General features: G+C 73.5%; 116 protein-coding genes, 2 tRNA genes and 5 pseudogenes (2 of these 123 only partly in view). 93 read left to right on the forward strand and 30 right to left on the reverse strand.

Annotation, left to right across the window (positions count from 1 at the left end; all coding sequences use genetic code 11):
- The 4 genes from H0S66_RS13760 to H0S66_RS13775 form a co-directional block, all read left to right on the forward strand.
- Positions 1-81: the 3' end of an acetolactate synthase large subunit gene (locus H0S66_RS13760; RefSeq protein WP_179615886.1), read on the forward strand. The gene continues 1,689 nt to the left of window position 1, outside the view; the window shows 81 of its 1,770 coding nt (coding positions 1,690-1,770); its start codon lies off the left edge, out of view; the stop codon is at positions 79-81.
- Between the two features lie 10 nt (positions 82-91).
- The gene (gene ilvN / locus H0S66_RS13765) at positions 92-631 is read left to right on the forward strand and encodes an acetolactate synthase small subunit (RefSeq protein ID WP_179615887.1); all 540 of its coding nucleotides are present in this window, start codon (positions 92-94) and stop codon (positions 629-631) included.
- A 48-nt stretch (positions 632-679) separates the two neighbouring features.
- The gene (gene ilvC, locus H0S66_RS13770; protein WP_276529353.1) at positions 680-1,708 is read left to right on the forward strand and encodes a ketol-acid reductoisomerase; all 1,029 of its coding nucleotides are present in this window, start codon (positions 680-682) and stop codon (positions 1,706-1,708) included.
- A 176-nt stretch (positions 1,709-1,884) separates the two neighbouring features.
- Positions 1,885-2,271 carry a hypothetical protein gene (locus H0S66_RS13775; RefSeq protein ID WP_179615888.1) on the forward strand — a complete coding sequence of 129 codons (387 nt, stop codon included), beginning with the start codon at positions 1,885-1,887 and terminating at the stop codon, positions 2,269-2,271.
- 28 nt (positions 2,272-2,299) lie between these two features.
- Here the strand turns inward: H0S66_RS13775 and H0S66_RS13780 are convergent, their stop codons facing one another.
- Together H0S66_RS13780 and H0S66_RS13785 are read right to left on the reverse strand one after the other, a co-directional pair.
- A complete protein-coding gene (locus tag H0S66_RS13780) occupies positions 2,300-3,130 on the reverse strand; it encodes an ABC transporter permease subunit (protein ID WP_179615889.1) in 831 nt (276 codons plus the stop codon).
- Positions 3,127-4,044 carry an ABC transporter ATP-binding protein gene (locus H0S66_RS13785; RefSeq protein ID WP_179615890.1) on the reverse strand — a complete coding sequence of 306 codons (918 nt, stop codon included), beginning with the start codon at positions 4,042-4,044 and terminating at the stop codon, positions 3,127-3,129. The genes H0S66_RS13780 and H0S66_RS13785 overlap by 4 nt, the downstream gene beginning before the upstream one ends.
- A 108-nt stretch (positions 4,045-4,152) precedes the next feature.
- Between H0S66_RS13785 and H0S66_RS13790 the strand changes: the two genes are divergently transcribed.
- Genes H0S66_RS13790 through arr form a run of 5 tightly spaced genes read left to right on the forward strand, consistent with a single transcriptional unit; the run spans position 4,153 to position 8,680 of the window.
- Positions 4,153-4,872 carry a DsbA family oxidoreductase gene (locus H0S66_RS13790; RefSeq protein ID WP_179615891.1) on the forward strand — a complete coding sequence of 240 codons (720 nt, stop codon included), beginning with the start codon at positions 4,153-4,155 and terminating at the stop codon, positions 4,870-4,872.
- Between the two features lie 54 nt (positions 4,873-4,926).
- On the forward strand, positions 4,927-5,766 hold the full coding sequence (efeU, locus tag H0S66_RS13795) for an iron uptake transporter permease EfeU (protein WP_179615892.1): 840 nt from the start codon (positions 4,927-4,929) through the stop codon (positions 5,764-5,766).
- A 4-nt stretch (positions 5,767-5,770) separates the two neighbouring features.
- Entirely contained in the window at positions 5,771-6,958 is a 1,188-nt protein-coding gene (gene efeO, locus H0S66_RS13800; RefSeq protein WP_179615893.1) for an iron uptake system protein EfeO, read from the forward strand.
- Positions 6,955-8,223 carry an iron uptake transporter deferrochelatase/peroxidase subunit gene (gene efeB / locus H0S66_RS13805; protein WP_179615894.1) on the forward strand — a complete coding sequence of 423 codons (1,269 nt, stop codon included), beginning with the start codon at positions 6,955-6,957 and terminating at the stop codon, positions 8,221-8,223. The genes efeO and efeB overlap by 4 nt, the downstream gene beginning before the upstream one ends.
- Positions 8,224-8,257: 34 nt before the next feature.
- On the forward strand, positions 8,258-8,680 hold the full coding sequence (arr, locus tag H0S66_RS13810; RefSeq protein WP_179615895.1) for an NAD(+)--rifampin ADP-ribosyltransferase: 423 nt from the start codon (positions 8,258-8,260) through the stop codon (positions 8,678-8,680).
- Here arr and H0S66_RS13815 read toward each other — a convergent pair.
- Together H0S66_RS13815 and H0S66_RS13820 are read right to left on the reverse strand one after the other, a co-directional pair.
- On the reverse strand, positions 8,677-9,057 hold the full coding sequence (locus H0S66_RS13815) for a PNPOx family protein (RefSeq protein WP_179615896.1): 381 nt from the start codon (positions 9,055-9,057) through the stop codon (positions 8,677-8,679). The two genes, arr and H0S66_RS13815, sit on opposite strands and share 4 nt — an antisense overlap.
- A gap of 4 nt (positions 9,058-9,061) precedes the next feature.
- A complete protein-coding gene (locus H0S66_RS13820; RefSeq protein WP_179615897.1) occupies positions 9,062-10,660 on the reverse strand; it encodes an ATP-binding cassette domain-containing protein in 1,599 nt (532 codons plus the stop codon).
- A 117-nt stretch (positions 10,661-10,777) separates the two neighbouring features.
- Between H0S66_RS13820 and H0S66_RS13825 the strand changes: the two genes are divergently transcribed.
- The gene (locus tag H0S66_RS13825) at positions 10,778-11,119 is read left to right on the forward strand and encodes a hypothetical protein (RefSeq protein WP_179615898.1); all 342 of its coding nucleotides are present in this window, start codon (positions 10,778-10,780) and stop codon (positions 11,117-11,119) included.
- Here the strand turns inward: H0S66_RS13825 and H0S66_RS13830 are convergent.
- The 3 genes from H0S66_RS13830 to yczR all read right to left on the reverse strand — a co-directional run bounded on the left by H0S66_RS13830 (position 11,061) and on the right by yczR (position 14,716).
- Positions 11,061-12,407 carry an HNH endonuclease signature motif containing protein gene (locus tag H0S66_RS13830; RefSeq protein WP_179615899.1) on the reverse strand — a complete coding sequence of 449 codons (1,347 nt, stop codon included), beginning with the start codon at positions 12,405-12,407 and terminating at the stop codon, positions 11,061-11,063. The genes H0S66_RS13825 and H0S66_RS13830 overlap by 59 nt on opposite strands.
- Before the next feature lie 158 nt (positions 12,408-12,565).
- Entirely contained in the window at positions 12,566-12,988 is a 423-nt protein-coding gene (locus H0S66_RS13835; protein WP_179615900.1) for a VOC family protein, read from the reverse strand.
- A gap of 294 nt (positions 12,989-13,282) precedes the next feature.
- Positions 13,283-14,716: a MocR-like transcription factor YczR gene (gene yczR / locus H0S66_RS13840; RefSeq protein ID WP_179615901.1), complete on the reverse strand. Its 1,434-nt coding sequence runs from the start codon at positions 14,714-14,716 to the stop codon at positions 13,283-13,285.
- A gap of 62 nt (positions 14,717-14,778) precedes the next feature.
- Here yczR and yczE point away from each other — a divergent pair, with 62 nt between their 5' ends.
- The gene (gene yczE / locus H0S66_RS13845) at positions 14,779-15,459 is read left to right on the forward strand and encodes a membrane protein YczE (protein ID WP_179615902.1); all 681 of its coding nucleotides are present in this window, start codon (positions 14,779-14,781) and stop codon (positions 15,457-15,459) included.
- Here the strand turns inward: yczE and H0S66_RS13850 are convergent.
- On the reverse strand, positions 15,440-16,009 hold the full coding sequence (locus H0S66_RS13850; protein ID WP_179615903.1) for an O-methyltransferase: 570 nt from the start codon (positions 16,007-16,009) through the stop codon (positions 15,440-15,442). The two genes, yczE and H0S66_RS13850, sit on opposite strands and share 20 nt — an antisense overlap.
- 407 nt (positions 16,010-16,416) lie before the next feature.
- Here H0S66_RS13850 and H0S66_RS20555 point away from each other — a divergent pair, with 407 nt between their 5' ends.
- The 11 genes and pseudogenes from H0S66_RS20555 to H0S66_RS13895 all read left to right on the forward strand — a co-directional run bounded on the left by H0S66_RS20555 (position 16,417) and on the right by H0S66_RS13895 (position 26,930).
- Positions 16,417-16,542, forward strand: a complete 126-nt coding sequence (locus H0S66_RS20555; protein WP_258016917.1) for a hypothetical protein — start codon at positions 16,417-16,419, stop codon at positions 16,540-16,542.
- Positions 16,543-16,552: 10 nt separating this feature from the next.
- Positions 16,553-17,635: a 3-isopropylmalate dehydrogenase gene (locus H0S66_RS13855; RefSeq protein ID WP_179615904.1), complete on the forward strand. Its 1,083-nt coding sequence runs from the start codon at positions 16,553-16,555 to the stop codon at positions 17,633-17,635.
- 35 nt (positions 17,636-17,670) lie between these two features.
- Positions 17,671-18,759 (forward strand): branched-chain amino acid aminotransferase, encoded by a 1,089-nt coding sequence (locus H0S66_RS13860; protein ID WP_179615905.1) that lies wholly within the window; start codon positions 17,671-17,673, stop codon positions 18,757-18,759.
- 20 nt (positions 18,760-18,779) lie between these two features.
- Positions 18,780-19,808: a FecCD family ABC transporter permease gene (locus tag H0S66_RS13865; protein ID WP_179615906.1), complete on the forward strand. Its 1,029-nt coding sequence runs from the start codon at positions 18,780-18,782 to the stop codon at positions 19,806-19,808.
- A pseudogene (locus tag H0S66_RS21065) lies at positions 19,805-20,134 on the forward strand (iron chelate uptake ABC transporter family permease subunit); the annotation flags it as partial. The gene H0S66_RS13865 and the pseudogene H0S66_RS21065, both read left to right, overlap by 4 nt.
- A 118-nt stretch (positions 20,135-20,252) precedes the next feature.
- Entirely contained in the window at positions 20,253-20,861 is a 609-nt protein-coding gene (locus H0S66_RS20560) for an iron chelate uptake ABC transporter family permease subunit (RefSeq protein WP_258016918.1), read from the forward strand.
- Complete coding sequence (locus tag H0S66_RS13875) at positions 20,854-21,711, forward strand: ABC transporter ATP-binding protein (RefSeq protein WP_258016919.1); 858 nt, start codon at positions 20,854-20,856, stop codon at positions 21,709-21,711. Before H0S66_RS20560 ends, H0S66_RS13875 begins: the two co-directional genes overlap by 8 nt.
- A 102-nt stretch (positions 21,712-21,813) precedes the next feature.
- Positions 21,814-22,803 (forward strand): iron-siderophore ABC transporter substrate-binding protein, encoded by a 990-nt coding sequence (locus H0S66_RS13880; RefSeq protein ID WP_219633574.1) that lies wholly within the window; start codon positions 21,814-21,816, stop codon positions 22,801-22,803.
- Positions 22,804-22,829: 26 nt separating this feature from the next.
- Positions 22,830-24,512, forward strand: a complete 1,683-nt coding sequence (locus H0S66_RS13885) for a serine/threonine protein kinase (RefSeq protein WP_179615908.1) — start codon at positions 22,830-22,832, stop codon at positions 24,510-24,512.
- A 98-nt stretch (positions 24,513-24,610) separates the two neighbouring features.
- Entirely contained in the window at positions 24,611-26,209 is a 1,599-nt protein-coding gene (cimA, locus tag H0S66_RS13890) for a citramalate synthase (protein ID WP_179617406.1), read from the forward strand.
- A 196-nt stretch (positions 26,210-26,405) separates the two neighbouring features.
- Positions 26,406-26,930, forward strand: a complete 525-nt coding sequence (locus tag H0S66_RS13895; protein WP_258016920.1) for an NADPH-dependent FMN reductase — start codon at positions 26,406-26,408, stop codon at positions 26,928-26,930.
- Between the two features lie 14 nt (positions 26,931-26,944).
- Here the strand turns inward: H0S66_RS13895 and H0S66_RS13900 are convergent, their stop codons facing one another.
- Positions 26,945-27,739, reverse strand: coding sequence for a class I SAM-dependent methyltransferase (locus H0S66_RS13900; RefSeq protein ID WP_246305150.1), 795 nt, complete (start codon positions 27,737-27,739; stop codon positions 26,945-26,947).
- Positions 27,740-27,905: 166 nt separating this feature from the next.
- Here H0S66_RS13900 and H0S66_RS21070 point away from each other — a divergent pair.
- Positions 27,906-29,310: pseudogene (locus tag H0S66_RS21070) on the forward strand (amidase).
- Positions 29,311-29,480: 170 nt separating this feature from the next.
- Here the strand turns inward: H0S66_RS21070 and H0S66_RS13910 are convergent.
- From H0S66_RS13910 to H0S66_RS13920, 3 genes are read right to left on the reverse strand one after another with little or no spacing between them, the layout of a single operon-like run.
- Positions 29,481-30,095, reverse strand: coding sequence for an energy-coupling factor transporter transmembrane component T family protein (locus H0S66_RS13910; protein ID WP_179615912.1), 615 nt, complete (start codon positions 30,093-30,095; stop codon positions 29,481-29,483).
- A gap of 18 nt (positions 30,096-30,113) precedes the next feature.
- Positions 30,114-30,803: an energy-coupling factor ABC transporter ATP-binding protein gene (locus tag H0S66_RS13915; RefSeq protein ID WP_218877130.1), complete on the reverse strand. Its 690-nt coding sequence runs from the start codon at positions 30,801-30,803 to the stop codon at positions 30,114-30,116.
- Positions 30,804-30,813: 10 nt separating this feature from the next.
- Positions 30,814-31,422, reverse strand: coding sequence for a biotin transporter BioY (locus H0S66_RS13920; protein ID WP_179615914.1), 609 nt, complete (start codon positions 31,420-31,422; stop codon positions 30,814-30,816).
- 115 nt (positions 31,423-31,537) lie between these two features.
- On the opposite strand from H0S66_RS13920, the gene H0S66_RS13925 reads away from it, so the two are divergent.
- On the forward strand, positions 31,538-32,122 hold the full coding sequence (locus H0S66_RS13925) for a TetR/AcrR family transcriptional regulator C-terminal domain-containing protein (protein ID WP_179615915.1): 585 nt from the start codon (positions 31,538-31,540) through the stop codon (positions 32,120-32,122).
- On the opposite strand, the gene H0S66_RS13930 is transcribed toward H0S66_RS13925, so the two are convergent.
- The 6 genes and pseudogenes from H0S66_RS13930 to H0S66_RS13950 form a co-directional block, all read right to left on the reverse strand.
- The gene (locus H0S66_RS13930; RefSeq protein WP_258016921.1) at positions 32,096-32,500 is read right to left on the reverse strand and encodes a pentapeptide repeat-containing protein; all 405 of its coding nucleotides are present in this window, start codon (positions 32,498-32,500) and stop codon (positions 32,096-32,098) included. The genes H0S66_RS13925 and H0S66_RS13930 overlap by 27 nt on opposite strands.
- A gap of 75 nt (positions 32,501-32,575) precedes the next feature.
- Positions 32,576-32,710 (reverse strand): annotated as a pseudogene (locus H0S66_RS20575) (pentapeptide repeat-containing protein); the annotation flags it as partial.
- Positions 32,707-32,934: a hypothetical protein gene (locus H0S66_RS13935; RefSeq protein ID WP_179615916.1), complete on the reverse strand. Its 228-nt coding sequence runs from the start codon at positions 32,932-32,934 to the stop codon at positions 32,707-32,709. The gene H0S66_RS13935 and the pseudogene H0S66_RS20575, both read right to left, overlap by 4 nt.
- Before the next feature lie 9 nt (positions 32,935-32,943).
- Positions 32,944-34,122: a SpoIIE family protein phosphatase gene (locus tag H0S66_RS13940; RefSeq protein WP_179615917.1), complete on the reverse strand. Its 1,179-nt coding sequence runs from the start codon at positions 34,120-34,122 to the stop codon at positions 32,944-32,946.
- Positions 34,119-34,934, reverse strand: coding sequence for an alpha/beta fold hydrolase (locus H0S66_RS13945; RefSeq protein ID WP_179615918.1), 816 nt, complete (start codon positions 34,932-34,934; stop codon positions 34,119-34,121). The genes H0S66_RS13940 and H0S66_RS13945 overlap by 4 nt, the downstream gene beginning before the upstream one ends.
- 9 nt (positions 34,935-34,943) lie before the next feature.
- Positions 34,944-35,861, reverse strand: a complete 918-nt coding sequence (locus tag H0S66_RS13950) for a 3-methyladenine DNA glycosylase (RefSeq protein ID WP_179615919.1) — start codon at positions 35,859-35,861, stop codon at positions 34,944-34,946.
- Positions 35,862-35,893: 32 nt separating this feature from the next.
- On the opposite strand from H0S66_RS13950, the gene H0S66_RS13955 reads away from it, so the two are divergent.
- From H0S66_RS13955 to H0S66_RS20580, 14 genes and pseudogenes are all read left to right on the forward strand, one after another.
- On the forward strand, positions 35,894-36,703 hold the full coding sequence (locus H0S66_RS13955) for a fumarylacetoacetate hydrolase family protein (protein WP_179615920.1): 810 nt from the start codon (positions 35,894-35,896) through the stop codon (positions 36,701-36,703).
- Positions 36,700-38,187: a glutamate--tRNA ligase gene (gene gltX / locus H0S66_RS13960; RefSeq protein WP_179615921.1), complete on the forward strand. Its 1,488-nt coding sequence runs from the start codon at positions 36,700-36,702 to the stop codon at positions 38,185-38,187. The genes H0S66_RS13955 and gltX overlap by 4 nt, the downstream gene beginning before the upstream one ends.
- A gap of 6 nt (positions 38,188-38,193) precedes the next feature.
- Entirely contained in the window at positions 38,194-39,156 is a 963-nt protein-coding gene (locus H0S66_RS13965; protein WP_179615922.1) for a CPBP family intramembrane glutamic endopeptidase, read from the forward strand.
- Positions 39,157-39,208: 52 nt separating this feature from the next.
- Positions 39,209-39,280, forward strand: a tRNA-Gln gene (locus H0S66_RS13970).
- A 126-nt stretch (positions 39,281-39,406) separates the two neighbouring features.
- A tRNA-Glu gene (locus H0S66_RS13975) sits at positions 39,407-39,482 on the forward strand.
- A 154-nt stretch (positions 39,483-39,636) separates the two neighbouring features.
- Positions 39,637-40,665 carry a polyprenyl synthetase family protein gene (locus H0S66_RS13980; RefSeq protein ID WP_179615923.1) on the forward strand — a complete coding sequence of 343 codons (1,029 nt, stop codon included), beginning with the start codon at positions 39,637-39,639 and terminating at the stop codon, positions 40,663-40,665.
- The gene (locus H0S66_RS13985; RefSeq protein WP_179615924.1) at positions 40,662-41,558 is read left to right on the forward strand and encodes a phytoene/squalene synthase family protein; all 897 of its coding nucleotides are present in this window, start codon (positions 40,662-40,664) and stop codon (positions 41,556-41,558) included. Before H0S66_RS13980 ends, H0S66_RS13985 begins: the two co-directional genes overlap by 4 nt.
- Positions 41,559-41,613: 55 nt before the next feature.
- Positions 41,614-43,161 (forward strand): phytoene desaturase family protein, encoded by a 1,548-nt coding sequence (gene crtI / locus H0S66_RS13990; protein ID WP_180923629.1) that lies wholly within the window; start codon positions 41,614-41,616, stop codon positions 43,159-43,161.
- Positions 43,158-43,502 (forward strand): lycopene cyclase domain-containing protein, encoded by a 345-nt coding sequence (locus tag H0S66_RS13995; protein ID WP_218876330.1) that lies wholly within the window; start codon positions 43,158-43,160, stop codon positions 43,500-43,502. Before crtI ends, H0S66_RS13995 begins: the two co-directional genes overlap by 4 nt.
- Positions 43,499-43,837, forward strand: a complete 339-nt coding sequence (locus H0S66_RS14000; RefSeq protein WP_179615926.1) for a lycopene cyclase domain-containing protein — start codon at positions 43,499-43,501, stop codon at positions 43,835-43,837. The genes H0S66_RS13995 and H0S66_RS14000 overlap by 4 nt, the downstream gene beginning before the upstream one ends.
- Positions 43,834-45,210 carry a cytochrome P450 gene (locus H0S66_RS14005; RefSeq protein ID WP_179615927.1) on the forward strand — a complete coding sequence of 459 codons (1,377 nt, stop codon included), beginning with the start codon at positions 43,834-43,836 and terminating at the stop codon, positions 45,208-45,210. Before H0S66_RS14000 ends, H0S66_RS14005 begins: the two co-directional genes overlap by 4 nt.
- Entirely contained in the window at positions 45,207-46,361 is a 1,155-nt protein-coding gene (locus H0S66_RS14010) for a glycosyltransferase (protein WP_179615928.1), read from the forward strand. Before H0S66_RS14005 ends, H0S66_RS14010 begins: the two co-directional genes overlap by 4 nt.
- The gene (locus H0S66_RS14015) at positions 46,361-46,846 is read left to right on the forward strand and encodes a glycosyl-4,4'-diaponeurosporenoate acyltransferase CrtO family protein (RefSeq protein WP_179615929.1); all 486 of its coding nucleotides are present in this window, start codon (positions 46,361-46,363) and stop codon (positions 46,844-46,846) included. The genes H0S66_RS14010 and H0S66_RS14015 overlap by 1 nt, the downstream gene beginning before the upstream one ends.
- Positions 46,846-47,538, forward strand: a pseudogene (locus tag H0S66_RS20580) (phosphatase PAP2 family protein); the annotation flags it as partial. The gene H0S66_RS14015 and the pseudogene H0S66_RS20580, both read left to right, overlap by 1 nt.
- A 70-nt stretch (positions 47,539-47,608) precedes the next feature.
- Here H0S66_RS20580 and H0S66_RS21075 read toward each other — a convergent pair.
- On the reverse strand, positions 47,609-48,844 hold the full coding sequence (locus H0S66_RS21075; protein WP_179615930.1) for an LCP family protein: 1,236 nt from the start codon (positions 48,842-48,844) through the stop codon (positions 47,609-47,611).
- A gap of 113 nt (positions 48,845-48,957) precedes the next feature.
- On the opposite strand from H0S66_RS21075, the gene H0S66_RS14025 reads away from it, so the two are divergent.
- Positions 48,958-50,460: an AlkA N-terminal domain-containing protein gene (locus tag H0S66_RS14025; protein ID WP_179615931.1), complete on the forward strand. Its 1,503-nt coding sequence runs from the start codon at positions 48,958-48,960 to the stop codon at positions 50,458-50,460.
- Between the two features lies 1 nt (position 50,461).
- A complete protein-coding gene (locus tag H0S66_RS14030; RefSeq protein ID WP_179615932.1) occupies positions 50,462-50,941 on the forward strand; it encodes a methylated-DNA--[protein]-cysteine S-methyltransferase in 480 nt (159 codons plus the stop codon).
- Between the two features lie 19 nt (positions 50,942-50,960).
- Here the strand turns inward: H0S66_RS14030 and H0S66_RS14035 are convergent, their stop codons facing one another.
- Positions 50,961-51,686: an IclR family transcriptional regulator gene (locus tag H0S66_RS14035; RefSeq protein WP_179615933.1), complete on the reverse strand. Its 726-nt coding sequence runs from the start codon at positions 51,684-51,686 to the stop codon at positions 50,961-50,963.
- Between the two features lie 186 nt (positions 51,687-51,872).
- Between H0S66_RS14035 and leuC the strand changes: the two genes are divergently transcribed.
- From leuC to H0S66_RS14050, 3 genes are all read left to right on the forward strand, one after another.
- A complete protein-coding gene (gene leuC, locus H0S66_RS14040; RefSeq protein WP_179615934.1) occupies positions 51,873-53,273 on the forward strand; it encodes a 3-isopropylmalate dehydratase large subunit in 1,401 nt (466 codons plus the stop codon).
- Positions 53,274-53,287: 14 nt separating this feature from the next.
- Positions 53,288-53,893, forward strand: coding sequence for a 3-isopropylmalate dehydratase small subunit (leuD, locus tag H0S66_RS14045; protein ID WP_179615935.1), 606 nt, complete (start codon positions 53,288-53,290; stop codon positions 53,891-53,893).
- A gap of 122 nt (positions 53,894-54,015) precedes the next feature.
- Positions 54,016-54,885 (forward strand): HU family DNA-binding protein, encoded by an 870-nt coding sequence (locus H0S66_RS14050; RefSeq protein WP_179615936.1) that lies wholly within the window; start codon positions 54,016-54,018, stop codon positions 54,883-54,885.
- Positions 54,886-55,008: 123 nt separating this feature from the next.
- Here H0S66_RS14050 and cofC read toward each other — a convergent pair whose 3' ends face one another.
- Positions 55,009-55,689, reverse strand: coding sequence for a 2-phospho-L-lactate guanylyltransferase (gene cofC / locus H0S66_RS14055; protein WP_179615937.1), 681 nt, complete (start codon positions 55,687-55,689; stop codon positions 55,009-55,011).
- Positions 55,690-55,798: 109 nt separating this feature from the next.
- On the opposite strand from cofC, the gene H0S66_RS14060 reads away from it, so the two are divergent.
- Both H0S66_RS14060 and H0S66_RS14065 read left to right on the forward strand, forming a co-directional pair.
- Entirely contained in the window at positions 55,799-56,569 is a 771-nt protein-coding gene (locus H0S66_RS14060; protein WP_219633575.1) for a lysophospholipid acyltransferase family protein, read from the forward strand.
- On the forward strand, positions 56,566-57,582 hold the full coding sequence (locus tag H0S66_RS14065; RefSeq protein ID WP_179615939.1) for an NAD(P)H-dependent glycerol-3-phosphate dehydrogenase: 1,017 nt from the start codon (positions 56,566-56,568) through the stop codon (positions 57,580-57,582). The genes H0S66_RS14060 and H0S66_RS14065 overlap by 4 nt, the downstream gene beginning before the upstream one ends.
- Before the next feature lie 178 nt (positions 57,583-57,760).
- Here the strand turns inward: H0S66_RS14065 and H0S66_RS14070 are convergent, their stop codons facing one another.
- Entirely contained in the window at positions 57,761-58,828 is a 1,068-nt protein-coding gene (locus tag H0S66_RS14070) for a trans-sulfuration enzyme family protein (RefSeq protein WP_179615940.1), read from the reverse strand.
- Between the two features lie 74 nt (positions 58,829-58,902).
- Here H0S66_RS14070 and H0S66_RS14075 point away from each other — a divergent pair, with 74 nt between their 5' ends.
- Both H0S66_RS14075 and H0S66_RS14080 read left to right on the forward strand, forming a co-directional pair.
- Positions 58,903-60,294 carry a UDP-N-acetylmuramoyl-tripeptide--D-alanyl-D-alanine ligase gene (locus tag H0S66_RS14075; RefSeq protein WP_179615941.1) on the forward strand — a complete coding sequence of 464 codons (1,392 nt, stop codon included), beginning with the start codon at positions 58,903-58,905 and terminating at the stop codon, positions 60,292-60,294.
- 11 nt (positions 60,295-60,305) lie between these two features.
- The gene (locus H0S66_RS14080) at positions 60,306-61,400 is read left to right on the forward strand and encodes a D-alanine--D-alanine ligase family protein (RefSeq protein ID WP_179615942.1); all 1,095 of its coding nucleotides are present in this window, start codon (positions 60,306-60,308) and stop codon (positions 61,398-61,400) included.
- 178 nt (positions 61,401-61,578) lie between these two features.
- On the opposite strand, the gene H0S66_RS14085 is transcribed toward H0S66_RS14080, so the two are convergent.
- The 3 genes from H0S66_RS14085 to H0S66_RS14095 all read right to left on the reverse strand — a co-directional run bounded on the left by H0S66_RS14085 (position 61,579) and on the right by H0S66_RS14095 (position 63,347).
- On the reverse strand, positions 61,579-62,532 hold the full coding sequence (locus tag H0S66_RS14085; RefSeq protein ID WP_179615943.1) for a D-alanine--D-alanine ligase family protein: 954 nt from the start codon (positions 62,530-62,532) through the stop codon (positions 61,579-61,581).
- A 37-nt stretch (positions 62,533-62,569) separates the two neighbouring features.
- Complete coding sequence (locus tag H0S66_RS14090) at positions 62,570-62,995, reverse strand: DUF3515 family protein (protein ID WP_180923946.1); 426 nt, start codon at positions 62,993-62,995, stop codon at positions 62,570-62,572.
- Between the two features lie 115 nt (positions 62,996-63,110).
- Positions 63,111-63,347, reverse strand: a complete 237-nt coding sequence (locus tag H0S66_RS14095; RefSeq protein ID WP_028636164.1) for an Lrp/AsnC ligand binding domain-containing protein — start codon at positions 63,345-63,347, stop codon at positions 63,111-63,113.
- A 146-nt stretch (positions 63,348-63,493) separates the two neighbouring features.
- Between H0S66_RS14095 and H0S66_RS14100 the strand changes: the two genes are divergently transcribed.
- Positions 63,494-64,471 (forward strand): thiamine-phosphate kinase, encoded by a 978-nt coding sequence (locus H0S66_RS14100; RefSeq protein WP_179615945.1) that lies wholly within the window; start codon positions 63,494-63,496, stop codon positions 64,469-64,471.
- Positions 64,472-64,551: 80 nt separating this feature from the next.
- Here H0S66_RS14100 and rpmB read toward each other — a convergent pair whose 3' ends face one another.
- Positions 64,552-64,737, reverse strand: a complete 186-nt coding sequence (rpmB, locus tag H0S66_RS14105; protein WP_056862348.1) for a 50S ribosomal protein L28 — start codon at positions 64,735-64,737, stop codon at positions 64,552-64,554.
- A 245-nt stretch (positions 64,738-64,982) separates the two neighbouring features.
- Between rpmB and H0S66_RS14110 the strand changes: the two genes are divergently transcribed.
- The 28 genes and pseudogenes from H0S66_RS14110 (at position 64,983) to H0S66_RS14240 (ending at position 92,327) form a co-directional block, all read left to right on the forward strand.
- Complete coding sequence (locus H0S66_RS14110; protein ID WP_179615946.1) at positions 64,983-66,641, forward strand: DAK2 domain-containing protein; 1,659 nt, start codon at positions 64,983-64,985, stop codon at positions 66,639-66,641.
- A gap of 43 nt (positions 66,642-66,684) precedes the next feature.
- A complete protein-coding gene (locus tag H0S66_RS14115) occupies positions 66,685-68,901 on the forward strand; it encodes an ATP-dependent DNA helicase RecG (RefSeq protein WP_179617409.1) in 2,217 nt (738 codons plus the stop codon).
- 11 nt (positions 68,902-68,912) lie between these two features.
- Positions 68,913-69,521 (forward strand): 16S rRNA (guanine(966)-N(2))-methyltransferase RsmD, encoded by a 609-nt coding sequence (gene rsmD, locus H0S66_RS14120; RefSeq protein WP_179615947.1) that lies wholly within the window; start codon positions 68,913-68,915, stop codon positions 69,519-69,521.
- Positions 69,521-70,006 carry a pantetheine-phosphate adenylyltransferase gene (coaD, locus tag H0S66_RS14125; protein WP_179615948.1) on the forward strand — a complete coding sequence of 162 codons (486 nt, stop codon included), beginning with the start codon at positions 69,521-69,523 and terminating at the stop codon, positions 70,004-70,006. Before rsmD ends, coaD begins: the two co-directional genes overlap by 1 nt.
- A gap of 115 nt (positions 70,007-70,121) precedes the next feature.
- Positions 70,122-70,646, forward strand: coding sequence for a YceD family protein (locus H0S66_RS14130; RefSeq protein WP_258016922.1), 525 nt, complete (start codon positions 70,122-70,124; stop codon positions 70,644-70,646).
- Between the two features lie 72 nt (positions 70,647-70,718).
- Positions 70,719-70,904, forward strand: a complete 186-nt coding sequence (rpmF, locus tag H0S66_RS14135) for a 50S ribosomal protein L32 (RefSeq protein WP_179615949.1) — start codon at positions 70,719-70,721, stop codon at positions 70,902-70,904.
- The gene (gene rnc, locus H0S66_RS14140) at positions 70,859-71,728 is read left to right on the forward strand and encodes a ribonuclease III (protein WP_179615950.1); all 870 of its coding nucleotides are present in this window, start codon (positions 70,859-70,861) and stop codon (positions 71,726-71,728) included. Before rpmF ends, rnc begins: the two co-directional genes overlap by 46 nt.
- Before the next feature lie 7 nt (positions 71,729-71,735).
- Complete coding sequence (mutM, locus tag H0S66_RS14145) at positions 71,736-72,623, forward strand: bifunctional DNA-formamidopyrimidine glycosylase/DNA-(apurinic or apyrimidinic site) lyase (RefSeq protein ID WP_179615951.1); 888 nt, start codon at positions 71,736-71,738, stop codon at positions 72,621-72,623.
- A 207-nt stretch (positions 72,624-72,830) separates the two neighbouring features.
- Positions 72,831-73,037, forward strand: a complete 207-nt coding sequence (locus H0S66_RS14150; protein WP_179615952.1) for a hypothetical protein — start codon at positions 72,831-72,833, stop codon at positions 73,035-73,037.
- A gap of 54 nt (positions 73,038-73,091) precedes the next feature.
- On the forward strand, positions 73,092-74,609 hold the full coding sequence (locus H0S66_RS14155) for an LVIVD repeat-containing protein (protein WP_179615953.1): 1,518 nt from the start codon (positions 73,092-73,094) through the stop codon (positions 74,607-74,609).
- A gap of 33 nt (positions 74,610-74,642) precedes the next feature.
- Positions 74,643-78,203: an AAA family ATPase gene (locus tag H0S66_RS14160; RefSeq protein ID WP_258016923.1), complete on the forward strand. Its 3,561-nt coding sequence runs from the start codon at positions 74,643-74,645 to the stop codon at positions 78,201-78,203.
- Positions 78,200-78,667 (forward strand): acyl-CoA thioesterase, encoded by a 468-nt coding sequence (locus tag H0S66_RS14165; protein ID WP_179615955.1) that lies wholly within the window; start codon positions 78,200-78,202, stop codon positions 78,665-78,667. The genes H0S66_RS14160 and H0S66_RS14165 overlap by 4 nt, the downstream gene beginning before the upstream one ends.
- Before the next feature lie 63 nt (positions 78,668-78,730).
- On the forward strand, positions 78,731-78,931 hold the full coding sequence (locus H0S66_RS14170) for a hypothetical protein (RefSeq protein WP_179615956.1): 201 nt from the start codon (positions 78,731-78,733) through the stop codon (positions 78,929-78,931).
- A 42-nt stretch (positions 78,932-78,973) separates the two neighbouring features.
- Complete coding sequence (gene ftsY, locus H0S66_RS14175) at positions 78,974-80,146, forward strand: signal recognition particle-docking protein FtsY (protein ID WP_179615957.1); 1,173 nt, start codon at positions 78,974-78,976, stop codon at positions 80,144-80,146.
- 170 nt (positions 80,147-80,316) lie between these two features.
- On the forward strand, positions 80,317-81,657 hold the full coding sequence (locus H0S66_RS14180) for an ammonium transporter (protein WP_219633576.1): 1,341 nt from the start codon (positions 80,317-80,319) through the stop codon (positions 81,655-81,657).
- Complete coding sequence (locus tag H0S66_RS14185; RefSeq protein ID WP_179615958.1) at positions 81,654-81,992, forward strand: P-II family nitrogen regulator; 339 nt, start codon at positions 81,654-81,656, stop codon at positions 81,990-81,992. The genes H0S66_RS14180 and H0S66_RS14185 overlap by 4 nt, the downstream gene beginning before the upstream one ends.
- A 266-nt stretch (positions 81,993-82,258) precedes the next feature.
- Positions 82,259-84,376, forward strand: a complete 2,118-nt coding sequence (locus H0S66_RS14190) for a [protein-PII] uridylyltransferase (protein ID WP_180923631.1) — start codon at positions 82,259-82,261, stop codon at positions 84,374-84,376.
- A gap of 44 nt (positions 84,377-84,420) precedes the next feature.
- On the forward strand, positions 84,421-85,995 hold the full coding sequence (ffh, locus tag H0S66_RS14195; RefSeq protein WP_179615960.1) for a signal recognition particle protein: 1,575 nt from the start codon (positions 84,421-84,423) through the stop codon (positions 85,993-85,995).
- Positions 85,992-86,378: a hypothetical protein gene (locus H0S66_RS14200; protein WP_179615961.1), complete on the forward strand. Its 387-nt coding sequence runs from the start codon at positions 85,992-85,994 to the stop codon at positions 86,376-86,378. The genes ffh and H0S66_RS14200 overlap by 4 nt, the downstream gene beginning before the upstream one ends.
- Positions 86,379-86,418: 40 nt before the next feature.
- On the forward strand, positions 86,419-87,489 hold the full coding sequence (locus H0S66_RS14205; protein WP_179615962.1) for an amidohydrolase family protein: 1,071 nt from the start codon (positions 86,419-86,421) through the stop codon (positions 87,487-87,489).
- A gap of 181 nt (positions 87,490-87,670) precedes the next feature.
- A complete protein-coding gene (gene rpsP / locus H0S66_RS14210; protein WP_179615963.1) occupies positions 87,671-88,201 on the forward strand; it encodes a 30S ribosomal protein S16 in 531 nt (176 codons plus the stop codon).
- A 5-nt stretch (positions 88,202-88,206) separates the two neighbouring features.
- Positions 88,207-88,449: an RNA-binding protein gene (locus H0S66_RS14215; protein WP_179615964.1), complete on the forward strand. Its 243-nt coding sequence runs from the start codon at positions 88,207-88,209 to the stop codon at positions 88,447-88,449.
- A gap of 83 nt (positions 88,450-88,532) precedes the next feature.
- Positions 88,533-89,081, forward strand: a complete 549-nt coding sequence (gene rimM, locus H0S66_RS14220; protein WP_219633577.1) for a ribosome maturation factor RimM — start codon at positions 88,533-88,535, stop codon at positions 89,079-89,081.
- A gap of 5 nt (positions 89,082-89,086) precedes the next feature.
- Positions 89,087-89,773, forward strand: a pseudogene (trmD, locus tag H0S66_RS20590) (tRNA (guanosine(37)-N1)-methyltransferase TrmD); the annotation flags it as partial.
- Positions 89,774-89,995: 222 nt separating this feature from the next.
- Positions 89,996-90,268 (forward strand): GNAT family N-acetyltransferase, encoded by a 273-nt coding sequence (locus H0S66_RS20595; RefSeq protein WP_258017225.1) that lies wholly within the window; start codon positions 89,996-89,998, stop codon positions 90,266-90,268.
- 200 nt (positions 90,269-90,468) lie between these two features.
- Positions 90,469-90,822: a 50S ribosomal protein L19 gene (rplS, locus tag H0S66_RS14230; RefSeq protein WP_179615966.1), complete on the forward strand. Its 354-nt coding sequence runs from the start codon at positions 90,469-90,471 to the stop codon at positions 90,820-90,822.
- A 28-nt stretch (positions 90,823-90,850) separates the two neighbouring features.
- Entirely contained in the window at positions 90,851-91,657 is an 807-nt protein-coding gene (lepB, locus tag H0S66_RS14235; protein WP_258016924.1) for a signal peptidase I, read from the forward strand.
- Positions 91,658-91,667: 10 nt separating this feature from the next.
- A complete protein-coding gene (locus tag H0S66_RS14240) occupies positions 91,668-92,327 on the forward strand; it encodes a ribonuclease HII (RefSeq protein ID WP_179615967.1) in 660 nt (219 codons plus the stop codon).
- Between the two features lie 38 nt (positions 92,328-92,365).
- Here the strand turns inward: H0S66_RS14240 and H0S66_RS14245 are convergent, their stop codons facing one another.
- Complete coding sequence (locus H0S66_RS14245) at positions 92,366-92,572, reverse strand: hypothetical protein (RefSeq protein ID WP_179615968.1); 207 nt, start codon at positions 92,570-92,572, stop codon at positions 92,366-92,368.
- Positions 92,573-92,628: 56 nt separating this feature from the next.
- Positions 92,629-93,366 (reverse strand): YqjF family protein, encoded by a 738-nt coding sequence (locus tag H0S66_RS14250; RefSeq protein WP_258016925.1) that lies wholly within the window; start codon positions 93,364-93,366, stop codon positions 92,629-92,631.
- Positions 93,367-93,439: 73 nt separating this feature from the next.
- On the opposite strand from H0S66_RS14250, the gene H0S66_RS14255 reads away from it, so the two are divergent.
- From H0S66_RS14255 to H0S66_RS14285, 7 genes are all read left to right on the forward strand, one after another.
- Positions 93,440-93,748, forward strand: a complete 309-nt coding sequence (locus tag H0S66_RS14255) for a DUF2469 domain-containing protein (protein ID WP_179615969.1) — start codon at positions 93,440-93,442, stop codon at positions 93,746-93,748.
- Positions 93,749-93,913: 165 nt separating this feature from the next.
- A complete protein-coding gene (locus H0S66_RS14260) occupies positions 93,914-94,333 on the forward strand; it encodes a TadE/TadG family type IV pilus assembly protein (RefSeq protein ID WP_179615970.1) in 420 nt (139 codons plus the stop codon).
- On the forward strand, positions 94,330-96,204 hold the full coding sequence (locus H0S66_RS14265; RefSeq protein ID WP_179615971.1) for a pilus assembly protein TadG-related protein: 1,875 nt from the start codon (positions 94,330-94,332) through the stop codon (positions 96,202-96,204). Before H0S66_RS14260 ends, H0S66_RS14265 begins: the two co-directional genes overlap by 4 nt.
- 114 nt (positions 96,205-96,318) lie before the next feature.
- Positions 96,319-96,687, forward strand: coding sequence for a YraN family protein (locus H0S66_RS14270; protein ID WP_179615972.1), 369 nt, complete (start codon positions 96,319-96,321; stop codon positions 96,685-96,687).
- Positions 96,687-98,285, forward strand: coding sequence for a YifB family Mg chelatase-like AAA ATPase (locus tag H0S66_RS14275; protein ID WP_179615973.1), 1,599 nt, complete (start codon positions 96,687-96,689; stop codon positions 98,283-98,285). Before H0S66_RS14270 ends, H0S66_RS14275 begins: the two co-directional genes overlap by 1 nt.
- A complete protein-coding gene (gene dprA / locus H0S66_RS14280) occupies positions 98,285-99,421 on the forward strand; it encodes a DNA-processing protein DprA (protein ID WP_179615974.1) in 1,137 nt (378 codons plus the stop codon). The genes H0S66_RS14275 and dprA overlap by 1 nt, the downstream gene beginning before the upstream one ends.
- 28 nt (positions 99,422-99,449) lie before the next feature.
- The gene (locus tag H0S66_RS14285) at positions 99,450-100,394 is read left to right on the forward strand and encodes a tyrosine recombinase XerC (protein ID WP_179615975.1); all 945 of its coding nucleotides are present in this window, start codon (positions 99,450-99,452) and stop codon (positions 100,392-100,394) included.
- 87 nt (positions 100,395-100,481) lie between these two features.
- On the opposite strand, the gene H0S66_RS14290 is transcribed toward H0S66_RS14285, so the two are convergent.
- Complete coding sequence (locus H0S66_RS14290; RefSeq protein ID WP_218876331.1) at positions 100,482-101,171, reverse strand: M23 family metallopeptidase; 690 nt, start codon at positions 101,169-101,171, stop codon at positions 100,482-100,484.
- 120 nt (positions 101,172-101,291) lie between these two features.
- On the reverse strand, positions 101,292-101,966 hold the full coding sequence (locus tag H0S66_RS14295) for a DUF305 domain-containing protein (protein WP_179615977.1): 675 nt from the start codon (positions 101,964-101,966) through the stop codon (positions 101,292-101,294).
- A 168-nt stretch (positions 101,967-102,134) separates the two neighbouring features.
- Between H0S66_RS14295 and H0S66_RS14300 the strand changes: the two genes are divergently transcribed.
- The 10 genes from H0S66_RS14300 to glpK form a co-directional block, all read left to right on the forward strand.
- Positions 102,135-103,658 carry an LVIVD repeat-containing protein gene (locus H0S66_RS14300; RefSeq protein WP_246305152.1) on the forward strand — a complete coding sequence of 508 codons (1,524 nt, stop codon included), beginning with the start codon at positions 102,135-102,137 and terminating at the stop codon, positions 103,656-103,658.
- A gap of 340 nt (positions 103,659-103,998) precedes the next feature.
- Positions 103,999-104,958 (forward strand): 30S ribosomal protein S2, encoded by a 960-nt coding sequence (rpsB, locus tag H0S66_RS14305; RefSeq protein ID WP_179615978.1) that lies wholly within the window; start codon positions 103,999-104,001, stop codon positions 104,956-104,958.
- A gap of 108 nt (positions 104,959-105,066) precedes the next feature.
- Positions 105,067-105,879, forward strand: a complete 813-nt coding sequence (gene tsf, locus H0S66_RS14310; RefSeq protein ID WP_179615979.1) for a translation elongation factor Ts — start codon at positions 105,067-105,069, stop codon at positions 105,877-105,879.
- 120 nt (positions 105,880-105,999) lie between these two features.
- Positions 106,000-106,716, forward strand: coding sequence for a UMP kinase (pyrH, locus tag H0S66_RS14315; protein ID WP_179615980.1), 717 nt, complete (start codon positions 106,000-106,002; stop codon positions 106,714-106,716).
- A gap of 73 nt (positions 106,717-106,789) precedes the next feature.
- Positions 106,790-107,344 (forward strand): ribosome recycling factor, encoded by a 555-nt coding sequence (gene frr, locus H0S66_RS14320; protein WP_179617416.1) that lies wholly within the window; start codon positions 106,790-106,792, stop codon positions 107,342-107,344.
- Between the two features lie 23 nt (positions 107,345-107,367).
- Positions 107,368-108,264, forward strand: coding sequence for a phosphatidate cytidylyltransferase (locus tag H0S66_RS14325; RefSeq protein WP_246305153.1), 897 nt, complete (start codon positions 107,368-107,370; stop codon positions 108,262-108,264).
- The gene (locus H0S66_RS14330) at positions 108,261-108,809 is read left to right on the forward strand and encodes a histidine phosphatase family protein (RefSeq protein WP_179615982.1); all 549 of its coding nucleotides are present in this window, start codon (positions 108,261-108,263) and stop codon (positions 108,807-108,809) included. The genes H0S66_RS14325 and H0S66_RS14330 overlap by 4 nt, the downstream gene beginning before the upstream one ends.
- Positions 108,810-108,813: 4 nt before the next feature.
- A complete protein-coding gene (locus tag H0S66_RS14335; RefSeq protein ID WP_179615983.1) occupies positions 108,814-109,221 on the forward strand; it encodes a hypothetical protein in 408 nt (135 codons plus the stop codon).
- Between the two features lie 107 nt (positions 109,222-109,328).
- A complete protein-coding gene (locus tag H0S66_RS14340; RefSeq protein WP_179615984.1) occupies positions 109,329-110,207 on the forward strand; it encodes an MIP/aquaporin family protein in 879 nt (292 codons plus the stop codon).
- Positions 110,208-110,345: 138 nt separating this feature from the next.
- Positions 110,346-110,954 carry the start of a glycerol kinase GlpK gene (gene glpK, locus H0S66_RS14345; RefSeq protein ID WP_246305649.1) on the forward strand. It continues 858 nt past the right edge of the window, so the window shows 609 of its 1,467 coding nt (coding positions 1-609); its start codon is at positions 110,346-110,348; the stop codon falls past the right edge of the window.

Consider the following 110,954-nt stretch of genomic DNA (forward strand, 5'->3'; position numbering starts at 1 on the left):
ATGGTCGCCGCCGGCACCAGCAACGACGACATCAAGTACGCCCGCGACCTGGCGCCCGACTTCGACCAGGACGACCTGTGAGGACCTCTCGATGACCCAGCACACCCTGTCCGTCCTGGTCGAGGACAAGCCCGGCGTCCTGACCCGCATCGCCGGGCTCTTCAGCCGCCGCGGCTTCAACATCCACAGCCTCGCCGTCGGCCCGACCGAGCACCCCGAGGTCTCCCGGATGACCATCGTGGTCAACGTCGACGAGTCGCCGCTCGAGCAGGTCACCAAGCAGCTCAACAAGCTCATCGAGGTCATCAAGATCGTCGAGCTCGACCCCGACGCCTCGGTCAACCGCGAGCTGGTGCTGGTCAAGGTCAGCGCCAACGCCGAGACCCGCGGGCAGGTGCTCGACACCGTGCAGCTGTTCCGTGCCAAGGTGATCGACGTGGCGCCCGACGCCATCACCATGCAGATCACCGGCAACCAGGGCAAGATCGCCGACTTCCTCAAGATGCTCGAGCCCTTCGGCATCCGTGAGCTCGTGCAGTCGGGCATGGTCGCGATCGGGCGCGGCCCGCGCTCGATCTCCGAGCGCAGCCAGCGCCCGGTGGCCGTGCCCGCCCCTCCCGCAGCAGTCTGAAACCCACCACCAGGTCCACCCGGTCCACCACCAGAAGGAGAAGCCCCCGTGGCTGAGATGTTCTACGACGACGACGCCGACCTGTCCCTGATCCAGGGCAAGAACGTGGCCGTCATCGGCTACGGCAGCCAGGGCCACGCCCACGCGCTGTCGCTGCGCGACTCGGGCGTCGACGTGCGCATCGGCCTGCAGCCCGGCTCCAAGAGCCGCGCCAAGGCCGAGGCCGAGGGCCTGCGCGTGCTGACCCCGGCCGAGGCCGCGGAGGAGGCCGACGTCATCGTCATCCTCGCCCCCGACCAGCACCAGAAGAAGCTCTTCGCCGAGGAGATCGCCCCGCAGCTCGCCGAGGGCGACACCCTGGTCTTCGGCCACGGCTTCAACATCCGCTTCGGCTTCATCGAGCCCCCCGAGGGCGTCGACGTCTTCATGGTCGCCCCCAAGGGCCCCGGCCACCTGGTGCGCCGCGAGTACGTCGACGGGCGCGGCGTGCCCGTGCTCGTCGCGGTCGAGAAGGACGCCTCCGGCTCGGCCTGGGAGCTCGCGCTGTCCTACGCCAAGGGCATCGGCGGCCTGCGCGCCGGCGGCATCAAGACCACCTTCACCGAGGAGACCGAGACCGACCTGTTCGGCGAGCAGGCCGTGCTCTGCGGCGGCGCCTCGCAGCTGGTCATGTACGGCTTCGAGGTCCTCACCGAGGCCGGCTACCAGCCCGAGGTCGCCTACTTCGAGTGCCTGCACGAGCTCAAGCTGATCGTCGACCTCATGTACGAGGGCGGCATCGCCAAGCAGCGCTGGTCGGTCTCCGACACCGCCGAGTTCGGCGACTACGTCTCCGGCCCGCGGGTCATCGACGAGCGCGTGAAGCAGAACATGGTCGGTGTCCTCGAGGACATCAAGAACGGCTCGTTCGCCGAGCGCTTCATGACCGACATGGAGAACGGCCAGCCCGAGTTCACCAAGTTCCGCGAGCAGGGCGAGTCGCACCCGATCGAGAAGACCGGCCGCGAGCTGCGCAAGCTGATGGCGTGGGTCAAGAGCCACGACTCCGACTACGTCGAGGGCTCCTCCGCCCGCTGAGCCGAGCACCCTGAGAACGCACACCGGAGGCCCCCCGCTGACGCGGGGGGCCTCCGGTGCTTTGCATACCCCAGGGAGTAATAGTCGGAACGGGTGGTTCGAGCCCGTTGGCCCTCGGGGGGCCCAGTTGCGCTCCTAGTCTCCAGCTCGTCCGTGCTGATCAACCTGGAGGTTCGATGTCCTGCTCGCTCACCCGTCGTGTCCGGCTCCTGCTGGCCGTCGTCCTGCTGACCCTCACGCCCGTCGTCGCCGTGGCGGGGCCGGCGCAGGCGGCCCCCAAGCCGTTGATCTGCAAGGCGCGGGTCTCCGACTCCACGCCCAAGCAGTACACGAACGTCAACGTCACCGTGAACACCGGACAGGCGAACGCCGCCGTCAAGACCGTTGCCCACTACAAGACCACCGACACGACGAAGAGCGGGAAGTCGGGCAAGAAGGGGTTCGCCGTCCTGACGTACTACATCTCCGGAGCGACGGCCGGCTACAAGGTCGTCGTCAACGTGACGGTGAGCAACGGCAGCGCCACGCGTACCTGCGCCACGTCCTTCACCCCGCACGCCTGAGGCAGGCTCGCCCGGGTCGGCGTCGGCGTCACTTCACCTCGACGCGGGCGACCCGCCACAGGCCCACCGCGAGCGGCAGCACCAGCCACAGCAGGCTGGTGGCGCCGAGCTGGGCCCAGGCCTGCGCGGTCTCGGGGAAGCCCTCGAAGAGGGAGCCCTGCGTGTAGTTGAAGTCGACCCACGGCTGCAGGTCGGCGAACCACTGCTGGGCCTGGGCGAGGGCGAAGGTCAGCCCCGTGAACACGTAGACGTAGACCAGGTAGCCGACCAGCGCGGCCGACGAGCTGCGCAGCACCACCCCGAGCATGAAGCCGATCAGCACGCCGAGGACGTTGGCCAGCACGATGGCGGCGAAGTCGGCCAGGGTGACGTCCCACACCGTCGGCGTGCCGGCCAGGGCCGAGCCGAGCAGGTTGCCCAGGACCCCGACGCCGGCGGCCACGAGCATCCCGCCGACCGCGACCACGACGGAGTCCACGGCCTTCGCGGCGATGACCCGTCCCCGGTGGGGCACGAGGGTGAAGGTGGTCAGCCCGCTGCGCTGGCTCCACTCGCTGGTGACCGAGAGGATCGCGATCACCGGCAGCAGCACCGCCATCGGGAAGCCGACCGCCTGGGCGAACGCCGCGTAGGTGATGGCCTCGTCGGGCGCCCACAGCACCACCGCGCCGCTGGCCAGCACCGACAGGACGCCCACGCCGATCATCAGCCAGGCTCCCGAGCGGGTGTCGAACATCTTGCGCAGCTCGACCTCGAGGAGCCGGGCGAAGGGGATCGGGGGCGGCGCCGGGCGGGCGGCGTACGCCGTCGCGGACCGGTCGGGCACGGTGCCGGGGGTGGTCAGGGTCGGGGTGCTCATGCTGCTGCTCCTGGTGGGGTCGTGGTGGTCTCGCGCTGGGTGTCGGCGGTGAGGTCGAGGAACATCTGCTCCAGGCCCGCGCCGTCGGCGGCGCGCAGCTCGGAGAGGGCCAATCCGGCCTGCAGGGCCAGCCGGCCGACGAGGTCGGGCGGGGCGTCGGTGGACAGGGCGCCGTCACCGGTCGGCTCGGCGCCGTGCCCGGCGCCGGCCAGTGCCCGCGCCAGGGCTTCGGGGTCGGGGGAGCGGACCACGGTGCCGGCCGAGGCGAGTAGCTCGGCCTTGGTGCCGCTGGCCACGATCCGCCCGCGGCCGATGACGACGAGGTCGTCGGCGACCACCTCGATCTCGTGCAGCAGGTGGCTGGAGAGCAGCACGGTGCCGCCGCGGTCGGCGTACTCGCGCAGCAGGTCGCGCATCCAGCGGATGCCGGCGGGGTCGAGGCCGTTGGCGGGCTCGTCGAGCACGAGCACCTCCGGGTCGCCGAGCAGGGCGTGGGCGATGCCGAGCCGCTGGCGCATGCCCAGCGAGTAGTGCCGCACCCGCCGCCCGGCCTCCTCGTCGGTGAGGCTGACCCGGTCGAGCATCTCCTGCACCCGGGCCCGGGGCAGGCCCATCGTGCGCTGGGCCAGGGTCAGGGTCTCGCGGCCGGTGCGGCCGGCGTGCTGGGCGGAGGCGTCGAGCAGGACCCCCACCTCGCGACCGGGGTCGGGCAGGTCGACGAAGCGGCGGCCCAGCACGGTCGCGCTGCCCGACGTCGGCGGGGTGAGCCCGACGAGCACGCGCATGCACGTCGACTTGCCGGCGCCGTTGGGACCCAGGAAGCCGGTGACGCGCCCGGGTCGTGCGGTGAAGGTGACGTCGTCGACGGCCGTGTGGGCGCCGTAGCGTCGGGTGAGGTTCTCGATCGTGATCATGCTCGGAGCCTCGCGCCCGCGGGGGTCTCGGCGCATCGGGGATGACGCGGGTCGCGACCCGGAGAACCACCCGGGAAGAACCAGGGGTCTCTCGGGGTTGGGCCCCACATGCGTATCGAGATCTGGTCCGACGTCGTCTGCCCGTGGTGCTACATCGGCAAGCGGCGCCTCGAGACCGCCCTGGCCGACTTCGAGCACCGCGACGAGGTGGAGGTCGTGTGGCGCTCCTTCCAGCTCGACCCCGGCGCGCCCTCCGTCGCCGACGAGACGATCGCCGAGCACCTGGGCCGCAAGTACGGCGGCGGGCCCCGGGCCGGCCAGCAGATGATCGACCAGATGGAGGCCGTGGCGGCCGAGGAGGGGCTACTCTACCGGTTGGGCCAGGCCCACCGGGTCGGCACCGCCGACGTGCACCGCGTGCTGCACGCGGCCGCCGACCACGCCCAGCGCGGTGACCTCAAGGAGGCGCTGCTGAAGGCGTACATGATCGAGGCGCGCAACGTCGCCGACCACGACGTGCTGACCGAGATCGCGGTCTCCGCGGGGCTCGACGAGGCGCGGGTGCGTGAGGTGCTGGCCTCCACCGAGTACGCCGACGAGGTCGAGGCCGACATCCGCCAGGCCGGGGCCTACGGGGCCACCGGTGTGCCGTTCTTCGTCGTCGACGGGCGCTACGGCATCGCCGGCGCCCAGCCCGCGGACGTCTTCGCCGACGTGCTGCAGCGGGCCTGGGACGACGCCCACCCGGCCGTCGAGATGGTCGGTGCGCCGGTCGGTGACCAGGCCGGGGCCGACGGCGCGGTGTGCGGACCCGACGGCTGCAGCTGAGGGGAACCTCACTTTGGTTAGGCAAACCTAAGTGTTTGGTCTAGTGTCCGGCGGGTGCTCGGTAACTTCCTGATCGGCCTGCGCGAGGGCCTCGAGGCCTCCCTCGTGGTGAGCATCCTCGTCGCCTACCTCGTCACCTCGGGTCGCCGGCACCTGCTGCCGCGGGTCTGGGCCGGTGTCGCGCTCGCCCTCGGGTCCTGCGCGGCCCTCACCGTGGTGCTGGGCCTGCAGGCCCGCCAGCTCACCTTCCAGACCCAGGAGCTGGTCGGCGGCTCCCTGTCGATCGTCGCCGCCGGCTTCGTGACCTGGATGGTCTTCTGGATGGCGACCGCGGCCCGCTCGATGGGCGGTCAGCTGCGCGGTCGCGTCGACGCCACCGCCGACGGCCCGGCCTGGGGCCTGGTCCTCGTGGCCGTGCTGGCGGTGGGGCGCGAGGGCCTCGAGACCTCGCTCATCCTGTGGAGCAACACCCGGCAGGCCACCGGCGACGCGGTCGGCGAGCAGACCGCCACCCCGATCCTCGCCGCCCTGCTCGGCATCGGCGTCGCCGTGCTGCTCGGGTGGCTGCTCTACCGCGGCGCGATCAGCATCGACCTGACCCGCTTCTTCACCTGGACCGGCGCGCTGCTCGTCGTGGTGGCGGCCGGGGTGCTGGCCTACGGCTTCCACGACCTGCAGGAGGCCGGCGTGCTGCCCGGCCTGCACTCCTACGCCTTCGACGTCTCCGGCCTCGTCAGCGCCGGTGGCTGGCTCGGCACCCTGCTCAAGGGCGTCTTCAACTTCTCCCCGCAGACGACCTGGGTGGAGGCGGTGGTCTGGGTGGCGTACGTCGTGCCCGTCCTGGCGCTCTTCCTGGTCCGGGTCCGTCGCCCCGTCCCGGCCCCCGGCCACTGACCCGATGAGGAACCTGCTCGTGCACACCGTGATCTCCCGTCCCCTGGCCGCCGCCCTGGTGGTCGCCCTCCCGGCCCTGGCCGCCTGCACCGAGAGCACCGAGTCCTCCGCGACCGGTGCGGACTCCCGCACGGTGACGGTCACCTCGAGCGAGGAGGCCTGCGAGGTCTCCGACGTCGAGGCACCCTCGGGCACGCTGCGCTTCGACGTCACCAACGCCGGCTCGCAGGTCACCGAGTTCTACCTGCTGGCCGACGACGGGCTGCGGATCGTGGCCGAGATCGAGAACATCGGTCCCCAGGCCACCCGCCAGCTCGTGACGAGCGTGCCCGCCGGCTCCTACCGCACCGCCTGCAAGCCGGGCATGAGCGGCGAGGGCATCCGCGCCGCCTTCACCGTGACCGACTCCGGGGAGGAGCGCGACGTCTCCGCCGACGAGCAGGAGCTCGTCGACGCGGCCCTGGCCGGCTACCAGGCCTACGTCGAGGACCAGTCGGCCCAGCTGCTGGAGAAGACGGCGCGGTTCGTGGCGCTCTACGAGGCGGGCGAGGACGACGAGGCCCGGGCGCTCTACCCGGTCGCGCGCACCCACTGGGAGCGCATCGAGACCGTGGCCGAGTCCTTCGGCGACCTCGACCCCCGCATGGACCTGCGCGAGGCCGACCTCGAGCCGGGCCAGGAGTGGACCGGCTGGCACCGCATCGAGAAGGACCTGTGGCCCGCCCGCGCCGAGGACTACACCGCGCTCACGCCGCGGCAGCGCTCGACGTACGCACAGGACCTGCTGGCCAACACCGAGACGCTGGACGCGCAGATCCAGGGGCTCGAGTTCACCGTCGACCAGATCGCCAACGGCTCGCGCGGGCTGCTGGAGGAGGTCGCCACCGGCAAGGTGACCGGCGAGGAGGAGTACTGGTCGCGCACCGACCTCTACGACTTCCAGGCCAACGTCGACGGCGCCCGGGTCGGGTTCGAGGGCGTCCAGCCGATCGTGGCCGAGAAGGACCCCGAGCTCGCCGAGACGCTCGAGGACCGCTTCGAGGCGCTGCAGGACCTGCTCGACGAGCACCGCAGCGGCGACGGCTTCGTGGCCTACGACGAGCTCGGGACCGAGGAGGTCAAGGCGCTCGCCGACGCCGTCAACGCGCTCTCCGAGCCGCTGTCGCGACTGACCGCGGCCGTCCTGGCGTGAGCCCCGCAGGCTTCTCCCGACGCGGACTCCTGGGCGGGAGCGGCGCCCTGCTCGTCGGCGTGGCCGGAGGGTTCGCCGGCGGCCGCGCGGTCACCAGCGGTGACGCGGAGACGGCGGCGGAGGCGGCGTCGTACGCCTTCCGCGGCGAGCACCAGGCCGGCATCGTCACCCCGGCCCAGGACCGCCTGCACTTCGCGGCGCTCGACGTCACCACCGACTCCCGCGAGGAGCTGGTGGCGCTGCTGCAGGAGTGGACCGAGGCCGCCGAGCGGATGACCCGCGGCGAGGACGCGGGGCCGGAGGGCGCCGTCGGTGGCAGCTACCTGCTGCCACCCGACGACACCGGCGAGGCGATCGGCCTGCCCCCGGGCGGACTGACCATCACCTTCGGGCTGGGGCCCGGGCTGTTCCGCGACGCCGAGGGGCGCGACCGGTTCGGGCTGGCGGACCGGCAGCCCGAGGCGCTGCGCGACCTGCCGCACTTCCCCGGGGACGTGCTCGACCCGCGCCGCTCGGGCGGGGACCTGTGCATCCAGGCGTGCGCGCAGGACCCGCAGGTGGCGGTGCACGCGGTGCGCAACCTGGTGCGGATCGGCTTCGGCCGGGTCTCGGTGCGCTGGTCGCAGCTGGGCTTCGGGCGCACCTCCTCGACCTCGACCAGCCAGGCCACCCCGCGCAACCTCTTCGGCTTCAAGGACGGCACCGCGAACGTGAAGGCCGAGGAGCCCGAGGCGCTCGCGGAGCACGTGTGGGTGGGCCCTGGCGACGACCCGGCTGCGGGGTGGCTGGCGGGCGGCACCTACCTCGCGGCCCGGCGCACCAACATGACGATCGAGGTCTGGGACCGTCAGCCGCTGGGGGAGCAGGAGGCGTTCATCGGTCGCACCAAGGGCACCGGGGCGCCGCTCTCGGGAGGCTCGGAGCACACCGAACCCGACTTCGAGATGCCCGGCAGCAACGGCACCACCGTGATCGCTCCCGACGCCCACGTCCGCGTCGTGCACCCCGACGCCCACGGGGGAGCACGGATGCTGCGCCGGGGCTACAACTTCGTCGACGGCAGCGACGACCTCGGCGGCCTCGACGCCGGGCTGTTCTTCATCGCCTTCGTGCGCGACCCCGCGACCGGGTTCATCCCGGTGCAGAACGCGATGGCCAAGAACGACGCGCTGATGGAGTACCTGCGCTTCACCGGCTCCGCGCTGTTCGCCGTGCCGCCCGGGGTGGGCGAGGGCGAGTTCGTCGCCCAGGCGCTCTTCGCCTGAGGGTGGTCGCGCCCGCATCGTGGAGGATGACGGCATGGAGGAGAACCACGGAGCGGGCCCGTTCTTCCACGGGACCAGGGTGGCGCTGTCACCCGGCGAGGAGCTGGTGGCGGGCCACGGCTCGAACTTCCAGCGAGGGCGCACGTCCAACAACGTCTACTTCACCTCGCTGATCACGACCGCGGCCTGGGGTGCCCAGCTGGCGAGCGCGCTGCACGGCGACGACGAGTCGGGCCGCGTCTACGAGGTGGAGCCGCTCGGCCCGTTCGAGGACGACCCCAACGTCACCGACAAGAAGTTCCCCGGCAACCCCACCCGCTCCTACCGCAGCAGGCACCCGTTGCGCGTCGTCGCGGAGGTGGTCGACTGGCCGCGCCACCCGCCGGAGGCGGTCGAGGAGATGCTGGCCGGCCTCGCCCGGCTGCGCGAGCAGGGTCTGGACGTGATCGACGACTAGCTGGGACGTCCGGGTGTCGGGGGCCGGTCAGGCGTGACCAGCACGACGGTGTCGACGCGTCGCGCGCCGAACCGGCTGCGCCACCCGTACTTCTCGCGCACGCGCCCGCGCACCTCGTCGAAGACGGCGCCGGAGCGGACCACCTCGGCCTGGCCGGCGACGGGCGCGCCGGTCCCCGTGGGTCGACCGCGGCGGTCGCAGGGCACGACCCGCACCCGGGCGGAGGTGGGCGGGGCGGTCCACAGTCCGAGCCGTCCGTCGGTGGTCAGCACCACCCACGCCGGGGGTGCAGCGGTCCCATCGGTGGAGCCGTCCGCGGTGAGCGCGACACGCCTCTCGGAGGCGATGGCCGCGGCAGCGCTGTCGGTGGTGGTCACCGGCTCAGCCTCCCACCCGCGGAGCGCCGAGGTCGACGGTGCGCCCGAGGTCCAGGTCGTCGAGGAAGGCCCGGTCGTGGCTGGCGACCACCAGCGCGCCCCGGTAGCCGGCGAGCGCGGCGACCAGGGCGTCGTACGACGCGAGGTCGAGGTTGTTGGTCGGCTCGTCGAGGAGCAGCAGGCGCGGGGCCGGGTCGGCCAGCAGCAGGGCGGCGAGGGTGGCGCGCAGCCGCTCGCCGCCGGAGAGGTCGCCCACGAGGCGGTCGCCGGCGCTGCCGCGGAAGCCGAAGCGGGCCAACCGGGCGCGCACCTGCTCCGTCGTGGCGCCGGGGTTGCGGCGAGCGACCTCGCTGGCCAGCGGCAGGGCGTCGTCGAGGACGTCGAGGCGCTGGGGGAGCAGGGCGACCGGGACGTGGGCGCGGACCTCGCCCGAGAGCGGGGCCAGCCGCCCCGACCAGGTGTGCAGCAGGGTGGTCTTCCCGCTGCCGTTGGGCCCGACGAGGGCGATGCGCTCGGGACCGACGACCTCGACGTCGACGGAGGCACCGGTGCGCAGCACCAGGTCGCGGCTGCTGAGCACCCGTGCGCCGCGGTGCACCTCGGTGGCGGGGAGGTCGACGCGGATCGCCACGTCGTCCCGCAGCGCCTCCTGGGCGCGGTCGAGGTCGCTGCGGGCCGAGCCGAGCCGGTCGGCGTGCACCTGGCGGTAGGACGCGGCCGAGCGCTCGGCGCGCCCCACCATGTAGTCGCGCGCCGCCTTGCCGATGCCGGTCGTGGCCTCGGCCTTCGCGGCCACGCGGCGGCGCTGGGCCAGCGCCTTCTCGGCCTGCACGACGTCGCGGCGCTGGCGGCGCACCTCGTTGCGGGCGGTCGTCACCGCCTGCCGGGCCGCCTCCTGCTCGGAGGCGACCTGGGCGGCGTACGACAACCAGCCGCCGCCGTACCAGCGCACCGCGCCGTCGCGCAGGTCGGCGATGCGGTCGACCCGTTCGAGCAGCTCGCGGTCGTGGCTGACGACCAGCAGGGCGCGCGGCCAGGTCGCGACGAGCTCGTGCACCCGCTCGCGGCCGGCCCGGTCGAGGTTGTTGGTGGGTTCGTCGAGCAGCAGCAGGTCGGGGCGCCGCAGCAGCAGTCGCGCCAGGCCGAGCCGGGTCACCTCGCCACCGGAGAGCTCCCCGAGGCGACGGTGCAGGGTGTGCGCGGGGAGCCCGAGCCGGTCGAGCTCGGCGGCGGCGCGCTCCTCGACGTCCCAGTCGTCGCCCACCGCGTCGAAGTGGTGCTGCTCGGTGCTGCCGGACTCGATGGCGCGCAGGGCCTCGAGGGTCGGAGCCACGCCGAGGAAGGTGGCGACGGGTTGGGCGACGTCGAGCGTCAGGTCCTGCGGCAGGTGGGCGACCTCGCCGCGCACCTGCACGTGCCCCCGGGTCGGGGCCAGCTCGCCGGCGAGCACCCGCAGCAGGGTGGACTTGCCGCTGCCGTTGGCGCCGACGAGGCCGGCGCGTCCCTGGCCGAGGGTGAGGTCCAGGCCGCGCAGGGCATGGCTCCCGTCGGGCCAGGTGACGTCGAGGTCGGAGACGACGCAGAGGGGTCGGGTCGAGGGCATGGGTGCTCCAGGTGAGGGGTCGGGTGCGTCGCGACGGACGCGGGGACGGGCCTCAGAGGAGCAACGTGACCTTGCCTGGGGTGCGGGGGTGGGACCTCGCCAGGCTAGGGCGGGCGCGTGGCGCCGCGCACCTGGTTTAGCCGCGACCCGGCTGGTTCGAACGAGCCGGCTCGGCGCGTGGGTGTCGTGGCGGCCGCGGTCGCGACGGCCGACCTCGACGCGGTGCTCGCTGCAGAAGCCGTCCTCGTCGTGCTGTCCGAGCACGAGGGGCGGGGGATGTACGTCGAGCTCGGTGCGGCGCTGGCCAGGGCCGCCGCCGGCGAGCTCGCGCACGTGGCGCTGATCGGCCAGGTCCGCCACCAGAGCGTGTTCCTCCACCACCCGACCGTGACCCGATGGGTCAGCGCCGAGGCGTGGCTGGCGAGCCTGGATCGAGCTCGAGGGTGCCTTGGCGGGTGACGGCGTAGGTGTGTCCGTGCTGGTCGTGCCAGAGGTAGTCGCCGTGGTGGGTGCGGTGGTAGGTCCAGTGGCCGTGGGTCTTGTTGCGGTGGTGGTGCCTGCACAGGGGTGCCAGGTTGGCTGGGTGGGTCTGGCCGGGTGGGCCGCCTTCGTCCATGGGGATGTAGGCGGTGATGTGGTCGAGGTCGCAGCGGGTGGCGGGGGTGTCGCAGAAGGGGTGCACGCAGTGGGTGTCGCGGCGGGTGACCAGGTCGCGCATCCACCGCGGCGGGTCGTGGGCGTCGATGGCGTCGGTGCGGGCCATGTCGAGGACCGGGAGCACGGTGACCGAGGCCCCGGCCAGCCAGTCGCGGATCGTGGCGAGGGTGGCGGGGCCCAGCCCGAGCACCCGCCCGACCTGCGCGCTGTGGCCAGTGAGGTCGCCGGTGAGGTCGCCGGTGAGGTCGTCGGTGGTGATGTCGATGGCCAGCCGTACCCGGGGGCGGGGTGCGCCGAGGCCGTCGAGGACCTCGGCCAGCGCCTGGATCTGGCGTACGCCGAGGTCGCGCTGACTGTGGGGGTTTGCGTCGGGGTCTGCGGGTGGGGCGGTGGTGTCGGTGATCAGGTCGTGCAGGCGCTGCAGGGTGGGGGTGTCGCCGGTGATCGCGAGCCAGGAGGTGCCGGCCCAGTGGCGGCCCTCACCGGCGCGGTGGTGGCGCAGCGTGATGCCCCACTCGTGGACCCGGGCGTGCTCCTCGGCGTCGGTGAGGGTCTCGGGGTCGTACAGGGCGGCCGCCTCGGCGACCGCGCGGTCGATGCGGGTGGGGCCCACGGAGTCCCCGAGGGGTGCCAGGACCGCATCGACGTGCGCGGCGGCCTCGACCGAGAGGCCCTGGGTGGCCTTCGCGACCCGACGCGCGCGCCACAGCGCGGCGTCGAGGGACTCCACCCGGGCGTGGATCCTGGGCAGCCGGTGCCGCAGCTCGAGCGCCTCGCCCATCAGCGAGGTGGTCGCGGCCGGTGACATCCGCATCACCGCCGCCAACGGCTCGGCGGTGAACTCCGCCACCGCCGGGACCCCCTCGCCACCGATCCAGGCATCGCAGTCCCAGACCCGGTCCTGCTCGCCCCACGAGAGCCGCTGGGAGTCGTCGAGGGCGGGGTGCAGGTCGCACCAGCGCAGCACCAGCCGCAACCGGCGGCGCTCGGCGCGACGTACCTCGACCTCGACCTCGCGGGCCACCTCGAGCAGCCGGTCAGCGTCGAGGTCCTCGACCTCGCAGAGCTGCTCGTGGCGGGGCTGGTCCATGACCCGATTTTACTCGAACGTGCGTTCGAAGGCAATGCTTCGTCCACACCTGCGTCAGTGCCCTGGAGCCCCGGTGAGCACCGCAGAGCGGTCGGCTCCCCGGTCAGGAGCCGGGGTGCCGTGCGTTGCTCCGGAGCCCCGTGTGCGGCCCGAACCGGTCAGTCCTCTGTGGCGACGAGCAGGCAGAACGGGTGACCGGCCGGATCGGCCAGCACGTAGAGCGGTTCGGTGTCGTCGTGGGTCCGGTCGAGGAGCAGCCGGGCACCCAGGGCCTCGGCGCGCCGGCGGTGAAGTTCGAGGGTCACGCGGTCGGCGACGCCGAAGTCGAGGTGCATCTGCATGGGTATGAGGGGGACCGGCCAGGTCGTCGCGGCGAGCTCCTCGACCTCCTGGATCGCGAGCACCCGTCCGCCCTGGCCGTCGACCAGCACGAGCCAGTCCGCCTCGTCCTCGTCTCCGTCGGGCGGGGGCTCGTCACCGGGGCGGTAGGTCAGGCCGAGCAGGTGGCGGTAGAACTCGGACAGTCCGCGGGCGTCCGTGGCGTCGATCGCGGTGTGCAGCAGCCGGGGGTAGTCGCTCATGGGTGCTCCTCGAGGATCGGAACGGGTGTCGGGTGGTGGGCGGGATGGTGGTCAGGCCGGGGTCTCGAGCGTCTGTCCAGTCCGTGTACCCAGCGACGTACGGCGTACGGCGGGCGCGGTGCTCGCGGGGTCTCGGCGACGCTCCTCGCTGGCGCTCGTCGCTGCTCGACCAACGGAGGGTGGGGGTCTCGGAGACGCTCCTCGCTGGCGCTCGTCGCTGCTCGACCAACGGAGGGGGGGTCTCGGCGACGCTCCTCGCTGGCGCTCGTCTCTGCTCGACCAAAGGAGGGTGGGTCAGGCGACCATGACCCGGGTCCCGCGGCGGACCCGCCTGACGGGGGCGGCGCGGACCTCGGCCCAGGCGAGGGCGAGGCGCTCGACGGCGAGGGTGAGCTCGTCGGGGCGGCGGGTCCAGGGGATGCGGACGAAGCGGTCGAGGCCGCCCTCGGCGGCGAAGACCGGGCCGGGGGCGACGATGACGCCGTGCTGCTCGGCGGCGGCGGCGAGGGCGCTGCCGCGGGCCGAGGGCAGCTCGACCCACAGCGCCAGCCCGCCCCCCGGCACGTGGAAGCGCCACTCGGGCAGGTGCTGGGCGAGGTCGGCGACCAGCCGGTCGCGCTGCTCGCGCAGCTGGTCGCGGTGGCCCGGCAGCACCGAGCCGTGCTCCAGGAGCCGCGCGAGGGTCAGCTGCTCGAGCACCGGCGCGCCCAGGTCGAGCGCCAGACGCGCCTCCTGCAGCGTCTCGACGCAGTCGTGCGGGGCGCGGATCCACCCCAGCCGCAGCCCGCCCCAGAAGCTCTTGCTGGCGCTGCCGATGGTGATGGTGGCGGGGGAGTGGGCGGCGAACGGTGCCGGCATCTGCTGCCCGTCGAGCGCCAGTGCCTGGTGCGCCTCGTCGACCACCGCGCGGGTGCCGGCGGCGCGCAGGTGGGCGGCGTACGCCGCGCGCTGCTCCTCGCCCATCACGTGGCCGGTCGGGTTCTGGAAGTCGGGTACCAGGTAGGCCAGTCGTGGCCGGGCGTCGCGCAGCGTGGCGCCGACCGCGTCGAGGTCCCACCCGTCCGGGTCGACCGCGGAGGGGACCAGCCGGGCACCGGCGTTGCGCAGCGCCTGGGTGGCGTTGGGGTAGACCGGCGACTCGACGAGCACCCGGTCGCCCCGCCCGGCGAAGGCCTGCGCCACCACCGCGGCCGCGGCCAGGGCCCCCGGCGTGACCAGCACCTGGTCGGGGTCGGTGGGCAGCCCCCGGGCGTCGTACGACGCTGCGATGCGCTGCTGGAGCCGGGGCAGCCCGGCCGGGAAGTAGCCGTGGCCGCCGAGGTGGGCCGGCAGGTCGCCGATCGCCTCGGTGTAGGCCTGCATCAGCCCCGCGGGCGCGGCCGCCGCAGCGCAGTTGAGGTCGATCGCGTCGCGGTCGTCGAGACCGGGCAGCAGTGCGCGGTCGTGCGAGCGGGCGCGGCCGCCGGGCACCCGCGTGAAGGTCCCCGACCCCTGCCGCGACACGGCGTACCCGCTCTCGCGCAGCAGCGCGTAGGCCCGGGTCACCGTCGTGCGGGAGACCCCCAGGGCCTCGGTGAGCTCGCGCTCGCTGGGCAGCCGCACGTCGTAGCCGATGCGGCCGTCGCCCACCAGCAGGGTCAGCGCGTCGGCGAGCCCGACGTAGGCGGGGGAGCGGTCGAAGGGGCCGACGAGACCGGCGACCCGCGCGGCCGACACGGAGGTGACCATGCAGACCACTGTCGCACGATTGGCTATTTCGCGACAGGCCAATCGCGCGCCACCCTGGACCCATGCTCCTCGCCGACCTCGGACCCATCGCCCAGCTCCGCGCTGGCCGCCTGGGTCGCCGCCTGCCCCAGCTCTACGTCGGCCTGTGGCTGTACGGCGTCTCGCTGGCCATGATGGTGCGCGCCGACCTCGGCGCCGCCCCGTGGGACGTGCTGCACCTCGGCATCGCCCGCTACGTGCCGCTGAGCCTGGGCGAGGTGCTGATCGTGGTCAGCCTGCTGGTGCTGCTGCTGTGGATCCCGCTGCGCGAGGTGCCGGGCCTGGGCACGATCTCCAACGCGCTGGTCATCGGCATCGCCGCCGACGCGACGCTCGCGGTGCTGGAGCGGCCCGACGAGATGTGGCTGCGGATCGTGCTCATGGTCGTCGGGGTGCTCGGCAACGGCGCCGCGACCGCCTTCTACATCGGCGCCCAGCTCGGCCGCGGGCCGCGCGACGGGCTGATGACCGGGCTGCACCGGCGCACCGGCGTCTCCCTGCGCGTGGTGCGCACCGGGCTCGAGGTCACCGTGGTCGCGATCGGCCTGCTGCTCGGCGGGGTCGCCGGCATCGGCACCGTGCTCTACGCCCTGAGCATCGGCCCGGTCACCCAGGCCCTGCTGCCCGCGCTGACCGTGCGGCTGCCGGCCCCCGTGGACCCGCCCGAGGTCGACCCGGTGACGACTACCGCTTCGTCGCGATGATCGTGGAGGCGTCGGAGGCGACCATCACCTCGACGGCGGTGAAGCGCGGGTCGGTGAGCCACTGCTCGCGCAGCACGTCGACGCGGCCGTAGGTCACCGGCGGCCACTGCTCGCAGGGCGTGAAGTCGTCGAGCACCACGACGCCGCCGTCGGCGACCAGGTCGGCGATCGCGTCGACCCCGACCTCGCCGGGCTGGCCCGAGTCGAGGAACAGCAGCGAGAAGGGGCCCTTGTCGAGCAGGGTCGACCAGTCGGCGGCCAGCACCTCCACCAACGGGTCGTCCTCGAAGATCTCGCCGGCCGCCCGGGCCAGGCGCGGGTCGAGCTCGGCGGTGACGATGCGGGCGTCCTGCCCGCGCACCCCGCTGCGCAGCCAGGCCGTGCCGACCCCGCAGCCGGTGCCGAACTCGGCCATCGTGCCCTCGCGGGTGGCGGCCAGCGTCGCCAGCAGCCGACCGGTCTCGTTGCGGCAGAACGACACGTAGCCGGCGCGGCGCGAGACCTCGAAGGCCCGGCGTACGACGTCGGGCAGCTCGGGTGGGGCACTCATGGCGTGGAGTCTGTCATCTCGAGACGCCCGTCCCGGATGATGGACACATTCCGGAAAGCGGTAGCCGGTGTCCGCACTGCGTGCCTACGATGTGTCCATCATGCGGAGCATTTTCGTACTTATCGAGTGCCGCGGCGAGGCCCAGCAGCGATAGCTGCCAGTGAGGCCACCTCGCCGCGGTGTTCGGCGTTGCTCTCGGTCTCACGGCACATCTGAAGATGTCTCCGCGGCGGGTCCACCTTCGCTAGCACGCGTGATCCGCTCCTCTCGAGGTCTCCACCTCCCATGCGATCCATGGGTCGTCCGTCCCCACCGCGGGGTCATCTCCGGCCGTGGCGTGAGCCATCCCCGGAGCACCACCGCAGGACCGCACGACACCCATCGACCACCCGAGAAGGAGACGCACCATGTACGACATGTACCCCGAGTGGGGCCCGGCAGCGCACAACCCCGAGAACCCCCGCAGCCGCGAGGCCGTCCAGGTCTCGCTCGACCTGCGGGACAACGGCGGCCAGCGCCCCGACGACAACTAGCGTTCGGCCCATGACCTCCACTCCTGCCGCCACCGGTCCCGTCACGCTCGCCGTCATCCCCGGCGACGGCATCGGGCAGGAGGTGACCGCCGAGGCCCTCAAGGTCCTCGAGGTCGCCTCACCGGCGGGAGTCACCTTCGAGCAGACCCGCTACGACCTCGGCGCGGAGCGCTACCTCGCGACCGGCGAGGTGCTGCCCGACACCGTGCTCGGCGAGATCCGCGAGCACGACGCCATCCTGCTCGGCGCGGTGGGCGGCAAGCCCAACGACCCGAACCTGCCCCCGGGCATCCTCGAGCGCGGGCTGCTGCTGCGGCTGCGCTTCGAGCTCGACCACTACGTCAACCTGCGCCCCTCGCGGATCTTCCCCGGCGTCACCTCGCCGCTGAGCCGCGACGTGCTCGGCGACGACGAGGTCGACTTCGTCGTGGTGCGCGAGGGCACCGAGGGCCCCTACACCGGCAACGGCGGCGCGCTGCGCGTCGGCACCCCGGCCGAGGTCGCCACCGAGGTCTCGGTCAACACGGCGTACGGCGTGGAGCGGGTCGTGCGCGACGCCTTCGCCCGCGCCGAGAAGCGCCCCCGCAAGAAGCTGACCCTGGTCCACAAGACCAACGTGCTCGTGCACGCCGGCGCGGTGTGGTGGCGGCTGACCCAGCAGGTCGCCGCCGAGCACCCCGACGTCACCGTCGACTACATGCACATCGACGCGGCGATGATCCACATGACCACCAACCCGCAGCGCTTCGACGTGATCGTCACCGACAACCTCTTCGGCGACATCATCACCGACCTGGCCGGCGCCATCAGCGGCGGCATCGGGCTCGCGGCCTCGGGCAACATCAACCCCGATCGCACCGCGCCGTCGATGTTCGAGCCGGTGCACGGCTCGGCGCCCGACATCGCCGGCCAGCAGATCGCCGACCCCACCGCCGCGATCCTCTCCACCGCGCTGCTGCTGGACCACCTCGGCCACCCCGAGGCCGCGGCCCGCATCGAGGACGCCGTGCTGGCCGACCTCGCCGAGCGCGGCACGGCCCGGCGTCGTACGCCCGAGGTGGGCGACGCCGTCGCCAAGCGCGTGGCGGGCTGAGCACCACGTCGAGAGAGGGCGGTAGTTTGATGCCCATGGAGATCAGCGTCACCCGCAACCCCGCGCCCGTCCCCGACGACCGGCTGGCCGAGATCCTGGCCAACCCCGGGTTCGGGACCCACTTCACCGACCACATGTTCACGGTGGAGTGGACCCCCGAGAAGGGCTGGCACGACGCGCGGATCACGCCGTACGGGCCGCTGACCCTCGACCCGGCCACCGCGGTGCTGCACTACGCGCAGGAGACCTTCGAGGGGATGAAGGCCTACCGGCACGAGGACGGGTCGGTGTGGGCGTTCCGTCCCGAGCAGAACGCCGAGCGGATGGCGCGCTCGAGCCACCGCCTGGCGCTGCCGGTGCTGGAGACCGAGGACTTCCTGGCCGCGGTGCGCGCGCTGGTCGAGGTCGACGAGCGCTGGGTGCCCGACCAGGGCGGCGAGAAGAGCCTCTACCTGCGCCCCTTCATGTTCGCCTCGGAGAAGTTCCTCGGCGTGCGCCCGGCCCAGCACGTGACCTTCATGGTCATCGCGAGCCCGGCGGGTGCCTACTTCAAGGGCGGGCTGAAGCCGGTGAGCTTGTGGCTCACCGAGGAGTACACCCGCGCCGGTCGCGGCGGCATGGGCGCGGCCAAGACGGGCGGCAACTACGCCTCGTCGCTGGTCGCCCAGCAGGAGGCCACCGCGCACAGCTGCGACCAGGTGGTCTTCCTCGACGCGCAGGAGATGCGCTACGTCGAGGAGCTCGGCGGCATGAACATGTACTTCCTGCACGACGACGGCACGATCGTGACCCCCGCGACCGGCACGATCCTCGAGGGCATCACCCGCGCCTCGATCATCGAGCTGGCCGCCAAGCTCGGCCACCGCGTCGAGGAGCGCCGCTTCTCGGTCGAGGAGTGGCGCGAGGGCGTGGAGTCGGGCCGGATCCGCGAGATCTTCGCCTGCGGCACCGCCGCCGTGGTCACGCCGGTCGGCACGCTCAAGCACGCCGGGGGAGAGGTGGCCGCGCCCGCGGACACCGGTCCCGCCGGGGGCGAGCTGACCCAGCGCATCCGCCAGGCGCTCGTCGACATCCAGTTCGGCCGCGCCGAGGACTCCTTCGGGTGGATGCACCGCATCGTGTGAGGTGAGGCTACCCTAACTGGGTGACCTCGACCCTGGCCGCGCCGTCGCGCCCTGCCTCGCGGCACCTCGTGACGGTGCTGGGGCTGCTCGTGCTCCTGGCGGTCGCGCTGGCCGCCAGCCTCGCGCTGGGTGCGCGCGACGTCTCGCCGGCCCAGGTCTGGGCCGCGCTGGTCGACCCGGTGGCCGGCGACAACGACCACCTGGTGGTGCGCGACCTGCGGGTGCCGCGCACCCTCGTCGGGCTGGTGGGCGGCGCCGCGCTCGGCGTCGCCGGCGCCCTGATGCAGGGCGTGACCCGCAACCCCATCGCCGACCCCGGGCTCCTCGGGCTCAACTCGGGGGCCTCGCTGGCGGTGCTGGTGGCCATCTCGGGCCTCGGCGTCACCTCGGCCTCGGGCTACCTGTGGTTCGCCTTCGCCGGAGCCGCGCTGGCCGCCGTCGTGGTCTACGGCGCGGCCTCCCTGGGCTTCGAGGGGGTCACGCCGGTCAAGCTGGCCCTGGTCGGCGCGGCGTTCACCGCGACGGCGACCTCGCTGATCACCGTGCTGCTGCTCGCCGACACCCAGGCCCTCGACGACTACCGCTTCTGGCAGGTCGGGTCGCTGGCCAACCGGCCCCTCGACGTGCTGCTCACCGTGCTGCCCTTCGTGCTGGTCGGCCTCGCGCTCGCGCTCGCCGCGGGCCGGGTGCTCAACGCCCTCGCGCTCGGCGACGACGTCGCGCGCGGCCTGGGCCAGGACGTCGCCCGCGGCCGGCTGCTGGTGGTGCTGGCGGTGGTGCTGCTGTGCGGGTCGGCCGTCTCCATGGTGGGGCCCATCGCGTTCGTGGGCCTGGCCGTGCCGCACCTGGCCCGCGCGCTGGTCGGCCCCGACCACCGCTGGATCGTGGTGCTCTCGGCCCTGCTGGGCCCGGTGCTGCTGATCGCCGCCGACGTCGTGGGCCGGCTCGTGGTGCGCCCCGGTGAGCTCGAGGCCGGGCTGGTCGTGGCGCTGGTGGGCGCGCCGGTCCTGCTGCTGATCGTGCGTCGCTCGCGGGCGGTGGCCGCATGAGCGCCGCCGTCGCCGAGCGCACCGAGGTCGCCACCGCCGGGCTGCGCGCCGTACGGCGCCGTCGCCGCGCGCGGCGCGCGGGCGTGCTGGTGGTGCTGGCGGCCCTGGTGCTGGCGTCGTCGGTGGCGGCGCTGGTGCTGGGCGACTTCCCGCTCTCGGTCGGGCAGGTCCTGGGTGCGCTGGTGGGCGCCGAGGACCCCTCGGCGCGCTTCATCGTCGTCGAGCTGCGCCTGCCGCGGCTGCTGCTGGGCCTCCTCGTGGGCCTCGCCTTCGGCCTGGCCGGGGCGCTGTTCCAGTCGGTGCTGCGCAACCCGCTGGCCAGCCCCGACATCATCGGCATCTCGCAGGGCGCCAGCGCGGGCGCCGTCGCGGCGCTGCTGCTCGGCGGGCTGGGCGGGGGCCGCGGTCTCCGCGTCGGCGTTGGCCGGTGGTGCGCTGGTCGGTGTGCTGCTGTACGCCGTCGCGTGGCGGGGCGGCATGACCGGTCACCGCTTCGTGCTCTCGGGCATCGGCGTGGCCTACGTCTGCGCGGCGGTGGTCGGCTACCTGCTGACCCGCAGCGAGGTGAACCAGGCCCAGGTGGCGCTGCGCTGGATGGCCGGCAGCCTGGCCCAGGCCGAGTGGTCGCTGGTGCAGGTGCTGGCCGGGGCGCTGGCGGTGCTGGTGCCGATGGTGGCCCTGGTCGCGCGGCGCCTCGACCTGCTGCTGCTCGGCGACGACCAGGCCGGGAGCCTGGGCCTGCGGCCCGAGGCGGTGCGCGCCTGCGTCATCGCGCTCGGTGTGGCGCTGGCCTGCGCGGCGACCGCGGCGGCCGGCCCGGTGGCGTTCGTGGCCTTCGTGGCCGCACCGGTCGCCCGCCGGCTGCTGCGCGACGGCAGCCTGGCGCTGGTGGAGTCGGCGCTGGTCGGCGTGGTCCTGGTGGTGGGCGCCGACCTGGTCGCCCAGCACCTGCTGCCCGGCGACCTGTCCGTGCCCGTCGGGGTCGTCACCGGCGCGGTCGGCGGGCCCTACCTGATCTGGCTGATGGCGACCGGAGGAACCCGACGTGAGTGAGGAGCAGCGGATGGAGGCAGCGGCAGCGCCGCCCCGGCTGGTGGCGCACGGCGTGCACCTGGCCTACGACCAGCGCCGGGTGGTGCACGGCGTCGACCTCGCGGTCCCGACCGGGCGGGTCACGGTGATCGTCGGCGCCAACGGCTGCGGCAAGTCGACCCTGCTGCGCGGCCTGGGCCGGATCCTGCGCCCGGTGGAGGGCGTCGTCGAGCTCGACGGGCACGACCTGCACCGGATGCGCGCCCGCGAGGTCGCCTCGGTGCTGGGGCTGCTGCCCCAGCAGCCGGTCGCCCCCGAGGGCATCAGCGTCGGCGACCTGGTCGGGCGGGGGCGGCACCCCCACCAGGGCGCCTTCGGGCGCTGGAGCGCCGACGACGCCGACGCGGTGGCGCGGGCGCTGGCCCTGACCGACACCCACGACCTGGCCGCCCGCCGGGTCGAGGAGCTCTCCGGAGGGCAGCGCCAGCGGGTGTGGGTCGCCATGATGCTCGCCCAGGACCCGCACGTCCTGCTGCTCGACGAGCCCACGACGTACCTCGACATCGCCCACCAGGTCGACGTCCTGGACCTGCTCGCCGACCTCAACGAGGAGCGCGGCACCACCGTGGTGATGGTGCTGCACGACCTGAACCTGGCCGCGCGCTACGCCGACCACCTGGTGGTGATGGCGGCCGGCCGGGTCGTGCGCGAGGGGCCGCCGGCCGACGTGCTCGACGAGGACTGCGTGCGCGAGGCGTTCGGCCTCGTGGCCCGCGTGGTCGCCGACCCGGTGACCGGCTGCCCGATGGTGGTCCCGGCGGGGGTCCGGGAGCGTCGAGGTCTGGCTTGCAGTAAGGTTAGCCTCACCTAACAACGACCGGACTCGGCCGGTCCTTCACAGTGAGGAGTGGACGTGTCGTCCCTTCCCCGACGGACCTCCCGGTCCCGCCTGTCCGGTCTCGTCCTTCCCCTCGTGGCGGGCCTGCTGGTCCTGCCCCTGGCCGCCTGCGGCAGCGACGACGCTGCTGAGGAGACCCGGTCCGACGACGCCGCCGGTGCCGAGGACTTCGAGCCGGTCACCGTCGAGCACGCCTTCGGTGCCACCGAGGTCACCGAGCGCCCCGAGCGTGTCGTCACCTGGGGCTGGGGCACTCCCGACGCCGTGCTGGCCCTGGGCGTGGTGCCCGTGGCCATGGAGAAGCTCAGCTACGGCGCCTCCGAGGAGGGGTTCATGCCGTGGCAGGAGGAGGCCTTCGAGGAGCTCGACGCCGGGCAGCCCACCGCGCTGACGCCCGGCGAGGCGCCGCCGTTCGAGGAGATCGCCGCCGCGGCCCCCGACGTGATCCTGGCCAGCTACTCCGGCATCACCGAGGCCGACTACGACAAGCTCACCCAGATCGCCCCGACCGTGGCCTACCCCGACGAGCCGTGGAGCACCCCCTGGCGCGACGTGATCACCACCGTGGGCGAGGTCCTGGGCCAGGACGAGGAGGCCGAGCAGGTGCTCGCCGACATCGACGCCGACGTGGCCGCCGCGGCTGAGGCGCACCCCGAGTTCGAGGGCACCAGCATCGCTGCGGTCGCCATCGACCCGGGCGCCTTCTACGTCTACAGCGCCGCCGACCCGCGCGTGCAGTTCCTCGAGGACCTCGGCTTCACCGTCGCGCCGAGCGTCGACGAGCTCGACACGGGCGAGAGCACCTTCTACTACACGCTCAGCACCGAGAACGTCGACCGGCTCGAGTCCGACGTGCTGCTGTCCTACGCCGCCACGCAGGAGCGGGCCGACGAGATCGCCGAGGACCCGACGTACCAGACCATGGAGCAGTTCCAGGAGGGGCACGTGGCCACCGTCGCGGGCGAGGCCGTCGTCTCCTCGGTCTCGCCGCCGACCGCGCTGTCGCTGACCTACAGCCTCGACACGTTCGTCGACGCCCTGGCCGGTGCCGTCTCCACCGACTGAGGGCCCGGGGTCGGTAGCCTCGTGAGGTGAGCACCTCGCCGGGCAGTGACGCCCTCGCCACCGTCGGCGGCTACACGCTGCTGACCAAGATCGGCGAGGGCGGCATGGGCGTGGTGCACCTGGCCCGCCGACCCGGCGGCGACCGGGTGGCCCTCAAGGTGCTGCGGCCCCAGGTCGTCGGCGGCGACGAGGCCCGCCAGCGCCTCGAGCGCGAGGTCGCCTCGCTGTCGCGGGTGCGCAGCCGGTGGGTCGCCGAGGTGCTCGACGCCGACCCGTGGGGCGACGTGCCGTACGTCGCCACCCGCTACGTGCCCGGGCTCTCGCTGCACGACCACGTCGTCGAGGAGGGTCCGCTCACGGGCCGCGACCTCGTCTGGTTCGCCGGGTGCCTGGCCGAGGGGCTGGCCTCGGTCCACGAGGTCGGGGTGCTGCACCGTGACGTCAAGCCCTCCAACGTGCTGATGGAGGGGCGCACCCCGATCCTCATCGACTTCGGCCTGGCCCGGGTCGCCGACGACCCCCGCCTCACCCACACCGGGTGGCTCATCGGCACCCCGGGCTACCTGGCCCCGGAGATCCTCTACGGCGACGACGCCAGCACCGCCTCCGACGTGCACTCGTGGGCGGCCACGGTCGCCTACGCCGGCACCGGCCGGGCCCCCTTCGGGCGGGGGCCGTCGATGGCGGTGATGGACCGGGTGCGCCGCGGCGAGCACGACCTCCACGGGTTGCGCGGCGACCTGCACGACGTCGTCGAGGCCGCCCTCGACCCCGACCCGCAGCGCCGGCCGAGCCTGGGGGAGATCCTCGACTGGCTGCGCCCGCAGTCGACCCAGGTGCGCCGGCGCCCGGTGCCCGGGCCGCTGCCCGAGGCCGTCGAGACCGCGCCGATGCGCGCCGCCGCGTGGCCCGAGGAGGCCACGCGCGTCGAGCGCGAGCCGGAGCCCGACGACACCTGGGTCGAGGACCGGCCCGCGGAGGACTGGCCCGCGGAGGACTGGCCCGCGGAGGACTGGCCCGACGAGGGTCCGCACACCATGCTCCTGCCCTGGGACGACGAACCGGCGGCCCCGCGGGTGCCGGCGGGGGAGCGGCTGCGGCGAGGCCTGCTCACCCTGGGGGTCGGCGCCGCCGTCGCGGTGGGCGTCGCCGCCGTGCCCTATGCCGGGCTCGCGACGGTGCTGGTGGTCGTCTGGCTGCTGCGCAGCGGGTCCCTGGCCGGCAGCCGCGTCGGCGAGCGCCGGGCCCTGCGCGGCCGGCGCTGGTACGACGCCCCGGTCGTGCTGGTGCGCGCGCCGTGGGACCTGCTGCGCTCCATCCCCTCCACGCTCGTGCTCCAGCTGTGGGCCCTCGGCCTCGCCGCGGCGGCCGGGCTGCTGTGCTACGCGGTCGCCGCCGGCCCCACCACGACGCTGCTGGCCGGGGCGGGCACGCTGGTGCTGGGGCTGTGGTGGGGCCCGGGCGGCTCGCGGGTGCGCTCGCCGCTGGGTCGTGTGGTGCGGCCGCTCTCGGCCGCCCCGGGGCGCTGGGTCGCGGCGCTGCTGCTGGTCGCGGCGGGCGCCGGGGCGGCGGCGTACACGCTGGAGACGCGGGGGCCCTGGTGGGTGCCGGCGCAGGACCAGCCGATCGGATCGCGAGACGCCGCGCCGACCGGCGTGGTCGGTGGCACACTCGAGCACGTGCAGCACCACGCCTCCATCATTCGCTAGCGCGCCGGGACCACCCCGACGCGCCAACCTCTCGTCCGCGGGAGGTTTTTTTGTTGGAGCAGCACCCCGACCAGCACCCGAGCAGCGGAGCAGCAGCGATGGACCTCCACGGCGCCTTCCACGTCTACGACACGACCCTGCGCGACGGCGCCCAGCAGGAGGGGCTCAACCTCAGCGTCGCCGACAAGCTGGCCATCGCGCGCCAGCTCGACGGTCTCGGCGTGGGCTACATCGAGGGCGGCTGGCCGGGGGCGAACCCCAAGGACACCGAGTTCTTCCGCCGCGCCGCCACCGAGCTCGACCTCACCCACGCCCGGCTCGCGGCCTTCGGGGCGACGCGTCGCGCCGGCGCCCGGGCCGCCGACGACCCGCAGGTGGCGGCGCTGCGCGACAGCGGCGCCGGCGTGGTGACGCTGGTGGCCAAGTCGCACGACCGCCACGTCGAGCTCGCGCTGCGCACCACCCTGGAGGAGAACCTGGCGATGGTGCGCGACACCGTCGCCCACCTGCGGGCCGAGGGCCAGCAGGTCTTCCTCGACGCCGAGCACTTCTTCGACGGCTACCGCGCCAACCGCGACTACGCGCTGGAGGTGCTGCGCACCGCCTTCGAGGCCGGCGCCGAGGTCGCGGCGCTGTGCGACACCAACGGCGGGATGCTGCCGCCGTGGGTCTCCGAGGTGGTCCACGACGTCGTCGAGACCACCGGCGGGCGCATCGGCATCCACTGCCACAACGACACCGGCTGCGCGGTGGCCAACTCGCTGGCCGCCGTCGACGCCGGGGCCACCCACGTGCAGGGCACCGTCAACGGCTACGGCGAGCGCACCGGCAACGCCGACCTCGTCACGGTGGTGGCCAACCTCGAGCTCAAGCTGGAGCGCCCGGTGCTGCCGCCGGGGCTGCTGCGCGAGGCCACGCGCATCGCCCACGCCGTCGCCGAGGTCACCAACATCGCGCCGTCGGCGCGCCAGCCCTACGTCGGCACCTCCGCCTTCGCCCACAAGGCGGGGCTGCACGCCAGCGCGATCAAGGTCGACCCCGACCTCTACCAGCACATGGACCCCCTCGGCGTCGGCAACGACATGAGGCTGCTGGTCTCCGACATGGCCGGGCGCGCCTCCATCGAGCTCAAGGGCCGCGAGCTGGGCTTCGACCTGTCGGGCGACACCCCCGAGGCCAAGGCGCTGCTGACCCGCATCACCGAGCGGGTCAAGGTGCTCGAGGGACGCGGCTACACCTTCGAGGCCGCCGACGCCTCCTTCGAGCTGCTGCTGGTCGAGGAGGTCGAGGGCGAGCGGCCGTCGTACGTCGACGTGGAGTCGTGGCGCGTCATCACCGAGACCCAGCCCGGCCCCGGCGAGGAGGCGCTCTCGGAGGCCACGGTCAAGCTGCGCGCCCAGGGGGTGCGCTACGTCGTGGCCGGCGAGGGCAACGGCCCCGTCAACGCGCTCGACCACGCCCTGCGCTCCGCGATCGGCCAGGCCTACCCCGAGGTCGCCAGGCTCGAGCTGGTCGACTACAAGGTGCGCATCCTCGACCAGGGCCACGGCACCGACGCGATCACCCGCGTGCTCATCGAGACCGCCGACGGCGAGGGCTCGTGGGTCACCGTCGGGGTGGGCCACAACGTCGTGCAGGCCTCCTGGGAGGCCTTGCTCGACGCCGTCACCTTCGGCCTGCGCCGCCACCACCGCTGAGGACGGCCGAGCAGTCACTTGTGAACCATCGAGCGGTCACTTTCGACCGCTCGACAGGTTCGCAACTGACTGCTGGATGGTTCAGAAGTGACCGCTCGGCGGCCGGGTGAGGCAGGTCACTGCCGATGGGGAGGGGTGCGGGAATGCCCAGCACGCCCAGGAGGTTGAAGTTTGTATGACTTCTACTCGTGTCGCTGTGCTCGTCGGCAGCCTCCGCGCCGACTCCCTCAACCGTCGCATCGCCGAGGGCCTCGTGGCCAGCGCCGCCGACGGCGTCGAGCTCGAGATCGTCACCGGGCTCGACGAGCTGCCCTTCTACAACGAGGACGTCGACGGGGACACCCCGCCCGCCGGTGCCGCGCGCCTGCGGGAGACCGTCGCCGCCGCCGACCGCGTCCTGGTCGTCACCCCGGAGTACAACGGCACCATGCCCGCGGTCCTCAACAACGCCATCGACTGGCTCTCGCGTCCCTACGGTGCGGGCGCCCTGGTCGGCAAGCCCGTCGGTGTCATCGGCGCCACCCCGACGCCGTACGGCGGCAGGTGGGCGCACGCCGACGTCGTCCGCTCGGCCGGCGTCGCCGGGGCCACCGTCGTCGAGGACGTCACCGTCTCGCAGTCGGCGCTCGAGGTCGACCCGCTGACCGACCCCGAGGTGCAGGAGAAGCTGGCCGCCGCCGTGCGCACGCTGGTCGACTTCACCTCTGCTGCCGCGGCCTGAGGCCGCGCATCCCGTCAGGCCGGCGGGCGGGTCAGCAGGACGTAGGCGTAGTGCGAGTCGAGCTGGTCGCGGGTCACCAACGTGAGCGTGTGCGGACGCAGGCCCTCCGACTCGCAGAGGGTCCAGAAGTCGTGGACCGCGAAGGTCGTCCCGGCGACCCGTCGCTGGTAGTCGCGCCGACGGATGGCTCCTGAGCGCGTCCCGTCGTCGTACTTGAACTGGATGACCGCGGCCCCGTCCTCGACGAGGACCCTGCGCACGGCCCGCAGCACGCGCACGGCTGCCTCCCTGGAGGCCAACAGCTCGAAGACGTAGAAGCACACGACGAGCTCCACCGTCTGCTCGCCGACGGCGTCGACGGCCTGCTGGGGGGCCTCCGGTTCCGTCAGGACGGCACGGACAGCGCGCCCGGTGCGCGCCAGGACCTGCCGGCGGCACTCCTGGAGGCTCGCCGCGGAGATGTCCACCACCACGAGCTCGTCGCACAGCGGCGCGAGCGCGACCGCGTTGGCGCCTCCGCCGCACCCCCAGTCTACGATCCGTCCAGCAGGGACATCGCGACCCAACGAGGCCAGGAGCCTGCGTGTGACGTCGACCTGCGCCGGACCCACAGCGCTCCACTTCTCGCCCAGGCCGGACTCCCAGTGCGAATCGGCCTCCCAGCGCGGTGCCGAGACACCGGCCCAGTAGGCCGCGGCCTGTGCGTCGAGCTGGCGCGCAGACTGCGGCGGGGCCCACTGACGCGCGGCTGCACGGACTCCGCCCAGTACCGACCTACCAGCGCTGACAGCAGCTTTGGTCGACGACATGTCGGTCCCTCCTCATCGAGATCTCGGTCCGAGCCGGATGACTCCTGGGGGGAACGGGCTCGACCGCCACGCTGACAGGTCTCCGCGCCGCCTCGGACGGAACACCGCGGTATTCATCTGTTCGGGGTAGTGCCCGGCGGCCTCGCAGCGGGGATAGGTTGGCGCGGTGGCTGACCTGCACGACCTGACAGCGCTCGAGCAGGGGGCGCTCGTCCGCCGCGGCGAGACGTCCCCGCTCGAGCTCGCGGAGCACTACCTCGACCGCGTCGAGCGCCTCGACGACGTCGGCGCCTTCGTGCACCGCACCGCCGAGCAGGCTCGCGAGCGGGCCGCCGCCCTCGGCGCCGTGCCCCCCGAGGGTGCCGGGCCGCTGTGGGGGGTGCCCACGGCCGTCAAGGACCTCCACCTGACCGCCGGGGTCCGCACCGCCTTCGGCTCCGCGGCCTACGACGACTTCGTGCCCGAGGTCTCCGACGGCGTCGTGCTCTCCCTCGAGGAGGCCGGGCTGGTCAGCCTCGGCAAGACCGCGACCCCCGAGTTCGGCTCGCCCTGCTACACCGAGCCCGAGGGGCACCCGCCGGCGGTGACGCCCTGGGACCGCACCCGGATGGCCGGCGGCTCCTCCGGGGGCGCCGCGGCCGCCGTGGCCGCCGGGCTGGTGCCGCTGGCCCAGGGCTCCGACGGGGGCGGCTCGATCCGGATTCCCCGCCTCCTGCTGCGGTCTCGTCGGCCTCAAGCCCGCGCGCGGACGCATCAGCGGCTTCCCCATGTACGGCGACCCGATCGGGCTGGCCACCGCCGGCCCGATCGCGCGCACCGTGCGCGACGCCGCCGCCCTCCTCGACGTGCTGGCCGGCCCCCGCACCGGCGACCCGAGCTGGGCCCCGGAGCCCGGCACGTCCTTCCTCGACGCCTGCGACCGCGAGCCCGGCCGGCTGCGGATCGCCCGGTTCGCCGAGCCCGTGATCGCCGACGTCGCCGTGGACCCCGAGTGCCTGACCGCCTGGGACGACGCCTCCCGGCTGCTGGAGCGGCTGGGCCACGAGGTGGTCGACGTGCCGGTGCCGATGAACCGCGACGCCGTGCCCGTCTTCCACACCTGCTGGGCGGTGCTCACGGCCATGTCGAGCGCGCCCGAGGGGCGTGAGCACCTGCTGCGACCGCTCACCCGGTGGCTCAGCGAGCGTGGCCGCGCCGTGACCGGCCCCGAGCTGGGCCTGGCCATCGGGGCGATGCGCCGCCACGCGGCCGAGGCGGTGCGCGCGCTGGCGGCGTACGACGCCGTGCTGACGCCGACCCTGGCCGCGCCGCCGCTGCCGGTCGGGGCGCTGCGCGACGACGCCGACCCCGCTGCCGACTTCGAGGCCCAGAAGCGCTTCACTCCCTGGACCTCGGCCTGGAACGTCACCGGCATGCCCGCCATCAGCCTGCCCCTGCACTGGACCCCCGACGGCCTGCCCGTCGGTGTCATGCTCGCCGGCCGGCCCGTCGGCGAGGCCGGGCTGCTGGCCCTGGCCGCCCAGGTCGAGCAGGCCGCGCCCTGGCACCACCGGAGGCCGCCGGGCTGGTGAGGCCCTCGGGGTCGTGGCCCGGGTCGTGGTTTGAGTCGTGGCCTGGGTCGTGGCTCGGGTCGTGGCCCGTGACCGCGGCATGACGCGTCCTCAGGCACACGACCCGGACCACGACCCGGACCACGACCCGGACCACGACCCGGACCACGAGTGGGCGTGGGGACGCGGGCTCAGTCGTCGCCGAGGCCGCGGGCGTGCAGGGCGTCGCCGGTCTCGTGGGCCCGGGCCACGACCCGCACCACGAACGGGGTGACGTAGGCGCGGGGGTGTCCACCCAGTCCGCGGGCCCGCGCCGCGTCGCGGGTCTCGAGCGCGAGGCCGACAGTGCCCGGCAGCGCCCCGATGGCCATCGAGAAGGTCAGGGCCACCCGCTCGGGGTCGACCCCGACCCGTCGCAGCGGGCCGACCCACCGCACGATCGCGTCGAGCATGGCGTTGACCGACGTGGTCGCGCTGACCACGATCGCGCCCAGCGCGAGCGCCAGCAGGTCGACCAGCGTCTCCACCGCCTTCGCCGGCCCGTCGATCCACCACTGGAACGCCGAGACGACCACCGCCAGCACCAGGACCAGCCGGGCCGCACGCAGCAGGGTGGCCAGGTCGGTGCGGGCCACCAGTGCGGCGAGCAGCGCCAGGCCCAGCCACACCCACGAGGCCGGCATCGAGCGCACCAGCACCACCGAGAGGCTGAAGAGCGCCAGCGCGCCCAGCTTCGCGCCGACCGGAAGCCGGTGCACCAGCGTGTCGCCGGGCCGGTACGCCGCGACCGTCACCGCGCTGCTCATCGGGGGCTCATCGGGGGCTCATCCCAGCACGCTCGCCTCGTACGCCGCCACGGCGGCCTCGGGCTCGCCGTCGTGCACGACCCGGGCGTCCTCGACCACCAGCACCCGGTCGCAGCGCCGGGCCAGGGCGAGGTCGTGGGTGACCAGCACCAGCTGCTGGTCCAGGCCCAGCAGGAGGTCGCCCACCCGACGGGTGTTGGCCAGGTCGAGCAGGGTGGTCGGCTCGTCGGCGACCAGCACGTCGGGGTCGGTGGCCAGCACCCCGGCCAGTGCCAGCAGCTGGCGCTGGCCACCGGAGAGGCTGTGCACCGAGACGTCGGCCTTCTCGGCCAGCCCGTAGCGCTCCAGCACCGCGAGCGCGAGGTCGCGCCGCCGTCCGGCGCTGCGCTCGTGCCGGCGCAGCGAGAGCTCGACGTCCTCCACGCAGGTCGGCATCACGAGCTGTGCCGAGGGGTCGGTGAAGCTGAAGGCGACCTTGCGGCGCACGGCGGCGCCCTGCCTGCGCACGTCGAGCCCGTCGACGCGCACCGCTCCGGTGGTGGGGGCGACGAGGCCGTTGAGCATGCGGGCCAGCGTCGACTTGCCCGACCCGTTGGCCCCGACGACGGCGACGCGCCGCTCGGTGAGGGTGAGCGTGGTGGGCTCGAGCAGCACCCGGTCGCCGTCCGGGGTCGCGACGGCGACCCCGGCGGCGTCGAGCTCGATCAGTGGCACGCGCTCAGCGACGCGCGCGCAGCAGCTGGGGGAAGGCGCGGTGCACCTCGGCGGCGACGAGCGCCACCAGGGTGGTCTTGAGCAGGTCGCCGGCCCAGTAGAGGACGTCGATCTTGAGCGCCTCGACCAGCGAGATGTCGAGGTAGAAGGCCAGCCCGGCGATGCCGGCGGGGTGGATCACGAGCACCGAGGCGGCCAGCGAGCAGACGAAGACGATCGCCGCGCGGGACTTGCCGCGCTCGCCGGCGGCGTACTTGACCAGCAGGCCGCCGACCAGCGCGGCGACCGGGAAGGACCACAGGTAGCCGGCGCTGGCGCCCGTCATCGCGCCCAGGCCCGAGGCGTGCTGGGCGAAGACCGGCAGGCCCACCGCACCCAGGGCCAGGTAGAGCGCGACGGCCAGGAAGCCGCGGGTGGGCCCGAGCAGCACGCCCGCCAGCATCACGCCGGCGGTCTGCAGGGTGATCGGCACACCGGCGCCGCCGACCGGGATCCCGCCGATGTAAGCGAAGGCGGAGATGAGGGCCGCGAACGAGGCGACGAGCGCCAGGTCGGTCGGGGTCATCCGCCGGCGGCGGTCCTCGGTGGGGGCGTGCTGGGTGCGGTCGGTCATCGCCATGGTGGGCCTTCGGGTGCGGGGGTGGAGGACGTGGCCTCCTGAACGGCGTTCAGGTTAGGCTGGCTGCGAGATCGCGGTCAATGCCGCGCCCCGACCCCGCAGGAGTGACGTGCGCCACCACCGCGACGACGTCGTGCGCCACGCGCTCGGCGTGCTCGACACCTACGGGCTCGCCGACCTGACCATGCGACGGCTCGCCGGCGACCTCGACGTCCGCCCGAGCGCGCTCTACCACCACTTCCGCGACAAGCAGTCGCTGCTGGCCGCCGTGGCCGACGAGGTGCTGCGGCGCGGCGCCCGGCCGGTGAGCGCGACCGCGTGGGACGAGCAGGTCGTCGAGATCTGCTCGGGGCTGCGCGACGCGCTGCTGGCCTACCGCGACGGCGCCGAGCTGGTCTCCACGGTCATCGCCTTCGGGCTGGGCGCCTCCCAGCCGTACGACGACCTGGTCGCCGCGCTGGCCCCGGCGCGCCTGGGCGAGGACCTGGCCGCGACGGCCGCCCGCACCCTCCTGCACCTCGTGCTCGGGCACACCCTCGACGAGCAGACCCACCTCCAGGCCGGCAGCGCCGGGGCGATCGGCGACGGACCGCGCCCACGCTCGGACTTCGCGGCCGGGCTGGGGCTGGTCGTCGACGGCATCCGGCTGCGTGCCGCCACGGGCACGTCAGACCGGCTCGACCAGCGCGCCTGACTGCTCGGCGAGCACCACCGCGCCCGCCACGTCGAGGCGCGCTCCGCGCAGCGCCACCCCGGCGAGGTCGGCGCCCTCGAGACGGGCGCCGCGCAGGTCGGCCTCGAGCAGGGAGGCGGCGCGCAGCGTCGCGCCCCGCAGGTCGCTGCCGCGCAGCACGGCGCCGGCCAGGTCGGCCCCGGCGAGGTCGGCCTCGCGCAGGTCGAGACCGGTCAGGTCGAGCCCGACCAGCCGGGCGCCCGCGAGGCCCACGCCGCGCCACTGCCCGCCCAGCACGCTCATCGGGCGCACCGTGCACCGCTCCAGCACCGACCCGGTCAGCTTGCACCCCTCGAGGGTCGCCGCGAAGAACGAGCAGCCGCGCAGGGTGCAGGCCACGAAGGCGCTCTCGGTGTGCGTCGAGGCGTTGAAGCGGCAGGACTCGAAGGTGCAGCCGGCGAAGACCGCGCCCCGGCTGGTGGCCTCGGTGAGGTCGACGTCGCGGAAGGTGCAGTCGGTGAAGCGCGCGTCGGCGAGGTCGGCGGCGTACCAGTCCGCGCCGGTGAAGGTGCGGCCGTCCTCGATGCGCCCGGCGAGGTCGCTGCTCAGCGCGACCGACGCTCCCGCTTGTTCAGCAGGCCGTGCCCGCGGGAGAACCCGTAGGCCGCGCCCCGGCTCGCGGAGCCGTGCCCGAGGAAGTCGGAGTCGGTGCCGGGGCGCTCCGGGCTGCCCAGCCCGCGCTGCTGAGAGCGCGAGAGCAGCAGGTCCACGCCCAGCACCGCCAGCGCAAGCACGGCGACGACGATGACCACCACGATGCCGAAGGTCCCCATGCGAGGACCCTAGTGCGTCGGGACCCCGAGGGCGAGAAGGGCGATGTCGTCGCGGGCCACACCGTTCTGGAAGGCCAGCACCTGGCTCAGCACGTTGTCGACCACCTCCGCGCTCGAGCCCGTCGGCCCGGAGTCGACCATGTCCAGCAGCCGCTCGTCACCGAAGAAGCCCGACGGGCCGGAGGCCTCGGTCACGCCGTCGGTGTAGAGCAGCATGGTGTCGCCGGGGCCCAGGAAGATCTCGCGGTCGGTGTAGACGGCGTCGTCGATCACCCCGAGGAGCGGGCCGAGCAGGTCGATCTGGCGGGCGCGGTCGTCGGCGCGCAGCAGCAGGGGAGCGGGGTGCCCGGCCACGCCGATCTCCGCGCGCCACCCGCCCTCGCGGCGCCGCAGCCGCACCAGCACCGCGGTGCAGAAGCGGTCGCTGCTGTGCTGGAGCAGGGTCTCGTTGACCTGCTCGAGCAGCAGGCACGGCCGGCGGGTCGCGACGGCGAGCGCGCGCACGGTGTAGCGCACCAGGGCGGTCACCACCGCGGCCTCGGGGCCCTTGCCGCGCACGTCGCCGAGCACCACCATCCAGTCGTCCTGGCCCAGGCTGAAGACGTCGTAGAAGTCGCCGCCGACCTCGGTGCCGTCCCCGGCCGGTCGGTACGCCGCCGCGACGTCGAGGTCCGGCACGGCCGGCGGCGTGGGCGGGATCAGCGTCTGCTGCAGGGTGCGGGCCAGGGTGCGCGCCCGCGCCTCGGAGGTCTCGGCCCGTTCCTTGGCGCTGAGCAGCTCACGCTCGTAGCGGCGCCGCTCGGTGGCGACCAGGACCGCGATCCGGGTGGTGCTCGGCGTCCCGTCGGGGTAGCGGGTCATCCGGGCGTTGAGCAGCACCGGCATCCGGGTGCCGTCGTGGCGGCGCAGGTCGACGGCGATCTCGTTGACCTCGTCGTGCATGTGCAGGAGCGGGGAGAGGTGGGTCTCGTGGTAGAGCCGGCCGCCCGGCGTGAGCAGGTCGACCAGCGACATCGAGACCAGCGCGTCGGTGCTGATGCCCAGCCACTCGGCCAGGGTCGAGTTGGCGTGCACGATCCGCCCGTCGGGCGTGGTGGTCAGGTAGCCGCAGGGGGCCTGCTCGAACGAGGTGTCCGCCACGTCGTGGGCCGGCGGCCACGACGAGCGGGGGGCATGGTCGTCGCTCACGCCGGCACGACGTCGAGGTCGTCGAGGAACGAGGCGATCGCCCGGGTCGTGGCCTCCGGGGCGCTGAGGTTGGGGCAGTGGCCGGTCGCCTCGAGCATCACGAGCCGTCCGTCGGGCACCTGCTCGGCGACGTACTCGCCGACCGCGACAGGCGCGATGACGTCGTCGGTGCACTGCAGCACCAGCGTCGGGACGCCGATGCGCGGCAGCAGGTCGCGGCTGTCGGAGCGGAAGGTGGCGGTCGCGAAGCGGCGGGCCACGGCGGGGTCCATCCGGCAGAAGCTCTCGGTGAGCTCCTCGCCCAGCTCGGGCCGCTCGGAGTTGCCCATGATCGCCGGGGCCATCGCCGAGGACCAGCCGAGGTAGTTGCCGGCCAGCGAGTCGAGCAGCTCGTCGACGTCCTCCTCCCCGAACCCGCCGGTGTAGCCGGGCTCGTCGATGTAGCGGGGCGAGGGGGCCACCATCACCAGGCCCGCCACGCGCTCGGGCTCCTCGAGCTGGGTCATCGCCACCAGCATCGCCGAGACCGAGTGGCCCACGAGCACCGCGCCGTGCAGGTCGAGCTCGCGCACCACCGCGGTGATGTCGGCGGCGTAGCCCTCCAGCTCGGAGTACCGCTCGCTGTCGTAGCCGGACAGGTCGCCGCCCCCGGCGCCGATGAGGTCCATCAGCACGACGCGGTGGGAGTCCTCGAAGGCCGGCGCCACGTAGCGCCACATGTGCTGGTCGCAGCCGAAGCCGTGCACCAGCACCAGGGGAGGCGCGTCGTGGCGCCCGGTCACCGACACGTGGTGTCGAGTCAAGGCACTCATGGGGCGAGCCTAGCCGTGCGCACCGGTGTCCGCAGCGGTCCGTACCAGGTATTCGCACGCGGCCAGCAGGCGCGCGCGCAGCGGGGCCGCGCGCTCGGCGAAGTCGGCCTGCGCAGCGGCGTACTCGCGCTTGCCCTCCGCGGTCTCGATGCGCACCGGGGTGAAGGGCCGTCCGTCGACCTCGAGGCCGCTGAGGTCGTACGGCGCCGCCCTCATGTCGAGCACCCGGATCTCGCGGGCCAGCTCGAAGCAGTCGGCGACCAGGTCGGAGGAGACCATCGGGCTGAGCCGGAAGGCGTGCTTGTAGAGGTCCATCCCGGCGTGCAGGCAGCCCGGCTGCTCGAAGTCGGCCCGGTCGTCGACGGCGGGGGAGAGGGTGTTGAGCGGGCGGGCGGGCTCGGTGAAGAACCGGAACGCGTCGAAGTGGCTGCAGGCGATGCGGTGCGACTCCACCACCGTGTCGGTGCCCTCCGGGCCCAGGCGCAGCGGCCAGTCGGAGTGCCGGGTCTCGTCGTCGGCCAGGCGGTAGACCATCGCCCACTCGTGCAGCCCGAAGCAGCCGAGCTGGGCCGGGCGCGAGGCGGTGGCGCGCAGCAGCCGCCGGGTGGCCTCCAGCAGGGGGCGCTGCCGCGCGACGTGCTCGGCACTCACGCCGAGGACCCCTGCCCCGCCGTCGACGTCGCCGTCGACGCTGCCGTAGCCCTTGAGGCCGTCGTACTCGGGTGCGTCGGCGAGCCCGGTGCCGTGCCCGGGGTGCCAGCGGCGCAGCTGGGCCGGGCGCTGGGAGTAGTAGGTGAACAGGAAGTCGTGCACCGGGTGCTTGACCCGGGCCCCGCGACGCTCCAGGTGCGGGGTCACCCAGGCATCGACGCGCGCCGCGTGTGACGCGGCCCGCGCCTGCCACTCCTCGCGCTCGAGCACCTCCACGGGCACCAACCGTAGGTCGCTAGGGTCGGGGCGTGCGCATCGCGAGATTCACCAATGGCGAGGACCCCCTCTACGGCGTGGTCACGGGCGAGCTCGACGAGCTCGGGCAACCGAGCGAGGACAGCGTGGTCGTGGCCCTGGCCGGCGACCCGTTGTACGTCGGCGTCAAGCTGCTCGACCAGGAGTTCCGGCTGCCCGACGTCCGGCTGCTGGCGCCGGTGCTGCCCCGCAGCAAGGTCGTCGGCATCGCCCGCAACTACGCGGCCCACGCCGCCGAGCTCGGCAACGAGGTGCCGGCCGAGCCGATGATGTTCCTCAAGCCGAACACCAGCGTGGTCGGCCCCGGGGACCCGGTCTTCTACCCGCCGCAGACCCAGGAGCTGAGCTACGAGGGCGAGCTGGCCGTCGTGATCGGGCGGATCTGCCGCGACGTGCCGGTCGAGAGGGCCACCGACGTGATCCACGGTTACACGATCGCCAACGACGTGACCGCCCGCGACATCCAGAGCCGGCAGGGCCACTTCACCGTGGCGAAGGGCTTCGACTCCTTCTGCCCGCTCGGCCCCTGGATCGAGACCGACATCGACCCCCAGACCTTCAAGGACGGGGTGCGCATCCAGACCTTCCTCAACGGCGAGGTCGTGCAGGACGGCTCGACGGCCGACATGGTCGTCGACATCCCCGCGCTGGTCGCGCACGTCTCCAGCATCATGACGCTGCTCCCTGGCGACGTCATCCTCACCGGCACCCCCGAGGGTGTCGGCCCGATGGAGGTCGGTGACGAGGTCGAGATCTCGATCGACGGCCTCGGCACCCTCACGAACAAGGTGGCAACCCGATGAGCACCCCCGCTCCCGTCCGCGTCCGCATGGCCCCGTCCCCGACCGGCTCGCCCCACGTGGGCCTGGTCCGCACGGCGCTGTTCAACTTCGCCTTCGCGCGCCACGCCGCGCTCCAGGGCCAGGACGCCACGTTCGTCCTGCGCATCGAGGACACCGACAAGGAGCGCTCGACCGAGGAGTCCTACCAGGCGATCCTCGACCTGTTCCGCTGGATCGGCCTCGACTGGGACGAGGGCGTCGAGAAGGGCGGCCCCTACGGCCCCTACCGCCAGTCCGAGCGTGGCGACCTCTACCGCGACGTGCTCGCGAAGCTGGCCTCGTCGTCGCACACCTACGAGTGCTTCTGCACCAACGAGGAGGTCGACGCGCGCCGCAAGGCCTCGGGCTCGAAGGTGATGGGCTACGACGGCTTCTGCCGCGACCTCTCCGAGGAGCAGCGCGCCGCGTTCGTGGCCGAGGGGCGGGCCCCGCTCGTGCGGTTCCGGATGCCCGAGGGCTCGATCACCTGGGACGACCTGGTGCGCGGCGAGGTCACCTTCGACACCACCCACGTGCCCGACTTCGCGCTGTGCCGCGCCAACGGCGACCCGCTCTACACCCTCACCGCGCCGGTCGACGACGCCACCATGCACATCAGCCACGTGCTGCGCGGCGAGGACCTGCTCTCCTCGACCCCGCGCCAGATCGCGCTGTTCGAGGCGCTGAAGGCGATCGGCGTGGCCGAGGTGACCCCCGCCTACGGCCACCTGCCCTACGTGATGGGCGAGGGCAACAAGAAGCTCTCCAAGCGCGACCCGCAGGCGCACGCGCTGGCCTACCGCGACCAGGGCTTCATCCCCGAGGGCCTGATGAACTACCTGGCCCTGCTGGGCTGGGCGATCGCGGCCGACCGCGACGTCTTCAGCCTCGAGGAGATGGTCGAGGCGTTCGACATCAAGGACGTCAACCCCAACCCGGCCCGCTTCGACCTCAAGAAGGCCGACGCGATCAACACCTCGCAGATGCGCCGTCTCCCGGTGGAGGAGATCACCCACCGGGTGCTGCCGTTCCTCAAGGACGCCGGCGTCGTCTCCGACCCGGTCTCCGACGCCGACGCCCAGATGCTCGAGCTGGCGATGCCGCTGGTCGCCGAGCGCATCAACAAGCTCACCGAGGCGCCCGCCATGCTCGGCTTCCTCTTCGTCGACGAGGCCGACTTCACGATCGACCCCGACGACGCCGCCAAGCTGCTGACCGACGACGGCCTGGGCGTCGTACGCGCGGCGCTCGAGGCCGTCGAGGGGCTCGAGCAGTGGTCGACGGCTGCCATCCAGGACGCCCTGCAGGCCCGCCTGGTCGACGAGATGGGGCTCAAGCCCCGCAACGCCTTCGGGCCGGTGCGGGTCGCGATCTCCGGACGCCGGGTCAGCCCGCCGCTCTTCGAGTCGATGGAGCTGCTGGGCCGCGAGCGGTCGCTCTCGCGGCTGCGCGGCGCGCTCGCCTGACCCGCCATGCACCCCGAGGAGCGCCTGCCCTACCACCGCCTGCTGAGTGCTGCCCCGCGGCGGGGGTGGTGGATGCTCTTCGGGGTGGCGGTGCTGGGCGTGCTGTTCATCGTCCTGCAGCTGCTGATCGCGCTCGTCCTGACGCTCTGGCTGGCCCTCGGGGGGCTCGAGGTCGGCGCGGCCTTCGACCGGGTCAGCGGCGAGGGCGAGGTGATGCCGTCGTTCCTGGCGCTGGTCAACCTCGGCTGGGCGGTGACCATCCCGGTGGCCCTGGGCGTCGTGTGGGTGGTGCACGGGGTCTCACCGGGCTGGCTGTCGTCGGTGGCCCGACGCCTGCGCTGGGGCTGGATGCTGACCTGCTTCGGGCTCTCGTTCATCGCCCTGCTCGCGACCCTGGTCGTCTCGGCGCTGGTGCCCGCCCAGGAGAGCGTCGCGCTGGACGGGGGGCTCAACGACTTCACCCGCACCACCCGTGACTTCCTGCTCGTGGTGCTGCTGCTGACCCCGTTGCAGGCCGCGGGGGAGGAGTACGCGTTCCGCGGCTACCTGACCCAGTCGTTCGGTGCCGTGCTCTCCCGCTGGCCACGGGTCTCGGTGGTGACGGCGGTGGTCGTGCCGGCCGTCGTCTTCGCCCTCTTCCACGGGGTGCAGGACCCGCCGATCTTCGTCGACCGGCTGGCCTTCGGGCTGGTGGCCGGCACGCTGGTCGTGCTCACCGGCGGCCTGGAGGCGGGCATCGCGATGCACGTCCTCAACAACCTCCTGGCCTTCGGCCTCGCCCTGGCCTTCAGCGACATGACCACCGCGCTCAACCCGACCGGCGGCAGCTGGTGGAGCCTCCCGGTGACCCTGACCCAGAGCCTGGTCTACCTCGGGGTGGTCGTCGGATGGGCCCGCTGGCGCGGGATCGCGACCGCCGCGAGGGCGGGCGAGGTGGCCGTTTTGTCGCCTCGGCCGGCCCCCGTGTAAGGTTTCCACCGGTCCTGAGGGAAGCCGCAAGGCGACCTGAAGAACCCCCCAGTGGGATATGGTGTAATTGGCAACACGACTGGTTCTGGTCCAGTTATTCTAGGTTCGAGTCCTAGTATCCCAGCGAGCAGCGACTCTGTCGCGGTGCCCCGAGAAGCTTCGGAGCCCCGCGATTTTGTGCGGAAAGCCAGCCCCGGCTAGAGTTCCGCAGGTTGCTCCGGAGAGGCCGCAAGGCCGATCCGACTGCCACGCCCCCGTTGTGTAGCGGCCTAGCACGCCGCCCTCTCAAGGCGGTAGCGCCGGTTCGAATCCGGTCGGGGGTACCAGAGCAGGACCCGACAGCAGGCCCCAGCCCTCCGGCTGGGGCCTGCTGCGTCTTCCGGGCGACGTGGTCCGCGGATGCCCCCAGGGGTGACCTGCTGGTCCCCCTGCTTCCGTACGGTCTCCCTGACACGTGTCAGGCACACCGGAGGGCAAGTGATGGCAACGACCACCGACCAGGCCGTGCGCCACCTGCTCGACGAGGGCCGCGCCCGAGCGAGGAGGCTGGGCCCCGACCAGGTGCGGCTCTGGGACGCCCTGGCCCGTAGTGCCGAGGGCGGCAAGCGGTTCCGACCTGCGCTGGTCGTCGCCGCCCACGACGCCCTCGGCGGGACCCGCCAGGAGGCGGCGGCCGCGACCGGCGCCGCGATCGAGCTGCTCCACACCGCGCTGGTGGTCCACGACGACGTGATCGACGGGGACGACGTACGACGCGGCCGGCTCAACGTGAGCGGCACGTTCCGCGCCGGGGCGCGGGAGGCCGGTGCGGACGCGGGGGGAGCCGACGCGCTCGCCCTCGCCGCCGGCATCCTGGCCGGCGACCTGGCGCTGGCCACCGCCGTCCGCGCCGTGGCCACGTGCGGGGCCCCGCGCGACGTCACCGAACGGCTCCTGGACCTCCTCGACGCGGCCCTGCACACCACGGCCGCCGGCGAGCTCGCCGACGTGACCCTCTCCCTGGGCCTGGGGGCGGCGTCGATGGCGGAGAGCCTGGGCGCGGCCGAGCGCAAGACGAGCGCCTACTCCTTCGCGCTGCCCCTCCAGGCCGGCGCCGTGCTGGCGGACGCCGACGAGGACACGGTCGAGCGGCTGGGGGAGGCCGGCCGGGTGCTCGGCATCGGGTTCCAGCTGGTCGACGACCTGCTCGGCGTCTTCGGGGACCCGGCCCGCACGGGCAAGAGCACCACCAGCGACCTGCGCGACGCCAAGCAGACACCCCTCCTGGTCCACGCCCGCTCCACGTCGCAGTGGGCCCGCCTCGAGCCCTACGTCGGTCGCGACCTCGCCGCCGACGACCTCGCCGAGGCCCGGGCGCTGCTCACCGCCTCCGGGTCGCGGGCCTTCGTCGAGGCTCTCGCGGCCCGGCACCACGCCTCGGCCGTGCGCACCGTCGAGGAGCTGGACCTGCCCGTCGACGTGCTGGGCCCGCTCCTCACCTCGTTCGGCCTCGACGAGGCCGCCGCGTGAGGACCCGCAGCCCCCACGGCCCCCACGGCCCCAGCCGTGAGGCGACCACCCTCTACGACTCCCTCTCGGAGGACAGCGCGGCCGGGGTGATCCGGGCCTTCTCGAGCTCGTTCGGGCTGTCCTCGCGCCTGCTGGGGGAGCCGGTGCGCACGCAGGTGCGCAACGTCTACGCCCTGGTGCGGGTCGCCGACGAGATCGTCGACAACACCGATCCCGGTCTCGGGGTGGGCCCCCGACGGACCATGCTCGCCTGGCTGCACGACGACGTGCGGCACGCCCTGGAGCACGGCTACAGCGCCAACCTCGTCGTGCACGCCTTCGCGCGCACCGCGCGGGGCTGCGGCATCGGCGAGGACCTGGTCGACCCGTTCTTCGCCTCGATGGGGACGGACCTGGAGACCACCGAGCACACCCCTGCCAGCTTCGAGCGCTACGTCTACGGCTCGGCGGAGGTGATCGGCCTGATGTGCCTGCGGGTCTTCCTGGCCGGCGACGGCGCGGCCCGCGAGCGTGAGTACGACCGGCTCGCGCCGGGCGCCCGACGGCTGGGTGCGGCGTTCCAGAAGCTCAACTTTCTGCGCGACCTCGCCGAGGACCACGACCAGCTCGGGCGCGCCTACTTCCCCGGTCTGGACGTCGAGCGCTTCTGCGACGGCGACCGCGACCGGATCCTCGACGACATCGACGCCGACCTGGTGGCGGCGGCCGCGGTCATCCCGGCCCTGCCGAGCAGCAGCCGCCGCGCCGTGGCGGCCGCGCACGCGACCTTCGCCGAGCTCGGCGCCCGCCTGCGGGAGACCCCCGCGCCCGACATCCGCCGGACCCGGGTCCGGGTCCCCGACCCGGTCAAGCTCCGGCTGCTGGCCGGTGTCCTGCTGAGGAGCGACGCATGACCTCCCTGCTGCCCCAGCGCCGCGGCCCCCGTCCGCGTCCGGCTCGCGCCGCGTCGTGGTGGTGGGCGGTGGCATCGCCGGCCTCGCGACCGCGGCGCTGCTCGCCGCGCACGGACACAGCGTCGACCTGCTGGAGAAGAACGAGGAGCTGGGCGGCCGGGTCGGCAGCATCGAGAGGGACGGCTTCCGCTTCGACACCGGTGCGTCCTGGTACCTGATGCCCGAGGTCTTCGAGCACTTCTTCGCCCTGCTCGGCACCTCGGCCGCGGCCGAGCTCGACCTGACCGTGCTCGACCCCAGCTACCGGGTCTTCTTCGAGGGCCACGAGCGCCCCCTCGACATCCGCCCCGACCGGGCGCACAACCGGGCCGTCTTCGAGGAGGTCGAGCCGGGGGCCGGCCAGCGCTTCGACGACTACCTCTCCTCCGCGCAGGAGACCTACGACATCGCGCTGCGGCGGTTCCTCTACAGCAACTTCGACTCCTCCGCCTCGTTCCTGCGCTCCGACGTGCTGCGCCGGACACCGCGGCTGGGCCAGCTGCTCACCCGCTCGCTGGGCAGCCATGTCGCCAGCCGGTTCCAGGACGACCGCCTGCGCCAGGTGCTCGGCTACCCGGCGGTGTTCCTGGGTTCCTCGCCGAGCCGGGCCCCGAGCATGTACCACCTGATGAGCAGCCTCGACCTCGGCGACCGGGTCCTCTACCCGCAGGGCGGGTTCACCCGGCTCATCGAGGTGGTCGCCGACCTGGCCCGGCGCCACGGGGCCCGGCTGCACACCGCCACGAGCGTCACCAGGATCCTGACGGGCCCCGCCTCCCGCGGTGCCCGGGCGTCGGTGCGCGGGGTGGAGCACGCGAGCCCCACCGGTGGGACGGGCACGATCGAGGCCGACGTGGTCGTCGGTGCCGCGGACCTGCACCACCTCGAGACGCAGCTGCTGCCGGCCGCGCTGCAGTCCCACCCCGAGACCGCGTGGCGCCGACGCTCCCCGGGGCCCGGTGCGGTGCTGGCGATGCTCGGCGTCGAGGGCGCGTTGCCCGAGCTGTCGCACCACTCCCTGTTCTTCACCTCCGACTGGGAGCAGAACTTCGGCGACATCTTCGGCGCGCAGGCCCGCGTCCCCGACCCGGCCTCGACGTACGTCTGCAAGCCCTCGGCGACCGACCCCACGGTGGCGCCGGAGGGGTGCGAGAACCTCTTCGTCCTGGTGCCGGTGCCGGCCGACACCAGCATCGGTGCGGGCGGTGACGACGGCGCGGGCTCCGAGACCGTCGAGCGCGCGGTGGATGCCGCCATCGACCAGGTGGCCGGCTGGGCGAAGGTCCCCGACCTGCGCCGACGGATCCGGGTGCGGCACACCGTCGGGCCCGCCGACTTCGAGCAGCGCTACAACTCCTGGCGCGGCGGGGCCCTCGGGCTCGAGCACACCCTGCGCCAGAGCGCCTTCTTCCGCCCCGGCAACGTGTCCTCCAAGGTGGAGGGCCTGTTCTACGCCGGGGCGAGCACCGTGCCGGGGGTGGGGCTGCCGATGTGCCTGATCAGCGCCGAGCTGGTGCTCAAGCGGCTGTCCGGGGACCGGTCAGCGGGACCGGTGGCGCCATGAGCCTGCTGCAGCTGTCGTACGTCGCCATGCTCGTCTTCTGCCTCGTCGGCACCCTGTGGCTCGTGCCGGCCTTCCGGCTCGACGTGCTGCGCCAGCCCCGGCGGCTGGCCCTGACCGTGCTGGCGGCGGGGACGCCGTTCCTGCTCTGGGACCTCGGTGCCACGGCGGCGGGGCACTGGCACTTCGACGACGAGCAGACCCTGCCCTGGCGCGTCGCCGGCCTGCCCCTCGAGGAGATCGCCTTCTTCGTGGTCATCCCGCTCGTCTCGGTCCTGACGCTCGAGGGGGTGCGTGCGGCGCGGCCCCGGGTGCTCGCACGTCGACGCGAGGAGGCCCGGTGACCTACACCGCACTGGCAGTGCTGGGCGTCGTGGCAGCCCTGGTGGTGGACCGCTGGGTCGTGGGCACCCGGTTGACCAGCACCTCCGTCTGGTGGACGGCCTACGCCATCATCGTCTTCTTCCAGCTGCTCACCAACGGGTGGCTGACCGGGCGCGGCATCGTCCGCTACGACGGCGAGAGCATCATCGGCTCCGAGCAGATCACCGTCCTCGGCGACGGCCGGCTGTTCTTCGCCCCCGCCGAGGACCTCGCCTTCGGCTTCGCCCTGGTCCTGACCTCCTGCGTGGCGTGGACCTGGTTCGGGCGGCACCGCGACGGGACGGGGCAGCCATGAGCGTCTCCGAGCGCCTCCAGGCGCTCCAGCCGACCGACATCGGGGTGCCTGGCCCGACGTCCCTCGACATGGCCCGGGCGTTCCGCTCGGTGCGCGCCGACCCGCTGTCCTTCCTGGTCGACGTCGCCGACCGCTACGGCGACCTGGTCTCCTTCCCCGTGCCCGGGCCACCGGCGCTGCTGCTCAACGACCCCGCCGACGCGCGCCACGTCCTGCAGACCGCCGCGCGCGGCTGGGGCAAGCAGACCGTGCAGTACGCCGCGCTGGCCAGGGTCACCGGGCCCGGCCTGCTGGCGTCCTCCGAGCCGAGCTGGATCGAGCACCGACGCCTCGCCGCACCGGCCTTCCACCACGAGCGGCTGCTCGCGGTGGGCGAGCAGGTGGCGGCCGCCGTCGACGCGGCGGTCACCGCCCGGCTGGGGAGGGGCACCGGCACCGAGGTCGTGGACGTCGCCGCCCTGACGCACCGCATCGGCCTGGACGCGGTCGGGCGGGCCCTGTTCTCCACCGACCTGTCCGGCCACGCGCAGCACCTCCTCGACGCGACGAGCCGGGCGGCCGAGCTGGTGGTGCGGCTGGGCCGGTCGATCCTGCCCACGGCGCCGTGGCTGCCCACCCGGACCAACGTCCGCCTGCGCGCCACCCGGCGCCGCCTCGACTCGATCACCGGCGAGATCATCGCCGAGCGACGAGGGCGTCGCTCGCCGCGCGGCGATCACGGCGACGACCTCCTGGGGCTCCTGCTCGACAGCGGGCTCGACGACACCGCCGTGCGCGACGAGCTGGTCACCATGGTCATCGCCGGGCACGAGACGGTGGCCGGGGCGCTGTCCTGGACGCTGATGCTGCTCGCCGAGCACCAGGACGCCCAGGACCGCCTGCGCGCCGAGCTGGACGCGCACCCGGGCCCCGTGTCCCTGCTGGGCCACCGCGAGACGCTGCCGTGGACCCGCGCGGTCGTCGACGAGTCGCTGCGGCTCTTCCCGCCCGCCTGGGCCCTGTCGCGACGCTCGCTGGGCCCCGACGTCGTCGGTGGTCGCGAGGTCCCGGCCGGGACGCTGGCCATCATCAGCCCCTGGCTCCTGCACCGGCGGGGGGAGTCCTGGCCGACGCCGCTGTCCTTCCGACCCGAGCGCTTCCTCGACCCCGCGGCCGCCCGCTCCGCCTACCTGCCCTTCGGGCAGGGGCCGCGGCTGTGCATCGGCCGCGAGTTCGCGCTCGGGGAGATGGTGCTGGTCCTGAGCCGGCTGCTGCGCGAGCACCGGCTCGAGGTCCCTGCCGGCTGGTCGCGACCCGTGGCGCAGGCCCAGGTCGCCGTGCACCCCCAGGGGGGCATGCCGCTGCTGGTCACCGGTGTGGGGAGCGAGCGGTGAGCGACCTCGCCCTGGCCCTGGCGCTGCTGGTCGGCACGGTGGCTGGCGGGTGGCAGCTGCGCGACCTGCGCGTGCTGCGCCCCGGTGCGGGCCGGGGCGCGGGGGCCTCCCGCGTGTCGGTCGTGGTGCCGGCTCGTGACGAGGAGGCGAGCCTGCCCGCGCTGCTGGCCTCGCTGGCCCGGCTCGACGTCGCGGTCGGCGAGGTGGTCGTCGTCGACGACGGGTCCGTCGACCGGACCGCGGCCGTGGCCACCACGGGCGGCGCCACCCTCGTCAGCGCCTCGCCCCCTCCTCCCGGGTGGACCGGCAAGGCCTGGGCCTGCCACCAGGGCGTCGGCGCGACGTCGGGCGACCTGCTGCTCCTCCTGGACGCCGACACCGAGCTGGCCGCCGGGGCGCTCACCGGCCTGCTGGAGCTGCACGGGCGGCACGGGGGACTGGTCTCCGTGCAGCCCTTCCACGCCGTCGGAGGTGGCCACGAGCAGCTCTCCTCCTACTTCAACGTGGTGTCGATGATGGCCAGCGGAGCGTTCGGCCGTGGTGCGAGCAGCCGCCCGATGGCCTTCGGGCCCTGCCTGCTGACCTCGCGCGAGGACTACGCGCGGGCCGGGGGGCACGCCGCGGTGCGTGGCGAGGTCCTCGACGACGTGGAGCTGGCCCGCGCCTACCACCGCTGCGGCCTGCCCGTGCACTGCGCCGCCGGGGGCGAGGAGGTCCGGATGCGCAGCTACCCCGGAGGGTGGCGGCAGCTGGTCCCGGGCTGGACCAAGAACATGGCGTCCGGTGCGTCGGCCGCCGCCCCGGGGCCGACCCTGGCCGCGGTGCTGTGGCTGTGCGTCCACCACGCCGTGGCCGTGGGGCTGCTCCTGGCGCTGCTGGACGTGTCGGGCAGCCCGGTCGGGCCGCTCGCGCACGGGCACCCGCTGGTCTGGGTCGTGGGCTACGTGGTGACCGCGCTGCACCTGCGGCTGCTCCTGACCCGCCTGGGCTCCTTCCGCTGGTGGACCTGGGCGCTGTTCCCGCTGCCGCTGCTCGCCTTCGACGCGGTCTTCGCGCGCTCGGTCGGGGCCACGCTGGTGCGCGGCTCGGTGACCTGGCGGGGGCGCCCGGTGCGGACCAGGGGGCGCGACCGCGTCCGGGAGGCGGGCTGATGCTGCGACTGGTGATGCCGGAGGCCGTGACCGTCGTCGTCGACGTGCTGGCCTGGGGGGTGCTGCACGCCGCCACGGGCTACGCGGCCCACCGCCTCGGCGCCGAGCGGCTGGCCGAGGACGGGTGGCTGCTGCGGGCGCGACGCTTCGAGGCCCGCGGCACGTGGTACCGCCGACGGCTGCGGCTCCACCGGTGGAAGGACCGGGTGCCCGAGGCCGGGGACCTGTTCCGGGGCGGGGTCAGCAAGCGCCAGCTGCCGTCGTACGACGTCGCGGGGCTGCAGCTCTTCGTCCAGGAGACCCGGCGCGCCGAGCTCGCCCACTGGTGGGCGATGGCCTGCGGGCCGCTGTTCGTGCTGTGGAACCCGCCCGTGGCCGCCGTCCTCCTCGTGGCGTACGGCGTGGTCGTCAACCTGCCCTTCATCCTGATCCAGCGCTACAACCGCTTCCGGACCCAGGCGGTCATCGAGCGGCGGCGCCGCTGATGGCAGCGGGAGCCTCGCGGCACGGGCCGGTCGCCCAGCTGCTCATCGCCTGGTCGCCGCTGAGCCTGATCCTGGTCGCCTACGCGGTCGCGGGGTGGGTCAGCGCGCCGCTCGGCGCCGACGTCGACGCGACCAACCGGCTCGGGTTCGAGGTGGCCCTGACGTGGCCGGCGCAGGTCGACCGGACACTGCTCGGCGGCGTGCCCACGGTGTGGCTGCAGCAGCACCTCGTCGACGGGACGACGCACTGGTACGACGCCGCCGCGGCGCTGGTCTACAGCACCCACTTCGTGGCTATCCCGTTGCTGACCGCGTACGTCTGGTTCGCGCTGCGGGACCGGTTCGTGCCCCTGCTCGCGTCGTTGCTGGTCTTCACCGTGGTGGGGATGACGGGCTACGTCGTCTCACCCGCCGCCCCTCCGTGGCTGGCCTCGCAGCGCGGGGAGATCGGGCCGGTCGAGCGGGTCTCTCACCTGGGCTGGGAGCACCTGCACCTCGACTGGATCAGCGTGCTGACGGTCTCGGGCCAGTCGGGCAGCAACCCGGTCGCGGCGATGCCGTCGCTGCACGCGGGCAGCGCGATGCTCGTGGCCCTGGTCCTGTGGCCGGTGCTCGGCGCCGCCGGGCGCACCCTGGCGCTGGGCTACGTGCTGGTGATGGGGCTGACCCTCGTCTACACCGGCGAGCACTACGTCGTCGACGTCGTGGCCGGCTGGCTCACCGCGGCGGCGGCGGCCTGCGCCGGCGTCGTGCTGGCCCGGCTCAGGCGCACAGGCCGTTGGCCAGCGCCTCGGCCTGCTCTTCCTCGGTGGGGGCCTGCGGCTCCTTCGTCGCGCCGGTGCTCGGCTCGTCGGGTGCCTCCGACGGGGAGGCCGACGGCGTCGCTGTCCCACCCACCGGGTCCGCGGCGTTGATCGAGCCCTCCTTGAGCGTGGAGCTGAGCGGCTTGTCGCGCTTGATGCGGGTCCAGAGCTTGTCGGCCTCGTCGGTCCACACCAGCCGGTTGGGGTCGGGCTCGTAGGCCTCGAAGGGCACGCTGATGAACTTGATGTCGCTGAGCCCGGTCTGGCGGAACTGCAGCGCCAGGTCGGCCAGGCTGCCGAGGCTGTCGAGCTCGGCGTCGAGCGTCAGCGACCCGGTGGCGGCCTTGAGGAAGCTGTAGACCCGGTCGGGTCGGGTCAGGGTGCCGGCGGAGACGACCTTGTTGACCATCGAGGCGATGAAGGCCTGCTGCCGCTTCATCCGGCCGATGTCGGAGTTGGCCGAGAGCACCGACCGCTCGCGCACGTACTTGAGCGCGTCCTCGCCGTCGAGGACCTGGGTGCCGGCGTCGAGGTAGATCTTGGTCTTGGGGTCGGCGACCTCCTTGGGCAGGCAGACCTCCACGCCGCCGACGGCGTCGACCATGTCGACGAAGCCGTTGAAGTCGACGGTGACGTAGTGGTCGATGAGCACCCCGGTCAGCTGCTCGAGGGTCTGCACGGTGCAGGCGGCCCCGCCCTCGGCGAAGGCGGTGTTGAACATCGCCAGCTCGGCGCCGGGGATCGTGCTGCCGTCCTCGGCCATGCAGTCGGGGCGGGTGACCAGGGCGTCGCGCGGCAGGGAGACGCCGTACGCCTCCTTGCGGTCGGCCGAGACGTGGATCAGCAGGGTCGTGTCGGAGCCGCCGCCACCGGCCTCGCCGTCGATGCCGCAGCCCTCGCAGCCGCGGTCGTCGGTGCCGAGGACCAGGATGTTGAGCGGCTCCTGCGGCCCCTCGACCTCCTTCTTCTCGGGCCGGTCCATCAGCTGGTCCTCGATGTCCTGCACGTCGAGACCGGAGTCGAGGCGGTCGTAGGCCACCGCGACGGTGCCTGCGGTCAGCAGCGCCAGGCACAGCTGGGTGATCAGGACGACGCGCCACACGGTGCGACGGGAGCGCCGCTCCGGGCTGATCCGCCGGCGGCGTCCGGGACGCGGTGCCGGCCGCTCGGTGCTGGGGCTCTGGTCGTCGTCCACCTCATGATTCTCCCTGACGCGTGGTGATCTGCGCGACACCCCGGTCGGGGGTCCCCGCGGGCGACGTCCGATTCCCGCCAGTCAGGGCTGGGGCGGTGGGGGAGGATGAGGCCATGACCGGCCTGGAGGGACTCGACGCGGCGTCCTGCTACGCCGCGGTCAAGGCCCGCGACCGTCGCTTCGACGGGGTCTTCTGGACGGCGGTGCGCACGACCGGCATCTACTGCCGCCCCTCGTGCCCGGCCCGCACCCCGGCCGCCGGCAACGTGACCTTCCACCCCAGCGCCGCCGCGGCCCAGGGGGCCGGCTTCCGGGCCTGCAAGCGGTGCCTGCCCGACGCGACGCCCGGCAGCCCCGAGTGGGACGTGGCCGCCGGCGCCGCCGGGCGGGCCATGCGCCTGGTCGCCGACGGGGTCGTCGACCGCGAGGGCGTCGACGGGCTGGCGCGCCGGCTCGGCTACAGCCCGCGCCACCTGACCCGGCTGCTCACCGCCGAGCTGGGCGCCGGTCCGCTCGCGCTGGCCCGGGCCCGCCGCGCCCAGACCGCCCGCGTGCTCGTCGAGACCACCGACCTGCCGCTCGCCGACGTGGCCTTCGCGGCGGGCTTCGCCAGCGTGCGGCAGTTCAACGACACGATCCGCGAGGTCTACGCGCTGAGCCCCAGCCAGCTGCGCGGACGCCGGGGCGCGGCGACGGCGAGCGCCGGCGGCATCTCGCTGCGGCTGGCGGTGCGCACCCCCTTCGCCGGCCAGGCGCTGCTCGGGTTCCTGGCCTACCACCTGGTCCCGGGGGTCGAGACCGCCGGACCGGGGTGGTACGCCCGCACCCTCGACCTGCCCCACGGACCCGGCACGGTGCGCGTCGACCTCGACCCGGCGCTCGACGAGGTGCCGGCCGGGGGAGTGGCGATGGTCGGGGCCCACTTCCGGCTCACCGACCTGCGCGACACCACCGCGGCCGTCGAGCGCGTACGCCGCCTGGTCGACGCCGACTGCGACCCGCTGCCGGTCGCCGAGCACCTCGGGACCGACCCGGTCCTCGGGGCGCTGGTGCGCCGCACCCCGGGGCTGCGGCTGCCCGGCCAGGTCGACGGCGACGAGACGGCCGTGCGCACGGTGATCGGCCAGCAGGTCTCGGTGACCGGGGCCCGCACGGTCGGCGGGCGCGTCGTGGCCGCCCACGGCCGACCGGTCGAGACCGGCGAGCCGGGGCTGACCCACCTGTTCCCCGACGCGGCGACCCTGGCGGAGGTCGACCCGGAGACGCTGCCGATGCCGCGGGCGCGGGGCCGGGCCCTGGTCGGGCTGAGCGCGGCGCTGGCCGCCGGCGAGCTGGCGCTCGACCGCGGTCCGGAGCGCGACGCCGTGCGCGCGGCGATGCTGGCCCTGCCCGGCATCGGCCCCTGGACCGCCGACTACGTCGCGATGCGCGCGCTGGGCCATCCCGACGTCTTCTTGTCGACCGACCTGGGCGTGCGGACCGCCTTCAGGCGCCTGGGGCTCGAGCCGGCCGCCGAGATCGCCCGAGCACCGCTGTGGAGCCCGTGGCGCTCCTACGCCCTGATGCACCTGTGGCAGACCCTGATGCCCGACCCGCCCCGACCGGAGGACGACTGAGATGTGGACCGAGACCGACAGCCCGATCGGGCCACTGCGCCTCGTCGAGCGCGACGGTGCGCTGGCGGCCGTGGAGTTCGCGCCCTACCCCGAGCCGGGGGCCCCCGACCCGGGCGAGCGCGACGACACGCAGCCGGTGCTGGTCGAGACGGTGCGCCAGCTGGCGGCGTACTTCGACGGCGGGCTGCGCGACTTCGACCTGCCCCTCGCGCCGCGCGGCAGCGACTTCCAGCAGCGGGTGTGGGCCCAGCTGCGCACGATCGGCTACGGCGAGACCGCGTCGTACGGCGAGGTGGCGCGCGCGCTGGGCATGACCAACGCCGCCTCGCGCGCGGTCGGGCTGGCCAACGGCCGCAACCCGATCCCGGTCGTGATCCCGTGCCACCGCGTCATCGGCGCCAACGGCACCCTCACCGGCTACGCCGGTGGACTGGAGCGCAAGCAGGTGCTGCTCGGCCTCGAGCAGGACGGGTTGTTCTAGCCCCGGGGAGGTGCGTGCGTCAGGCGCTCTCGGCCGCGGCGCGGCGCAGCGACTCCGAGAGCCGCTCGGCGGCGGCGAGCACGGCGGGGGCGTGCATGCGGCCGGGCTGGCGCGAGAGCCGCTCGAGCGGGCCGGAGACCGAGACGGCGGCGATGATCTTGCCGCTGGGGGAGCGCACCGGCGCGGAGACGGAGGCGACGCCCTGCTCGCGCTCGCCGACCGACTGGGCCCAGCCGCGGCGGCGGATGCCGGAGAGGGCGGCCGCCGAGAAGGCGGCGTTCTGCAGGCCCCGCTGCATCCGCTCGGGGTCGTCCCAGGCCAGCAGCACCTGGGCGGCCGACCCGGCGCGCATGGTCAGCTGGGAGCCGATCGGGATGGTGTCGCGCAGGCCCGAGGGACGCTCGGCGGCCGCGACGCAGACGCGGTGGTCGCCCTGGCGACGCCACAGCTGGGCGGACTCGCCGGTGATGTCGCGCAGCCGGGCCAGCACCGGGCCGGCGGTGGCCAGCAGGCGGTCCTCGCCGGCGGCGGCGGAGAGCTCGGAGAGGCGCGGGCCGAGCACGAAGCGGCCCTGCATGTCGCGCGCCACCAGCCGGTGGTGCTCGAGCGCCACCGCGAGCCGGTGGGCCGTCGGGCGGGCCAGGCCGGTCGCGGTCACGAGCCCGGCCAGGGTCGCCGGGCCGGCCTCGAGCGCGGTCAGCACGATCGCGGCCTTGTCGAGCACTCCCACTCCACTGCTGTCCATATGCCAATACTTGCGTCTCAGATCATGGGATGCAAGTCCTGTGACCGGGGTCTCACCCCCGCTCGGTAAGGAGCGGGCTCAGCATCGCCGTCTCGAATGACGGGACCCGCGTCTCACTTCCTGGGATCGAGGACGTAGGCTCGGGTGCTGTTCCACCGTCACCCACCAGTCATCAAGGAGCGCGTCATGGGCAGGACCCTGTCGGAGAAGGTCTGGGACGAGCACGTCGTCCGCTCGACCGCGGGAGAGCCGGACCTGCTCTACATCGACCTCCACCTCATCCACGAGGTGACCTCGCCGCAGGCCTTCGACGGGCTGCGGCTGGCCGGACGCCCGGTGCGCCGCCCCGACCTGACCCTGGCGACCGAGGACCACAACGTCCCCACGCTGGACTGGGACAAGCCGATCGCCGACCCGGTCTCGCGCACCCAGGTCGAGACGCTGCGCCGCAACGCCGAGGAGTTCGGGGTGCGCCTGCACCCCCTCGGCGACCTCGACCAGGGCATCGTGCACGTGGTCGGCCCCCAGCTGGGCCTGACCCAGCCGGGCATGACGATCGTGTGCGGCGACAGCCACACCAGCACCCACGGTGCCTTCGGCGCGATCGCCTTCGGCATCGGCACCTCCGAGGTCGAGCACGTGCTGGCCACGCAGACGCTGATGCAGGCACGCCCCAAGACGATGGCCGTGACCATCAACGGCAGCCTGCCCGACGGCGTGACCGCCAAGGACATGGTGCTCAACCTGATCGCGCACACCGGCACCGGCGGCGGCCAGGGCTACATCGTCGAGTACCGCGGCCAGGCCATCGAGGAGCTCTCGATGGAGTCGCGGATGACGGTGTGCAACATGAGCATCGAGTGGGGCGCCAAGGCCGGGATGATCGCCCCCGACCAGACCACCTTCGACTACATCGAGGGACGCCCCGAGGCCCCCACCGGCGCCGACTGGGACGCCGCCGTCGAGCACTGGACGAGCCTGCGCACCGACGACGACGCGACGTACGACGCCGAGATCGTCCTCGACGCCTCGACGATGACGCCGTTCGTCACCTGGGGCACCAACCCCGGCCAGGGCGTGCCCCTGGGCGCCTCGGTGCCGCACCCCGACGACTTCGAGGAGCCCTCCGACCGCGTCGCGGCCGAGAAGGCGCTGGCCTACATGGACCTGGTGGCCGGCACGCCGATGCGCGAGGTCTCGGTCGACACCGTCTTCGTCGGCTCGTGCACCAACGGCCGCATCGAGGACCTGCGCCTGGCCGCCGAGATCATCAAGGGCCGCACCGTCGCCCCCGACACCCGGCTGCTGGTCGTGCCCGGCTCGGTGCGGGTGCGCCTGCAGGCCGAGGAGGAGGGCCTCGACGTCGTCTTCAAGGAGGCCGGCGCCGAGTGGCGAGGGGCCGGCTGCTCGATGTGCCTGGGCATGAACCCCGACACCCTCGCCCCCGGCGAGCGCAGCGCCTCGACCTCCAACCGCAACTTCGAGGGCCGTCAGGGCAAGGGTGGACGCACCCACCTGGTCTCGATCCCCGTCGCCGCCGCCACCGCGGTGCGCGGCACCCTGTCCTCGCCCGCCGACCTCGCCTGAGACGGAGAAAGACCATGGAGAAGGTCACCACCCACACCGGCATCGGTGTCCCGCTGCGCCGCAGCAACGTCGACACCGACCAGATCATCCCGGCCGTCTACCTCAAGCGGGTCACGCGCACCGGCTTCGAGGACGGGCTGTTCGCGGCCTGGCGCAACGACCCCGAGTTCGTGCTCAACCACCCGGTCTACTCGCAGGGCTCGGTGCTGGTCGCCGGCCCCGACTTCGGCACCGGCTCCTCGCGCGAACACGCGGTCTGGGCGCTGCAGAACTACGGCTTCAAGGTCGTCATCTCCTCGCGCTTCGCCGACATCTTCCGCGGCAACTCCGGCAAGGCGGGCCTGCTCGCCGCCCAGGTCGACGAGGAGGTCGTGCAGCGGCTGTGGGACCTGCTCGAGGCCGACCCGGGCGCCGCGATCACCGTCGACCTCGAGTCGCGCACCGTGCGCGCCGGCGAGGGCGACGACGCGATCGAGGACTCCTTCGACATCGACGACTACACCCGCTGGCGCCTGCTAGAGGGCCTCGACGACATCGGCATCACCCTGGGTCACGACGAGGAGATCGGCCGCTTCGAGGCCGGGCGACCGAGCTGGAAGCCGCTGACCATCCACTCCTGACCTCGACACTCCCGGGGTCCCTTCCCGGCCCGGGTCGTTGTGGCCCGGGCCACAAGTCCCTAGCGTGCTAGCAACATCGGGCAGCGCGCCGTGCTGCCGAGGTCGGCTGAAGGGGAAGCGGAGTGAACAAGTCTCAGCTCATCGACGCGCTCGCAGCGCGCTACGAGGGGAACAGGAAGGCGGCCGCGCACGCGCTCGAGTCGGTCCTCGACACGATCACGCGCGAGGTCTCGAAGGGCGAGAAGGTCGCCATCACCGGGTTCGGGTCGTTCGAGAAGCGGATCCGCGACGCCCGGTGGGTGCGCAACCCGCGCACCGGCGAGCGGATCAAGGCCAAGAAGACCGCCGTGCCGAAGTTCACCCCCGGCGCCGACCTCAAGAACGTCGTCTCCGGCGCCAAGAAGCTGCCCAAGCTGACCGTCGCCGCCGCGACGGCGCCCGCGGCGATGGCCGTCGACACGGTCAAGAAGGCGACGGGCAAGAAGTCGTCGATCGCGAAGTCGGCGCCGGCGACGAAGGCGCCCGCCAAGAAGACTGCCCCGGCGACGCAGACGACGGCTGCCAAGGCCCCCGCCAAGAAGACCGCCGCCAAGAAGACCGCCGCCAAGAAGACGACGGCCGCGAAGACGACGGCCGCGAAGACGACGGCCGCGAAGACGACCGCCGCGAAGACGACGGCGAAGAAGACGCCCGCCAAGAAGTCGACGGCGAAGAAGACCCCGGCGAAGACGAGCGCGACCTCGTCGTCCGCCGGCACGAAGGGGCCGGCCAAGAAGTCCACCGGCACCGCTTCCACGAAGGCGCCTGCCAAGAAGTCGGCCGCAGCGAAGTCGACCGCCTCGAAGTCGACGGCCTCGAAGTCGACGGCCTCGAAGTCGACGACGGCCAAGAAGAGCCCGGCCAAGAAGACGTCGAGCGCGGGCGGCACCTCGAGCGGCAGCACGTCGAGCAGCAGCTCGGGCAGCGGTGGCTCCTCGACGTCCTCCTCCTGATCCACCTCGTCGCACGGCGGGTCGCCCTCGGGTGGCCCGCCGTCGGCGTGCCCCCGGCCCCCGGTCAGCGCTGCCTCGGCGCCGAGCCAGGGCAGGTCCGGGGCAGGCAGGTCCGGGGCAGGCTCAGAACAGCCGCAGGCCTGCGACGACCTCGGCGGTGCGGGGGCCCAGTCCCAGCGCCACGGCCGCCTGCAGGTCGACCAGGTCGTCGACGTCGCGCCGCAGCGTCGCGGGTGCTAGCTCGACCTCGGTGCAGCCGGCGTCGAGGTGCGCCTGCCGCGAGGCGCCGCCGTACCGGGGGTCGAAGGCGTCGTACGCCGCCGCGTAGAGGGTGGTGCCGACCCCGGCGGCGTCGGGGACGAAGACCGCCGCAGCGCCCTCGAGCGCCCGTCCGGCCGCGACGAGGCCGGTGGCGAGGTCCTCGGGCCGCAGCGTGGGCAGGTCGGCGCAGAGGGCGACCGGGCGCAGCGCCGGCCATCGGCGTCCGGCCTCGGCGGCCGTCTGGCGCAGCGTGGCGTTGAGGTCCCCCGAGTCGCCGTCGGGGATGCAGGCGGCGCCGAGCGCGAGCAGCGAGGCCGCGAAGCCGGCGTCGTCGGTGGCCACCAGGACCTGCGCCACCCCCGGCGCCGCCAGGCAGGCCGCGACGGTGTCGAGGGCGAAGGCCGAGGCGAGCTCGCGGCGAGCGCCGTCGTCGAGACCGACCAGGCGCGACTTGCCCCGCGCGGGCGGCTTGACCGGCACCAGCACGACCCAGCCCGAGGGGTCGGACGAGGGGTGGGCGGCGGGCTCGGAGGTCGTGCTCATGGTCGGCCATCCTCGCAGGCGTCGCTGCACGCCTGCCGGGCCGGCTGCGAGTAGCCTGCAGGTCGACGTCGGAGCCGACCTGCTCCGGCACCGTTGCCGAGGGAGACGCGTGACCGTTCGCAAGCTGCAGCAACCACGCGGTTGGGCGTTCAGCTTCGCCGTGCCGATCGTCAAGCCGCTGCTGCTCGCGACGACCCGGCGCGACTGGCGCGGCGGGGAGAACATCCCGGCCACCGGCGGCTTCGTGCTGGTGCTCAACCACGTCTCCCACGTCGACCCGCTGCTGGCCGCGCACCTGCTCTACGACCACGGTCGCCTGCCGCGCTACCTGGCCAAGTCGGGGCTCTTCAAGAACAGGTTCCTCGCGTTCTTCCTGCGCGGTGCCGGGCAGATTCCCGTGCACCGGGCGACCAGCTCGGCCATCGGGGCCTACGACGCCGCGGTCGAGGCCGTGCGCCGGGGCGAGTGCGTGGTCGTCTACCCCGAGGGCACCATCAGCCGCGACCCCGACCTGTGGCCGATGCGCGGCAAGACCGGGGCCGCCCGGATCGCGCTGGCCACCGGCTGCCCGGTCATCCCGGTCGGGCAGTGGGGCGCCCAGGACCTGCTGGCGCCGTACACGAAGAAGCCCCGGCTCTTCCCGCCCAAGAAGATCTCGATGCACGTCGGTGGGCCCGTCGACCTCTCCGACCTGGCCGCCGGCTCCGGCGGGGGCGCCGAGGCGGCCGCGGCGCAGCGTGCGACCGACCGGATCATGGCCGCCATCACCGCCCTGGTCGAGCAGGTGCGGGGCGAGCGGGCACCCGCCGTACGTTTCGACATGCGCCGGCAGGGCGCGCGAGCCGATGATGAGTCCCAGGACCGGAAGGACACCGCATGAGCGTCTCGACCAAGGGCAAGGTCGCCGTCTTCAGCGCCGGGTCGTGGGGCACGGCCTTCTCGGTCGTGCTCGCCGACGCCGGCAACGACGTGACCCTGTGGGCGCGCCGGCCCGAGGTCGCCGAGAGCATCAACGAGCGGCGTGAGAACGCCGACTACCTGCCCGGCATCGAGCTGCCGCCCAGCGTCGACGCCACCACCGACGTCGAGAAGGCGCTGCACGGCGCCGACATGGTCGTGCTCGCGACGCCGTCGCAGTCGCTGCGCGAGAACCTCACCGCCTGGGCGCCCCACATCGAGGACGACGCCGTCCTCGTGTCGCTGATGAAGGGGGTCGAGCTCGGCAGCCTGAACCGGATGAGCGAGGTGATCCACCAGGTCACCGGTGCCGGGCCGGAGCGGATCGCGGTCGTCAGCGGCCCCAACCTGGCCAAGGAGATCGCCCGTCGCGAGCCGGCCGCCTCCGTGGTGGCCTGCGAGGACGAGGAGGTCGCCAAGCGGCTGCAGCAGCGCTGCCACTCGCCGGCCTTCCGCCCCTACACCTCCGTCGACGTGCTCGGCTGCGAGCTCGGCGGTGCCTACAAGAACGTCGTGGGCCTCGCCGTGGGCATGGCGGTGGGCCTGGGCTTCGGCGACAACACCACCGCCTCGATCATCACCCGCGGGCTCGCCGAGACCGCGCGGCTGGCGATGAAGCTGGGCGCCAACCCGCTGACCCTGATGGGTCTCGCCGGCCTCGGCGACCTGGTCGCCACCTGCTCCTCGCCGCTCTCGCGCAACCGGTCGTTCGGCGAGAAGCTGGGCCAGGGGATGACCACCGAGGAGATCTACGCCAGCACCCGCCAGGTCGCCGAGGGCGCGAAGTCCTGCTCCTCCCTGCGCGCCCTGGCCGAGCAGAGCGGCTGCGACGCCCCCGTGGCCCGGTACGTCGACGAGGTCGTCGCCGGCCACATGACCGCCCAGGAGATGATGGACGCCGTCCTGGCCCGCGACACCAAGGCCGAGACCGACTGAGCGAGCGCCCAGGGGTGACCGAGGAACGAGGTCACCCCTGCAGGGCGCGAAGGTCGAGCAAGCCCGCGCCTGAGCCTGCGAAGGCGCGACAGGCGTGTCGAGACCCGGTGACCCCGCGGCGTACGGCGGGCGCCGGTTCGCCGAGCCGGCCGGTTCGAACGGGCCGGCTCGGCGGGGCTCAGACGGTGAGGTCGTCGAGCGCGCGGGACAGGTCGGCCCACAGGTCGTCGACGTCCTCGATGCCGACGGAGAGCCGCACCAGCGCCTCGGAGACGGTGGTGGGCTCCAGCTTCCAGCGGCGCCGGCGCTCGAGGGTCGACTCGACGCCGCCGAGGCTGGTGGTGTGCACCCACAGGTGGGTCTTGCGGGTCAGCAGGTCGGCGGCCATCGCGCCGCCGGCGAGCTCGACGGAGACGATCGCCCCGAAGCCGGGGTAGCGCACCCGCTCGACGGCCGCGTGCTCGGCCAGGCGCCGGGCGAGCTCGGTGGCGTTGGCGGTGGCGCGCTCGACGCGCAGGTGCAGGGTGCGCAGGCCGCGCAGCGCCAGCCACGCCTCCATGGTGCCCGGCACGGCGCCGTAGAGGTCGCGGCGTCCCTTGAGCACCCCCGCGAGCTCCTCGTCCCTGGTCACCAGGGCGCCGAGGAGCAGGTCGCTGTGCCCGCCGAGGTACTTGGTGGCCGAGTGCACGACGATGTCGGCGCCGTCGGCCAGCGGGGTCTGCACCAGGGGCGTGGCGAAGGTGTTGTCGACGACGACGTAGGCGCCGGCGGCGTGGGCGGCCTCGACGATGCGGGCCAGGTCGGCGATGTCGAGGTTGGGGTTGGTCGGGGTCTCCACCCACACCAGCGCGGCGTCCTCGCAGGCGGCGACCACGGCGTCGGTGTCGGCGATGTCGACCAGGCGGCTGCGCACGCGTCCGCGCATCTCGAGGTCGGCGAGCTGGGCGAGGCTGCCGCTGTAGGCGCTGTCGGGGGCCACGACCAGCGCGTCCTGGCCGACCAGGTCGAGCACGGTCGCGACCGCGGCCAGACCGGAGGAGAACGCGAGCGCGGTGCCGCCCTCGAGACGCCCGAGCGCGTCCTCGAAGGCCTGCCAGGTCGGGTTGCCGTAGCGGCCGTACTCGCGGTCCCCGAGGGCGACGTACGTCGAGGCCATCGTCAGCGGCTCGTTGAGCGGCTGGTCGGCCTCGTGCGGGGGACGTCCGGCGTGGACAGCGACGGTGGCGGGCTGGGGGGTCTCGCTCATGGGCACACACTAGGGTGACGACCCATGACGTCGGCCAACCAGTCGTGCTCCGCGCCCACCCCAGGACGAGCCTCGTGATCGCCCTCAGCCTGGCGCAGGTCGCCGCCGTGGTGGGCGGTGAGGTCACCGGTGGGTCCAGCGGGGCCGCGACCGCCCCCGAGGACGTCGTGGTCGACGGCCCGGTCGTGATCGACGGGCGCGAGGCCGGTCCCGGCAGCCTGTTCGCCGCCTTCGTCGGCGAGCACAGCGACGGCCACGAGCACGCCGCGCAGGCCGGCCGGCAGGGGGCCGTGGCCGTCCTGGGCAGCCGCCCCACCGAGCTGCCGACGGTGGTGGTCGACGACCCGAGGCTGGCGCTGCAGCGGCTCGCGGCCCACGTCGTGGAGCGGGTGCGCCGCGACGGCGGCCTGACGGTCGTGGGGATCACGGGCTCGCAGGGCAAGACCTCGACCAAGGACCTGCTCGGCGCCGTGCTGTCCGAGGCCGCGCCGACCGTGGCCACCCGCGGCTCCTTCAACAACGAGCTCGGCATGCCGCTGACCGCCCTGCGCGTCGAGACCGGCACCCGCTACCTGGTGCTCGAGCTCGGCGCCCGGGGCCTGGGCCACATCGCCGAGCTGACCGCGCTCGTGCGCCCCGACGTGTCGCTGGTGCTCAACGTCGGCCAGGCCCACCTCAGTGAGTTCGGCTCGCGCGAGGCGATCGCACAGGCCAAGGGCGAGCTGGTGGAGGCGCTCGACGACGACGGGACCGCCGTCCTCAACGCCGACGACGGGCGCGTCGCGGCGATGGCGTCACGCACCGGCGCGCGCGTGGTCTCCTTCGGGGCCCAGCAGCCCGCCGACGTACGCGTCGAGGAGCTCGAGCTCGACCGCCTGGGCAGGCCGTCGTTCGTGCTGGTCGCCGACGGGGCCCGGGTGCCGGTCAGGCTCCGGCTGGTGGGCGCCCACCAGGCGCTCAACGCCGCCGCCGCGGCCGCGGCCGCGATCGCCGCCGGCCTGGAGGTCGAGCAGGTCGCCGCCGCGCTGAGCGGGGTCTCGACGCTCTCGCAGTGGCGCATGGAGCTCAGCGAGCTCCCGAACGGCGTGACGGTGCTCAACGACTCCTACAACGCCAACCCCGACTCGATGCGCGCCGCGATCGACGCGCTGGCCTCGATCGGCGCCGACCCCGGCGTACGCCGCACCGTCGCGGTGCTGGGCGAGATGCGCGAGCTGGGCGAGACCAGCCCGGAGGAGCACCGCGGCGTCGGTGCCTACGCCGTCGACCGGGGCGTCGACGTGGTGGTGGTCGTGGGCGAGGCCGCCCGCGGCATCCACGAGGGCGCGGGGGAGCGGAGCGTGCTGCTCGCCGACAACGCCGCCGCCGGCGCCTGGCTCGCCGAGCACCTCGCCGAGGGTGACGCGGTTCTCTTCAAGGCCTCCCGCGGGGCGCGCCTGGACGAGGTCGCCGCGAGCCTTCAGTAGGGTCGCGGACCATGACCGAGACGCCTGGCCCCGAGACCGCTGCACGCAAGACCCGAGTGGCGCTCGTCTTCGGTGGACGCTCGGGCGAGCACGCCATCTCGGCGGCCACGGCCGCCGGGGTGATGAAGGCGATCGACAGCGACAAGTACGAGGTGCTGCCCATCGGCATCACGCGCGACGGGGACTGGGTCCTGGCCGCGGGCGACGCGTCGCGCTGGGAGCTCGCCGCCGGGCGGCTCCCCGAGGTCACGACCGGGTCGGGCCCGGCCCTGGCCAGCCTCGGCGAGGCCGGTCCGGTCGACGTGGTCTTCCCGCTGCTGCACGGCCCGTACGGCGAGGACGGCACCATCCAGGGGCTGCTCGAGCTGGCCGGCGTGCGCTACGTCGGCGCCGGCGTCCTGGCCTCGGCGGTCGGCATGGACAAGCACTACATGAAGCTGGTCTTCGCCGGCCACGGACTGCCGGTGGCGCCGTACGTCGTGGTGAGGCCGAGCGAGTGGGAGCAGCGCCCCGAGGCCGTGGTGGCGCGGGTGCAGGAGGCGCTGGAGTTCCCGGTCTTCGTCAAGCCCGCCCGGGCCGGCTCGTCGCTGGGCGTCACCCGCGTCGACGACCTCACGGGGCTGGCCGACGCGATCGAGGAGGCCCGCGCCCACGACCCGAAGGTGCTGGTCGAGCAGGGCGTCGAGGGACGCGAGATCGAGTGCGCGGTGCTCGGCGGTCGTGGCGGCGCAGCGCCGCGGGCCTCGGTGCCCGGCGAGATCGTGGTCGACCACGGCGCGGCGACGTTCTACGACTTCGAGGCCAAGTACCTCTCCGACTCCCAGGCCCGCACCGAGGCTCCGGCCGACCTGCCCGCCGACGTCGCCCAGCGGGTGCGCGAGGTCGCGGTGCAGGCGTTCGAGGCGATCAGCGGCGAGGGCCTCTCGCGCGTCGACGTCTTCGTGACGCCCGACGGCGAGGTGCTGCTCAACGAGATCAACACGATGCCGGGCTTCACCCCCATCTCGATGTACTCGAAGATGTGGGAGGCCAGCGGCATGTCCTACACCGAGCTGGTCGACGAGCTCATCCAGCTCGCCCTCGAGCGCCCCACCGGTCTGCGCTGACCAGGCTCGAATCTCCCGCCGACCCGGCCCGAACTTCCCGCTGACCCGGCGGGAATCTCGCGCTGACCCGGCCGGAACCGGCACAGGCAGGTGTGCGCCGGGTCGACGAGACATATGCGCCGGGTCGACGCGAGATGTGCGCCGGGTCAGCGCGAGATATGGGCCGGGTCGGGGGCGGTCAGGCCAGGGTGCGGCGGACCAGGTCGAGGACGACCTGGCCGAGGCTGGTGCCGGAGAGGGTGCAGGCGAAGGGCATGACCGAGGTCTCGGTGGTGCCGGGGGTGATCGCGGTCTCCAGGAGCACGTAGGAGCCGTCGCCCGAGACGATGAAGTCGGAGCGCGAGAGGTGGCGCAGGCCGAGCACCCGGTGGGCCTCGCCGGCGGTCCGCTCGAGGGCCGCGATCAGCTCGTCGGGCAGGTCGGGGCGGGAGAAGGAGACGAACTCGGCGGTGTAGCGGGCGTCGAAGTCGAACTCGTGGCCCTTCTCGTACTCCACCGCCACCGGGGTCAGCGCCTGCACGCCCTCGTCGGTCTCGATGCACACGACGCTGACGTCGGTGCCGTCGTAGAAGCGCTCGATGAGGGCGTCGTCGCCGTAGGCGTAGGCGGTCACGAGCGCGGAGGGCAGGGCGGCGAGGCCGTCGACGCCGGTCACCCCCAGGGCGCTGCCGCAGCGCGTCGGCTTGGCCACGACGCGCTCCCCGAGCCGGTGCATGACGTGCTCCATCAGCGCGGCGGCGCCGATGTCGCGGAAGGTCTGGGAGGAGAGCCCGACGCTCTCGGGCACCGCGATGCCGGCGCGGCGCAGGAGCTCGCGGGCGGTGCCCTTGTCGTGGGCCACCCGGCAGGCGCGGCTGCGGGTGCCGACGTAGGGCAGGTCGATGAGCTCGAGGAGCGTCTGGATCTCGCCGTCCTCGCCGAAGTGGCCGTGCAGCGCGGGGACCGCGGCCACGACCTTGTGCTGCTCGAGGGTGTGCAGCAGGTTGCGGTCGAAGTCGTAGGCCTCGGCCTCGACGCCGACCGCGCGCAGCTCGCGCACCAGGTTGCGGCCGCTGGCCAGCGACACGTCGCGCTCGTGGCTCAGGCCGCCGGCGATGACGGCGACGGGACCGGGCAGCTGCTCCTCGCTCATGGCACGAGCGTCCCACATCGCGCCGACCTGCCGTCACTCACCGGCAGCGCTGGACGAGCTCGAGGTGCTCGGTGATGGGTGCGGCGAGCTCGGAGAGGGCGGTGAAGGAGACACCGCCGCGGTACTCGTCGGGCACCAGCACCTCGACGCGGGGCCGGTAGCCGATCGTGGTGCCGGTGACCGGGCCGTCCTCGCTCTCCAGGTCGGCGGGCGGGAAGAACCAGCCCACGCCGACGATCTCGTCGCAGGAGGGGGCGATCAGCTCGCGGAAGAGAGGGGGCTCCTCGACGCCGCAGGTCAGCACCAGGCCCTCGCCCCAGGCGCGGGCCGGGGCGTCGGCGGGGGAGACCTCGCGGGGCTCGAGCCCGGCCAGGTCGTCGGGCAGGCGCCCAGGAGCTCGTCGCAGGCGGCGGCGGACTCCGCGTCGAGGGCCGGTGCGGCGACCTCGACGGGGCCGCCGCAGGCACCCAGCAGCAGCGCCAGCGCACCCGCAGCGACGACGCCCCGACCCCTCGAGGGGCCGGGGCGTCGGGACGCTGCGCGCCGGGTGATGACCACGGAGCTCGGGTCGGTCCGGCTCAGATGTGGACGACCGGGCAGGTCAGGGTGCGGGTGATGCCGTCGAGGTTCTGCACCTTCGAGACGACCAGCTTGCCGAGCTCGTCGACGTTGCGGGCCTCGGCGCGCACGATCACGTCGTAGGGGCCGGTGACGTCCTCGGCGAGGGTCACGCCCTTGACCTGGGCGATCGCGGCCGCGACCTCCGCAGCCTTGCCGACGTCGGTCTGGATCAGGATGTAGGCCTGCACGACCATCGTGTTGCTCCTCAAGGGTTGTCGTCACGGCTCCGTTGCCGCGGACACGTCACCCGGATGTGTCGGCGACAACCTACCTGCTGGTGGACGCAGGGTCACTGGGGCCCTGGGCGGGTGGACGCCGCCGGGTCTGGTGGGATGGGGCCATGACCTATTCGTCGTCCCCCGAGCCGTCCTTCGAGCCGGGGGCGAGCCTCGCCGACGTCGGCGAGTTCGGCCTGATCTCGGCCATCACCAGCCGTTTCGAGCAGGGCGAGCAGGTGCTCATCGGGCCCGGCGACGACGCGGCGGTGCTGCGGGTGCGCACCGGCCACGTGGTGGTCTCGACGGACCTGATGGTCGAGGGCCGGCACTTCCGGCGCGACTGGGCCTCCGCCTCCGACGTGGGCCACCGGGCCGCGGCGCAGAACATCTCCGACATCAACGCGATGGGCGGCCGGGCCACCTCGCTGACCATCGGCCTCGCCGCCCCCGCCGACCTCGAGGCCCAGTGGGCGCTCGACTTCGCCCAGGGCTTCGCCGACGAATGCGCGCTGGTCGGGGCCAGCGTCGTGGGCGGTGACCTGACGCGCGCCGACCAGGTGGTCGTGGCCGTGACCGTGATGGGCGCCTGCACCGTGGCCCCGGTCGTGCGCTCGGGTGCCGCCCCCGGTGACGTGCTGGCCCTCGCCGGGCGCCAGGGCTGGGCCGCCGGCGGCCTGGCGGTGCTGGGGCGCGGCTTCCGCTCCCCGCGGGTGCTGGTCGAGGCCTACCGCCGCCCCCAGCCGCCGTACGACGCCGGGCCGGCCGCCGCCGACGCCGGCGCGACCGCGATGATCGACGTCTCCGACGGCCTGCTGTCCGAGGCCGGCCACCTGGCCACCGCCTCCGGCGTGGCCGTCGACGTGCGCACCGACGCGCTGGAGGTGCCCGAGCCGCTGCACGCGGTGGCCGCCGCGCTGGGCGGGGTCGACCCGGTGGCCTTCATGCTCTCCGGCGGCGACGACCACGCCCTGCTGGCGACCTTCCCGGCCGGGACCGCCCTGCCCGAGGGGTGGAGCGTGATCGGCGAGGTGCGCGAGGGCGAGGGCGTCACGGTCGACGGCGCCCCCTGGACCGGCGAGACCGGGTGGACGCACTTCTGATCGGCCCCGGACGCACGAACGGCCGCCACCCCGGTGGGGTGACGGCCGTCCGACGGCGGACCGAGGTGGTCAGCGGGAGGTCAGCGGGAGACCTTGCCCGCCTTCAGGCAGCCGGTGCAGACGTTGAGGCGCTTGGGGGTGCCGTTGACCTTGGCACGCACGCGCTGGATGTTGGGGTCGAAGCGGCGCTTCGTGATCTTGCGCGACCACGGCCGGTTGTTGCCGAAGCCAGGCTTCTTGGCGCAGATGTCGCAGACGGCAGCCACCGTGAACTCCTGAAGGATCGAGGTTGGGACGAAAAGATGTGCACAACTGTTCGTGCACAGCCGAACGAGTCGAGGGCCCGGTGCTCCGGGCAACCGCGCCAGAGTATCCGAGGCGTGCGGTGCTCGGCCAATCGCGGGACGATCGGGGGCCGGAGGTGGCCGCGGGGCGCGTCACGCCACGCATCGCCGCCACCCGCACACTAACGTGTCGCCCCGTGGAGCCAGTGGGACCGACCGGACGCGGGGTGAGCCTCGAGGTCGTGCTGCTCTTCGTCGACATCGCCGTCGACGCCCTGGGGGCGGCGCGCGAGGAGATCGACGCGCTCAACGTCTACCCGGTCCCCGACGGCGACACCGGCACCAACATGTACCTCACGGTCTCCGCGGCCAGGGACGCCGTGCGCGAGGCCACCGGCGGCGACGCCGGCGCCGACCTGGGCGACGCGCTGGCGGCGTTCAGCCGGGGGGCGCTGCTGGGGGCCCGCGGCAACTCGGGGGTCATCCTCAGCGAGATGATGCGCGCCATCGCCCGCCGCCTGGCGCGCGCGACCGCCGAGGAGCGCAACGCCGAGGTGCTCGCCGAGGCGCTGCGCCTGGCCGCCGAGGCGGCGTACGCCGCGGTGGGCACGCCCGTGGAGGGCACCATCCTGTCGGTGGCCCGGGCCGCGGCCGAGGCGGCCGAGGCGGTGCGCGAGGACCCCTCCGCCCGCACCCGCGACGTCTTCACCGGCGCCGCCGAGGCGGCCCGTGCCGCCCTGGCGCGCACCCCCAGCCAGCTGCAGGCGCTGGCCGACGCCGGCGTGGTCGACGCCGGCGGCCGGGGGCTGAGCGTCGTGCTCGACGCCGCCGAGACCGCGCTGACCGGGCGCCGGCCCGAGCCGGTGCTGCCGCGCATCGGCCAGCACGCCATCCCCATCGCCCAGGCCACGACCGCGCAGCAGCCCGGTGGCGACCTGACCCCGGGCGGGCCGGCGTACGAGGTGATGTACCTGCTCGACACCGACGCCGAGCAGGTGCCGGCGCTGCGCGAGCGCCTCGCCGCCCTGGGCGACTCGCTGGTCGTCGTCGGCGACGAGCGGCTCTGGAACGTGCACGTGCACGTCGACGACGTCGGTGCCGCGATCGAGGCCGGCATCGAGGCCGGGCGCCCGCACCGCATCCGGGTCACCCACTTCCACGACCAGGTCACCCAGCAGGCCGCCCGGGCGGAGCGCGAGGCGGCCGGCAGGCCGCGCGAGGGCCGCTGCGTGGTCGTGGTCTCGGCCGGCCCTGGGCTCTCCTCGCTCTTCGCCGAGGCCGGCGCCGTGGTCGTCGAGGGCGGGCCCGGGCGCCGGCCCTCGACCGGCGACCTGCTCCAGGCCATCACCGGCTGCGGCGCCCAGGAGGTCGTGGTGCTGCCCAACGACGGCGACTCGGTGCGCGCCGCCCAGGTCGCCGCCTCGACGGCGACCCAGGACGCGGGGGTGCGGGTCGCGGTCATCCCGACCCAGGCGCAGGTGCAGGGCCTGGCCGCGCTGGCCGTCCACGAACCCGGTCGCGGCTTCGACGCCGACGTGCTCGAGATGACCGCCACCGCGCGCCACGCCCGCCACGGCGCGGTCACCGTCGCGGCGCGCCAGGCGATGACGATGGCCGGGCCCTGCGAGCCCGGCGACGCCCTGGGCGTGGTGGCCGGCGACTTCGCGGTCGTCGGGTCGGCGCTCGCCGACGTCGCCACCGAGGTGCTCGAGCGCCTCGTCGCCGGCGGTGGCGAGCTCGTCACCATCGTCTCGGGGGCAGACGACCCCGACGGCGCCCTGGCCGAGCACTGCACCGGTTGGCTGGCCGAGCGCCACCCCTTTGTCGATGCCGTGGTGTACGACGGTGGGCAGGAGCGCTACCCGCTCCTGCTGGCCGTGGAGTGAACCGAGCGTTGAGCCCGGGGGAGGAGGTGCGGCGGTGATCTCGATGGACTCGCCGATAGAGACCGTGCTGGGCGACACCGGCACCAAGGCCGCCAAGATCACCAAGGGCCTGGGGCTGCGCACCGTCGGCCAGCTCGTGCACCACCTGCCGCGGCGCTACGTGCGCACCGCCGAGCTGACCACGGTCGAAGCGCTGCAGGAGGGCGAGCTGCTGACGGTGGTCGGCCAGATCGGCCAGACCCGCCGGCGCGAGTACGCCGACCGCCGCACCGGCCGCACGGCGTACCGGGTCGACACGGTGCTGCACACCGACGGCCCGAGCCTGCGGATGTCGTTCTTCGCCAAGAAGCCGCACATGGCCGACTGGCACGAGCGCCGGCTGCCCGAGGGGCGCCGGGGCATCTTCCAGGGCAAGGTGGGCCGCTTCAACGGCGACTGGCAGCTCACCAACCCGCAGATGGTCCTGATGGGCACCGAGGGCGAGGACGCCGCGCAGCTCTCGCTGGAGACCCTCGGCGACCTCTACCCGATCTACCCGCTCACCAAGGGTGTCGACACCTGGGACCTCCAGCGTGCGATCACCTTCGCCCTCGCCGTCCTCGACGAGGTGCCCGAGCTGCTGCCCGAGGCGGTGCGCGAGCAGGCCGGGCTGGTCGACGCCGGCACCGCGCTGGAGTGGGTGCACCACCCGAAGGACTACGCCCAGGTCACGCGGGCGCTGCAGCGTCTGCGCTTCGACGAGGCGATCGTGACCCAGCTGGTGCTGGCCCGTCGGCGCCGTGCGCTCGCCCGGCTGGGCGCACGGCCCCGGGCCGGGCGCAGCGGGGGCCTGCTCGACGCCTTCGACGCGCGGTTGCCCTTCGAGCTGACCGGCGGCCAGCGCGAGGTGGGCGCCGAGATCGACGAGGACCTGGCGCGCGAGCGGCCGATGAACCGGCTGCTGCAGGGCGAGGTCGGCTCGGGCAAGACGCTGGTGGCGCTGCGCGCGATGCTGCGCGTCGTCGACTCCGGGGCCCAGGCCGCCCTGCTCGCCCCGACCGAGGTGCTCGCCCAGCAGCACCACCGCTCCATCACCGCGATGCTCGGCGACCTCGCCTCGGCCGGCCTGCTGGGTGGGGCGGAGGAGGCCACCGCGGTCGAGCTGCTCACCGGCTCGATGACCAGGACCCAGCGCACCGGACCGATGTCGCGGCTCGCCTCGGGCGAGGCCGGCATCGTGATCGGCACCCACGCCCTGCTCGAGGACAAGGTCGGCTTCGCCGACCTCGGGCTGGTAGTGGTCGACGAGCAGCACCGCTTCGGTGTCGAGCAGCGCGCCGCCCTGACCGACAAGGCCGGCACCCCGCCCCACGTGCTGGTGATGACCGCCACCCCGATCCCGCGCACGGTGGCGATGACCGTCTTCGGCGACCTCGAGATCTCCACCCTGACCGAGCTGCCGGCCGGCCGGGCGCCGGTGCAGACCACGGTCGTGCCCGTCGCCGACGCCCCGCACTGGGTGGACCGGGTCTGGCAGCGGGTGCGCGAGGAGGTCGCGGCCGGCCACCAGGTCTACGTCGTGTGCCCCCGCATCTCCGGCGACGAGCGGGAGGCCGGCCAGGCCGAGGCCGGGGAGCCGGGCGACACGGGCGAGGAACGCACCGAGCGTCCGCTCAGCGCGGTCGAGGAGGTCGTGGAGGAGCTGCGCGCGGGTCCGCTGGCGGGGCTGCGGCTGACCGCCATGCACGGGCGCCTGACCCCCGACGTCAAGGACGCGACGATGCGCTCCTTCGCCGGCGGCGAGGTCGACGTGCTGGTCTCCACCACGGTCATCGAGGTCGGGGTCGACGTGGCGAACGCCACGGCGATGGTGCTGCTGGACGCCGACCGGTTCGGGGTCTCCCAGCTGCACCAGCTCCGCGGGCGGGTCGGCCGCGGCGGCCACCCCGGACTGTGCCTGCTGGTCACCCACGCCGAGGTCGGCACCCCGGCCCGTGGGCGTCTCGAGGCGGTCGCCGCCACCTCCGACGGCTTCGAGCTGAGCCGGGTCGACCTCGAGCAGCGCCGCGAGGGCGACGTGCTCGGCGCCCACCAGTCCGGCTACCAGTCCAGCCTGCACACCCTGCGGGTGCTCCGCGACGAGGAGACCATCCTCGCCGCCCGCGCCGCAGGGGTCGCCCTGCTCGAGTCGGACCCCGACCTGCGTGGCGCCCCCGCGCTGGCCGCCGCCGTCGAGGCCCTCGAGAGGTCGGTCGCCGCCGACTTCGTCGACCGCTCGTAGGATCGCTCCCCATGACCCGCATCATCGGCGGCAGCGCCGGCGGACGCCGGCTGAGCACCCCGCCCGGCACCGCCACCCGTCCCACCGCCGACCGGGTCCGCGAGGCGCTGTTCTCCTCGATCGAGGCCGCCACGGGCTCGCTCGACGGCCTGCGCTTCCTCGACCTGTACGCCGGCTCGGGCGCCGTCGGGCTCGAGGCCCTCTCGCGCGGCGCGGGCGTGGCGACGCTGGTGGAGTCGGACCGGCGCACGGCGGGGCTGATCGCCACCAACGCCCGCACCCTCGGCTTCCCGCGGGCCGAGGTGCTCGCGGCACCGGTCGCCGCGACCCTGGGCCGGGCGCCGGTGGCGCCCTACGACGTCGTCTTCATGGACCCGCCCTACCCGTTGACCGAGGAGGAGCTGGGCGCCGACCTGCTGGCGCTCGTCGAGCAGGGCTGGCTGGTGCCCGACGCGCTGGTCGTCGTCGAGCGCTCGCGGCGCAGCCCGCAGCCGGCGTTCCCCACCGGGTTCGTCGAGGTCCGCTCGCGCAAGTACGGTGAGACGACCCTGTGGTCGGCCCACGCGCCCGTGGACGAGCCGGGGGAGCCAGCAGAGCAACCACGAGCGGGGGAGCAGTAGTGCGTCGAGCCGTCTGCCCGGGGTCCTTCGACCCCGTCACCAACGGGCACATCGACATCGTCGCGAGGGCCGCCTCCCTCTTCGACGAGGTCGTCGTCGCGGTCGGGGTGAACAAGTCCAAGAACCGGATGTTCACCCCCGAGGAGCGGATGGCGATGCTCACCGAGGCGTGCGCCGACTTCGACAACGTGCGCGTCGACGGCTTCAAGGGCCTGCTGACCGACTACTGCGCCGAGCACGGCATCCACGCGATCGTGAAGGGCCTGCGCGCGGTCAGCGACTTCGACTACGAGCTGCAGATGGCGCAGATGAACTCCTCGCTCACCGACGTGGAGACCGTCTTCGTGCCCACCAGCCCCGAGTACTCCTTCCTCGCCTCGAGCCTGGTCAAGGAGGTCGCGACCTTCGGCGGCGACGTCTCCACGCTGGTGCCCGACTTCGTGCACGCCCGCCTGACCGAGCGCATCGCCGAGCAGCGCGGATGACCCGGCAGGCGCGTTTTGCCCCGCCGTTCACCCGAGGGATACGCTTCCCGCTGATCTGTTCGTGCCCGGACCCGGAAGTGATCCCCTGACCAGCCTGGACCCGAGAGCGCCGCTCGTGCTCGACACCCGCGAGCTCGGCCGCCGCCCGGGGTCCCAGCGTGAGGTGACGCTCTCGGTGCCGGCACCGGCAGATCTGGGCATCGACGTCCTCACTGTCCCCGAGGGCTCGCCGGTCGACATCGACCTGCGGCTCGAGGCGGTCATGGAGGGAGTCCTGGTCACGGGCACGGCGCGAGCCGGGCTCGACGGCGAGTGCGCACGGTGCCTGGAGGAGATCCACGACGACGTCGAGGTGACCTTCCAGGAGCTGTACGTCTACGCCGAGCACCAGACCTCCCACGACGAGGACGACGAGGTCAGCCGGCTCGAGGACGACCTGCTCGACCTCGAGCCCCAGCTGAGGGACGCAGTGGTGCTCAAGCTGCCGTTCCAGCCCCTGTGCACCGAGGACTGTCCCGGTCTGTGCCCCGACTGCGGGGCACGACTGGCCGAGGACCCCGACCACGGTCACGACGAACCGATCGACCCGCGCTGGGCCGGCCTGGCCGCCCTGGCGCAGGACGAGCCGGACGAGAAGTAGCAGACCCACCAGCAAGACCAAGACCACCACCAGGCCGAGGAGCGATCCCGGCCTCGCAACGAGGAGAAAACAGTGGCTGTCCCGAAGCGGAAGATGTCGCGCAGCAACACCCGTCACCGTCGCTCGGCCTGGAAGGCCACGGCGCCGACCCTGGTGACCTGCGCGAACGCCGCGTGCGGTGCCAAGCACCTCCCGCACCGCGCGTGCGGCGAGTGCGGCCAGTACGGCGCCAAGGCCGACCGTCGTCAGGTCCTCTGAGACCGATCAGTTCCCTGAACGACTACGCCGAGCTGCGAGCAGCGCTCGGGGATCCTGAGCTGGACCCCGAGCTGCTGGACCGCGCGCTCACGCACCGGTCCTACGCCTACGAGAACGGCGGCCTGCCGACCAACGAGCGCCTGGAGTTCCTGGGCGACTCGGTGCTCGGCGTCGTCGTGACCGAGACGCTCTACCGCACCCACCCGGACCTCTCCGAGGGCCGGTTGGCCAAGCTGCGCGCCGCGGTGGTCAACGCCCGGGCGCTGGCCGGTGTCGGGCGCGGCATCCGGCTCGGCGAGCACGTCAAGCTCGGTCGCGGCGAGGAGAGCACCGGGGGCCGCAACAAGGCCTCCATCCTCTCCGACACCGTCGAGGCGGTCATCGGGGCCGTGCACCTCTCCGGCGGAGGCATCGAGACCTCCGCCGCGGTGGTGCACCGCCTCTTCGACCCGCTCATCGAGGCGGCCTCGGCCCTCGGGGCCGGCCTCGACTGGAAGACCTCCCTGCAGGAGCTGTCGGCCGAGCACGGCCTGGGTGTGCCCGAGTACGTCATCGAGGACAGCGGCCCGGACCACCAGAAGACCTTCACCGCCCAGGTGCGCGTGGGCGAGCGCCTCTACGGCAACGGCACCGGCCGGTCGAAGAAGGAGGCCGAGCAGGCCGCTGCCGAGACCGCGTACGGCGAGATCGCCGCGCAGCTCGGTGTCACCGACCCTGCCGAGACCGCGGCCGAGGTCGCGGCCGGCAACGCCGCGGCCGGCAAGTCCGGCACCGGCCCCGCCGCCGGCACGGCCGCCGGCCCCGCCGACACCGACGGCTCCTAGGCGACCGGTGCCCGAGCTCCCCGAGGTCGAGGTGGTGCGCGCCGGGCTCGAGCGCCACGTCGTCGGCGCCCGGGTGGTCGGCGTCGACGTGCTGCACCCGCGGCCGGTGCGCCGCGACGAGCGCGGCCCCGAGGGCTTCGCCGCGGCCCTCACCGGACGCACCCTCACCGGCGCCCGGCGCCGGGGCAAGTACCTCTGGCTGCCCCTCGACGACGGCGACGCCCTGCTGGCCCACCTGGGCATGAGCGGGCAGATGCTGGTCCAGCCCGCCGACGCGGCCCCCGAGAAGCACCTGCGGGTGCGGGTGCGCCTCGACGGCGCCGCCGACGGACGGCACCTCCACTTCGTGGACCAACGCATGTTCGGCGGGCTGTCGATCTCGGCCGGCGGTGCCGACCTGCCGCCCGAGATCGCCCACATCGCCCGCGACCCGCTCGACCCGGAGTTCGACGACGACGAGTTCGCCGCGCGCGTGCGCCGACGGGCCTCGGGCATCAAGCGCCAGCTGCTCGACCAGAACCTCGTCTCGGGCGTCGGCAACATCTACGCCGACGAGGCGCTGTGGCGCGCGGGCGTCCACGGCGAGCGCCCGGGGGAGCGGCTGAGCCGCGCCCAGGTGCTGGCGCTGCTCGACCACGCGCGCGACGTCATGGCCGAGGCGCTCGCCCAGGGCGGCACCTCCTTCGACGCGCTCTACGTCAACGTCAACGGCGAGTCGGGCTACTTCGACCGCTCGCTGCACGCCTACGGCCGCGCCGACGAGCCCTGCGACCGCTGCGGCACCCCGATCCGCCGGGTCGCGTTCATGAACCGGTCGTCGTACTTCTGCCCGCGCTGCCAGCCGGCGCCCCGCCGCCGGCGCGTGGTCACGCCCGGGGCCGCTGCGCCCGACTGACGGACCACGACCCGGACCACGACCCGGACCACGACCCGCGGCATGGTCGGGCGGTGCGTCAGCAACCGTTCCTGCTGCGGGTCCGGTTGCCACGGCACCGCTGCCCCCCGCGATTGACCGGGAGGCCCGCGTGGTGGGACTCTTATAGACGGTCCGGATGCTCGTCCGTCGCCACCCCCATCGTCCCACCGCACTGGAGAGTCCCTCATGGCCAAGGCGCTGATCGGCTACCGCAGCAGCGACCTGCTCGACCCCCGCCAAGCCGCCGACAACGCGCGGCTGCGCGCGCGCGTGCGCGAGCTCGAGGCGCTCGTGCTGAGGCTGTGCGCCGAGAACGACCGGCTCACCGCCGAGGTCGCCGAGCACGGTCTGCGCGAGGAGCTGCAGGACCTGCAGGAGATGCAGCCCGTCTGAGCCCTCGGGCCCCCTAGGCCGTGACCACCGGGGCCACGCGTCGTTGGGCCTGGCATGACCCGTCGCCCCCGCGCCCTGCCCGGTGTCCTGGCCGCCGCTGCCCTCGCCCTGACCTCGATGGCGGTGTCCGCACCCGCCCAGGGTGCCGACCCCGACGACGTGCGCAGCCAGATGCTCGAGCGGGCCGCCCAGCAGCCCGGCACGACCGCGTCGCTGGTCGCCAGCGACAACATGGCCCAGGTCTCGACGAACCCCGGCCAGGTCGGCATCTCCGGCTGCTTCACCGCCACCGCGCCGCTCTTCGTCACCAGCGGGCTCGACTCGCTGCAGGTCTTCGACGTCTCCGAGCCGGCGAGCCCCGAGCGAGTCGGGGTGCTGCCCAGCCTGATGTTCGAGAACGAGGCGATGAACTGCGGTGAGCGCCGCACCAAGCAGGGCACCCGACGCTTCGCGCTGATCGGGGTCGACCTCTACCAGGCCTCGCCCGACGACATCGAGCACGTCAACGTCGGCGGCGGCGAGCTCGTGGTGGTCGACGTGACCGACCCGAGCGCCCCCGCGGTGCTCTCGCGGGCCCCCGGCACCACCTCCACGCACACCGTGGCCTGCATCGACGACACCAACTGCCGCTACGCCTACTCGGCCGGCGGCCGCTCGGGCTTCTCGATCTTCGACCTGCGCGACATCGAGGACCCCGTCGAGGTCGACTCCGACCGCTCCACGCCCGGCGTGCAGCCCTTCGCCAGCCCGACCGGCGGGCACAAGTGGAACTTCGACGCCGCCGGCATCGGCACCCACACCGGCTACGAGGGTGCCTCGATGTGGGACGTCTCGAAGCCGCGCCGCCCGCGCGTGCTCACCACCACCGGCGCCGCCGGGGCCGGCGACGACCCCGACCACGAGGGCTGGAACGACTTCATCCTGCACAACGCCTTCCGCCCGCACGCCGAGCGGTTCAAGCCCGGCCGCAAGCCCTCGCTGCGCCGCGGCAACGTGCTGCTGGTGACCGAGGAGGACTACGAGGAGACCGACTGCGCCCAGGCCGGCTCGTTCCAGACCTGGTGGGTCAAGAAGCTCAACGGCAAGCCCGGCAAGATCGTCCCGCTCGACAAGGTCGAGCTCTCCGACCTCGGCACCTTCCCGCTGCCGCGCGGCGCCTTCTGCTCCTCGCACTGGTTCGACTACCGCGCCGGCGGCCTGGTCGCGGCCGGCTTCTACGGCGGCGGCACCCAGGTCCTCGACGTCAGCAACCCGCGCCGCATCCGCACCCACGCTCACGCGGTGTGGGGCCTCTCGGAGGTCTGGGACGCCATGTGGGTGCCGGTCTACGACGCCCGCGACCGACGTACGACCAAGCGCACCAACCTCGTCTACAGCATCGACCTGGTGCGCGGCCTCGACGTGTTCGCCGTCGACGTGCCGGGCGACGGGCGGGGCGCCGAGCCGCCCGTCGGCGCGACCGCGCCGGTGTCGGTCTCGGGCCGCGCGGCCGCCAACGCGCTGCCGCTGGGGCTCGTGGGCGCCGCGATGGCCGGCGCGCTGCTCCTGCGGCGCCGGCGCGCCCAGGGGTAGCCTGAGGCCCACCTCGGCGGAAGGGCCCCTGCGTTGTACCTGAAGAGCCTGACCCTCAAAGGGTTCAAGTCCTTCGCCTCGTCGACGACCCTGCAGCTCGAGCCCGGCATCACCTGCATCGTGGGGCCCAACGGGTCGGGCAAGTCCAACGTCGTCGACGCGCTGGCGTGGGTGATGGGCGAGGCGAGCGCCAAGAGCCTGCGCGGCGGCAAGATGGACGACGTCATCTTCGCCGGCACCTCGGGCCGCCCGCCGCTCGGGCGTGCCGAGGTGCAGCTGAGCATCGACAACACCGACGGCGCGCTGCCGATCGAGTACGCCGAGGTCACGATCAGCCGCACGATGTTCCGCTCCGGCGGCTCGGAGTACGCCATCAACGGCCAGACCTGCCGGTTGCTCGACGTCCAGGAGCTGCTCAGCGACTCGGGCATCGGGCGCGAGATGCACGTCATCGTCGGCCAGGGCCAGCTCGACCAGATCCTGCACGCCACCCCCGAGGACCGGCGCGGCTTCATCGAGGAGGCGGCCGGGGTCCTCAAGCACCGCAAGCGCAAGGAGAAGGCGCTGCGCAAGCTCGACTCGACCGAGGGCAACCTGCACCGGTTGAACGACCTGCTCAGCGAGATCCGCCGCCAGCTCAAGCCGCTGGGCCGCCAGGCCGAGGTGGCCCGCCGGGCGGCCACCGTGCAGGCCGACGTGCGCGACGCCCGGGCGCGGCTGCTGGCCGACGACCTGGTCACCGCCCGCACCGCGCTGGAGCAGGAGATGGCCGACGAGTCGGTGCTCAAGCAGCGGCGCGAGGAGGTCGAGCGCGCCACCGCCACGGCCCGTGAGCGCGAGGGCGTCCTCGAGGCGGCCCTGCGCGAGGACCTGCCGGTGCTCGCCGCCGCCCAGGACACCTGGTACGCCCTGTCGGGGCTGCGCGAGCGGCTGCGCGGCACCCAGTCGCTGGCCGCGGAGCGGGTGCGCAACGCCGCGGCCAGCACCGAGGTCGAGACCGCCAGCGGGCGCGACCCCGAGGACCTCGAGGCCGAGGCCGCGCGGGTGCGCGAGCAGGAGCAGCGCACCGCCGCCGAGGTCGACGCGCGGCGCGCCGGGCTCGAGCAGGCCGTCACCGCGCGCAAGGGCGCCGAGGACGCCGCCGCCGAGGAGGAGCGACGCATCGCCGCGCTGCAGCGCGCCGCCGCCGACCGGCGCGAGGGGCTGGCCCGCCTGCACGGCCAGGTCAACGCGCTGAAGTCGCGCGCCGCCGCGGCCGACGAGGAGGTCGGCCGGCTGCGCCACAGCCGCCAGGAGGCGCTCGAGCGCGCCGAGCGCGCCCAGAAGGCCTTCACCGCCCTGGAGACGAAGGTCGCGGGTCTCGACGCGGGGGAGGAGGGCCTCGACGCCGAGCACGAGCAGGCCGTCGACGAGCTCGACGAGGTGGAGGGGCTGCTGGCCGCGGTGCGCGAGCAGGCGCAGGCCGCCGACCGCGACTGCCACACCCTCGCCGCCCGCAAGGACGCCCTCGAGATGGGCCTGAACCGCAAGGACGGCGCCGGCGCCCTGCTCGGCGCGGGCGACGACTCCGGGCTCACCGGTCTGCTGGGCTCGGTCGCCGCCCTGGTCACGGTGCGCCCCGGCTACGAGGCGGCGGTCGCGGCCGCCCTCGGCCCGCACGCCGACGCGGTGGCCGTCGAGGGCACCGATCCCGCGCTCGCCGCGGTCGCGCACCTCAAGGCCGACGACCTGGGGCGCGCGGGCCTGCTGCTCGCCGACGGGCCCGGGCTGCCCGGCCCCGCCGGCTGGCCCACCCTGCCCCCGGGGGCGACGTACGCCGTCGACGCGGTGGAGTGCCGCCCGGCCTGCGCCCGGCGCTGGTCCGGCTGCTCGACCGGGTCGTCGTCGTCGAGGACCTGGCCTCGGCCCGGTCCCTGGTGGCCGCGGACCCGAGCCTGGGGGCGGTCACCCGCGAGGGCGACGTCGTCAGCGCCCACCTGGTCGCCGGCGGCTCCGGTGCGCAACCCAGCCTCCTCGAGGTGCAGGCCGCCGTCGACGAGGCCGCCGCCGCGCTGGCCGAGGGGTCGCGGCCAGCGAGCGGGCCGGCTTCGAGACCTCACGGCTCGAGGCGCGCCGCCACGACGCCAGCAGCGCGTCGACGTGGCGCTCGCGCGCCTGCACGAGTCCGACGCGACCCTGGCCGCCGTCGCCGAGGAGCTGGGCCAGCACGGCTCGCAGGCGCGCTCGGCGCGCGCGGAGGCCGAGCGGGTCGAGCAGGCGATCACCCGCGCCGAGCAGGCCCGTGCCGACGCCGTCGCCGGGCTCGCCGACCTCGAGGCGCGGCTGGCGCGCGCCGAGCAGGCGCCCGAGGAGGAGCCCGACACCTCCGAGCGCGAGCGGCTCGTCGAGGCCTCCCGCGAGGCCCGGCAGGGCGAGATGGACGCCCGCCTGGCGCTGCGCACCGCAGAGGAACGGGCGCGTGCCATCCACGGCCGGGCCGACTCGCTGGTGCGGGCCGCCGCCAAGGAGCGCGAGCAGCGGGCGCGCGCCGCCGAGCGCCGCGACCGGCTGCTGCGCGAGGGCCGCGCGGCCGAGGCCGTCGGGGCCGCGGTGACCTGGGCCCTGACCCGGCTCGAGGTCTCGGTGCAGCAGGCGGCCGATGCCCGCGCGGAGGTGGAGGAGGCCCGCCGCGAGCGCGAGGAGCAGCTGCGCGAGGTCCGGGCCCGGCTGCGCGACCTGGCCCGCGAGCACGAGGAGCTCGTCAGCTCGGTGCACCGCGACGAGCTGGCCCGGGCCCAGCAGCGGATGCGCATCGAGCAGCTCGAGGAGCGCGCGCTCGACGAGCTCGGCATCGAGCCCGACGGGCTGGTCGCCGACTACGGCCCCCACCAGCCGGTGCCGCAGGAGGTCGCCGACGACGCGCCCGAGGGCACGCCGGCGACGGTGCCGTTCGTGCGCGAGGAGCAGCGCAAGCGGCTGAAGTCGGCCGAGCGGGCCCTGGCCATGCTCGGCAAGGTCAACCCCCTGGCCCTCGAGGAGTTCTCGGCCATGGAGGAGCGCCACAAGTTCCTCACCGAGCAGCTCGAGGACCTGCGCCGCACCCGCAAGGACCTGCTCGACATCGTCAAGGACGTCGACGACCGGGTCGAGCAGGTCTTCCGCGAGGCCTATGCCGACGTCGAGAAGGCCTTCGACGCCACCTTCGCCCGGCTCTTCCCCGGGGGAGAGGGCAGGCTGGTGCTCACCGACCCGGGCGACATGCTGAGCACCGGCGTCGAGGTCGAGGCCCGTCCGCCGGGCAAGAAGGTCAAGCGGCTCTCGCTGCTCTCGGGCGGTGAGCGCTCGCTGGTCGCGGTGGCCTTCCTGGTCGCGCTGTTCAAGGCCAGGCCCTCACCGTTCTACATCCTCGACGAGGTCGAGGCGGCGCTCGACGACACCAACCTGGGTCGCCTGCTCGAGATCTACGAGGAGCTGCGCGAGAACTCCCAGCTGCTCGTCATCACCCACCAGAAGCGCACCATGGAGGTCGGCGACGCCCTCTACGGCGTGACCATGCGCGGCGACGGCGTCTCGGCCGTCATCAGCCAGCGCCTGCGAGAGACGGAGCCCGTGTGAGCCCCAGCCCCGACCGTGCCGCCCGCCCCACCAGGGACGACTACGTGGCCTGGCGCACCGTGACCACGCGTTGGCGCGACGACGACGCCTACGGCCACCTCAACAACGCCACGTACTACGAGATGTTCGACACCGCGGTCAACGCGCACCTCTACGAGGCCACCGGCGTCGACGTGCGGGCCCTGCCGCAGATCGGGGTGGTGGCCGAGACCTCGTGCCGCTACTTCCGCGAGATCGGCTTCCCGGCCCCCGTCGAGACCGGCCTGGTGGTCGACAAGGTCGGCACCTCCTCGGTGGTCTACCGCATCGGCCTCTTCCAGGGCGAGGGTGACGAGGCGGCCGCCGAGGGCCGCTTCGTGCACGTGTACGTCGACAACACCGACCCGGCGCGCGGCGTCACGCCGATGCCCGACGTGATCCGCGCCGCAGTCGAGCCGCTGCTGCGCGTGCCCGGGGGCAGCTGAGCCCGGGGTGTGCCACCGTGGGGTGGTCCGCCCCGCTCGTCCACACCCCCCCCGGAGACGCCCGTGATCCCGATCGTCGTCGCGATGGTCGTCATCCTCGCCCTCGCCGCCCTCGTCCTCTACTACGTCGCGGTCCCGCACCGCGGTGACGGCGCCGGCTCGGGGGGCTGGCTCGACCGGGCCATGCAGCGCGCCCGCGGGTCGGTGCGCACCCTGGGCGAGCACGACGAGGACGACGACGCAGGGTCCGACACCGGGCGCTGACCGCCTGCCGGCCGCCCCGCACCGGGTGGTTGGATGAGGGACATGGACGCCCTCGCCCTCGTGATCCTCGTCATCGCCGTCGTCGGCGTCGCCCTCGTGGGCGCCGTCGCCGGTCTGGTCGTCACCCGGCGCCGCAAGCCGGGACCGCTGCCCGACACCCACACCGACGTCCTCGGCGCGCCCCCTGCCGACCCCGACCCCGACGCCCCGCCTGTCGAGCTGAGCGCCCCGCCGGCGACGATCGAGCCCGAGGCCCCCGCCGAGCCGGCCGCGCCGGCCGCGCCGGAGATCGAGCGCCCGGAGGGCACGGCCTCGCGCCTGGTGCGCCTGCGCCAGCGCCTCGCCGGCTCCCAGGGCACCCTGGGTCGGGGGCTGCTCGCCCTGCTCTCGCGCGAGCGGCTCGACGAGGACACCTGGGAGGACATCGAGGACACCCTGCTGACCGCCGACATCGGCGTCGCCCCCACGCAGGAGCTGGTCGAGCGGCTGCGCACCCGGCTGCGGGTCGAGGGCTCGGCCGACCCGCGCGCGGTGCTGCGCGAGGAGCTGCTCGCGCTGGTCGACCCGACCATGGACCGTGCCCTGCAGGTCAGCGGTGAGGGCGACGAGCCCGGCGTCGTGCTGGTCGTGGGCGTCAACGGCGCCGGCAAGACCACGACCGTCGGCAAGATCGCGCGCATCCTGGTCGCCGAGGACCGCAGCGTCGTGCTGGGTGCGGCCGACACCTTCCGTGCCGCCGCCGTCGAGCAGCTCGGCACCTGGGGCGAGCGGGTCGGCGTGGAGACGGTCAAGGGCGAGGAGGGCGCGGACCCGGCCTCGGTCGCGTTCCGCGCCGTGGAGGAGGGCCGCCGGGCCGGCGTCGACACCGTCATCGTCGACACCGCCGGGCGGCTGCAGAACAAGCAGGGCCTGATGGACGAGCTCGGCAAGGTCAAGCGGGTGGTGGAGAAGCAGGCGCCGGTCACCGAGGTGCTGCTCGTGCTCGACGCCACCACCGGCCAGAACGGCATGATCCAGGCCCGTGTCTTCAGCGACGCCGTCGACGTGACCGGCATCGTGCTGACCAAGCTCGACGGCTCGGCCAAGGGCGGCATCGTGGTCGCCGTGCAGCGCGAGCTGGGCGTGCCGGTCAAGCTCGTGGGCCTGGGCGAGGGGGCCGACGACCTGGCCCCGTTCGACGCTGGCGCCTTCGTCGACGCCCTGCTCGGCGGCTGAGTTCACGAGCGCGTAACACGGGGCGGGCACTCGTTGCCCGCCCGTAACACCAGCCGCCGGACCTCGAAACACAGCAGCGACAGGCTCTGCCCTGATGGGGACGCACCCCGCTCCGACACCGCCGTCGGGGCCCCGGGGGAGCGTCCTTCGCAGTTGATCTTGGAGGTTCTGTGGACGGCTACAACGCGTTCATGCTGGTGGCCACGCTGCTGGTGCTGATGATGACCACCCCGGCCTTGGCCCTCTTCTACGGCGGTATGACGCGGTCGAAGTCGGTCCTGAACATGATGATGATGTCGTACGCCGCCATGGCGATCGTCGGCATCATCTGGGTGCTGTGGGGCTACTCGATGGTGTTCAGCGGCGAGGGGGGCATCGACGCGTTCTTCAACTCGCCGTTCGCCAACTTCGCCCTCGACGGCGTGGGCTACGACGGCTACACGTTCATGATGTTCCAGCTGACCTTCGCGGTGATCACCACCGCTCTGATCAGCGGTGCGATCGCCGACCGGGTGAAGTTCTCGGCCTGGCTGGTCTTCGTGCCGATCTGGGCGACCCTGTCCTACTTCCCGCTGGCCCACATGGTCTTCGGCTGCACCGACGACGCCCTGATCTGCACGCAGATCGGCGCCCAGGACTACGCCGGTGGCACCGCGGTGCACATCAACGCCGGTGTCGCCGGCCTGGTGCTGGCCCTGGTGATCGGCAAGCGGATCGGCTTCGGCCGTGAGCCCATGCGTCCGCACAACCTGACGCTGACCATGCTCGGCGCCGCCCTGCTGTGGGTCGGCTGGTACGGCTTCAACGTCGGCTCGATCGTCTTCAGCGACGACCTCGACGCCAGCGACCAGTTCCTGGCCGAGACCGGTCTGACCTTCGCCAACACCACGCTGGCCACGATGGCCGCCATCATCGGCTGGCTGGTGGTCGAGAAGGTGCTGCACGGCAAGGCCACCACGCTGGGTGCCGCCTCGGGCATCGTCGCCGGCCTGGTCGCCATCACCCCGGCCGCCGGTGCGGTCAACATCCTCGGCGCCCTGGCCATCGGCCTGGTCTCCGGTGCGCTGTGCGCCTGGGCCGTGGGCCTGAAGTTCAAGCTCAACTACGACGACTCGCTCGACGTCGTCGGCGTCCACCTGGTCGGCGGCATCGTCGGCACCGTGATGATCGGGCTGTTCTCGGTCACCGCCTCCGAGGGCGACAACGTCGCCGGCGGCGCGGTCGACGGCCTGTTCTACGGCGGCGGCGTCGGCTCCCTGGTCGACCAGGTCCTCGGTGTCCTGGTCGCGGTCGCCTGGTCCGGCATCATCACCCTGCTGATCGCCCTGGCCATCAAGTTCACGATGGGCTGGCGCATCGACGAGGAGGACGAGGTCGAGGGCATCGACTTCGACCAGCACGGCGAGTCCGCCTACGATCTCAACACCAGCCTCTCCAGCAGCAGCGGCGGCGCGTTCGCCGCCGCGACGAGGCCCGATCCCTCCACCCGCACGGAAGGGGCACACGCATGAAGCTCGTGACCGCGGTGATCAAGCCGCACAAGTGGGAGGACGTCCGCGAGGCCCTCGAGACCTTCGGCGTCGCCGGCATGACCGTCAGCGAGGTCAGCGGCTACGGCCGCCAGAAGGGCCACACCGAGGTCTACCGCGGCGCGGAGTACGACGTCGCGCTCGTCCCGAAGATCCGGCTCGAGATCGTCGTCGACGACGCCGATGCCGAGGACGTCTCCGGGATCATCGTGAAGGCCGCGCAGACCGGCCGGATCGGTGACGGCAAGGTCTGGACGAGCCCGGTGGACAGCGTGGTGCGGGTCCGCACCGGCGACCGGGACGCCTCCGCCCTGTGATGCACACCGTGACGCGCCCGTGACAGCCACGACGGCCCGGTCCACCCCTGCGGTGGGCCGGGCCGTCGTCGCGTCCGGCATGATCGGGGACCACCACCAGCCCCCGCACCAGCACCCGCACCAGCCCCGACAGCAGCCCCGCCCCGACCCGAGGAGACCGACGTGACGGCCACCGAGCGGGAGGAGCGCACGACCGAGGCCGACGCGCTGTGCGCCGCGGCGTACGAGAAGGCGGGCGGCGCCGACGGGGCAGCGCGCTGGTCGCGGTGGGCGGCTACGGCCGCCGCGAGCTGGCGCCGCACTCCGACCTCGACGTCGTGCTGGTGCTCGACGAGGGGGTCGAGGCCGGCGAGGTCGCCGAGAAGCTGTGGTACCCGCTGTGGGACTCCGGCACCACCATCGACCACTCCGTGCGCGAGGTCCCGCAGATGCTCGCCGCCGCCGAGGCCGACCTCCGCGTCGCGCTCGGCCTGCTCGACGTGCGCCACCTGGCCGGGGACGCCAACCTGACGCTGCGGCTGCGCGCCACGGTGCTGGCGCAGTGGCGCCGCCACGCCCGGGAGCGGCTGCCGGCCCTGCGCGAGCTGGTGCGCGGGCGCCACGAGCTGGTCGGCGAGCTGGCCCACATGTCGGTGCCCGACGTGAAGGAGGCCGAGGGCGGGCTGCGCGACGCGACGGCTGTGCTGCGGGCCCTGGTGGCCACCTGGCTCGTCGACGTCCCCCACACCGACCTCGAGCGGGGGCGCCAGGCGCTGCTCGACGTCCGCGACCTGGTGCAGGCCACCGCCGGGCGCGCCAGCGACCGGATCCACCCCGAGATGTGGAGCGAGCTGGCCACCGGGCTGGGGATGGACGACGCCCGCGACGCCCAGGTGCACGTGCGCACCCTGGGCCGGCGCATCACCCACCTCTCGCGGCTGAGCTGGCGCCGCGTCGACGACTTCCTGGCCCGCCCGGTCTCGGTGCGCACCGCGCGCACCCCCACGCTGTTCCCGATCGCGCCGGGCGTCGCGCTGGCCGGGCGCGAGATCGTGCTGGACCGCAAGGCCAAGCCCGCCGAGGACCCGGTGCTGCTGCTGCGCGCCGCCGCCGCGGCCGCGGAGATGGACGCCGTGCTCGCCCCGCCCACCGCCGCCCGCCTGGCGCGCGAGGTCGCCGACCTGCCGGTGCCGTGGCCCGCCGAGGCGCGCCACCAGCTGGTGCGGCTGCTGGCCTCGGGCCGGGGGCTGCTGCCGGTCTGGGAGACCCTCGAGGAGACCGGCGCGCTGCCCCGGCTGCTGCCCGAGTGGGAGCGCATCCGGCTGCTCCCGCACGCCTCGGCGATCCACCGCTTCACCGTCGACCGGCACGTGGTGGAGACCTGCATCGAGGCGTCGTCGCTGATCCGCCAGGTCAACCGGCCCGACGTGCTCATGGTCGCCGCGCTGCTGCACGACATCGGCAAGGGCAGCCTGACCGAGCACAGCGTGGCGGGCGAGCCCATCGCCCGCGACATCGCCACCCGGATGGGCTTCGAGCCGGCCTCCGTCGACCTGATCGCCGGGCTGGTGCGCTGGCACCTGCTGCTCGCCGAGACCGCGACCACCCGCGACCACGACGACCCGGCCACCGTCGAGCGGGTCGCCTCGCGGGTCGGGTCCACCGAGGCGCTGTCGCTGCTGACCGCGCTGACCGAGGCCGACGCCAAGGCCGCCTCGCCCCAGGCGTGGTCGACGTGGCGCACCGGCCTGGTCCTGGAGCTCTCGCGGCGCACCCACACCGCCCTCGACACCGGCCGGAGCCTGCCGCCGGTCGCCGACGAGGAGGTCGAGATCCCGCGCGAGGTGCGCAACGGCGCGGTCCACTTCGCCGTCGAGGCGACGCCCGACGGCACCCGCGTCACCGCCGTCGCCCCCGACCGCGTCGGGCTGCTCGCCGACTTCTCTGGTCTCTTCGCCCTCCAGCGCATCCCGGTGCGCGCGGCGCGGGCCTGGGCCCAGGACGTCTACAGCGTCTCGGTCTGGGAGGTCGCCGAGCCCGGCCTCGACGTGCCCTACCTGCGCGAGCGGTACGCCGCGATCGCCGAGGGCCGCGTCGACCCTGCCAGCCGGCTGCGGCCCGACCCGAAGGCGCTGGCGCCCACGGTGGAGGTGCGGCCCGACGCCTCGCGGCAGGCCACCGTGCTCGAGGTGCGCGCCGCGGACCAGCCCGGCGTCGTGCACCGCGTCTGCGCGGCCCTGGCCCAGCTCGACGTGGCGGTGCGCTCCGCGCACGTGGAGACCCTCGGGCCGCAGGCCGTCGACGTGTTCTACCTGCAGGAGGCGGCGGCCGGGGTCCTCTCCGAGACCCGCGCCGCCGACGCCGCGCACGCCGTCCGTGCGGCTCTCACCGTGGAGCCCCGTTAGTCTGGAGCCTCCACCCCGCTCCGCCGACACACCGAGGGACGCCCTTGTTCGCCACACTGTCCGACCGGCTCGCCGACACCTTCAAGAACCTCCGGGGGAAGGGTCGCCTGTCCGAGGCCGACATCGACGCCACCGCGCGCGAGATCCGCATCGCGCTGCTCGAGGCCGACGTCGCCCTGCCGGTGGTCAAGGAGTTCGTCGGCGCGGTCAAGGAGCGGGCCCGCGGCGAGGAGGTCAGCGGGGCGCTGAACCCGGCCCAGCAGATCATCAAGATCGTCAACGAGGAGCTCGTGACGATCCTGGGCGGGGAGACCCGCCGGCTGCGCTACGCCAAGAACGGCCCCACCGTCATCATGCTCGCCGGCCTCCAGGGCGCCGGCAAGACGACGCTGGCCGCCAAGCTCGCGCTGTGGCTCAAGGAGCAGGGCAAGTCCCCGATGCTCGTGGCCGCCGACCTCCAGCGCCCCAACGCGGTCAAGCAGCTGCAGGTCAACGGTGAGCGCGTCGGCGTGACCGTCTTCGCGCCCGAGCCCGGCAACGGCGTCGGCGACCCGGTGGCCGTGGCGCGCGGCTCGATCGAGGAGGCCAAGCGCACGCTGCACGACGTGGTCATCGTCGACACGGCCGGCCGCCTGGGCATCGACGCCGAGCTGATGAAGCAGGCCTCCGACATCCGCGACGCCGTCACCCCCGACGAGGTGCTCTTCGTCGTCGACGCGATGATCGGCCAGGACGCCGTCGTCACGGCGCAGTCCTTCCTCGACGGCGTGGGCTACGACGGCGTCGTGCTCACCAAGCTCGACGGCGACGCCCGCGGTGGCGCCGCGCTCTCGATCGCCTCGATCACCGGCAAGCCGGTCATGTTCGCCTCCAACGGCGAGAAGCTCACCGACTTCGACCTCTTCCACCCCGACCGCATGGCCTCGCGCATCCTCGACATGGGTGACGTGATGACCCTGATCGAGCAGGCCGAGAAGAGCTTCGACTCCGAGCAGGCCCTCAAGGCCGCGCAGAAGTTGAGCGGGCAGGGCGGGGAGTTCACGCTCGACGACTTCCTCGAGCAGATGCAGCAGGTGCGCAAGCTCGGCTCGATGTCGAAGATCATGGGGATGCTGCCCGGGATGGGCCAGTTCCGCGAGCAGCTGGAGAACTTCGACGAGCGCGAGATCGACCGCGTGCAGGCGATCATCCAGTCGATGACGCCGGCCGAGCGGGCCAACCCCAAGATGATCGACGGCTCGCGCCGCGCCCGCATCGCCAAGGGCTGCGGCCGCCAGGTCTCCGACGTCAACCAGCTCGTCGACCGCTTCTTCGAGGCGCGCAAGATGATGATGCAGATGGCGCGCGGCGGCGGGATGCCCGGGATGCCCGGCATGCCGGGGATGCCCGGCATGGGCGGCGGCAAGCGCGGCAAGGCCAAGCCGCAGCAGAAGAAGGGCAAGGGCGCCAAGAGGTCCGGCAACCCGGCCAAGGCCGCCCAGGAGGCGCAGGCGGCCAAGGAGAAGGCGGCCGCTGCGCCGGCCAACCCCTTCGGCACCCCGGGCGGTGAGACGGTCGACTACGAGCAGGCGGCGGCCGACCTCAACCTGCCCAAGGACTTCTCGAAGTTCCTCAAGTGAGGTCCGTGGTGGTGGTCGACTCGGCCAACGTGGTCGGCAGCCGTCCCGACGGGTGGTGGAAGGACCGCGCCGCGGCGACCCGGCGCCTGCACGAGGCGCTGCTGGTCGCCGACGTGCCGGGCGACGAGATCGTGATGGTCCTCGAGGGCGGTGCCCGCGGCGGCGCGCGCCCCGGCAAGGACGCCCACGTGCGCATCGTGCACGCCCCGAAGGAGGGCGACGTGACCATCCTGGCCGAGGCCCAGCGCGCCAGCGCTCGCGGCTGCACCGTCACCGTGGTCACCGCCGACCGGGCCCTGGCCGCCAACGTCACCGCGACCGGTGCCACCGTCGTCGGCCCGCCCTGGCTGCTCGACCAGCTCGACACGCTCGAGCACGGCTGAGCCCCCACCCGGTCGCCGACGGGCCGCTAGCCTCGCGGGCATGAGCGCGCTGAAGTTCTCCGGTCCGGTCCTGCCCGACGGCGAGAGCCGTGACCTCTACGTCGTCGACGGCCGGATCACCTTCGAGCCGCAGCCCGGCGCCGAGACCGCCGCACGCGGCTGGATCGTGCCGGGCCTCGTCGACGCCCACAACCACCTCGGCCTCGAGGACCACGGCGCGGTCGAGGAGTCCGAGATCGAGGGGCAGGCGCTGGCCGACCGCGACGCCGGCGCGCTGCTGCTGCGCGACTGCGGCTCCCCGGCCGACACCCGGTGGGTGCACGAGCGCGACGACCTGCCGCGGCTGGTGCGCGCCGGGCGCCACATCGCCCGCACCCGGCGCTACATCCGCAGCTACGCCCACGAGGTCGAGCCCGAGCAGCTGTCGGCGTACGTCGCCCAGGAGGCCGACGCCGGCGACGGCTGGGTCAAGCTGGTGGGGGACTGGATCTCGCGCGAGACCGGCGACCTGGCGCCCTCGTTCCCGCCCGAGAGCCTCGCCGAGGCGATCGCGGTGGCCCACGAGCACGGCGCCAAGGTGACCGCGCACTGCTTCGGCCACGAGGTCCTGCAGGGACTCCTCGACGCCGGCATCGACTGCATCGAGCACGGCACCGGTCTCGCCCTCGACCAGGTCGAGCAGATGGCGGCCACCGGGGTGGCGCTGGTGCCGACGGTGATGCAGACCGACAAGTTCCCCGAGTTCGCCGCCCAGGGCCGCGAGAAGTTCCCGGCGTACGCCGCGACCATGGACGAGCTGCACGCCCGGCGCCGCGAGGTGCTGATGTCGGCCCACGAGGCCGGGGTGGCGCTCTACGTCGGCAGCGACGGCGGGGGAGCCCAGCGCCACGGCCACCTGGCCGGCGAGGTGCTGGCGATGGCGCAGATGGGCCTGCCGGCCGCCGAGGTGCTGGCCGCCGCGTCGTGGCGCGCACGCGAGTGGCTGGGCTTCGAGGGCCTCGTCGAGGGCGCCTCGGCCGACTTCGTCGTCTACGACCGCGACCCGGCCCAGGACCTGACGGTGCTGTGGGAGCCCACCCGCGTGGTGCTGCGGGGCCGCGTGGTCGCCTGAGCGCACGCCGCACGGGAGGCGATTCGTCCCCGCCCGGTGACGTCTGGCATCATTCCACGCTGAGTCCTGCGCGTTCGGCCCCTCTCATCCGATCGCGTGGAGCCCATCGAGGAGTCGAGTCCCGGTCCCCACCTGGAGCCCCGGCCCTCACCACACACGACATCAAGGAGACACCACAACCGTGGCCGTCAAGATCCGTTTGAAGCGCCTGGGCAAGGTCCGGGTGCCGCAGTACCGCATCGTCGTCGTCGACTCGCGCAAGAAGCGCGACGGTCGAGTGATCGAGGAGATCGGCAAGTACCACCCCAAGGAGGACCCGTCGTACATCGACGTCGTCTCCGACCGGGCCCAGTACTGGCTCTCCGTCGGCGCCCAGCCCAGCGACGCGGTCGCCGCGATCCTCAAGATCACCGGTGACTTCCAGAAGTACCACGGCCTCCCGGGCGCCGAGGGCACGCTGAAGACCGCTGACGCCAAGCGCGACAAGCTCGAGATCTTCAACGAGGCCCTCAAGGAGGCGCACGGCTCGTCCGGCGCCGCCGCGACGACCAAGAAGTCGGCCGCCAAGAAGTCCGAGGCCAAGGCCGACGACAAGGCTGACGAGAAGGCCGACGCCAAGGCTGACGACAAGTCCGAGGCCAAGGCCGAGGAGCCGGCTGCGGCCGCCGAGGCGGAGACCAACGCCGACGACGCGACCAAGGCGGAGGGCTGAGCGCCATGCTCGCCGAGGCGCTGGAGCACCTCGTGCGCGGCATCGTCGACAACCCCGACGACGTCAGCGTGCGTGACAAGGAGCTGCGCCGTGGCTCGGTCCTCGAGGTCCGGGTCCACCCCGACGACCTCGGCAAGGTGATCGGGCGGGGCGGTCGCACCGCCTCGGCGTTCCGCACCGTCATCGGTGCGCTCGCCGGCCGTGGCGGGGCACGGGTCGACTTCGTCGACGTCGACCGCCGCCGCTGAGCCCAGCACCAGCACTGAGCACACTCACGTCGACCCGCCCGGGACACCTGGGCGGGTCGACGTCATTTCGACAGGAGACAGCGGTGGAGACCATCGACGTGGTGGTGGGCAGGCTCGGCAAGCCCCACGGCCTGAAGGGCGAGGTGACCGTCGACGTGCGCACCGACGAGCCGGCGCTGCGCTTCGCTGACGGCGCCGTTCTCGAGGTCGAGAAGCCGCGCGGGTCGGCGGTGACCTGGCGCACCCTGCGGGTCGCGCGCACCCGCTGGCACCAGGGCGTGCTGCTGGCGACCTTCGAGGAGATCGGCGACCGCAACGCCGCCGAGGCGGCCCGCGGGATCGTGCTGCACGCCCAGCTGCCCGCCGACGCCACCCCCGAGGACCCGGAGGAGTTCTACGACCACCAGCTGGTCGGGCTCGCCGTGGTCGACACCGACGGCACCGCGCTCGGCACGGTCAGCTCGGTGGTGCACGGCGGGGCGCAGGACCTCCTGGGCGTCAAGGCCCTCGACGGGCGCGACACGCTGGTGCCCTTCGTCGCCGCGCTGGTGCCCGAGGTCGACCTGGCTGCGGGCCGCGTGGTCGTGGCCGACCGCCCCGGGCTGGTCACGCCGCTGCCCGAGGACGACTGACGCCCGTGCGCCTGGACTACCTTACGATCTTCCCCGACTACCTGGCCCCCCTGGGTCTCTCCCTGCCGGGCAAGGCGGCCGCGCGCGGGCTGGTCGAGGTGCACGTGCACGACCTGCGCGGGTGGACCCGCGACCGGCACCGCACCGTCGACGACACGCCGTACGGCGGCGGCGCCGGCATGGTGATGCGGCCCGAGCCGTGGGGCGAGGCGCTCGACGAGCTGCTGGGCCAGGACCCGCACCCGGCCACCGTGGTGGTGCCCAGCCCCGCCGGACGCCCGCTGACCCAGGCGCTGGCGCGCGCGCTGTCGACCCGGCCGCGGCTGCTGTTCGCCTGCGGCCGCTACGAGGGCATCGACCAGCGCGTGCTCGACCACGCCCGCGAGCGCGAGGACGCCGAGGAGGTCGTCGAGGTCTCCCTGGGCGACTACGTCCTTAACGGGGGCGAGGTGGCCGCGCTGGCCGTCACCGAGGCCGTGGTGCGCCTGCTGCCCGGCTTCATGGGCAACGCCGCCTCGCTCGAGGAGGAGTCCCACGAGCAGGGGCTGCTGGAGTACCCCGTCTACACCAAGCCCTCGTCGTGGCGCGGCCACGACGTCCCGCCGGTGCTGCTCAGCGGCAACCACGCGGCCATCGCCGCCTGGCGCCACGAGCAGTCCCTGGCCCGCACCGCCGAGCGCCGCCCCGACCTGCTGCACGCCAGCCACGTGGCGGGGGAGTGGGAGGTGCTCCCGGCCGCGCCCGGCGACGTCGCCGAGCTGCACGTGCTGACCCTGGCCTGCTGGGTGGGCGAGGCGCTGCTCAACGACGACCTGACCATCCCGCCGCTGCACGAGAGCACCGCCGACACCGCCGCGTCCCTGGCCGAGTGGGACACCTACGTCGTGCGGGTCGCCGGGCGGCTGGTGGGCTCGGTGCGGGGCCGCCTCGACGGCACCACCTGGGAGATCGGGCGGCTGATGGTCGCCCCCGACCTCCAGGGCCGCGGGCTGGGCCGCGTGCTGCTCGAGCACGCCGAACGGGTCGCTGCGCCGTCGGCGACGACGTACCGGCTGGTGACCGGCAAGGACAGCGAGGCCAACCTGCGGCGCTACAAGCGGGCCGGCTACCGGGTGCGCGAGGTGCTGGACGGGCCGTCGGGGCCCGCGGTGCTGACCAAGGCACGGCGGCGCACGGGCCGCGGCTGATTTCGGTCGGGGGTCGCGCCTGTGGCAGACTTCGACGCTGGTCCTGCCGGACCGGAGGGCAGCCCCGAGGAACGCACGGGGGGCCCGCGTCGGACGCCTGCCACAGAGGGCGGCCCACGCCACCGGAGCTCAGTGCAGGCACGTCCGTTCCAGCACCACCTGATTCCGCGGCTGATCTGTGGCACTCGCGAGGAGACACCATGAGCAACAACCTGGTCGCCCAGCTCGGCAACGAGATCAAGCGCGACGACAACCCCCACTTCCGCGCCGGTGACACCGTCAAGGTGCACGTGAAGGTCATCGAGGGCTCGCGCTCGCGCGTGCAGATCTTCCAGGGCGTCGTGATCCGCGTGCAGGGCTCCGGCGTCGGCCGCACCTTCACCGTCCGCAAGGTCTCCTTCGGCGTCGGCGTCGAGCGCACCTTCCCGCTGCACTCCCCGATCTTCGAGACCATCGAGGTCGTCACCCGCGGTGACGTGCGTCGCGCGAAGCTCTACTACCTGCGCAACCTGCGCGGCAAGGCTGCGAAGATCAAGGAGCGTCGCGAGTTCTGATCCGCGACCCCTTCTCTACACTCGCCGCGTGAGCAGCGACGACCACGACCCCGCGCGCCCGACCACCCAGGGCGGCGGGGTCGTGCCGTCCCCGGCCGAGCGGGTCGCCGCGGCGCGTGACCAGAGCCGCCGTGGACTGCCGCTGTGGCTGGAGTCGGTGCTGCTGCTGGGCCTCGCGGTGGTCATCGCGCTGCTGCTGAAGTCGTTCGTGGTGCAGGCCTTCTACATCCCCTCCGAGTCCATGGAGCCCGGTCTCGTCGAGGACGACCGCATCCTGGTCGAGAAGTGGTCGGGCTGGTTCGGCGGCGAGGTCGAGCGGGGCGACGTCGTGGTCTTCGAGGACCCCGGCGGCTGGCTGACCAGCGGCGAGGTCGACGAGCCCACGAACCCCGTCTCCGGCGCGCTCGCCGCGATCGGGCTGCTGCCCGACACCGGGTTCCTGGTCAAGCGCGTGGTGGGCGTCGAGGGCGACACCATCGTGTGCTGCGACGACCGGAAGCGCCTGGTCGTCAACGGGGTGGCCCTCGACGAGGACGAGTACGTCCTGGAGGACAAGCGGGTGCGCGGCTGCCGGGGGCCGATGACCGGCAACTGCTCCTGGAAGGCCGGCCCGGTGCCCGAGGGATCGGTCTTCGTGATGGGTGACAACCGCGGCCGCTCGGCCGACTCGACGGTGCACATGTGCCTCGAGGACGAGACCGAGTGCGTGCCCGGCGACGAGTACGTCTCCACCGACCTGGTCGTCGGCAAGGTGTGGCTGCTGCTGTGGCCCACCGACCGCTTCGGGGGTCTCGAGGCCACCGACGCGTTCGACGACGTGCCGGACGCCTCCTAGGGGCCCGACCGTGTCGCTGCTGCCGAAGGGGTCCACGGTCCGGCGCGACGCCGGGCTCTACGGCTACGAGCGCGCCCTGCGCCGCCACGGGCTCGAGGCCGTCGCCGGCGTCGACGAGGCCGGTCGCGGGGCCTGCGCGGGGCCCCTGGTCGCCGGCGCCTGCATCCTGCCGCCCGGGCGCAGCGGGATCGTGCCGGGGCTCGCCGACTCCAAGCTGCTCACCGAGAAGGCCCGCGAGCGCTGCTACGACCAGGTCGTGCGGCGCGCCGTCGCCTGGTCGGTCGTGGTGGTCTCCCACGAGGAGTGCGACCGCCTGGGCATGCACGTGGCCAACATCGAGGCGCTGCGACGGGCGGTGGCCCTGCTCGACGTGCCCGCCGACTACGTGCTCACCGACGGCTTCCCCGTCGACGGGCTCGGCGTGCCGGGGCTCGCGGTGTGGAAGGGCGACCGGGTCGCGGCGTGCATCTCGGCCGCGTCGGTGCTCGCGAAGGTGACCCGCGACCGCCTGATGCGCGACCTCGACCGCGACTGGCCGGCGTACGACTTCAAGACGCACAAGGGCTACATCACCGACACCCACACGCGCGCGCTCGAGGAGCACGGTCCCTCGCCGGTGCACCGGATGCGCTTCGTCAACGTGCGCCGGGCGGCCGGGCTGCCCTCCTGAGGAAGGGAGCAGGCGTCGGTCGCGGCGCTCGGCGTGACCTAGACGCTGCGCAGCCCGCGCCGCCGCTGCTCGCGCAGCGCGGCGTCGATGTCCTCGACCCGCACGTCGTCCAGGTCCGACTCGGCCCCGGCTCGGGCCGCCTCGAGGGCGCGGGCCGCGCGGATCCGCTCCGGGTCGCTGTCGCGCGTGGGGCGTGCCGGGCGCGGGCTCCGCTGCGGCATCGCCACCACGTTCGTCTCGTCCATGGCCCCAGTGTGCCCACCCGGGGCCCGGTCCGCCCGGTCCATCGCGACAGCCGGGTTCACCGCACCGGCTGGGGCGTCCCGAACCGGGTGCGCACGCCCGGCGAGTGCAGCACCGAGACGGGAGGGGTGGTCGCGACGCCGGGCAGGCCGGCGGCGGTCACCAGCTCGTCGTGCAGCTCGCGCACCCGGGCGCGGTGCAGCGGCCAGGGACCGTGCGTGTTGGGCACCCACAGGGTGCGCCCCAGCACGGAGGTGTGCAAGCCGAAGCGGGCGGTGAGGAACAGCTCCAACGGGTCGGGGTCGACCGGCTCGCCGACCTCGACGTCGATGACGCTGCGCGGGCGCCCGCCGGTGCGACGGCGCATCTCGTAGCGCCACCCGCCGTCCCGCCGTCCGGCCGACATCCGGGCCCACTTGTAGGGCACCCCGAAGCCGGCGTTGGCCCCGGCGACGACGGCCAGGCGGTCGGCGTCGAGCGAGCGGAAGACGACGCCGTGGCGGCCCCGGTCGTCGGTGGAGTAGAGGCGCACGTTGGTCTCGAGGAAGGTCCCCAGCCACGGGGCCGGGTGCCCCTCGCCGACGCCCGCGTCGACCATCCGGAACGGGATCAGGCCGACCCAGGCGGCACCGTCGTACAGGTCGGGGCGCACCCCCCGGGGCATCATCGGCGCGACCACGGCGGGGTCGACGGGCCAGTGCAGGAACGTGATGTCGCGCCACCACTGGTCCATGATCGCCCGACCGGGCAGCGGCGGGCCCTGGCCCGGGGGAGTCGCGCTCGAGGTGGCTGGCACACGTCTACGATGCCAGTGCCCACCTCGCCGCGAGGGTGGGCGAGCAGGTCCGCCGGTCGAGTGAGGAGCACGTGTGAGCGCCGAGGAGCTCGAGCAGTACGAGGCCGAGATGGAGCTGACCCTCTACCGCGAGTACCGCGACGTGGTGGGGATCTTCAAGTACGTCGTCGAGACCGACCGCCGGTTCTACCTGTGCAACCAGGTCGACGTGAAGGCGCGCACCGAGCAGGGCGACGTGTTCTTCGAGGTCTCGATGAGCGACGCGTGGGTGTGGGACATGTACCGCCCCGCGCGCTTCGCCAAGAACGTCAAGGTGCTGACCTTCAAGGACGTCAACGTCGAGGAGCTGCAGCCCTCCGAGGTCGAGCCGCCCGAGGCCTGAGCGGGTCGCCCGCGACCGGCGCCGGCCTCCCCGGAGGGGGCCGAGCGTCCACGATGACTAGTCCTTCTGGGCCATCTACCCCTGCGAACCCTCCCGGGACCCGCCGCGGCTCCCTACGCTCGGTGGAGCGGATCGGGAGTCCGCGTCTAAGACGGGGTGGGGAGCATGGCTGGAGGGGTTCGGCGCGCGCCTGAGCGCGAGCGGGGTGCGGCCGCGGTCGAGTTCGCGCTCGTGGTGCCGCTGCTGCTCGTGCTGGTCTTCGGCATCATCAGCTACGGCTACATGCTCAGCTTCCGGCAGTCCATCAGCCAGGCCGCGGCGGAAGGGGCGCGCGCCGCAGCACTCGCACCACCCACGGTCAGCGACAGGGCCCCCATCGCGTTCGCAGCGATCCAGAGCGTCCTGGGGGTCCCCTGCAACAGCGGCTACCTCTCCTGCGTGGCCGCGCCCGACTCGGCCTGCGGCTGCATCGACGTCACAGTGTCGTGGGACTACGCCGGTGACCCCTCCAAACCCAAGCTCGTCTACGACTTCGCGCTTCCCGCCACCTTGTCCTACACCGCGTCCTCCACGCTCGGCTCATGAAGCGAGCCATCCAGCGTCGTCGGCGACGCGACCGCCACGAGACGGGGGCCGTCGCGGTCTTCGTGGCCGTGACGTCCCTGCTCCTCGTCACGATGGGTGCGTTCGCGGTCGACCTCGGTATGCAGCGGGTCGTCCGCAGCGACATGCAAGCACTCGCCGACGTCGTCGCCATCGACGCTGCCAGACTTCTCGACGGTCGGACCGCTCAGCAGGTGACGTCCGGTGATCCGACCCATGATTCCCTCGACGAAGTCGTCGCCGCGAGCCTCTCCAGGAACAGAAGCCGGGTCGGCCAGGTCAGGGACCTGACGCCCACCCTGGTCACCCTGACGACCGACACACGGGGTGCACGCGTCCCGGTGCGTGACCCAGCGGGCGACCCGGTGCCCGTGCCGGCTGACCAGGTGCCCGACGCAGTGCTCGTCACGGCCACTGGGAGCGTCGACTTCGCATTCGCGGTGGGTGAGGGACAGGCCACGCGTTCTGCGCTCGCCAACGCGTCGACCTACGCGTGCTTCAGGCTCGGGTCGTTCGCTGCGGCCCTCGACACGGGTGGTACGCCCGTCGGGGACGTTTTCGACGCGATGGTCAAGGACGCCCTCGGGTTGAACCTCAAGGCCGTCGGATACCAGGGCCTGCTGCGCACGACCCTGGACCTGGGCCAGCTCGCAGCCCGACTCGGCATCGGGTCGCCGCAGGAGCTGGCGTCCCTCGGCGCTGTGCGGGTCGCCGACCTGCTCGATGCCAGTGCTCATGTGCTGGGACAAGAAGGGAACAGCTCCGCCCAGGCCGAGGTGCTCTCCATGGCCCGGGGAGTCACACAGAGCCTCCGTGTGGACGTGGGGCAGATCCTGTCGGTCGGCGACGGCTCGGTGCTCGAGGGCAGGCTCAACGTCGTCGACCTGCTCGGGTCGGTTGCGTTGGGGGTGGGGGCAGTGGTCTCCAACGGCAACAACTTCCTGGACACCGGAGTCGCCTGGTCGACGCCGCACGTCTCGTCGGGGAACATCGAGCTGAGGGCGATCGAGGCGCCGCAGCAGGCATGCGGCACCGTCGGCAGTGCTGTGGCGCGCACGGCGCAGGTCGCCCTCGCCGCAGACCTCGGTTTCACCCTCCCCAACAAGCTCGGCCTCGGTTCGCTGGGGTCGCTCGACGTCAGCATCCCGACGGATCCGACGAGCAAGAACGGGACGTTGCGCGTGGCTGCAACCCTGGCGGGCGCCTCCGGCCGGCTCGTCTCGGCGACCTGCGGTGGTGGGACTGCCACGGACCCCGAGGGCATCGGCGTCATGATCGACACGAACCTGCTCACCACCGAGGTGTCTCTGCCCTTCCGCCTCAGGGGGACGATCGACACGACGGGCAGCAGCATCCTCCCCGGCACAGTGCTCAACGACCTCCTCAGCTCGCTCTTCGGACTTCTGGCGACCGTCACCAAGGTCGAGGTGACCTTCGATGTCATGGCTCGCACCTCCGTGGCGTCGTCGACGCCCGGCTCCGTGGCCACCGCGCCGACCAACTACCTGGTCCCTCCGCGTGACTACTCCGATGTCGAGTCCTCGGCTGCGGGCTCCCCGGTTGCGCTGCCGTCGGCAGGAGTGGTCCTCGATGCGGCCCAGAGCACCGTCTCGGTGAGGATCAGCACGTTGACCGGCGCCCGGACGAGCACCGTCTCCCTGACCCAGCTGAACCTCGCGCCGATACTGAACGCGCTGACCTCCTCGGTCATCACCACCTCCACAGCGAGCGTGATCGCCAACGTGAACAAGGCCCTCGTGCCCGTGTCCAGCCTGCTGGGCATCCGGACCGCGGGCGCCGACCTGCTCGCCGTGACGCCGCCTGTGTGCGGGCACCCCTCGCTGGTCGGCTGAGGAGGACCGCGAGACGTCCACATCCCGACGCGAGGCCGCGCTTCTCCACAAGGGCCTCGGGAGGCGTTCCTCCGGCGGGCCCCGTCTCCGACCCTGGTCTCCAGGAGGTCGGAGATGACAGCGACAGCAGCGAGCCGGCAGGCCCTCGGGGCGTACGGCGAGAGGGTGGCGGCGCGCCACCTGGTGGAGCAGGGGATGACCCTGCTCGAGCGCAACTGGCGGTGCCCGGTCGGCGAGGTCGACCTGGTGCTCCAGGAGGGCGAGGTCCTCGTGGTGTGCGAGGTGAAGACCCGGGCGGGTGACGAGGGCGGCTCGCCGCACGAGGCGGTGACCCCCGCCAAGCTGGAGCGCCTGCAACGCCTCGGCGAGGAGTGGCAGGTGGCGCGCGACGTGCGTCTGCCGGAGGTGCGGGTCGACCTGGTCGCGGTCCGGCTGGCCGCGAAGGGCGCCGCCGAGGTCGAGCACGTGCGGGGGCTGGTCTGATGCCGTTCGCGACCGCCCGGACGGTGTCGCTGCACGGCGCCGTCGGGCACCTCATCCACGTGCAGGCCGACGTCTCGCCGGGCCAGGTGGGCACCACCCTGGTCGGGCGGCCCGACATCGCCATCAGCGAGGCCCGCGACCGGGTGCGGATGGCCATCATCAACTCCGGTCTCGGGTGGCCGGCCACCAAGCGCATCACGGTGCTGCTCTCCCCGGCGGACCTGCGCAAGCGCGGCACCCACTTCGACCTGGCCATGGCGCTGGCCGTCCTGGCGGCGGACGCGGTGATGACCGAGAGGTCGCTCGAGGGCTGCCTCTTCGTCGGCGAGCTCACCCTCGACGGCGGGCTGCGGCCGGTGGCCGGCGTGCTGCCGATGGTGCTGGCCGCCCGCGAGGCCGGCATCCACACCGTGTTCGTGCCCGAGCCGCAGGCCGCCGAGGCCGCGATGGTGCCCGGCACCACCGTCTTCGGGATGCGCTCGCTGCGCCAGGTCGTCGCCCAGCTGTGCGGGCAGGAGGTGCCCGACGCGCCCCCCGTCGCCTCGTCGTCGGGGGCCAGCCTGCTCTCCTGGCGCGGCTCCGACCGCCGCGACGAGGCCGACATGTCCGACCTGATCGGCATGGCCGACGCGCGGTACGCCGCCGAGGTCGCCGCCGCGGGCGGTCACCACCTGCTGCTGCAGGGGCCCAAGGGGTCGGGCAAGACCACGCTCGCCGAGCGCATCCCCACGATCCTGCCCGACCTCGAGCCGGAGGAGTCCCTCGAGCTGACCGCCATCCACTCGTTGGCCGGCGTGCTCGACCCGAGCCGGGGCATGCTCACCCGGCCGCCGTACTCGGCGCCCCACCACGACGCCAGCAAGGCCAGCATCGTCGGCGGCGGCAGCGGTCAGGTGCGCCCCGGCGAGCTCAGCCGCTCCCACTGCGGCGTCCTCCTCCTCGACGAGTTCCCCCTCTTCCGCGCCGACGTCATCGAGGCGCTGCGCGAACCGCTCGAGAACGGCGAGATCACCGTCGCCCGGGCCGAGGAGCTGGTCACCCTGCCGGCCCGGGGGATGGTCGTGCTGGCCGCCAACCCGTGCCCCTGCGGCGACTTCCGTGCCGATGCCGGCGCCAACCGGTGCTCGTGCCGCGACACCGTGCGCCGCGACTACCGCCGCAAGGTCACCGGCCCGGTCACCGACCGCATCGACATCACGCGCCAGGTCGACCCGGTGCGACCCCACGAGCGGCGCGACCCCCTCGCCGTGCGCGAGACCTCCGCGATCGTGCGCGAACGCGTCGCCCGCGCCCGGCGGCGCCAGGCCGAGCGCTACCGCGGGTGCACCTGGCGGCTCAACTCCCAGGTCCCCGGAGCCGCACTGCGCGAGAGCTGGCCGCTGCGCGAGGACGGGCAGGCGATGCTCGACAAGGCCCTCTACAACGCCGAAGTGACCAGCCGCGGCGCCGTCCGGGTGCACCGGCTGGCCTGGTCGGTGCTCGACCTGCTGCCCGACGTCGACGCCGAGCGGCGACCGGGCAAGGACGAGGTCGACACGGCGCTGCGGCTGCGGTCCGGTGACCCCCTGATGCTGAGCGTCCTCGAGCGGGGTGCCTGATGCGGGTCTGGCAGGACGACCGCCTCGCCCGTGTCGCGCTCTCGCGCATCGTCGAGCCCGGCGACCCGCGGCTGCTGGCCAGCATCAGCAGCATCGGCCCCGTCGAGACGCTGCAGCAGCTCGCCGACAGCCACCCGGACCTCGCCGAGCTGCAGGCCGAGACGCAGGCCCGCAGCGGTGGCCTCGAGCCCGAGCGCATCCTGGCCATCGCCGCCCGCCAGGGCATCCGGTTCGTCACCCCCGCCGACGACGAGTGGCCCCACCAGCTGGCCGACCTCGAGCAGCCCCGGGTGCAGGGACGCGGGGGAGTGCCGGTGGGGCTGTGGGTGCGCGGACCGCAGCGCCTCGACACCCTCGCAGGGTCGGTGGCGGTCGTCGGCGCCCGCACCGCCACCGGGTACGGCGCCTCGGTCGCCGGTGACATCGCCGCCCAGGTCGCCGGGGCCGGGCGTCCGGTGGTGTCCGGGGCCGCGTTCGGGATCGACCAGGCCGCGCACCGCGGAGCCCTCGGCAGCGACGGGTCGACCGTCGCGGTGCTGGCCTGCGGTGCCGACCGGATCTACCCCGAGGCGCACCGCGACCTCATCGAGCACCTCGCCACCCGTCACGCCGTCGTCTCCGAGGCGCCACCCGGCTGGTCGCCGATGCGGATGCGCTTCCTGAGCCGCAACCGCCTGATCGCAGCGCTGACCAGCGGCACCGTCGTGGTCGAGGCCGCACTGCGCAGCGGGGCGCTGAACACCGCCAACTGGGCCCACCAGCTCAACCGGCCGGTGATGGGGGTGCCCGGTCCCGTGACCTCGGCGCAGTCCCAGGGGGTGCACCAGCTGGTGCGGGTCGGGGCAGCGGGGCTGGTGACCACCGGCCCCGAGGTGCTCGAGATGGTCGCCGAGTCGGGGCAGCACCTGCTGGAGGTCCCGCGCGGGCCCGAGACGACCCGCGACCGGCTCGACCCGGTCGACCGCCAGGTCCTCGACGCGGTGCCGGTCTCGCGGGCCGTCCCGAGCGTCTCGATCGCCCGCACCGCCGGCATCGGCCCGGGGACGACCGACGCCGTCCTGGTGCGGTTGCAGGAGGCCGGGCTGGTGCGCAGCGACGGCCACGGGTGGCGGCTCGCCGGGCTGGCTCTGCCGTGAGCGCCCGCCGGCTTCCTAGACTCCGGGCATGGCCGACGACGCGCAGCAGGAGGCAGACGCGCTGCCCGAGGCCCTCGCCCGGGTCCTCGGCGACTACGAGCAGCACCTCGCCGTCGAGCGCGACCTGACCCCGCACTCGGTGCGCGCCTACGTCACCGACGTGGCCGGTCTCCTCGAGCACGCCCGACGGCTCGGGCTCGACGACGTCGGCCGCCTCGACCTGCGCACCCTGCGCAGCTGGCTGGCCCAGCAGCAGAGCCTCGGCAGGTCGCGCACCACCATCGCCCGGCGCGCCACCGCCGCCCGCGTCTTCACGGCCTGGCTGGCGCGCACCGGCCGCGCCGAGCAGGACGTCGGGTCGAGCCTGGCCAGCCCCCGGGCCCACCGCACGCTGCCGGCCGTGCTGCGCCGCGACGAGGCCGACGAGCTGATCCGCGCCGCCACCGACCTGGCCGACGACGGCAGCCCGGTGGGGCTGCGCGACGTGGCGATGTTGGAGCTGCTCTACGCCACCGGCATCCGGGTCGGGGAGCTCGCCGGCCTCGACGTCGACGACGTCGACCGCGAGCGCAACGTGGTGCGGGTGCTGGGCAAGGGCCGCAAGGAGCGCAGCGTGCCCTTCGGGCGCCCGGCCGCGCGGGCGCTCGACTTCTGGACCCGCCACGGCCGCCCGCAGCTGGTCGTCGAGGGCTCGGGGCCCGCGCTCTTCCTCGGGGCCCGGGGCGGGCGCATCGACCAGCGGGCGGTGCGCACGCTGGTGCACAAGCGCATCGCCGAGGTGCCCGGCGCCCCCGACATCGGTCCGCACGGCCTGCGCCACACCGCCGCCACCCACCTGCTCGAGGGCGGGGCCGACCTGCGCTCGGTGCAGGAGCTGCTCGGCCACGCCTCGCTGGCCACGACCCAGCTCTACACGCACGTGACCACCGACCGGCTGCGAGCGGCGTACCGCCAGGCCCACCCGCGCGCCTGACCGCGACCCGGCGCCACTTCACCACCGAGTCGGCGCCAGTTCGCGGAACTGGCGCCGACTCGGTGAGGAACTGGCGCCGGCTCGGGGTCACAGGAGCGCAGCAAGGCTGGTCAGGACGGCTCGGTAGGGGGTGTCGTACGACGGTGGCGCGACGCTCGGTGCGAGCGGGGCGGCTGGACCGAGCGGGGTGAGCGGGGTGGTGGTCCACAGCGGCAGCAGGCGGACCGGGCCCGCGCCGACCAGGCGCAGCGGGTCGAGGTACTGCTCGCTGGCCGCGCCGGACTCGATCCAGCCCCAGTGCAGGCACACCCGGGGCACGCAGTGGGACGGCGCGACCTCCAGGCGCCCCACGACGTCGCCGGCGACCACCGCCTCGCCGACGGCCAGGCTCGCCGCCACCGGCTCGTACGTCGTGCGGGTCGCGCCGTGGGAGACCACCACGACGCCGCGGCCGGCGACCCGCCCGGTGAAGGAGACCTCGCCGTCGAGCGCGGTGCGCACCGGCTGGCCGGCGCGCCCGAGCAGGTCGACGCCTCGGTGGCCGGCCGCGTAGGGGGAGGCCGGCGCGTCGAAGGTCTCGACCACCTCGGGCTCGGGACGCAGCGGCCAGACCCCCTGTGCCCGCGGCTGGCCCGGCGCTGCCGCCGGGGCGGCCACGGAGGAAGGGGGCTCCGCGGGCTCGCCGGGTGCGGGCGACCAGGGTGAGGCCGACGGGCCCAGTGCAGCGACCAGGAGCAGTCCGGGGAGGCCGGTCAGGAGCAGGGCGGGAGAGGGCATGGCCGGCATCCTGTCGCCGACCGGAGCGCCCTCGGGCCCCGCGGGCCTCTGCTGGGGACATCGGCTCCGGTCAGGGCTGCTGTGGACGTGACCTGGCGACCCGGCCCGTCCTGCCCGGGCTCACACGCGCCGGAGCAGGTCCTCCATGCGACCGATCTCCGCGGTCTGGCTCACGGCGATGTCGGCCGCCAGCTCGCTGACGCGGAGGTCCTCACCCTCGACGGCGACGTGGTCCACCATGTCGAGCGCCCCTTCGTGGTGCCCGATCATGCCCTCGAGGAAGAGCCTGTCGAACTCCGGGCCGTCGCTCGTGGCCAGCTCCTCCATCTCGGTCTCGGTCAGCATGCCGGCCATGCCGTCGTGGCCGTGTGCTGCGTGGTCCCACGACTCCGCGTCCTCGACAGCGCGCGGCACGTCCATGCCACGTTCGTCCAGCCAGGCGGCCATGCTCATGATCTCGGGGCCCTGGGCGGCGCGGATGCGCTCGGCGAGCGCGCGGACCTGAGGGCTCGCCGCCCGCTCCCCGGCCAGCTCCGACATCTCGAGCGCCTGGGCGTGGTGAGGGATCATCATCTGCATGAAGGCCACGTCCGCGTGGTTCCACGGGTCCTCGGCGCTGATGTCGTCGGGATCGACCAGCGCCGTCGGGTCGCCGGGCCCTCCGGGCCGGACGACGGGCGCCGACGAGCCGGCCGGCTGCTCGTCGCCGGCCGGGCCGCTGCACGCAGAGAGCCCCAGGACGACCACGAGGGAGGCCGCGGCCAGGACGGGACGGGGGACACATGCACCACTCAAGGGTCTTCTCCTGCGGCTCGGGCCCGGGATCGTGAGGTCCGCTGCCTCACCTTCCTGCAATGCACGAACGTGCAGGTAGCAGCCTCTTCCGGACGTCTCGCGGGCCAAGGTACGACATCCGTGGCGGTGCGCAAGCCCGCCTCCGTCACCGACGAAAGGGCCTCCTCCATGCATGAAACCACGGGACGACCGGGGGGCCGGCGTGCCACCTGGGTCCGCCTCGGCCTCGCGACCGGTGTGGCGCTCGGACTGGCCGGCATCGTCGCGCCCTCGGGCGCGGAGGAGGGCCAGGACCCGAGGTCCGAGGTCTGCCCTCCCGGGCTGGAGCGACAGCTCGAGCGGGGCAAGGACAACTTCGCCGATGCCTGCCAGCCGGGCGCCGACTTCGCCCCCCTGGACGACAGCGGTGCCCAGCTGGCGCCAGGCGAGATGGCCAGCAGTGCCAACCTGGAGCTGGTCCACAACACCCCGAAGCAGGCGCCCCTGCTGGGCTTCAACAGCGACCTCGCCTTCAAGGGCGAGCACGCCTACGCCGGCAACTACGACGGGTTCACCGTCTACGACCTCTCCGACCCGGCCGCCCCCAGCGTGGTCAAGCAGGTCCTGTGCCCCGGCTCCCAGAACGACGTCTCGGTGTGGGGTGACATCCTCGTGCTGAGCGTCGACTCCAGCCGCAGCGACGACTCGTGCTCGAGCACCTCGCAGTCGGCGACCGACGAATCGTCGTGGGAGGGCATCCGGGTCTTCGACATCAGCGACCCGGCCGACCCGGCGTACGTCGCTTCGGTCGAGACCGACTGCGGCTCCCACACCCACACGCTGGCGCCGGGCAAGGACGGCAAGGACCTGTTCGTCTACGTCTCGTCCTACAACCCGCGGGCGGACTACCCCGACTGCCAGCCGCCGCACGACAAGATCAGCGTCGTGCAGGTGCCCGTGGCTGCGCCCGCGGAGGCCAGCCTGGTCGCGACGCCGGTGCTCTTCCCCGACGGTGGCAGCGACGGGACCGGGTACTCCCGCGCGACGGCCGGTTGCCACGACATCACGGCCTACCCGGCCAAGGACCTCGCTGCCGGGGCGTGCATGGGTGACGGCATCCTGCTCGACATCTCCGACCGGTCCAACCCCGTGGTCACCGAACGGGTGCAGGACCAGGAGAACTTCGCCTTCTGGCACTCCGCGACGTTCAACGACAAGGGCACCAAGGTGGTGTTCACCGACGAGCTCGGCGGTGGCGGTGGCGCCACCTGCAACCCGACGGTGGGTGAGACCAAGGGCGCCAACGGGATCTACGACATCGTCGACGGCGAGCTGGTGTTCGCCAGCTACTACAAGATCCCGCGCACCCAGGCCAACACGGAGAACTGCGTGGCTCACAACGGCTCGCTGATCCCGGTCAAGGGCCGCGACTGGATGGTGCAGGCCTGGTACCAGGGCGGCATCTCGGTCTTCGACTTCACCGACTCCACCAACCCGCGCGAGATCGCGTGGTTCGACCGGGGACCGCTGTCGGAGGAGAAGCTCGTCGTCGGTGGTTCCTGGTCGGCGTACTGGTACAACGGCTACATCTACTCCAACGACATCCAGCAGGGCTTCGACGTGCTCGAGCTCGACGACCCGCGCGCGAAGACCGCGTACCGTGTGCGGATGGACGTCTTCAACCCGCAGTCCCAGCCGTCCTTCAACGGCTGACCCGGCTGACGCAGAGGTCCCGGACCGGTCAGGTCCGGGGCCTCGTCGCGTCGAGGCGTGGATTCGCTGCGGCCGCGGCGGTGGACTACGCTGGATCCAGCAGTCCGCAAGGACTGACTTCGCACGCCCGCACACCACGGACGAGGCCCACTCCGGGCCCCGAGCACCCGAGGGCGTGACCCGTGGTCCCGGTTCGCCGGGTCGGGTCGCGCGCGAGCGTCAGGGCGGTCGGCACCCGTCGGCCGCAGGAACTGAAAACGACCGGAGCACCGCTACCGGTCCGGCCTGTGTCAAGGCCGGGCACCACGGGCGCGGGCTCCACACAGGAGAAGAGAACTTCATGGCAGTCGTGACCATGCGCCAGCTCCTCGAGAGCGGCGTCCACTTCGGACACCAGACCCGTCGCTGGAACCCGAAGATGAAGCGCTTCATCATGACCGAGCGCAACGGCATCTACATCATCGACCTGCAGCAGTCGCTGAGCTACATCGACCGCTCGTACGCCTTCATCAAGGAGACCGTCGCCAAGGGCGGCACCGTGATGTTCGTGGGCACCAAGAAGCAGGCCCAGGAGGCGATCGCCGAGCAGGCGACCCGCGTCGGGATGCCCTACGTCAACCAGCGCTGGCTGGGCGGCATGCTCACCAACTTCCAGACCGTGCACCAGCGGATCAACCGCCTCAAGGAGCTCGACGAGGTCGACTTCGACAACGTCGCCGGCTCGGGCCGCACGAAGAAGGAGCTCCTGCAGATGAAGCGGGAGCGCGACAAGCTCGACCGCACCCTGGGCGGCATCCGCGAGATGGGCCGCGTCCCGTCGGCCGTGTGGATCGTCGACACCAAGAAGGAGCACCTCGCCGTCGAGGAGGCCCGCAAGCTCCGGATCCCGATCATCGGCATCCTGGACACCAACTGCGACCCCGACGAGGTCGACTTCCCGATCCCGGGCAACGACGACGCGATCCGCGCCGTGGGTCTGCTGACCCGCGTCATCGCCGACGCGGTCGCCGAGGGCCTCATCGCCCGCGGTGGCGGCAAGAGCGAGGGTGCCGGCTCCGGCACCACCGACGAGCCCCTGGCCGAGTGGGAGCGCGAGCTCCTGGCCGGCGAGGCCGAGAAGGCCGCCGAGAGCGCCACCCAGGCCGACGACACCGCGGCCTCCGAGGCCACCGGCGCGTCGACCGAGGCTGCCGCCTCCGACGAGGCCGCCGCCGAGGCGACCGAGGCCCCCGTCGCGCCCGAGGCCACCTCGGACGAGGCCGCCACGGACGAGGCCGCCAAGGACGAGGCCAAGGCCTGACCTCTCCGCGCTGACCGCCGTCCGCGAGCCCTCCGGGGCTCGCGGACGGCGGCACGCCGGGGAACTTCCCGCTACTCCACCACTTTCTCTTCGAGGGACGGAACGTCAATGACGAACATCTCCGCGGCCGACGTCAAGAAGCTCCGCGAGCAGACCGGCGCCGGCATGATGGACTGCAAGAAGGCGCTGACCGAGGCCGACGGCGACCTGGACAAGGCCGTCGAGATCCTGCGGGTCAAGGGCGAGGCCAAGGCCGCGAAGCGCGGCGCCGAGCGCGAGGCCTCCTCGGGCCTGGTCGTCACCTCCGGTGGCGCGCTGGTCGAGATGCGCTCCGAGACCGACTTCGTGGCCAAGAACGACGACTTCGTCGCGGCCGCCGAGAAGATCGCCGCCGCCGCTGACGCCGCCAAGGCCGGCGACACCGAGACGCTCAAGGCCGTCGAGCTCGACGGCAAGACCGTCGGCGAGGTCGTCGAGCAGCTCGCCATCACCATCGGCGAGAAGATCGAGCTCGGTCGCGTGGCCTACTTCGAGGGCCCCACCGTGACCTACATGCACAAGCGTGCCGCCGACCTGCCGCCCGCCGTGGGCGTCCTGGTCGAGTACGACGGCTCCGACGAGGCCGCGCGCGGCGCCGCGATGCAGATCGCCGCGATGCGCCCGCAGTACCTGAGCCGCGACGAGGTCCCCGCCGAGGTCGTCGAGTCGGAGCGCTCCATCGCCGAGCAGAAGTCGCGCGAGGAGGGCAAGCCCGAGCAGGCGATCGCCAAGATCACCGAGGGCCGGGTCAACGGCTTCTTCAAGGAGGTCGTCCTCCTCGAGCAGCCGTCGGTGACGGAGTCGAAGAAGAGCGTGGAGGCGGTCCTCAAGGAGGCCGGCACCACCCTCAAGCGCTTCGCCCGCTTCGAGGTCGGTGCCTGAGAGGCGCTGATCCGCTAGGTTGCACCTGACGCCAAGGAGGCCGGTCCGCTTGATCCCCCACCAGATGGATCAACGGGCCGGCCTTCGTGCTGTGCCCACACCCCCACGAAGGGAAACCCGATGACCCAGCAGTACCAGCGTGTCCTCCTCAAGCTCTCCGGGGAGGTCTTCGGCGGCGGCAAGGTCGGCGTCGACCCCGACGTGGTGCAGAAGATCGCCCTCGACGTGGCCGAGGTCGCCCGCTCGGGCGTGCAGATCGCCGTCGTGACCGGCGGCGGCAACTTCTTCCGCGGCGCCGAGCTGCAGCAGCGCGGCATGGACCGCGTGCGTGCCGACTACATGGGCATGCTCGGCATCGTCATGAACTGCCTGGCCCTGCAGGACTTCCTCGAGAAGATGGGCGTCGAGACCCGCGTGCAGACCGCCATCACCATGGGCCAGGTCGCCGAGCCCTACGTGCCGCGCCGCGCCATCCGGCACATGGAGAAGGGCCGCGTGGTCATCTTCGGCGCCGGCATGGGCATGCCGTTCTTCTCCACCGACACCGTGGCGGTCCAGCGGGCGCTGGAGAGCCGCTGCGACGCGGTGTTCTTCGCCAAGAGCGGCGTCGACGGCGTGTACGACGCCGACCCGCGCAAGGACCCGAACGCCACCAAGTTCGACACCATCACCTACGCCGACGCCATCCAGCGCAACCTCGAGGTGGTCGACCAGACCGCCTTCACCCTGTGCGCCGAGAACAAGCTGCCGATGGTGGTCTTCGGCATGGAGCCCGAGGGCAACATCCCGCGCGTGCTCAAGGGTGAGAAGATCGGCACGCTGGTCAGCGCCGACTGACCGCGCGACGCACCCAGAGCCCGCACCCAGCCCGCACCGACCGACGTACGCGACGAACCCAGGAGCAGCCGTGATCAACGACATCCTCAACGAGGCCGACACCAAGATGAGCAAGTCGGTGGAGGCGACCCGCGAGGAGTTCGCGGCGATCCGCGCCGGGCGCGCCCACCCCTCGATGTTCTCCAAGATCGTCGTGGACTACTACGGCTCCCCGACGCCGCTGCAGCAGCTGGCCTCCTTCACCGCCCCCGAGGCGCGCGTCATCCTCATCGCGCCCTTCGACCAGAGCGCCATGAAGGACATCGAGCGGGCCATCCGCGACTCCGACCTCGGCGTGAACCCCGCCGACGACGGCAAGGTCATCCGCTGCAACTTCCCCGAGCTGACCGAGGAGCGCCGCAAGGAGTACATCAAGGTCGCGCGCACCAAGGCCGAGGACGGCCGGGTCGCGGTCCGCAACCTGCGCCGCTCGGCCAAGCAGGGCCTCGAGAAGCTCGAGAAGGACGGCGAGGTCGGCAAGGACGACGTCACGGGCGCGGAGAAGAAGCTCGACGTGACCACCAAGAAGCACACCGACGCCATCGACGAGATGCTCAAGAACAAGGAAGCCGAGCTGCTGGAGGTCTGAGACCTCCCTCGCTGCTGATGCCGATGACGAACCCCACCACGCCTCCGGGCACCCCGGCCGGCGCGCCCCCTGCGAAGGACCACGGTCGCGCCGGCCGTGACCTGCGTGCCGCCTTCACCTCGGCCTTCGTGCTGATCGGGGCCATCCTGGCCTCGCTGCTGCTGTGGAAGACCGCGTTCATGGTGATCGTGGTGGCCGCGGTCGTGGTGGCGGTGTGGGAGCTGGGCCGCGGGCTGAGCGCCAAGGGCATCGACCTGCCCGAGGAGCCGCTGATGCTCGGCGGCGCGGTGATGGTCGTGGTCGCCTACGTCTTCGGCGCCGACGCCCTGGTCACCGCCACGGCGGTGACCGCGCTGGTCACCATGCTGTGGCTGCTGCGCCGCGGCATCGACGGCTACGTCCAGAACGCCTCGGCCTCGCTGTTCACCCTGGTCTACGTGCCGTTCCTCGGGGCCTTCGTCGCGCTGCTGCTGCGCGAGGGCGGGCTCTACGGCGGCGGGTTCGAGAACGACGGGGTGCGCGGCATCATCGTCTTCATCGCCGTCACGGTGCTCTCCGACACCGGCGGCTACACCTTCGGCGTGCTCTTCGGCAAGCACCCGATGGCCCCGGTGATCTCGCCGAAGAAGTCGTGGGAGGGCTTCGTCGGCTCGGTTGTCTTCAGCGTCGCCGCCGGTGTCGTGGCCATGGTCTGGCTGCTCGACGGCCGCTGGTGGGTCGGGGTCTTCCTGGGCCTGATCGTCGCGGTGATGGCCACCCTGGGTGACCTGTGCGAGTCGGTGGTCAAGCGCGACCTCGGCATCAAGGACATGAGCCAGGTGATCCCGGGCCACGGCGGCCTGATGGACCGCCTCGACTCGCTGCTGGCCACCATCGCACCGGTCTGGCTGCTGCTGCACCACCTGGTCTTCCGGGCGTGAGCCTGCACCTGGTCCGCCACGGTCGTCCGCTGGTCGAGCCGGGGGTGCCCGCCGCGCGCTGGGAGCTCGACCCGGCCGGCTTCGACGACGTGTGGGCGCTGCGCGAGTCCGGCCGCCTGCCCCGGCGCGCCGTGTGGTTCTGCTCGCCCGAGCCCAAGGCGGTCGCCACCGCCCAGCTCCTCACCGAGGGCGAGGTCGGGGTCGTCGACGACCTGCGCGAGCACGAGCGCGGCGCGGCGTGGGTCGAGGACTTCGAGACCGTCGTCGCCCGCGCCTTCGCCGAGCCCGAGCTGGCGGCGTACGAGGGGTGGGAGCCGCTGGCGCGCTGCCGGGCGCGGGTGGCGGCGGCCGTGGCCCGGATCGTCGACGTGCACCGCGGCGAGGAGGTCGTGCTGGTCGGCCACGGCACGGCCTGGACCCTCGCGGCCGCGGCGCTGGCCGGTGCCGAGCCGGACCTCCGGCGCTGGCGCGCGCTGGGCTTCCCCGACGTGGTCGTGGTCCCCGACGCGCCTGAGCGCGGCGACGACGACCGGGTGGGAGACTGAGGCCATGGTGACCACCGACGACGACGCCGTGGCGCCGACCACCCCGCAGGACACCGGACCCGACACCGCCTCCGACACCGACACCGCGGCGGGTGCGACGGCGGGCCGCCCGAGCTGGTGGCACCGCGACCACCCGGTCTTCACGCCGCTGTCCGGGTTCTTCAGCGGCCTGCTGTTCGTGCTGCTGGTGCCCTCGGTGTACGCCGCGGTGCTCAACGCGGTCACCGACGACGAGACCGCCACCGACCTGTTCCCCTTCGTGCTGGTCGCGCTGGCGGTGCCGCTGGGGCTGGTCGTGGCCCCCCACACGCGCCGCTTCGGGCGCTACATGCTCTTCGGCGTGGTCTCCACCGCCGTGGTGGTGCTCGGGGTCGCCGCGCTGGTGGTCTGGGTGCTGGTCAGCCGGGCCTGAGGCCCCGCGGCCCGCTGCGAGATCGCAGGTGTGGGTCTCCGTAGCGCTGGGTAGAGGGATGTGACGACCACCACACGTCCACCACATCGCCCTACTCGGAGGTCACGATGTCACGCAGCAGGAGACCGGCCATCGTCGGGGAGATGTGCGCGGAGTTCGCCGGCACGATGATCCTCATCCTCTTCGGCGTGGGCGTCGTCGCCCAGGTCGCCACCAGCCAGGACGGGGCGCTCGGCGACCACGACTCGATCGCGTGGGCGTGGGGGCTCGGCGTGACGCTGGGCGTCTACGTGGCCGCCCGGCTCTCCGGCGCCCACCTCAACCCCGCGGTCACCCTGGCGCTGGCCGTCTTCAAGGGCTTCTCGTGGCGCAAGGTGCTGCCCTACACCCTGGCCCAGACCCTCGGTGCCTTCGTGGCGGCGCTGATCGTGCGGGCGTCGTACGCCGACCTGATCGCGGCCGTCGACCCCGAGCACACGATCGCGACCCAGGGCATCTTCTCGACGCTGCCCGGCAACGGGGTGGCCGACGTGAGCATCTCCAGCGCCTTCGTCGACCAGGTCGTCGGCACCGCGATCCTGGTGTTCTTGATCTTCGCCCTGACCTCGGCGTGGAACAACCCGCCGATGGCGAACCTGGGGCCGTTCGTGATCGGCCTGGTGGTGGTCGCCATCGGCATGGCCTGGGGCGCCAACGCCGGCTACGCGATCAACCCCGCGCGCGACTTCGGCCCGCGCATCGCCTCACTGCTGACCGGCTACGACGGCGCGCTGCGCGACCAGAACGGCTACCTCTACTTCTGGCTGCCGATCGTCGCGCCGCTGCTCGGTGGGCTGGTCGGCGGCGCGCTGTTCAAGTACCTCGTCGAGGACCACCTCACCGACCCCGACGAGGAGGTCGCCGAGGAGGCCCCCGGCAGCGTCGAGGGCCCCGACGCCGTCGGCGAGCCGCTGCCCGAGCCCGTCCCCGAGCCGGCCGCCCGCTGACCCGGCCCCCTGGGCGCCCCACCCTGACCGCCGCACCCTGACCGCCGCACCACCGATCCACCGAGGAGAGACCCCGTGACCGAGACCAGTGCCCGCTACGTCGGCGCCGTCGACCAGGGGACCACCAGCACCCGCTTCATGATCTTCGACCACGACGGCGAGGAGGTCGCGCGCCACCAGCTCGAGCACGAGCAGGTGATGCCGAAGGCCGGCTGGGTCGAGCACGACCCCGTCGAGATCTGGGAGCGCACCCGGTCGGTGATCCAGAAGGCGATGGGCAAGGCCGGCCTCGACGCCTCCGACCTCTGCGCGGTCGGGATCACCAACCAGCGCGAGACCACCGTGGTGTGGAACAGGTCGACGGGGCGGCCCTACTACAACGCGATCGTGTGGCAGGACACCCGCACCGACAAGATCGCCTCCAAGCTCGAGCGCGACGGCCACGGCGACCTGATCCGGCACCGCGCCGGGCTGCCGCCGGCCACCTACTTCGCCGGCGGCAAGATCCAGTGGATCCTCGAGAACGTCGACGGGGTGCGCGAGGCCGCCGAGCAGGGCGAGGCGATCTTCGGCACCACCGACTCCTGGCTGATCTGGAACCTCACCGGCGGCACCGACGGCGGCGTGCACGTCACCGACGTCACCAACGCCAGCCGCACCATGCTGATGGACCTCGAGACCTGCGAGTGGGACGACGAGCTGATCGGTCTCTTCGACATCCCCCGCGCGATGCTCCCCGAGATCCGC

Origin of the sequence: Nocardioides marinisabuli (assembly GCF_013466785.1) — a bacterium.
Classification (GTDB): domain Bacteria; phylum Actinomycetota; class Actinomycetes; order Propionibacteriales; family Nocardioidaceae; genus Nocardioides; species Nocardioides marinisabuli.

Bases quoted from the DNA above. Each gene is read 5' to 3' on its own strand.
- ilvN (WP_179615887.1), top strand. From the start codon at position 92: ATGACCCAGCACACCCTGTCCGTCCTGGTCGAGGACAAGCCCGGCGTC.
- H0S66_RS13775 (WP_179615888.1), top strand. From the start codon at position 1,885: ATGTCCTGCTCGCTCACCCGTCGTGTCCGGCTCCTGCTGGCCGTCGTC.
- H0S66_RS13780 (WP_179615889.1), bottom strand. From the start codon at position 3,130: ATGAGCACCCCGACCCTGACCACCCCCGGCACCGTGCCCGACCGGTCC.
- H0S66_RS13785 (WP_179615890.1), bottom strand. From the start codon at position 4,044: ATGATCACGATCGAGAACCTCACCCGACGCTACGGCGCCCACACGGCC.
- H0S66_RS13790 (WP_179615891.1), top strand. From the start codon at position 4,153: ATGCGTATCGAGATCTGGTCCGACGTCGTCTGCCCGTGGTGCTACATC.
- efeO (WP_179615893.1), top strand. From the start codon at position 5,771: ATGAGGAACCTGCTCGTGCACACCGTGATCTCCCGTCCCCTGGCCGCC.
- arr (WP_179615895.1), top strand. From the start codon at position 8,258: ATGGAGGAGAACCACGGAGCGGGCCCGTTCTTCCACGGGACCAGGGTG.
- H0S66_RS13820 (WP_179615897.1), bottom strand. From the start codon at position 10,660: ATGCCCTCGACCCGACCCCTCTGCGTCGTCTCCGACCTCGACGTCACC.
- H0S66_RS13830 (WP_179615899.1), bottom strand. From the start codon at position 12,407: ATGGACCAGCCCCGCCACGAGCAGCTCTGCGAGGTCGAGGACCTCGAC.
- H0S66_RS13835 (WP_179615900.1), bottom strand. From the start codon at position 12,988: ATGAGCGACTACCCCCGGCTGCTGCACACCGCGATCGACGCCACGGAC.
- yczR (WP_179615901.1), bottom strand. From the start codon at position 14,716: ATGGTCACCTCCGTGTCGGCCGCGCGGGTCGCCGGTCTCGTCGGCCCC.
- yczE (WP_179615902.1), top strand. From the start codon at position 14,779: ATGCTCCTCGCCGACCTCGGACCCATCGCCCAGCTCCGCGCTGGCCGC.
- H0S66_RS13850 (WP_179615903.1), bottom strand. From the start codon at position 16,009: ATGAGTGCCCCACCCGAGCTGCCCGACGTCGTACGCCGGGCCTTCGAG.
- H0S66_RS20555 (WP_258016917.1), top strand. From the start codon at position 16,417: ATGTACGACATGTACCCCGAGTGGGGCCCGGCAGCGCACAACCCCGAG.
- H0S66_RS13855 (WP_179615904.1), top strand. From the start codon at position 16,553: ATGACCTCCACTCCTGCCGCCACCGGTCCCGTCACGCTCGCCGTCATC.
- H0S66_RS13860 (WP_179615905.1), top strand. From the start codon at position 17,671: ATGGAGATCAGCGTCACCCGCAACCCCGCGCCCGTCCCCGACGACCGG.
- cimA (WP_179617406.1), top strand. From the start codon at position 24,611: ATGGACCTCCACGGCGCCTTCCACGTCTACGACACGACCCTGCGCGAC.
- H0S66_RS13900 (WP_246305150.1), bottom strand. From the start codon at position 27,739: ATGTCGTCGACCAAAGCTGCTGTCAGCGCTGGTAGGTCGGTACTGGGC.
- H0S66_RS13910 (WP_179615912.1), bottom strand. From the start codon at position 30,095: ATGAGCAGCGCGGTGACGGTCGCGGCGTACCGGCCCGGCGACACGCTG.
- H0S66_RS13920 (WP_179615914.1), bottom strand. From the start codon at position 31,422: ATGACCGACCGCACCCAGCACGCCCCCACCGAGGACCGCCGCCGGCGG.
- H0S66_RS13935 (WP_179615916.1), bottom strand. From the start codon at position 32,934: ATGGGGACCTTCGGCATCGTGGTGGTCATCGTCGTCGCCGTGCTTGCG.
- H0S66_RS13945 (WP_179615918.1), bottom strand. From the start codon at position 34,934: ATGAGTGCCTTGACTCGACACCACGTGTCGGTGACCGGGCGCCACGAC.
- gltX (WP_179615921.1), top strand. From the start codon at position 36,700: ATGAGCACCCCCGCTCCCGTCCGCGTCCGCATGGCCCCGTCCCCGACC.
- H0S66_RS13965 (WP_179615922.1), top strand. From the start codon at position 38,194: ATGCACCCCGAGGAGCGCCTGCCCTACCACCGCCTGCTGAGTGCTGCC.
- H0S66_RS13980 (WP_179615923.1), top strand. From the start codon at position 39,637: ATGGCAACGACCACCGACCAGGCCGTGCGCCACCTGCTCGACGAGGGC.
- H0S66_RS13995 (WP_218876330.1), top strand. From the start codon at position 43,158: ATGAGCCTGCTGCAGCTGTCGTACGTCGCCATGCTCGTCTTCTGCCTC.
- H0S66_RS14005 (WP_179615927.1), top strand. From the start codon at position 43,834: ATGAGCGTCTCCGAGCGCCTCCAGGCGCTCCAGCCGACCGACATCGGG.
- H0S66_RS14015 (WP_179615929.1), top strand. From the start codon at position 46,361: ATGCTGCGACTGGTGATGCCGGAGGCCGTGACCGTCGTCGTCGACGTG.
- H0S66_RS14025 (WP_179615931.1), top strand. From the start codon at position 48,958: ATGACCGGCCTGGAGGGACTCGACGCGGCGTCCTGCTACGCCGCGGTC.
- H0S66_RS14030 (WP_179615932.1), top strand. From the start codon at position 50,462: ATGTGGACCGAGACCGACAGCCCGATCGGGCCACTGCGCCTCGTCGAG.
- H0S66_RS14035 (WP_179615933.1), bottom strand. From the start codon at position 51,686: ATGGACAGCAGTGGAGTGGGAGTGCTCGACAAGGCCGCGATCGTGCTG.
- leuC (WP_179615934.1), top strand. From the start codon at position 51,873: ATGGGCAGGACCCTGTCGGAGAAGGTCTGGGACGAGCACGTCGTCCGC.
- leuD (WP_179615935.1), top strand. From the start codon at position 53,288: ATGGAGAAGGTCACCACCCACACCGGCATCGGTGTCCCGCTGCGCCGC.
- cofC (WP_179615937.1), bottom strand. From the start codon at position 55,689: ATGAGCACGACCTCCGAGCCCGCCGCCCACCCCTCGTCCGACCCCTCG.
- H0S66_RS14065 (WP_179615939.1), top strand. From the start codon at position 56,566: ATGAGCGTCTCGACCAAGGGCAAGGTCGCCGTCTTCAGCGCCGGGTCG.
- H0S66_RS14070 (WP_179615940.1), bottom strand. From the start codon at position 58,828: ATGAGCGAGACCCCCCAGCCCGCCACCGTCGCTGTCCACGCCGGACGT.
- H0S66_RS14080 (WP_179615942.1), top strand. From the start codon at position 60,306: ATGACCGAGACGCCTGGCCCCGAGACCGCTGCACGCAAGACCCGAGTG.
- H0S66_RS14085 (WP_179615943.1), bottom strand. From the start codon at position 62,532: ATGAGCGAGGAGCAGCTGCCCGGTCCCGTCGCCGTCATCGCCGGCGGC.
- H0S66_RS14095 (WP_028636164.1), bottom strand. From the start codon at position 63,347: ATGGTCGTGCAGGCCTACATCCTGATCCAGACCGACGTCGGCAAGGCT.
- H0S66_RS14100 (WP_179615945.1), top strand. From the start codon at position 63,494: ATGACCTATTCGTCGTCCCCCGAGCCGTCCTTCGAGCCGGGGGCGAGC.
- H0S66_RS14115 (WP_179617409.1), top strand. From the start codon at position 66,685: ATGGACTCGCCGATAGAGACCGTGCTGGGCGACACCGGCACCAAGGCC.
- rsmD (WP_179615947.1), top strand. From the start codon at position 68,913: ATGACCCGCATCATCGGCGGCAGCGCCGGCGGACGCCGGCTGAGCACC.
- H0S66_RS14150 (WP_179615952.1), top strand. From the start codon at position 72,831: ATGGCCAAGGCGCTGATCGGCTACCGCAGCAGCGACCTGCTCGACCCC.
- H0S66_RS14155 (WP_179615953.1), top strand. From the start codon at position 73,092: ATGACCCGTCGCCCCCGCGCCCTGCCCGGTGTCCTGGCCGCCGCTGCC.
- ftsY (WP_179615957.1), top strand. From the start codon at position 78,974: ATGGACGCCCTCGCCCTCGTGATCCTCGTCATCGCCGTCGTCGGCGTC.
- H0S66_RS14185 (WP_179615958.1), top strand. From the start codon at position 81,654: ATGAAGCTCGTGACCGCGGTGATCAAGCCGCACAAGTGGGAGGACGTC.
- H0S66_RS14205 (WP_179615962.1), top strand. From the start codon at position 86,419: ATGAGCGCGCTGAAGTTCTCCGGTCCGGTCCTGCCCGACGGCGAGAGC.
- H0S66_RS14215 (WP_179615964.1), top strand. From the start codon at position 88,207: ATGCTCGCCGAGGCGCTGGAGCACCTCGTGCGCGGCATCGTCGACAAC.
- rplS (WP_179615966.1), top strand. From the start codon at position 90,469: ATGAGCAACAACCTGGTCGCCCAGCTCGGCAACGAGATCAAGCGCGAC.
- H0S66_RS14245 (WP_179615968.1), bottom strand. From the start codon at position 92,572: ATGGACGAGACGAACGTGGTGGCGATGCCGCAGCGGAGCCCGCGCCCG.
- H0S66_RS14260 (WP_179615970.1), top strand. From the start codon at position 93,914: ATGGCTGGAGGGGTTCGGCGCGCGCCTGAGCGCGAGCGGGGTGCGGCC.
- H0S66_RS14265 (WP_179615971.1), top strand. From the start codon at position 94,330: ATGAAGCGAGCCATCCAGCGTCGTCGGCGACGCGACCGCCACGAGACG.
- H0S66_RS14270 (WP_179615972.1), top strand. From the start codon at position 96,319: ATGACAGCGACAGCAGCGAGCCGGCAGGCCCTCGGGGCGTACGGCGAG.
- H0S66_RS14275 (WP_179615973.1), top strand. From the start codon at position 96,687: ATGCCGTTCGCGACCGCCCGGACGGTGTCGCTGCACGGCGCCGTCGGG.
- dprA (WP_179615974.1), top strand. From the start codon at position 98,285: ATGCGGGTCTGGCAGGACGACCGCCTCGCCCGTGTCGCGCTCTCGCGC.
- H0S66_RS14285 (WP_179615975.1), top strand. From the start codon at position 99,450: ATGGCCGACGACGCGCAGCAGGAGGCAGACGCGCTGCCCGAGGCCCTC.
- H0S66_RS14290 (WP_218876331.1), bottom strand. From the start codon at position 101,171: ATGCCCTCTCCCGCCCTGCTCCTGACCGGCCTCCCCGGACTGCTCCTG.
- H0S66_RS14300 (WP_246305152.1), top strand. From the start codon at position 102,135: ATGCATGAAACCACGGGACGACCGGGGGGCCGGCGTGCCACCTGGGTC.
- rpsB (WP_179615978.1), top strand. From the start codon at position 103,999: ATGGCAGTCGTGACCATGCGCCAGCTCCTCGAGAGCGGCGTCCACTTC.
- tsf (WP_179615979.1), top strand. From the start codon at position 105,067: ATGACGAACATCTCCGCGGCCGACGTCAAGAAGCTCCGCGAGCAGACC.
- pyrH (WP_179615980.1), top strand. From the start codon at position 106,000: ATGACCCAGCAGTACCAGCGTGTCCTCCTCAAGCTCTCCGGGGAGGTC.
- H0S66_RS14325 (WP_246305153.1), top strand. From the start codon at position 107,368: ATGACGAACCCCACCACGCCTCCGGGCACCCCGGCCGGCGCGCCCCCT.
- H0S66_RS14335 (WP_179615983.1), top strand. From the start codon at position 108,814: ATGGTGACCACCGACGACGACGCCGTGGCGCCGACCACCCCGCAGGAC.
- H0S66_RS14340 (WP_179615984.1), top strand. From the start codon at position 109,329: ATGTCACGCAGCAGGAGACCGGCCATCGTCGGGGAGATGTGCGCGGAG.